We start from the raw sequence: 115,343 nt of genomic DNA on the forward strand, positions 1-115,343 counted from the left end.
TTCGGGCTATGGATCGAGGTCGATGTGCGGCGGCCCTGGCTCCTACACGTGCTCGAACACAGCGGCCTGTCGGCCTGCCGCACATCGCTCTCCGCCACAACTCTAGGGGTAACCGCAGACACAAGCGGGCCATGCCCGCGACCATCACCCGGCGTGCACGCCGGGCTGGCCTACGCGGCGCGTTGCGCGTCCTGCGGCACCAGGCGCAGCCGCGGCGCCACGTCGGCCAGCACCTTGCCCGTGTGCGACAGCAGGCACAAGGTGCCGTCGGCCTCCTCGCTGAGCGCGGTCAGGCTTTCCACCCAGTCACCGTCGTTGGCGTAGATCAGGCCGTCGCGCTGCAGCAGCGAGGCACGATGGATATGGCCGCAGACGATGCCGTCCAGGCTGCGGCGGCGTGCATCGTCCAGCCCCGCCTGCACGAAGCGGGCGATGTAGCGCTCGGCCGCGTCGCTCTGCCGCTTGAGGTACTCGGCCAGCGACCAGTAGCGCAGGCCGAAGCGACGGCGCAGCTGATTGGTCAGGCGGTTGCCGGTGAGGATGCGGTAGTACAGCCAGTCGCCGAACCTTTCCTGCAGCCCGCCGAAATGGGTGATGCCATCGTAGTCGTCGCCGTGGGTCACCAGCAGGCGCCGGCCGTCCAGCGTGGTGTGGATGGCCCGGCGGCGCACCTGCATGGCCGGCAGCACCAGGCCGCAGAACCGGCGGATCGCGCGGTCATGGTTACCCGGCACGTAGATCAGTTCGGTGCCGTCGCGCGCCAGCGCGTGCAACGCCTCGACCACGCGGTTGTGGGCGGCATCCCACGACGCGCGGCGCTGCGCCATCCACCACAGGTCGACGATGTCGCCGACCAGATACAGCCGACGGCAGCGCAGTCCGGACAGGAAGTCGGCGAACTCGGCGGCATGGCAATGTTTGGAGCCGAGATGGACGTCGGAGACGAAGACCGCGCGCCGCATCGGGGGTGGCGCGGTCCGCGGGCTCACGCCGCGGTCTCCACCGGAGGCCGGCGGTCGCCGAGATAGCGCTCGCGCTTCTTCGGACGGATGCGGTGCAGGTCCACTTCGATCAGGCCATCGATCGAGTCGCTGAAATCCGGATCGACGCCGAACGCCAGGAAGCGCGCGCCACCGGGTTCGCACAGGTCGGTGTACTGCCTGTAGAGCATCGGCACGCTCGCCCCGAGCGTGTCGAGATTGGCCTTGAGCACGCGGAATCCGGTGTCGGCATCCAGCGCCTCGAACGACAGCGGCGTGGCGGCGTACTGGAACGGATGCCGGGGCCGGGCGTTGCCACACGCGTCTCCGTAGTAGTGCGTGTAGTAGGCGACGATGCGTTCGCGCGCGTGCGCGGGCAGCGCGGCGCTCATCGACACCGCACCGAACAGGTAGCGCACGCCCGGATGCCGGCGCAGGTAGGCGCCGATGCCCTGCCACAGGTAGTCGATGCTGCGGCTGCCCCAGTACTCCGGCACCACGAAGCTGCGTCCCAGCTCCATGCCGCCCGCCAGGCGCGGCAGCGCGTCGTCGGCGTAGTCGAACAGCGAGGCGGTGTACAGGCCTTTCAGTCCCTGTGCCGCGAGCACCGGCGCACCGCGGGCGATCCGGTACGCACCTGCGATCCTCCGCTGCGACGCGTCCCACAGCACGATGTGCTCGTACCAGGTGTCGAAGGCATCCACGTCCATCCGCTTGCCCGTGCCCTCGCCCACGGCACGGAAGGTCAGTTCGCGCAGGCGTCCGATCTCGCGCAGCAGCGGCGAGCCGCCCGCCAGCCGGCCGACACAGATGCGCTTGCCGTCGGTGGTCTGGCCCAGCACGTCCAGCGCGGCGATGCAGGCCTCCAGCACGTCGGGCGACAACGGCTCGACCAGCCGCTCGGCGACATCGACGGGCTCCGGCGACGCCGGCGTGGCGCGTCGTCCGAGCGCATACAGCGCCGCACGCACACCGGCGATCGCGGATGCGACGTCTTCCTCCGCATCCACGCGCAGCGCCCGTCCGACATGCAACTGCAGGCGCCGTTGGCTGCGGCGGAACATCTCGCGCGCCAGCAGCGCGGTTCCGGCCGGTTTGAACAGCGCCGAGGCGCCATAGAACAGCGGTGAATTGCGCGCCTCCACGCGGATCGGCAGCACCGGCGTCCCGGTGGCGCGGGCGAAGCGCAGGAAGCCGCGACGCCAGCGCGTGTCGCGCACGCCACGCGGACCCAACCGCGAGACTTCACCGGCTGGGAACACGATCACGCATTGCTCGGCCTCCAGCGCCTGTTCCACCGCGCGCACGCTATCGGCCGATGGCTTGCCGCCCAGGATGCGCACCGGCAGCAGCAACTCCGCCAGTGGCGCGATGCCGGCCAGGACGTCGTTCGCGACGATCCTCACGTCCTGCCTCACGCGGCCCACGAGTTGCAGCAGTGCCAGCGCATCCAGCGCGCCGGAGGGATGGTTGGCGACGATCAGCAGCCGGCCTTGCGCGGGAATGCGCCGCTCCTCCGCCGGGTCGGCGATCGTCCGCATGTTGAGATGGTCGATGGCGGCATCGACGAAGGCGAGGCCATGCAGGTGACCATGGTCGGCCAGGAAGGCGTAGGCCTGGTCCAGCTTCGACCAGCGGCCCAGCGTGCGCAGCAACGGCCGGGTCAGCCGGGCGTGACGGCCTCGGAACCAGTGGGGATAACGTTCGGTGATCTGCTGTTCCAGCGGGCGCATGGGCAAGGGCTGGCGGCGGGGTGTCGCCGCGCAGCCTGCGCCCGGCGGGCGACAGCGCCGTGTCCGTTTTCTGGCAGTCCGGTGACAACGCCGGTCGACCTGCCCTTAACCCGGTGGCAACCCTGAACAGCGCAGAATGCACGCACCCGTCCCGGCGTGTATCATGCGCGCCCATCTTTTCATCCGAATCAAAGGATATAAGCCCGATGTCCAGCTACCTGTTCACCTCCGAATCGGTCTCCGAAGGCCATCCGGACAAGATCGCCGACCAGATTTCCGACGCCGTGCTGGACGCGATCCTGGCCCAGGACAAGCGCGCACGCGTGGCCTGCGAGACGCTGGTGAAGACGGGCGCCGCCATCGTGGCCGGCGAAGTCACCACCACCGCGTGGGTGGACATCGAATCGCTGGCCCGCAAGGTGATCAACGACATCGGCTACGACAACTCGGACGTCGGCTTCGACGGCCACACCTGCGCCATCATCAACATGCTGGGCAAGCAGTCGCCCGACATCAACCAGGGCGTCGACCGCAAGAAGCCGGAAGAACAGGGCGCGGGCGACCAGGGCCTGATGTTCGGCTACGCCTGCAACGAGGCGCCGGAATTCATGCCCGCCCCGCTGTACTACAGCCACCGCCTGGTGGAACAGCAGGCCAAGGTGCGCAAGAAGGGCAAGCTGAAGTGGCTGCGTCCCGACGCCAAGTCGCAGGTCACCCTGCGCTACGACGGCAACACCGTGCTCGGTCTCGACGCCGTGGTGCTGTCGACCCAGCACGATCCGGACATCAAGCAGAAGGACCTGATCGAGGCCGTGCGCGCCGAGATCCTGGTGCCCGTGCTGCCGAAGAAGTGGCTGGACGCGCTGCCGAAGAACAAGGTGCACATCAACCCGACGGGCAAGTTCGTCATCGGCGGCCCGGTGGGCGATTGCGGCCTGACCGGCCGCAAGATCATCGTCGACAGCTACGGCGGCATGGCCCGCCACGGCGGCGGCGCGTTCTCGGGCAAGGATCCGTCGAAGGTCGACCGTTCGGCCGCCTACGCCGCGCGCTACGTGGCCAAGAACATCGTGGCCGCCGGCTTGGCCGACAAGTGCGAAGTGCAGGTCTCCTACGCCATCGGCGTGGCCGAGCCGACCTCGATCTCGGTCACCACGTTCGGCACCGGCAAGGTCGGCGACGACGTGATCGAGAAGCTGATCCGCAAGCACTTCGACCTGCGTCCGTACGGCATCACGAAGATGCTGGACCTGGAGCACCCGATCTACCAGCCGACCGCCAGCTACGGCCACTTCGGCCGCAAGCCGAAGGAAATCAGCTACGTCGACGCCGCCGGCAAGAAGCACACCGCGACCACCTTCTCGTGGGAGAAGACCGATCGCGCAGAGGCGCTGCGCAAGGACGCCAAGCTGAAGTGACGACCCGGCGCGCCTGCGGACGCAGGCGCCTTTGCCGGGCCGTCATCCCCGTGCAGGCGGGGATCCCGTGCCTTTGATTCAGAGAACGGGCCGCTCATGCGGCCCGTTTGCTTTGCCGTCATAGAGCGGAGCTTGCTCCGCTGCTTCTGTGCGCGCTCGCCCGCCCCCCCCAGCCGGGCAAGCTGGGCTCTACGCGAGGCGGTGCAACGCCGCGGGAAGAATGGGTTAGCCTGCCCGCCAGTTCTCCTGTGGACACGCCATGGACACCCTGAAAAGCCACCAGCTATCGATGACGGTGCTGATGACCCCGGACATGGCCAACTTCTCCGGCAAGGTCCACGGCGGTGCCATCCTCAAGCTGCTCGACCAGGTGGCCTACGCCTGCGGCAGCCGCTACGCGGGCAAGTACGTGGTCACGCTGTCGGTGGACCAGGTGATGTTCCGCCAGGCGATCAACGTGGGCGAACTGGTGACCTTCCTGGCCTCGGTCAACCACACCGGTATCTCGTCGATGGAAATCGGCATCAAGGTGGTGGCCGAGGACATCCGCAAGCAGAGCGTGCGCCACGCCAACAGCTGCTTCTTCACCATGGTCGCGGTGGACGACGACGGCCGCCCCACCCCGGTGCCCGCGCTGGAACCCGGCACGCCCGACGAGGTCCGCCGCTTCGCCGCCGCTCGCCTGCGCCGGGAGTTGCGCGAGGAAATGGAGCAACGGCATGCCGCCCTGCTCGGCACGAAAGCGCACGCCGTCGACTGAGTACCGCCGGTGACCGACCCGCGCCCGGTACAATGGGCGCATGTCTCTGATGCAATTCCAGCGGGTCGACTTCAGCGTCGGCGGGCCGCTTCTCCTCGAACACGTCGACCTGTCCATCGAACCCGGCGAGCGCGTCTGCATCGTCGGCCGCAATGGCATGGGCAAATCCACGCTGATGCGGCTGATGGCCGGCGAACTGAAGCCGGACGACGGCGAAATCCGCGTGCAGAACGGCGTGGTCGTCGCGCGCATGGCACAGGAGGTGCCGCAGGATACGCAGGGCACGGTGTTCGACGTGGTCGCCGAGGGGCTGGGCGACCTCGGCCAGTTGCTGGCGCGCTACCACCATGCGCTGCACGACGGCGACATGGACGCGATGGGCGACGCCCAGGCGCAGATCGAGGCGCGCAACGGCTGGGACCTGGACCGCCGAGTGCAGCAGGTGCTGGAACGGCTGGAGCTGCCCGAGGAGACCGACTTCGCCGCGCTGTCCGGCGGCATGAAGCGCCGCGTGCTGCTGGCGCAGGCGCTGGTGCGCGATCCCGACATCCTGCTGCTGGACGAACCGACCAACCACCTCGACATCGAGGCGATCGCCTGGCTGGAAGGCTTCCTGAAGTCCTTCGGCGGCAGCATCGTCTTCGTCACCCACGACCGCAGCTTCCTGCGCTCGCTGGCCACCCGCATCCTCGAGATCGACCGCGGCCAGCTGACCAGCTGGCCGGGCGATTACGACAACTACCTGCGCCGTCGCGAAGAGCGGCTGCATGCCGAGGCGCAGGAGAACGCGCGCTTCGACAAGCTGCTGGCGCAGGAGGAAGTCTGGATCCGCCAGGGCATCAAGGCGCGTCGCACGCGCAACGAAGGCCGCGTCACCGCACTGAAGGCGATGCGCCGCGAACGCGCGCAACGCCGGGAACTGTCCGGCAACGTCAAGATGGAAGCCGCCGCCGCGCAGGCGTCCGGCAAGAAGGTCATCGAAGCCACCCACATCACCCAGGCCTACGACGGCCGCACGCTGCTGGACGACGTCTCCGCGACGATCATGCGGGGCGACCGCGTCGGCATCATCGGCCCGAACGGTGCCGGCAAGTCGACGCTGCTGAAGATCCTGCTGGGCGAACTGGCGCCGCAACAGGGCGAGGTGAAGCTGGGCACCGGCCTGCAGATCGCTTATTTCGACCAGCACCGCAGCCAGCTGGACGAATCGCGCACCGCGCTGGAGAACGTGGCCGAAGGCAGCGATTTCGTCGAGATAAACGGCAGCCGCAAGCACGTCATCGGCTACCTGCAGGACTTCCTGTTCTCACCGGAACGCGCGCGTGCACCGATCACCCGCCTGTCCGGCGGCGAGCGCAACCGCCTGCTGCTGGCCAAGCTGTTCGCGCAGGCGTCCAACCTGCTGGTGATGGACGAACCGACCAACGACCTGGACGTGGAGACGCTGGAACTGCTGGAAGAGCTGCTGCTGGACTACAAGGGCACGTTGCTGCTGGTCAGCCACGACCGCGACTTCCTCGACAACGTGGTCACCAGCACGCTGGTGCTGGAAGGCGAAGGCCGCTTGGGCGACTACGTCGGCGGCTATTCGGACTGGCTGCGCCAGCGTCGCGCGCCAGCCGCGGCCACCAGCCCATCCACACCTGCCAAGCCCACCCTGTCGAAGCAGCCCGAGCCGGTCGCCGCCAAGCGCAAGCTCGGCTTCAAGGAAGCGCGCGAACTGGAACAGCTGCCGGCCCTGATCGAAACACTGGAAGCCGAAGTCGCCAGGCGCACCGCCGCAATGAACGACCCGGCGTACTACCAGCAATCGCCGGCGGACCTGCAGCGTGCGAACGAGGAGTTGGCCGCGAAACAGGCGGACCTGGACCGCGCCTACCAGCGCTGGTCGGAGCTGGATGGCTGAGGCGGCGGGATGCTGGTGTGGGAGCGACGTAAGTCGCGATGAAACATCGGTAACACGTCATCGCGACTTACGTCGCTCCCACACCGGGATCCCACATCACCCGGTGTTCTGCACGCCCTGCGACACGCCGTTGATGCTGGCGACCAGCGCGTGCAGCAGCGCGTCGTCCTCGCGGTCGCTGTCGCGCCAGCGCTTCAGCAGGTCGGCCTGCATCACGCTGATCGGGTCGATGTAGGGATTGCGCAGGCGGATCGACAGCGCCAGCCGCTGGTCGTGCTGCAACAGCCACTCGTTGCCGTTGAGCGCCATCACCCACTTCGCCGCGGCGGCATGCTCGTGCTGCACGCGCGGGAAGAATTCGCCGTGCAGGTCGCCCGACATCTTCGAGTACATCTCGGCGATGCTCAGGTCGCCCTTGGCCAGCACCATCGAGATGTCGTCCAGGAAGGTCTTGAAGAACGGCCAGTCGCGCGCCATCTCCTTCAGCGCCTCCTCGCCGTACGTGTCCACGGCGGCCTGCAGGCCGGTACCCACGCCGTACCAGCCGGGAATCACCGCGCGCGCCTGGCTCCACGCGAACACCCACGGGATCGCCCGCAGGTTGCCGAGCGCCGCGTCCTGTCCCAGCCGGCGCGACGGGCGCGAGCCCAGCGTCATCCGCTCGATCACGTCGATCGGCGTGGCGGCACGGAAGTAGTCCATGAAGCGCGGCGACTGCACGAACGCGCGATAGGCCTGCGAGCTCTCCTGCGCGACCAGCGCCATGATCTCGCGCCATGTCGCCTCGCGCGGCTCCGGCGGACGCGGGCGCAGGCTCGACAGCAGCACCGCACCGACCGACTGTTCCAGCGAACGCAGTGCCAGCGCACGGATGCCGTACTTGCGGTGGATCACTTCGCCCTGCTCGGTCACGCGCAGGCGGCCATCGACGCTGCCACGCGGCGCCGCTTCCAGCGCACGCGTGGTCTTGCCGCCGCCGCGGACGATCGAGCCGCCGCGTCCGTGGAAGAACGTCAGCTTGATGTCCAGCTCCTGGGCGGCATCGACCAGGTCGACCTGCGCCCGCTGCAGGCCCCAGCGCGAGGCGGCGATGCCGCCGTCCTTGCCGCTGTCGGAATAGCCCAGCATCACCATCTGCACGTTGTCGCGGGCCGCAAGGTGCGCGCGGTAGACCGGATCGGCCAGCAGGTCGCGCAGCACCCCGGTGCCGTGGCCGAGGTCGTCGATGGTCTCGAACAGCGGCGCGATATCGAGCGGCACCTGTCCTGCGTCATCGACCAGCCCGCCCCGGCGCGCGAGCGCCAGCACGGTCAGCACGTCGGCGCGGCTGTGCGCCATGCTGATGATGTAGGTGCCCAATGCATCGGTGCCGTGGCGCGCGCGCGCATCGGCCAGGGCGCGGAAGACGGCGTCCAGGCGCTCGTTGCCTTCCTGATCCGATGCCGGCAGCACGTTCTTGCCACTGGCGTAGGCACCGAGTTGCGCGGCGCGCTCGACAGCGGCGCGCTCCTCCCATCCGTCATCCCCGAGCGCGCTCGCGACAGCGCGCGCATGCACGCTGGATTCCTGCCGCACGTCCAGTCGCGCGAGGTGGAAGCCGAACGTGCGCACGCGCCAGGCCAGCCGGCGGATCGCGAACCAGCCCGCATGGATGCCGCGGTTGGCTTCCAGGCTGTGCAGGATCAGGTCGACGTCGCCGGCGAGTTCTTCCGGTGACGTGTAGGCCTCGGGCCTGTCTTCCAGCGTGGCCTGCAGGCGCGCGCGCATCAGGTCGTTGAGCAGGCGGTACGGCATGTCGCCGTGGCGCGGGCGCGACTTCTTCGCGGCCTCGGGCATCAGCGCGCGGTACGCTTCCACGCGTGACAGCACCCCGGGCGACACGCCGATCACCGAGGTGGACTGGCTCAGCAGCGTGGTGAGCTGGCGCAGCTCCTTCAGGTAGCGGGTGAGGATGGAGCGGCGCTGTGCATTCAGGGTGGCGGTGATCGTGCCGGCATCCACGTTCGGATTGCCGTCCATGTCGCCGCCCACCCACGTACCGAAGCGCAGGACCCGCGGCAGGTGCGCGGCGACCTGAGGCGCGGCGCCGTAGACGTCGGTGATCGCGTTCTCGAAGGTTTCGTACAGCACCGGAATGACGCGGTAGAGCACTTCGATGAGGTAGAAACCGACGTGTTCGCGCTCGTCCTCGACGCCCGGGCGCACCGGCGACGAATCGGAGGTCTGCCAGGCCGACGTCAGCGCCATGCGGAAGCGCGCGGTGTCGGTGGCCAGTTCGCCCGGCGTGCGCGTGCCGTCCAGCCCGTTGATCAGGCTGGCCACCATCAGCTGCTCCTTCTCCAGCAGCGCGCGGCGCACGGCTTCGGTCGGGTGCGCGGTGAACACCGGCTCCACGTCGATGCGCGGCAGCCAGTCGGCCAGTTCGTCCAGCGTCACGCCCTGCGCCTTGAGCTTGGACAGCGTGTCGTGCAGTCCGTCGGGCTGCGGTCGCGCACTGCCGGCGCGCTGATACTCGCGCCGTCGGCGGATGCGGTGCACGCGCTCGGCGATGTTGACCACCTGGAAATACGTACTGAACGCGCGGATCAGCGCCTCGGCCTGGGCCGGCGCCTGCCCGTCGAGCAGTCCGGCCAGCGACTGCGGCGGTTCGCCCGCCTGACGGCGCGCGATGGCGGTGGTGCGCACGCGCTCCACGTCGGCCAGGAACTGCGGCGACACCTGTTCGGCCAGCATGTCGCCGACCAGGGCGCCCAGACGGCGCACGTCTTCACGCAGGGGGACATCGGGGGGAGCGAATTCGAGACTGCGGGGGCTGTTCATGCGTGGCGCGTGGATCCCGTCGTTCGGTTGGCCTGTATTGGTATTGTCCCGGCGGACAACTGGTCTGCTGCAAGGCAGCATTCCGGAGCCTACCCGATCAGGGGTGATACGTGCGCCATCGTTTCATCCGGAACCAGCGATATAATGGCGCCCCTTCGCCGAGGGGCGCTGCGACCGTGACCTGGAGTCCGGCCAGGCTCGGTGGAACGAACCTGCAACGGCGCCCGGCCAACCTGCGACCCTGATCGCACAGACCGGAGCAATGCCATGAACGCAGTACGCAAGTTCTCGACCGAGGGTGACTACAAAGTCGCCGACATTTCGCTGGCCGATTGGGGCCGCAAGGAACTCGACATCGCCGAGCACGAGATGCCCGGCCTGATGTCGATCCGCCGCAAGCACGCCGCCACCACGCCGCTGAAGGGCGTGCGCGTGACCGGCTCGCTGCACATGACCATCCAGACCGCCGTGCTGATCGAGACGCTGAAGGACATCGGCGCCGACGTGCGCTGGGCCTCGTGCAACATCTTCTCGACGCAGGACCACGCCGCCGCCGCGATCGCCGCGACCGGTACGCCGGTGTTCGCGTGGAAGGGCGAGACGCTGGAAGAGTATTGGGACTGCACGCTGGACGCGCTGTCGTTCCCCGACGGCAAGGGCGGCTTCCTCGGCCCGCAGCTCGTCGTCGATGACGGCGGCGACGTGACGCTGCTGATCCACAAGGGTTACGAGCTGGAACAGGGCGACGAGAGCTGGGTCGACAGCGCATCGGGCAGCCACGAGGAACAGGTGATCAAGGACCTGCTCAAGCGCGTCGCCAAGGAACGCCCGGGCTACTGGACCAGGGTCGTCGCCGACTGGAAGGGCGTGTCGGAAGAAACCACCACCGGCGTGCACCGCCTCTACCAGCTGGCCGAACAGGGCAAGCTGCTGATCCCGGCGATCAACGTCAACGACTCGGTCACCAAGTCGAAGTTCGACAACCTGTACGGCTGCCGCGAGTCGCTGGCCGACGGCCTGAAGCGCGCGCTCGACGTGATGCTGGCCGGCAAGGTCGCCGTGGTCTGCGGCTACGGCGACGTGGGCAAGGGTTCGGCGGCATCGCTGCGCGCCTACGGCGCCCGCGTCATCGTCACCGAGATCGATCCGATCTGCGCGCTGCAGGCGGCGATGGAAGGCTATGAAGTCACCACCGTCGAGGACACCCTCGGCCGCGCCGACATCTACGTCACCACCACCGGCAACAAGGACATCATCACCCTCGCCCACATGAAGGCGATGAAGGACCAGGCGATCGTCTGCAACATCGGCCACTTCGACAACGAGATCCAGGTCGATGCGCTGTACGCCTCGGGCGCCACGCGCACCAACATCAAGCCGCAGGTCGACAAGTTCACGTTCGGCAACGGCAACGCGATCTTCCTGCTCGCCGAAGGCCGCCTGGTGAACCTGGGCTGCGCCACCGGCCACCCGAGCTTCGTGATGTCGAACTCGTTCTCGAACCAGACGCTCGCGCAGATCGACCTGTGGGCGAACAAGGACGCGTACGAGTCTAAGGTCTACATCCTGCCCAAGCAGCTCGACGAGGAAGTCGCGCGCCTGCACCTGGAGAAGATCGGCGTGAAGCTGACCACGCTGACCAAGGACCAGGCCGACTACCTGGGCGTGTCGGTCGAAGGCCCGTACAAGCCGGATCACTACCGCTACTGATCGCTGCGGTTCCGCTGCGACAACGGAACGGGCGCCTTCGGGCGCCCGTTCTGCATTTCACGCAGCGAGTGGCCGTCGCACGCCTTCCTCCGCAACCATTTCGATACCGCTGGGCGCTTGCCTCGCTTCGGCGATCATCGCAAGCTTGGCCGCCGTACCGTCGCCCACGCCTGCATCGGGTCTGCGGCGCGACGACCCAGCACCGGGAGTGGACATGCAACGCGACCAGGGGAGCGGCGGTATCGCGCACCCCGCCGACAAGGCACCATCTTCGACGGAACCCCGGTTGGGCGAAAAGGTCGGCTACGGCGTCGGCGACTTCGGCTTCAATCTCTACTGGGCGAACATCTCGGCGTTCCTGCTGATCTTCTACACCGACGTGATGGGGCTGGCCGCCGCCGCGGTCGGCACCATGATGCTGGTCACCAAGATCGTGGATGCCGTCACCGACCCGTTGATGGGCGCATTGGCCGATCGCACCCGCAGCCGCTTCGGCCGCTTCCGTCCCTACCTGCTCTACGGCGCGCTGCCGCTGGCGTTCACCGGCGTGCTGACCTGGACCGTGCCCGACCTGGGCGACGGCGGAAAACTGGTGTGGGCCTATGCGACCTTCACCCTGATGATGCTCGCCTACACCGTGCTGAGCATCCCCTACTCCGCGCTGTCGGGCGTGATCACCGCCGACAGCCAGCAGCGCACGCAGCTGATCAGCTTCCGCTTCATCGCGGCGTTCGCCGGCACGATGGCGGTGAACTGGCTGACGCTGGACCTGGTGCGCTGGCTGGGACGCGGCGACGAAGCGCTGGGTTGGCAGCTGACATTGTCGCTGTACGGCGTGATCGCCACGGCGGCCTTCGTCACGGTGGCGCTGACCACGCGGGAACGCGTGGCGCCGCCGGCCCAGCAGGCCAGCAACGTGCGCCAGGATGTCGTCGACCTGCTGCACAACCGGCCGTGGATGGTGCTGTTCGCGCTGGCCCTGATCATCATGGTGACCATCGTGATGCGCGGTGGCTCACTGGCCTACTACCTGAAGTACCACCTCGGACGGCCCGACCTGACCGGCTTGTTCCTGGGCACCTACGCGCTCGCCCTGGCCGTCGGCGCCGGGCTGACGCCGTTGATGACGCGCTACGTGGACAAGCGGCGACTGATGGCAGGGCTGATGGCGGGCGTCGGAATAGCGAGTTGCGCAATGTTCTTCATCCCGCCCGGATCCGTCTGGTGGATGTTCGCCCTCAATCTGCTGGTCGGGCTGATGCTGGGCCCCAAATCGCCGTTGGCGTTCTCCATGTACGCCGACTGCGCCGACTACACCGAGTGGAAGACCGGACGCCGTGCCACCGCGATGACCTTCGCCGCAGCGACGTTCTCGCAGAAGCTCGGCGGTGCGCTGGCCTCGGCCACGATCGCATGGATCCTCGCAGCCATGGGCTACGTGGCGAACGCGTCGCAGTCGGACGCATCGCGGCTGGGCATCGTGCTGCTGCTGACGGTGATTCCGGGCGGCGTCGCGCTGCTGGCGGCGTGGGTGATGCGCTTCTATCCCCTCGACGGCGCCACCCTCGCGCAGGTGCAGGCCGACCTGCGGGCGCGGCGGGAGGTAACGGCATGACGGACGTCCCGTACGGCTTCCAGGAAGCAGGCCGCCGCTTCGTCCTGACCAGCCCCACCGCGATGCCCTCCGCGTCGACGTTCCTGTGGAACCGCCGGATGCTGCTGCAGCTCAACTGCCGCGGCTTCGCCACCGCGCAGTTCATGCAGCCGGAGCCGGCCAAGTACGCGCACGCGCCTACGCTGGAGGCCAAGACCTTCATGCAGCCGGAGCAGCCGTATTACGCGCACCATCCGGGCCGCTTCTGCTACGTGAAGGACGAGGAGGACGGCGCGCTGTTCTCGGTACCGCACGAGCCGGTGCGCCGCGCGCCGGAGGCCTTCGCGTTTTCGGTCGGCCTGAGCGACGTCGCGTGGCGCGTGCAGTGCGCGGGCATCGAGGTGGAAATGAGCGTCGTGCTGCCCACCGACGACGTGGCGGAACTGTGGACGCTGCGCGTGCGCAACCGCGCCGGCCGGCGACGACGGGTGAGCCTGTATCCGTATTTCCCGGTCGGCTACATGTCATGGATGAACCAGTCCGGCCGCCATCGCGCCGAGCTGGGCGGCATCGTCTGCGACAGCATCGCGCCGTACCAGAAGGTCGAGGACTACTTCCGCCAGCGCGACTTCAAGGACCGCACCGTGCTGCTCTACGAACAGGCACCGGATGCGTGGGAGGCCAACCAGGCGCAGTTCGAAGGCGAAGGCGGGTTGCACGCGCCGCAGGCCATCGCCGGCCAGGATCGCCTGGGCGGCGGCGACGCGGCCTACGAGATGCCCACCGCGGTGCTGCAGTATCGCGTCGACCTGGAGGACGACGAGGTACGGGAGTATCGCTTCGTGTTCGCGCCCGCGCGCGACGACGACGAGATCCGGCAGCTCCGCACCCGGCATCTGTCGCCGCACGGGTTTTCCGACGCCGCTGCCGCCGGCGGGGCATACATCGATGCCGGTAGCGGCTGCCTGAGCATCGAAACGCCCGACCCCTGGCTGGATGCCTTCGCCAACCATTGGCTGCCTCGGCAGGTGTTCTACCACGGCGACGTGAATCGCCTGACGACGGACCCGCAGACGCGCAACTACCTGCAGGACCACATGGGCATGGGCTACCTGCGCCCCGAGGTTGCGCGCACCGCTTTCCTGCATGCGCTCTCGCAGCAGGAACCGTCGGGCGCGATGCCGGACGGCATCCTGCTGACGGAAGGCGCGGAGCTGAAGTACATCAACCAGATTCCCCACACCGACCACGCGGTCTGGCTGCCGGTCTGCCTGCGCGCCTACCTGGACGAAACCGGCGACGATGCCCTGCTGGACGCGCCGGTGACCGATCGCGAGGGTCACGTCGCAACGGTGTCCGAGCGCATCACCCGGGCGATGCGCTGGCTGCTGCAGGCCCGCGACGCACGCGGTCTCAGCTACATCGCACAGGGCGACTGGTGCGATCCGATGAACATGGTGGGCTGGCGTGGACGCGGCGTGTCCGGCTGGCTGACGCTGGCCACCGCCCACGCGCTGAAGCAGTGGGCGGAGATCTGTGCGCGACGCGGTGAGGATGCGCTCGCCGGGGAATGCCGCCAGGGGGCGGACGCCTGCAACAACGCCATGGATAGCCACCTCTGGGATGGCGACTGGTACGGCCGCGGCATCACCGATGACGGCGTCGCCTTCGGCGTCGGCAACGATCGGGAAGGCCGCATCTTCCTGAATCCCCAGAGCTGGGCCATGTTGAGTGGCGCCGCCGACGCGGCCAAACGCACGCGCATGCTGGCCGCCATCGATGCGCACCTGGTATCGCCCTACGGCGTGGCGATGTTCGACCCGCCGTACACGCGCATGCGCGAGGACGTGGGCCGGGTGACACAGAAGTTCCCCGGCTCGGCGGAGAACGGTTCGGTCTACAACCATGCCGCGGCGTTCTACCTCTACAGCCTCTATCGGGTCGGTGACGCCGACCGGGCCTGGCAGGTGTTGCGCGCCATGCTACCGATGCCCGACGCCACCGACTGCCTGCAGCGCGGGCAGTTGCCGGTGTTCGTGCCGAACTACTACCGCGGCGCGTGGCGCCTGCATCCGCGTACCGCGGGCCGTTCCAGCCAGTTGTTCAACACCGGCACGGCGGCGTGGCTGTACCGCTGCCTGGTGGAGGAACTGTTCGGGCTGCGTGGCGAGGGCGATGCGCTGCGGATCGCGCCGCAGCTGCCCTCGCACTGGCGGTCGGCGCGCGCGACGCGCAGCTTCCGGGGCGCGACGTTCGAGGTCGCCATCGAACGGGTGGACGGCATCGCGGAGACGCGGGTCGCCGTGGATGGTGTCTGGCAGGACGACACCAGGCTGCGCGGCTTCGACGCTGGCCGCACGTACCAGGTGCGCGTCGAGCTGCCGGCATGAGCGGGCACGTCCGCGTCGTCGTGGTGATGGGCGTGTCGGGCAGCGGCAAGACCACGCTGGCGCGCGCCTTGGCCGATGCCTGGCCGGCGACGTTCCTCGATGCCGACGACGTCCACAGCCTGGCCGCGAAAACGCGGATGGCTGGAGGTCAGCCACTCACCGACCGCATGCGCGCGCCCTGGGTGCGCCGGATCGCCTTGGACCTGCAACGCCGGGTGGCGGCGGGCGAGCGCGTGGTGCTGGCGTTCTCCGGCCTGCGCCAGCGTCATCGCGACCGGCTGCGTGCGACCGGACTGCCGATGAAATTCCTGTTCCTGCACGGCGACGCGGCGCTGATCGCGGCGCGTATGCAGGCACGTCGTGGCCATTACATGCCGGCATCGCTGCTGGACAGCCAGTTCGCCACGCTGGAGACGCCCGTGGACGAAGCCGATGTCGTGCGGATCGACGCGGCCGAACCGCCCGCCGTACAGCTGCGGCTTGCCTTGGCGGCGCTGCAGCCGGATTGAGCGGACGCTACGGACGCCAGTTGGCATTGCGCTCCCAGAACGCGACGCTCCGCCGATAGGCCTCGCGATCGATCGGCACGCCCGAGCCACCCTCCTCCACGCCCAGCGCGTTGCGCATCATCGTGATGGGCGCCATCGGGATCTCTTCCGGCGTCTGCGTGTACAGGCAACCGACGATGCCCCAGTCGCCCTCGATCGGCGCCCCCTCCTTCGCCAGCTGCACCGCGCTGTAGAGGATCACGACCAGGTAGTCGGCCACCGGCGGTTCCACGCCTTCGAACCAGCGCACCAGCACGGGCAGTTCGGACGACGAGCGCGCCTCGTAGGACGAGCGGAGCAGATGCCGGTTGTCGTCGGTGATGGGGACCGTCAGGCAGCGGGTCGACGTCCAGTTGCGATGCACGTGCAGCCGGCAGAACGGCGCATAGCCGTCGAGCACGGCCACGGGCGCTTCCCCGCTGAGGCGCTGCTCGAAAGCTTCGGGAGTGCAGTCCTGGATGGCATTGCGGCGCCGGTCGGCGGGAAAGAGGCGGGTGCGGGCGAACGGGGTGAGGACGATCGTCATGCAGTGGCCTCCGGAATCATCGCGACAGCGTACCCGCGACGCCCTGTCGCCGCGTCCGGCGCCGTGCATGCCGTCGGGAGCGCGAGTTGATCAACATCCATCCGGATGAAGCGATATACTTCCCGCACGACCCGAACGGCGCTGCCCATGCCCTCCCTGAGTTTCGAGTTCTACCCGCCCAAGACCGACGAGCAGCGCGCGCAGCTGGACCGCACCGCCGGCAAGCTGAAGGCGTATGGACCGGAATATGTGTCCTGCACGTTCGGCGCGGGCGGCTCCACGCTCAGCTACACCTCCGAGACGGTCCGCCACCTCAACCAGCACCATGGTTTCGACGCCGCGCCGCACCTGTCCTGCGTGGGCGGCAGCCGCGAGGAAATCCGCGAACTGCTGCGCCTCTATCGCGCGCTGGGCTGCAAGCGCATCGTCGCGCTGCGCGGCGACCTGCCGTCCGGCATGGGGCATCCAGGCGACCTGCGCTACGCGTCGGAGCTGATCGACTTCATCCGGGCCGAGCATGGCGACACCTTCCACATCGAAGTCGGCGCCTACCCCGAGACGCATCCGCAGGCGGAAGACGCGCTGACCGACCTGCGCCACTTCAAGGCCAAGGTCGACGCCGGTGCGGACGGCGCGATCACCCAGTACTTCTACAACCCGGATGCGTATTTCCACTTCGTCGATGCGGTGCGCAGGCTGGGCGTGGAGATTCCGATCATTCCGGGCATCATGCCGATCTCCAACTTCTCGCAGTTGCGGCGGTTCTCGGAAGCCTGCGGGGCGGAGATCCCGCGCTGGATCGGCAAGCGCATGCAGGCGCTCGGCGACGACGCCGAGGCGATCCGCGATTTCGGCGCCGACGTGGTGGCCAACCTGTGCGAACGCCTCGTCGCAGGCGGCGCACCGTCGCTGCATTTCTACACGCTCAATCTGGCCAAGCCGACCCAGACCGTCCTGTCGCGGCTGGGCTGGAAGGCCTGAGTTCCCTGCTGGCCGTCCGACCGGCAGGTGAATGGCAACGCCGTTCCGTGCGCGCGTGCCATGACCGGATGGACGCGCCGCATTAGGCTGCGGCATGCGATCCGTTCTCCTCCTCGCCTGCCTGTTGGTCCTCGCCGGATTTCGTGCGCCACCCGCGGCGGCTCAACAGCAGGGCGTGCAGCGTTGCACCACGATGTCCGGCGAAACGGTCTACACCGACAAGCGCTGCGAGGACGTGGGCGCCATGGATCGCCTGCCGTCGACCACCAGCACGAACCCCACCGGTGCGCTGTACCGCGGCGGCTGTTCGCGCACGCTCAGCGACCTGGTGATGCAGGTGTCGTCCGCGATCCAGGCACGGGACGTGAACCGCCTCGCCGGGGTCTACCACTGGACGGGCACGTCGGATGCCGGCGCGCTGCGCGTCCTCGACCGGCTGGACGTCGTGGTGCAGCGCCCGCTGGTCGATATCGTGCCGATCCGCCCCGCCCCCGCACCGGTACTCGATGCGGAAGGCGCGGTGGTCGATGCGAACCAGGACGGCTACTACCCGCAGACCACCACCCAACGGCAGCGTCCGGTCGGACTGCGCGTGGTACAGACGCTGAAGAACAGCGCGACGCCCGCGGACACGACGTTCGGATTGCGGCGGGCCTACAACTGCTTCTGGATCACGCTCTAGCGGGCGTCGGCATCCTCAGGCGCGCGCGACGGCATGCCACCCGGCTCGTCGGACGGCGCGCCGCGATCCGGCGTGAACCGCAGCGTGGCCACCACCCCCTTCGGCTCGCCCGGGCGCACGCCCACCTGCCACCCGTACAACGCGCACAGGCGGCTGACGATCGACAGGCCGATGCCGCCACCCTGCGAGTGCCCGGCATGGGTGCCACGGTAGCCACGTTCGAACAGGCGCGCCGCGTCCTCCTTGCTCAGGCCGGGACCGGAGTCGATCACCTCCACGGCATCCGGCAGCAGGCGCACGACCACCTCGCCTTCCTTGGTGTACTTCACCGCGTTGCCGATCAGGTTGCCCAAGGCGACCGACAGCGCGGCCTCGGGCGAATCGACGGTCACACCGCCCTCGCCTTCGACGCGCAGCACCAGCGGCTTGCCGCCCAAGGTCGCGCGATGTGCGTCGAGCAACTGGTCGACGACGCGCGCGACATCGGTGTTGCCATGCCCGCGCTCGTTGCGCGACAACAACAGCAGCGCGCTGATCAGGTCCGTGCACTGCTGCTCGGCGCGCTGGATGCGCTGGATGCGGGTGCGCGTCTTCTCGTCCATGTCGGGACGCGACAGCATCAGCTCGACCGAACCGCGGATGATGGCCAGCGGCGTACGCAGCTCGTGGCTGACGTCGGCGTTGAACTCGCGGTCGCGTTGCACGACTTCGGTCAGGCGGCCGGAGTAGTCGTCCAGTGCCTTGGCGAGCTCACCGACCTCGTCCTGCGGGAAATGCGGGGCAAGCGGGCGCGGGTTGCTGCTGCCGCGGTAAGCACGTAGCCGCGCCGCCAGTTCGGACACCGGGCTCATCACGCGGGAGGCGGACCACCAGCCTATCAGGAGGGATATCGCCGTAAACACGACAACGACGCCCACCAAGGCGTTGTTGAACTTGCTCTTCGCTTTGACCGACTCGGTCTTGTCATAGGCGATGAAAAACCAAGCCTCCGGAGTCTTCTGGACCGCAAGCCAGTAAGAAAATGGCGATCCGTCCTGATCCGTGCCACTTACGGTATGGATACCGTTCGGAAGTTCGTACCACTCGGGTTGATCGACCTTCAACTGCGCGAACTTGTCCGGCGCAAACGCGTAGGCACGCATCGTCTGCACGCGGAGATCGCGCTCTCGCCCCCCGCTTTCCACGTAGCGTCGCTGATACTCGCTGATGTTCTGATTGATCGCGTCGACGACCAGATCTTCTTCAACACGATTCCGCACCCAGTTCGCCGAGAACGCCAGCAACAAGGTCAGGCCGAAGCCCAGCAGCACGAACGACAGGATGATGCGGGTGCGCAGCCGCCGCCGGAAGCGGCGGTGGCGGCGGGGTTTCGACGACTCAGTTGCTGGCATCGGGCGCGGCGATGCGGTATCCGATGCCGTGGCGCGTCTGGATGTAGGGCGAGTCGAACGGCTTGTCCACCACGGCGCGCAGGCCGTGGATGTGCACGCGCAGGGAATCCGAGTCCGGCAGCTCCTCGCCCCACACGCGCGTTTCCAGTTCCTGACGCGTCACCACGGCGGGCGACGCTTCCATCAAGGCCTGCAGGATCTTCAAGGCGGTCGGGTTCAACTGCAGCAGCTTGCCCTGGCGACGGACTTCCAGCGTGTCCAAGTTGTACTCCAGTTCGCCGACTTCCAGCACGCGCGTCTGCACGCCCTTGCCGCGGCGCGACAGCGCGTTCAGACGCACCTCGACTTCCTGCAGCGCGAACGGCTTGATCAGGTAGTCGTCGGCACCGGAATCGAAGCCGGCCAGCTTGTTGTCCAGCGAATCGCGCGCGGTCAGCATCAGCACCGGCGTCTGCTTGCGCGCCTCGTTGCGGAGCTTGCGGCAGACCTCCAGCCCGTCCATGCCAGGCAGGTTGAGGTCGAGGACGATCGCATCGAACTCATGCACCACCGCCAAGTGCAGACCAGTCACGCCGTCGGCCGCGAAGTCGACGGTATGCCCCCGCTCTTCCAGGTAGTCGCCCAGGTTGGCGGCGATGTCGCTGTTGTCTTCAATGACCAAGATGCGCATCGTATCAACGCGACTCGAGAATAGGCTGACGGAAGGTTTTGCTCATCTCATTTTGACTGTCTTCACGCATGCGTCGGCGCTCCGCCACGGTGTAGCACTGAGTCGTGGCCCGGTGCGAGCCCACCTTTTTCTCTCGCGTGCACACCTGCCGACTGTCTTCATGGGCGCGCGTCAAGATGGTATTAACCAGCTCCTGGTCGTTGAACACTTTGACCTTGTCGCTCGCCGACAGCTGATCTACGCCACCCGTCCGCAGCAGCGAGTCGCCGATGCGGTTCAGCGCGTCTCGCACATCCTGGCGATCCTGCTGGGAGATTTCGGAATAGGTTTCTCCGTCACCCATTTGAGTCAGGATCTGTTCTCTCTGCTGCTCGAATGGCACGGAGACATTGAGTCGCTGCGGCTTGTCGGCGCTACTACCGGCAGCTGCGCTCATGGCGCCGTGTGCCACTGGGATGACCAGCAGCATGATGGAGACAAGTACCAATTTACGCATGCCTTTCACCTCGCTCGAAATGTCTCATCCTCAAACTCCCCGATGTTGCTGTCGCCACGCCCCCACCAGCGTTGTACCGGGAGTGCGTCGGCGTGGCACGAACGTTGATTCTTGCATACGTGCGTGGGGCCGGGCCAAGGCTCTTTGCGGAAAAAACAAGGCCCAGGCGGGTGGTCGCCCGCCTGGGCCAAACAATTGCCCCGATTACCGTAATCCTGTGCTTTCCAGATGTATCCACCGGGAGGAACGCAGAGCTTCGGTCCGGACAAGGCTACGCGGTTTTCGATTAAACCACCGTTAAAGAGCGCGTTAATTCTGCGTGAAATCGCGGCTCGTGATCACGGGCTGCAGCCCCGAGCCCTATTCAGCCCGGGCGGCGAGATGGTCAACGATGCAGCCCGCCACATCCACGCCGCAGACGGCCTCGATGCCCTCCAGGCCGGGCGTCGAATTCACCTCGAGCACCAGGGGACCGCGCTGGGCGCGAATCAGGTCCACCCCCGCGACGCCCAGCCCGAGCACCTTCGCAGCCCGGATGGCCACCGCCCGCTCTTCTTCCGTGGCCTCGGCCAGCAGCGCGGTACCGCCGCGGTGGAGGTTGGAACGGAAATCGCCCTCCGGCGCCTGCCGGCGCATCGACGCCACCACGTCGTCGCCCACCACGAAGCAGCGCAGGTCGGCGCCCTCAGCCTCGCCGATGAATTCCTGCACCACGAAGCTGGCATAGAGGCCCCGCAGGGCCTCCACCACGCTGCGCGAGGCGGAAGGCTTCTCGGTCAGCATCACACCGGCGCCCTGCGCGCCCTCGTTCAACTTGATGACGTGCGGAGGGGGGCCCAGCATCGACAACAGGTCTGCCGTGTCGTCGGGGTTGTCGCCGAAGACGGTCACCGGCAAGTCAATGCCCTGCGCCGCCAGCAACTGGTGCGCACGCAGTTTGTCGCGCGCCCTCAGGATGGCGTCGGAAGGATTGGGGCTGTAGGTGCCCATCAGCTCGAACTGCCGCAGCACCGCCGTGCCGTAACGGGTAATCGACGCACCGATACGGGGAATGACGGCGTCGTAGCCCGCCAGCGACCGCCCCTTGTAGCGCAGCTGGAATCCATTGGACGAGATGCGCATGTAGCAGCGCAGCGGATCCAGTACGCGGACCGTATGCCCGCGCTGCCGCGCCGCCTCGACCAGGCGGCGCGTCGAGTACAGCTTGCCGTTGCGCGACAGGATGGCGAGCTTCATGGAGAGTCAGTCAGCGGGGGTCACGCAGAGCATGCCACGCCCGGAAGCCGGGGCGATGACAGGACGAGGGAGCGGAATGGAGCGGGTGATGGGAATCGAACCCACGCTAGCAGCTTGGGAAGCTGCAGTTCTACCATTGAACTACACCCGCACGATGGCGCGAGTCTATGCCGCGGCGCGCGGCAAGGCAATGCGGCGCCCGGGGTGGGCGCCGCATTGCCCGGCGTGCATCAGAAGCCGCCGCTCAATGTCATGAAGGCGGTGGTGTTGGTGCCGCCACCCTGGTTGACCGTGGTGTTCACGCCCAGGTTGGCGTCGAACCCGAACAGTTTCGTGCGCGCACCCAGCAGCAGCGTGCCGTAGCTGTCGTCGGTATCCAGGCCCGGCACCGCGTACGGCGCCGTTCCGGGCATCGACAACGACTGGGCGAACACTTCCGCCGCCGGGTCCTCGAACTCGCGGTCGATCGTCAGGCGGGCATACGGCGCCAGGTGATCGTTGATCGCATAGCTGACCTGCCAGCCGGCGCTGCCGATCAGCGAATCGAAATCCTGGTCCGGATACGCCAGCGCGGTCGAGTTGACGTTGCTTTCGCTGTAACCGTCCATCTCGATGGTCTGCGACACCACGCTCACCACCGGGCCATGGCGGAACGCGCCATCACCGAACTCGTAGCCCGCGCTGGCACCGACGGTCAGGTTGGTGCCGTCCGGCGAGCCGCTGTGGCGACGCGTCACGCCGCCCAGCTGCACTTCGCGGTCCACGTCGTACGAGAGCCAGCTGTAGCTGACCTGCGCATTCGCCCACAGGTGATCGCCGTACCAGCCGGCGAAGCCGCCGAGCGTGGCATCGGATTCGTCGAAGCTGCCGCGGCGCAGGCCGAAGTCGTACTTCGCACGGCCGTAGCCCGCGAACGCGCCGTAGACCCAGGACCCGCTCGACCAGTCCACGCCGAACGTACCCATCGGACCCGCGCCGTCGTACAGATTGCCGTCGTCATAGCGCAGGAAATCGCCGCGCACGTCGCCCCACCAGCGCATGCCGTCGGCCTCGGGCTTGCCTGCCACGTGCGACGCCACCCGATCGGCGCGAGCGCGGCCATGCACCGACGCCGTGTAGGGCAGCAGCGCGATCTGGCGCGGACCTTCCAGCACCGAGACCGCGTACTGGGACAGGATGCCGTGGGCCTTCGACGAGGGATGCACGCCATCGGCGAAGGCGTACACGTCGGCCGCGTTGGGGGTGGCGTAGTTGAGCGGGCTGCAGGTGACCGACGAGGCGGTGATCTGCGGATTGCAGGCGGTGCCGGTGACGTTGCCGAACCCGTACTCGGCCGGGCTGGCCACGATCTCGCGCAGCAGCGTGAAGGTATCCAGCGGGATCACACGCAGGCCGGCGGTGTTGAGGGCGCCGAACAGCGAGGTGTTGTAGGTGGTGGCCAGCTGCGTGCCGGTGGCCTGCGCGGTCGCACCGCCGGCACGGAACTGCGGCGTCACGCCCAGGTCGGGAATCGTCGGCACCAGGATGTAGCGCGCGCCGGCGTTCTGCAGCGTGCCGATGATGCCGACCTGCGCGGTCACGGCACCGCCGATCGTGGTCGTGGGATTGGCCCCACCGACCACTGCGAACAGGTCGTTCGCACCGCCCCACACCGTGTACAGCGCATTCGGATCGGCGCGGCCGCCATTGGCGGACAGGTAACTGGTCAACTGCGTGGTCATCGACGGAATCGGACCCAGCGCACCCGAGGTATTGGTGCCCACGCGGGCGCCGCCGACGGCGTAGTTGGTGCCGCCCTGGTTGGAGCTGACGGCACCAGTGCCGTAGTACTCGGCCAGGTATTCGGACCACACCAGGCCCGGATTGGTGGTGAAGCGGCCGAGGATGGCGCCGTTCGGACCGACCGCCTGGATCAGCGCCGGGCGGAAGTGCCCGGAGTCGGTCAGGCTGTCGCCGAAGAAGACGGTCTGGGAATACGGACTGTCGCCGGCAAGGGCGGGCGCGGCCGCCACCGCCAGCGCAACGGCCAGCAGGGAACGGACGGGCGAGAAGGAACGCTTCATGGAATCTCCGGGGCAAGGGATGGAAGGACTGCGCGCCGGCTCTGCCGTACGGCTGCGCATGGCGCGCATCGTTCCACCAAGCCCGTCGGCGTACACGCTGCAATGCGGCAAGCCACCGCACCATCGGCGACAATGCCGCCATGGACATCCAGTTGAATGGGCAGCCGCAGGCGCTGCCCGAGCAGAGCACCATCGCCGACCTCCTCCACTCGCAGGGCCTGGCCGAGCGCCGCGTGGCCATCGAGGTCAACGGCGAGATCATCCCGCGCGGCCAGCACGCGCAGCACGCGCTCAAGGCCGGTGACCGCGTCGAGATCGTGCACGCGCTCGGCGGCGGCTGAGCGCCAGGGCTGTCGTCGACGGGACGCACCGGCGTCACATGGGCGATAATCGCCGCATGTCGAACACCGCCCCCCATGACCCGCTGGTGATCGCGGGCAAGACCTACCGTTCCCGCCTGCTGACCGGCACCGGCAAGTTCAAGGACTTCGAGGAAACCCGCCTGGCCACCGAGGCCGCGGGCGCCGAGATCGTCACCGTCGCCATCCGCCGCACCAACCTGGGCCAGTCGCCCAACGAGCCCAATCTGCTCGACGTGCTGCCGCCGGACAGGTACACCATCCTGCCCAACACCGCCGGCTGCTATACCGCCGCCGACGCCGTGCGTACCTGCCGGCTGGCGCGCGAGCTGCTCGACGGCCACACCCTGGTGAAGCTCGAAGTACTGGGCGACCAGAAGACCCTCTACCCCGACGTCGTGCAGACGCTGGCCGCCGCCGAGACGCTGGTGGCCGACGGTTTCCAGGTGATGGTCTACACCAGCGACGACCCCATACTCGCCCGCCGTCTGGAAGAGATCGGTTGCGTGGCGGTCATGCCGCTGGCCGCGCCGATCGGTTCCGGCCTCGGTGTGCAGAACAAGTACAACCTGCTGGAAATCATCGAGAACGCCAAGGTGCCCGTGCTGGTCGATGCCGGCGTCGGCACCGCGTCCGATGCGGCCATCGCGATGGAGCTGGGCTGCGACGGCGTGTTGATGAACACCGCCATCGCCGGCGCCAAGCATCCCGTGCTGATGGCCAGCGCCATGCGCAAGGCCGTCGAAGCCGGCCGCGAAGCCTTCCTGGCCGGCCGCATCCCGCGCAAGCGCAATGCCTCCGCGTCCAGCCCGATCGACGGCCTGATCGGCTGATGACGGACCCGTTCTCCAGTCCCGGCGCCAAGACGCCGCCCAAGCCCTTCACCCTGACCGAAGGCCGGCGCGAAGTCCGCAGCTTCGTGCTGCGCCAGGGCCGCTTCACCGAGGCGCAGCAGCGCGCGTTCGACACGCAATGGCCGCGCTTCGGGCTGGATTACACCGGCGAACCGCGCGACTACGACGCGGTGTTCGGGCGCACGGCACCACGCGTGCTGGAAATCGGCTTCGGCAACGGCGAGGCATTGCGCTTCGCCGCTGCGCACGACACGGCACGCGACTACCTCGGCCTGGAAGTGCATGCGCCCGGCGTCGGCCGGTTGTTGAACGCGCTCGCCGAAGACGGCAGCGATCACGTGCGCATCTACCACCACGATGCGGTGGAAGTGCTGCAGCACGAGGTCGCCGACGGATCGCTGGACGAAGTCCGCATCTACTTCCCCGATCCGTGGCACAAGAAGCGCCACAACAAGCGCCGGCTGGTGCAACCGGCCTTCGCCGCCCTGATCGCACGCAAGCTGCGCCCGGGTGGCCGCCTGCACTGCGCCACCGACTGGGAGGCCTACGCCGAGCACATGTGGGACGTGCTGGACGCGACCCCGGGCCTGGCCAACCGCGCCGGACCTCGCGGCAGCGTGCCGCGCCCCGACTGGCGCCCGCAGACGCATTTCGAGACCCGCGGCCAGAAGCTCGGCCATGGGGTGTGGGATCTTCTGTACGACAAGCCGGGAATGGGGAGTGGGGACTAGGGAATGGACGAGACGGCCCGCCCACGTCCCCGTGCACGTTTCAGGCCGCTAGGCAGATTGGTCTTCGCCGATTCCCGATTCCCGACTCCCGATTCCCGCCTGCCGTAATGGACAACGCGCTGACGCTGACCAACGACATGAAGCTCGTCCTCGGGCTGGTCGGCTTCACGATGGCGATGTTCCTGTTCGAGCGCATCCGCGCCGACCTGGTGGCGCTGGTGGTGCTGGTGGTGCTGGGCATCACCGGACTGATCGCACCGGAAGAGATCTTCGGCGGCTTCTCCGGCAACGCGGTGATGAGCATCATCGCGACCATGATCCTGGGCGCCGGCCTGGACCGCACCGGCGCCTTGAACCGGTTGGCCTCCTGGCTGTTGCGGCGCGGGCACGGCATCGAGCAGCGGTTGCTGCTGATGACCACCGCCATCGCCAGCCTCAACTCGTCCTTCATGCAGAACCCGTCGGTGATGGCGCTGTTCATGCCGGTCGCCTCGCGCCTGTCCTCGCGCACCGGGCTGTCGATGCAGCGACTGCTGCTGCCGATCGCCGCCGCCATCGTCATGGGCGGCGCGTTCACCATGGTCGGCAACTCGCCGCTGATCCTGCTCAACGACCTGCTGGTGTCGGCCAACAACAACCTGCCGTCGGGCATGGCCACGCTGGAACCATTGCGCATGTTCGCGCCGTGGCCGATCGGCCTGGCGCTGGTGATCGCCTCGCTGGTGTATTTCCGTTACTTCGGCGACCGCAAGCTCAAGGACGAGACGCAGGACAGCGACGGCGCGGTGACGCCCGCCCGCACCGAGAGCTACTTCGCCAACACCTACGGCATCGAAGGCGACGTGTTCGAACTGGTGGTCAGCGCCGAGAGCCCGCTGGTCGGCATGTCGCTGGGCGAGGCCGAAGCACTGCACGACGCACCGCTGATGCTGGCGCTGCAGACCGGCAACGACACGCGCCTGTCGCCGCCGGCGGACATGCGCATCTGGGTGGGCAGCGTGCTGGGCGTGATGGGGTCGCGACAGGACGTCGGCGACTTCGCGCAGAACCAGTTCCTGCGCATGTCCTCGCGCCTGCGCCACTTCGGCGACCTGTTCAATCCCAGCCGCGCCGGCATCTCCGAGGCGGTGGTGCCGCCCACGTCGAAGTTCATCGGCAAGACCGCGCGCGAGTTGCGCCTGCGCAAGCAGAACGGCATCAGCCTGCTGGCGATCAACCGCGACAAGAAGGTCATCCGCGAGAACGTGCGCGACGAGAAGCTGCGCGCCGGCGACATGCTGGTGTTCCACAGCATCTGGCAGGACTTGGGCCTGGCGGCGGAAAGCCGCGACTTCGTGGTGGTGACCGACTATCCGAAGGGCGAGCAGCGGCCGCACAAGTTCAAGATCGCAATGACGATCTTCGCCATCACCATCCTCATCGCGCTGACCTCCAAGCTGCCCGTCGCACTGACGCTGATGACCGGCGTCGCCGGCATGCTGCTGACCGGCGTGCTGCGGATGGACGAGGCCTACGGCGCGATCAACTGGAAGACGGTGTTCCTGATGGCGGGGCTGATTCCGCTGGGCTGGGCGATGGACAGCAGCGGTGCGGCGGCGTGGGTGGCCGGGCATACGGTCGAGCGCCTGCCGGACGGCATTCCGGTATGGGCGCTGGAAATCGCCATCGCCCTGCTGACCACCGCGTTCTCGCTGGTCATCAGCCACGTCGGCGCAACCATCGTGATGGTGCCGATGGCGATCAACCTGGCGCTCGCCGCGGGCGGCAATCCGACCGCGTTCGCGCTGATCGTGGCGCTGTCGGCGTCCAACAACCTGATGACCGCGTCGAACCCGGTGATCTCGATGATCGTTGGGCCCGCCAACTACACCTCGCGCCAGCTGTGGCGCGTCGGCGGGCCTCTGTCGCTGGTCTATACCGTCGTGGTGGTGCTCGTCGTCAATGCCATGTTCTGGTGGAACGGGCGCCCGGGATGACGTCGCCTTCGCTGGCACTGTCCCTGCTGCCCGAGCGCTACGCGGTCGCCCAACTGTCCGCCACCTCGCCCCTGCCCGCCTGGTGGCCGACCACCGGCATGCGGCACGCCGGCTGGACCGACGACGAACTGTCGCTGGTCTGCGAAGAAGCCCATGTTCCCGACGACGTCCGCTGCCAGCGCGGCTGGCGCATGTTCAAGCTGCAGGGGCCGTTCGACTTCGCGCTGACCGGCATCCTGAAGGCGGTACTGGATCCACTGGCGGCAGCCGGCGTGGGCATCTTCGCGATCTCCACGTTCGATACCGACTATGTGCTTGTCCAAGCGCATCAGCTGGAGCCGGCATGCGATGCTCTGTCGGCCTCAGGACACGGGGTCCTTCGATGATCTCTCGCGCGTCGACGCATGTCCTCGCACTGGTTGCGGTGCTCGTCCTTGCAGCCTGTCACGCTGGTGAACCCCAAGCGCCACTCTTCGATGCCGGCGACACCATCACGTGCCCGACCTTGAAAGTGAGGACGGCTTGGGTCCTGACCGTGCGCCAAGGACCCGACTTCCTGGTGTGCGAGTACCGTTTCGCCGACACACGCAAACCCATCGCATCCCTCTATATCGGAAACCATCCTGACACGCCGACGCTGAAGTTCGTTGGCTTTCATCCGGACGGTAGCGGAGACGCTTGGTTCGCTGACGCCGCGGCGGGACGAATGTGGCCGCGCTCCTACTGGACCTTCCGCGAGAACGCCTCACGCTCCATGGCGACGACCGTGATCCGCATCGAAGTCGACTCCTACGAAGAACTCAAGACGAAAGCCCGGATTGCTCAAGCACTCGAGCGATGACGGCCCTGCGGATTCAGCGTCTGTGCGACAAGATCCGCGCCAGTACGGCGCCGAAATGCAGCCAGATCGCGGCGAACACGCCCAGCTGCGTGACCAGGCCGTGTTGCACGGCCTCGAACTTGCGGAAGTAGCGCCACAGGCCACGGTGCTTGTGCCATTCCACGAATACCGGACGCGCGCGGCTGGAGACGCCACGGATATGCAGCACGCGGATATCGTTGGCGACGGCGACCATCGCGCCCGCGTCGCGCACACGCCGGCACAGGTCCATGTCCTCGGCGTGTAGACGGTAGCCCTCGTCGAAACCGCCGATCCTGTCGAACAGCGCGCGCGGCATCAGCATCAGCGCGCCGGAGATGATGTCCACCGGCTGCACTGCCTGCCTATCGTCGGCAGGCACGCCCAGCTTCGACGCCGCAGCCGGCGAGCGCAGCATCGCGGCGAACACCGGATCGCGGCGGCGCGCGGCCACATCGCGCACGCCGTCCTCATCCACCAGGTCGACACCCAGCATCGTCTCGCCCGCCGTGCCGACCGCATGCGCGCGCAACCGGGACAAGGTGTCGGCTTCCACCATCAGGTCGGGATTGACGAACGCCAGCCACGACGCCTGCGTGTCGCGCGCACCCTGGTTGCAGCCGACGGCGAAGCCCGGGTTGTCCGGATTGGCGATGAAGCGCAGCCGCGCATCCTGCAAGGCATGCCGCTGCACGATCTCCATGGTGTCGTCGCTCGAGGCGTTGTCGACCACGCGGATCTCGTGCACGCCATGCGCGACGCGCAGCCGCATCAGGCAGTCGTCGATGCTGGACGCGCTCTCGTGCGTCACCACCACCGCGGCAATGCCGGACACCTCAACCGAAGAGGTCACGCTGGCGCTCCGGCAAATCCGCTTGGGCATACAGCGCATGCAGCCGTTCGCGCGGCTGCCGCAGGGGATCCTCCATCAGGAAGGTCGCCAGCCGCGGCGTGAACGTGGGCCAGCGCGCGTTCAACGCATCCATGTCGCCATCCGCTGGACCGCCTTCGCCACCGCGCGCGACGAAAGCGGTTTCGCACAGGACATTCCGCCAGCCCAGGCCGGAGAGGCGCAGCGACAGGTCGACCAGCGCCGCGTACCACGAGGCGAAACTCGCGGCATCCAGTCCGCCGACACGCTTGCGCGCACTGCCGCGCAGCACCACCGCGTGCGCGACGGCGGCCGGCAGTTCGGGATGCAGGGGCGGTAGCGCCGCGCAGGCCAGCGCCGTGCGCTCGCGGTCCTCCGGCGGCGGCATCACCTCGCCGAGCCGGGGCCATGCCGCGGTTTCGCCGGCGTTGCACCACGGCGTGGCCGTGGCGATGGCGGCGTCGCGCGCCAGGCAGGCGGACAGCTGCTGCAGCCAGCCCGGCAGGGGCTGCGCGTCGGGGGCCAGCAGCACCACGTCGGCATCGCCGCAGGCGGACAGCATCTCGTCGACATGCGCCACTTCGCCGACCATCCGTGGCCGGCGCGTGTAGTCGGCCTGCAATGCGGTGCGGGCCAGCCAGCGCTCGATGATGGCCAGTCCGCGTGGCCCCGCCTGCGCGTCGTCCGCCAGCCACACGCGCGTGCCGGCGGGCGTGCCGGCATCGAGCGCGCCCAGGCAGGCATCCAGGGCATCGTCGTCCGTGCCGACCGGCAACAGGACGACCGGCAGGGGCGATGCGCTACCGGGGGTCACTTCTTCGGCGGCGCGTAGAGCGGATCCAGGGCACGGAAACGCTGGCCGTATTCGTCGGTCAGGTTGCGCGCTTCCTGCGGGTTGCGGACGATCGTCGGCGTGATCAGCACGATCACCTCGCTGCGCTCGCTGCTGGTGGACTTCCTGCCGAACAGCGCACCGATCACCGGCAGGCGGCTCAGGCCGGGAATGCCGGCGGATCCTTCCGTCGCACTGTCGCTGATGAGGCCCGCCAGCATCACGGTCTGCCCGGCTTCCACCGCGGCTTCGGTCTTCATGCGGCGCGTGTTGATGCGCACGTTGCCGTTGGCATCGGGTTCGCTGCCCGGCGAACTGACTTCCTGCACGATGTCCAGGAACACCATGCCGTCGCGGGTGACGCGCGGGCGCACCTTCAGGATCACGCCGGTATCCAGGTACTGCACCTGGCTGAAGGTGTTGTCCGTGCCGAGTCCGGGATTGACGGTCACCGACGAGATCGGGATGCGGCTGCCGACGTTGAGGGTGGCCTCGGCGTTGTTGCGGACGAACACGGAAGGCGTCTGCAGCAGGCGCACGTCGCTGACTTCGTCCAGCGCGGTGATCACCGCCGCGGCATCGTTCTTGACCAGCGTCCAGACGGCACCCGCGCCGCTCACGCCGCCGATGCTGCCGGCGAGCGTGCTCCACTTGCTGGGACCGCTCACCCCGGGCGTGCCGCCCGGCGGATTGAAGGGCCCAAGACCGTTGTCGGTCATCGCGCGCTCGAGGTACCAGTTGACGCCGTAGCTCAGGTCGCCGGTCAGCGAGACCTCCGCGATCTGCGCCTCGATATGCACCTGCATCGGCATCACGTCGAGCTTCTCGACGACTTCGCGGATCGAGTTCCAGGCGCTGGGACTGGCGCGCACGAGCAAGGTGTTGGTCTCCTCGACCGCCGCCACGCCGACGCGGTTGCCGTCGACTTCCAGCGTGACCGCGCCGCTGCCGCTGTCGCGCTGATTGAGCGACAGCGAGCCGCTGCCCAGGCCACCGGTCCCGCTGCTGCTTCCGCTGCTGCCGAAGTCCACGCTGCCGCCGTTGCCGTTGAGGCCGCCGTCGTTGATCTGCACGGGGTCCGTGCCCGGCATCAGCGAGACGTTGCCCGCCCCACCGGTCGACCGCTCGTTACCGGACCCGCTGCCGCCCGAGGACCCGAACACTTCCGACAGCCGCTGCGCGAGTTCGCGGGCCTTGATGTATTTCAGTTCGTAGGAGAACAGCCGGCTGCCTTCGCCCGCGCCGTCGATGCGTTCGAGCCACTGCTGGATCTGGTCCAGGTAGGCGGGCTGCGGTGTGATCACCAGCACCGCGTTGGCGCCTTCCAGCGGCATGAAGCGGAACATGCCGGCGCTCGGCGTCTTGCTGTCGTTGCCGAACACCTTCTCCAGGTCGGCGACCACGCGCGTCGCGCGACCCGACTGCAGCGGGAAGACGCCGACCGACATGCCGGACAGCCAGTCCACGTCGAAGATCTCGACGGTGCGCAGGTAGTTCTCCAGTTCGGTGCGCGTGCCCGCGAGCGTGATGACGTTGCGGGTGCCGTCGATGCTGACGATGGCGTTCGGGCGCGCGTATGGCTCCAGCACCTTCTTCATCTCGCTGGCGGAGATGAAGCGCAGCGGCACCACGCGCACCTCGTAACCGCGCGCGCTGGACGCCGGACCGGTGCGCGGCGCCACGCTGCCCGCGAGCGCCTGGTCGGACGGGATGATGTTGTAGCGCCCGCCGCTGTAGACCAGGCGGGCGTTGTTCCAGCCGAGCACCATCTCCAGCAGGTTCAGCGCTTCGGCTGGCGACACCGGCTTGGGCGTGCCCAGCGTGACCGTGCCCTGCACGCCCGGTGCGATCACGTAGTTCTGCCCCAGCATGTCGCCGAGGATGGCCTTGACCACGGCATGGACGGACTCGCCTTCGAAGTTGAAGGTGGCCGACCCGCTGCTCGCACCGCCAAGCGAAGGCACCGGCGCGGCGGCCGCGCTGCGGTTGATCATCTGCCCGTTGCCGCGGCGGACCTGCGCCTGCGGACCCGTCTCCGGCGCGTCGGCCTCGGACACCGGCGTGGTCTGCGCATTGCCCGGCACGATGCCCGTCGGCGTCGTCGCCCCGCGGTGCATCTCCGCCACGGGCGCGCTGGCGCACCCGGCCAGCAGGCCCAGGCAGAGGGAAAACAGGATCACACGTAACGTCATGCCGGCACTCTACTGTGTCTTGCCGGGCGTTGCCGGCGGCGTGGTGGGTTGCGCCTGCTGCTGGCGCAGCTGCGCGCGGCGCTGTTCGATGCGCTGGCGGATGGCTTCCATCTGCTCGTCGGTGGTCGACGTGGGCGGTGCAGGTGTCGTGGAGGGCGACGACGGGGTGGGCGTCATTGCAGACGGCGCGGATCCCTGTCCCTGCGTCGGGGGCGGAACCGTGGCTGGCATCGCCGCCGGCGCATTGTTGCCGCCGGTGGCGCGACCACCCGGCGCCGCCGATGGCGCAATGCCCGCCGGCGGCACGACAGGGTTCTGGCTGAGGATCTGCGTCGGCGGCTGCCCACCGGCGCCGTCGAAGACGCGCAGTTCCAGTTCGCGGCGACCTTCCGGCCCGTCGAACACCGCCCGGCGCGGTCCCAGTTCGCTCAACTGCCAGCCCGGGAACCCCGCCGGCGATTCACCCACCTTTACCCGCAGCCCTTCCCCACCCTGCGCAGGCTGCACGATGGCCAGCTCCAGCGCCGGCGTGATCAGCACGCTGGTCAGCACCAGGTCGAACGTGGGCGCGGCCGCCTCCTCGCCGGAGAGGAAGAACGGTTTGGGGCGACGATCTTCCGAGAACAGCGGGCGTGCCCCCACGTCGGCGTACCGGTCCAGCGCACCCAGACGCTCCGGCGGACTGGCGGGCAGGCGCGGCAGTGCCTGGACCAGGCCCGGATCCGCAGGCAGCGGCGTGATGCGGCTGCCCAGCCCGAACAGGGCCAGCACGGCCACCAGCACGGCCCAGCCCGCCACGACGGCGAGCAGCCAAGTACGCAGGTTCCAGGTGTCAGCGCGCACCGGGCGCCTCCTGGGCCACGACCGGGGAAGGCTTGAGATAGCCGTACAGGTCGAAGTTCACGTCCAGTCCGCCGCTGCCGCTCTCGCTGGCCTGGAACGCGTAGCGCTGCGCGAGGATGTTGAGGTTCTCGACGAACAGCCGCGGGCTGCCGGACTCGATCTGGTGCAGCACCGAGGCCAGTTCGGGCGCGCCGCAGCGCAGGCGGACCTGGACCACCACGCGCGGGTAGACCTCGCGACCGGCCACGGCCAGCGGCGACTGGTTGGCGATGGCGCAACTGCGGTTGCCCGGGCTGGCCTGCTTGACGATGGTTTCCAACCGCTGCACCAGCCCGGCGGTGGCCAGTTCCACCGTGGCCTCCGGCAGGAATCCCGGGCGCTGGGCCTGCTGCGCCAGCGCGGCCGCGAGTTCGCGCTGCACCTGCGGGGCCTGCTGCAGCTGGGTGCGGATGCGCAGTTCGCGTTCGCGCAGTTCGTCCACGCGGGCGCCGACGTCCTGCATCGGTACCGTCCACCACGGATGCACCAGCACGAAGTAGCCCACCAGCAGCGCTGCCAGCAGCAGCGCCAGCGCCAGCCAGCGATCGCGGTCAGTCACGGCCGGCGGCATTCGCACCTCCCTGTGCATTGGCGGACGGATCCTGCTTGCCCAGCAGTTCGGCGGTCAGCGTGAAGCGGTCCATGCGCGTGCGCGGATCCGGCTGCAGGGCACCGCTCAGCGCCGGGTTGCGCCACAACGGCGAACCCTGCAGGCGAGCCACCAGCCCCGAGGCTTCCGGACTGAAGCCGATCAACGTCAACCGGTCGCCCTCGATGGCGAGTTTCTCGAGATAGGTGTTGTCGGGCAGCCGCCGGGTGACGTCATCCATCACTTCCAGCGCGGTGGGACGACGGGCGCTGGTCTGGTTCAACACGGTCGTGCCGGCGACCAGGTCGACCAGTTGCTGCCGCTGCGCGGCCACCTGCCGCGCCGCATCGGCGCGAAGATCGACCTGGGCGGCGAACGCATCGGCCGCGGCCCGCCGGTTGTCCAGCACCACCCATGCCGCGAACCAGATGGCGACCACCGCGACCGCCGCGAGCGCGAGGTGCAGCCCACGCTGCGGCGCCTGCCGCGAGACGCGCGCCGGCTCGGGCAACAGGTTGAGGCCGAGGACCGTGCCGTCCGCCTCTTCCACGTCCGCGCCGGCCATGCCGCCCGCCAGTGCACCCAGTCCGGACAGCCCGGCGGTGAAGGCAGCGGTCGGCACCACGGCCAGTTCGACCTCGAGTTGGGCGTCCGCACGCACGGTCAGCACGCGCGCGTCGAAGCAGGCCTCGTTCGCGGCGAACGGCGTCTGCCGGTCGAGTTCGAAGGTCAGCACATCGCGCAACCGGTCCGCCGCCGCGGCCGGCAGCAGGAGCCGGCGGCGAAGCGCCATGCCGGCAGGGACCAGCCACCAGCGCGGCAATCCGGCCAGGCGGTTGCCAAGCAGGGACTGCAGTTCATCGGACGTCACCGTCACCGGCAGCCGCGCGAGCATCTGCCGCCGGGTGCCATCCAGCCACGTCATCTCGATCTCGTCGTCGCGGCGCTGGAACAGCAGGCGGTCGCCGGTCAGCCCCAGCAGCACGCGCCAGCGCGCCGGCAACCAGGTCGCCAGCGCCTGTCCCCACCACGCGAGGAAACTGCGGGGACCCGGCCCGAGCCGTGCCCTGAGCCGCTGCAAGGTGTCGCGTACGCCGCTCATTGTGGTGACGCTCCCTCCTCCCAGCGCAACAAGGTATAGGCCGAACCCGGTACCGGGCTGGCACCCGCGCGCACCACCGTGCGAAGCGACGCCTCGCGGCCATCGGCCAGCCGCGCACGGCTCTCGATACTATACGTGCCGCTGCCGGTGCCGACGAGTTGGGGATTCACCGCGGCGCCCGCCGCATGGCGTTGCGCCAGCCACGCGGCCGAATCGACGCCCATGGCCTCCAGCACCGGGCCCTGCGCGTACATCGCATCGGGCTGCGCGCGCCCCGAGTACAGGGTCAGGAAGGGGGCCAGCCGCGCATAGAGGTCCGGCGTCATGCCGAGCACCTGCTCGACTTCCGCGATGGTTTCGAACGGCGCGTCCTTGGCGCCGTAGTCGCGTCCCGCCGCCGCGTAGTCCGCGTCCTCCGCGCCGCCCACCGGCTGGGTCAGGCTGTCGCCGTCGCGCCAGTCGACGATGGCCGCCGCCAGCGCATCGCTCGCACCGGGCGGCTCGCCGAGCGCCTGCATCAGGCGCGACAGCAAGGGCACGTCGGCCTGGTTCAGGTCGATCTTGCCGGTCTCGTCCACGATGCGCACCTGCACCTGCTGGCCATCGAAGGTCCAGGTGTACTGCCGCCCATTGGGCTGCCAGTGCGTCTCCGGATTGCGGTCGGACACGCGCACCAGGGCGTACTCGATGCCGGCACGCGCGATCTCCTGCGCCTGGGCGCCGCGGCTGCCCACCCGCGCCTGCAAGGCCTCCATGCGTGCGGTCAGCGCATAGGCACCGATCAGCGCGGTGAGCAGCGCCACCAGCCACAGCACGAGCAGCAGCGCGGCACCGCGCGCACGTTTCATGGCAGCACCGACGGGTTGCCGCCCGGCAGCAGGCCGCCGCCCGCGCCACCCTCGCTGCGGGCGAGCGTCACGACCAGGTCCGGCCAGCGCCCGCCGCGCACGGCTTCCATCTCCATCTTCACCTGCAGGGGCAGCATGTCCGACGTCTCCCAGCGGTCCTGCCAGGGACCGAGCCGGTTGTCCGCATCGAGGCCGCGATAGCGGAAACGCACCGCCTTCAGGCCATCGGCGAGCCGTTCGGCGCGCAGCCCGCGCGCGGCAAGATCGATGTCCTCCAGCGACGCGTCCGGGCGCGCGACGGAGAACGCCACCTGCAGGCGCCCGGCGTCGTCCATCACCAGATCGTGCAGGTACGGTCCGCCGTAGCCGAGGTAATCCGGCAGGTCGGCCACGAACCGCATGCGCTGCGGCGTGCCGATGAAGCGCGCCTGCCGCAGGGTGCTGCGGTCGGTGGCGAACACGATGGGCTGCGCCGATGCCAGCCGCGCGCGCAGATAGCCGTGCACCGCGCGCATGCGTTCGCTCGCCTGTGCCATGTCCTCGCCGCGCGTGACCACCGCCGTGGACGAGCGAAGCGTCGCGAAGGCCAGCGCCAGCCCCGCGGCCATCAGCACCAGCGCCACCAGCACCTCGATCAGCGTGAAGCCGCGCATCCGCGCGCGCATCACGGCGACACCACCTGGTTGATGTCGCGTGGCGCCAGACGTAACGTACGCCATTCCATCGCCTGTCCACGCTCGCTGCCCCAGCGCACCGCCAGGCGCACGTCGAGGAGTTGCGGTGCGCCCGGGTCGAGCTGCGCACGCGCCGCCAGCGGATCGGCGAACGGGACGACGTCGAGCTGCCACTGGTAGCGGTCGCCTTCGAAACTGCCCTGCTGCCGTCCGGGCTTCAGTGCCTCCCCCGCGCCCAGCTGCGCCAGCAGCGACTGCGCATGCAACGTGGCACGACTGCTGTCCGCCGAATCGCGCACCTGCCGGCTCGCACCGGACAGCGACCCGAGCAGCAGGCTCAGCGCGAGCGCCAGCAGGGCGAACGCGACGATCACCTCGAGCAGGGTGAACCCGTGCTGGCGGCGGCGGGACGCGGTCATGGCGCCGGCACTTCGTCGCGGAACAACCAGGTCTCGCCGGTCAGCCAGGCCACGTCGATGCTCCACGCCGCCGTACCGGCCGACAGGGTGATGCGGCCACCGGTGGAACCGCCATCGGGAAAGAACAGCACGCCGCCTTCGCCCGCGCGCGCCTGCGCTTCGCGCGCGCCGGTGAAGCGCACCGACAAGCCGTCGTTGATGTCGCCGCGACGGTCGCCCGCCGCTTCCCAGGCATGCGCACGCGGGTCGATGCGGAAACGCTGCGGCTGGCCGGTCGCGATGGCGCGCGCCCGCGTGTAGCGCAGCTGCGCAGCGATCTCCTTGGATTCGGAGCGCAGCCGCATGCCGTCCATGCCGCCGGTGAAGGCCATCGCCGCGAGGATGCCCGCCGCCGCGATCAGCGCCAGTACCAGCAGGGTCTCGAGCAGCGTGAAGCCGTCCATGTGGACGCGCGAGCGGCGTCCGTCGATGGATGGCTGCGCGGGGCCGGCACGGAAGGCCACGACGACGGACGCCGTGCTTACTCGTTCTTGATGTCCGCGTTGACACTGTCGCCGCCGGGCTTGCCGTCGGCGCCCAGGCTGACCAGGTCGAAGCGCTGCGTTTCGCCGGGGATGCGGTACTCGATCGGGTTCTTCCACGGATCCTGCAACTCGCTCTCCTTCGCGTACGGCCCCAGCCAGCCCGTCGCGTTGCCCGGGTTGACCACCAGATCGGACAGCTGCGCCGGATAGCGTCCGGTGTCGAGCTGGTAGTTCTCGATCTTGCCGGCCAGCGTCTGCACCTGCGATTGCGCCAGCTTCACCTTGCCGCTGTCCGCACCGCCCATCACCCGGCTGCCGACCAGGACCAGGATGCCGCCGATCAGCACCAGCACGATGATGATCTCGAGCAGGCTGAAACCCTGTTGCGAGCGCGGGGCGTGGAAGGCTTTCGTCGGACGCATGCGGGACATGGCGGTGGACTCTCCGGTGGTTCTCAGTTGATGGCGCCGGTCAGATCGTACAGCGGGACCAGCACGGCGATGATGACGACGCCGACCACCGCGGCCAGGACCAGCGTGATGGCGGGAACGAGGGCGGCCAGCATACGGTCCAGCACCTGAGCGGTTTCCTGCTCGAAGGTTTCGGCGGTCTTCAGCAACATGCCGTCGAGCGCGCCCGACTCCTCGCCCACCTGGATCATCTGCAACGCCAGCCGCGGGAAGCGCTTGCCCTTGCCGAGCGAGGCGGACAGGCCGTGGCCGTTCTTCACATCCTCGACCGCGGCATCCACATCCGCCGCCAGCGCCCGGTTGCCCAGCACGTTGCGGGCGATACCGAGGGCGGTGAGCAATGGAACGCCGTTCTTCAGCAGCGTACCCAGCGTGCGCGCCAGCCGCGCCGTTTCCAGGCGTGCCAGCAGCGGTCCGACCAGGGGCCGCCCGAGCAACCAGGCATCCAGACGGTCGCGGAACGCCGGATCGCGGCGACGGCGATCGAACCACAGCAGCGCCACCGCAGGCACGGCGACCAGCACGAACCAGTAGTCGCGCACGAACGCACCCACCCACAGCACCCCGCGCGTGAACCAGGGGAGCGCCACGTCCAGGCTCTCGTACATCACCGCGAACTGCGGCACCACGTAGCCCAGCAGGAACAGCAGCGCGAAACCGACCACGACCAGCAGGATCGCCGGATACACCAGCGCGTTGACCACGCGGCCCTTCAGCGCACGGCTGCGCTCCAGGTAATCGCCGAGCCGCTGAAGGGTGTCGTGCAGGCTGCCGCCGGCCTCGCCCGCGCGCACCATGTTGATGTAGAGCCGCGAGAACAGGCCGTGCTGCCGGTCCAGCGCCGCCGACAGCGGCGCACCGCCGCGCACGGCGTCGCGGATGTCGGTGATGACGCGACGCGCCTTTTCGTCTTCGGGCAGGTCCAGCAGGATGCCCAGCGCGCGGTCCAGCGGCTGACCCGCGCCCAGCAACGTGGCCAGCTGCTGCGTGAACTGCACCAGCCGGTCGCCGGCGAACGCGTTGGGTCGCCACAGTTGCCGCCAGTTCGTGCCACCGCCGGCGGCGGCAAGCGCGGCCTCGACGGGCAGGTGTCCCTGCTCCTGCAGGCGAGCCACGACTTCGGCATCGCTGGCGGCCTCCATCTGGCCGTCCAGCATTTCACCGTGCGCATTGAGGGCCTTGTAACGGTAGAGCGGCATGCAGGCGACAGAAGCGGGAATGCGCCAACTTACCGTATTCCCCCGCCCAGCGTCATGCGCCCGCATCACGCCGCGCAACACCGCGACCCCGGTTGCACGGGGCCGCGGCGTTGCCCGTCACCGATACATCAGGGAGCGGTGAAGCTGCCGCGCACGCTGACGTTGGAGAACGCCGTCTTGCCCACCAGCGACACGTAGTAGGTGCCGGCCTGCGGGTTGGCGATGTTGACCACTTCATTGTTGCCCGGGCGCACCGAACGCAGGTCGTAGTTCGTCGCCGTGGCCGCACTGCCGAACTTCACGTAGACGTCGGCATTGCCGCTGCCACCGAAGCTGATGAACGACAGGTTCTTCGCCCCCGCCGGCACCACCAGTGCGTACTGCACCACCGCATCCTTGGCACCGGCGTTGCCGCCGATGGCCACGTTGTTGGTGAGCGGGGTCGCCGTCGGCGGTTCGCCGCCGCCCATGACCGCCTGCACCGCGGCCGCGGCATTGACGATGCCCGCACCGATCGGACGGTTGGCCGGCGGCGCGACCGGGAACGGGCGCGCGGTGGACTTCAGGACCGCGAGCACCTGCGCCGGCGTCAGCGGCGTTTCCGCCACGCTCTGCATCAGCGCGACGACGGCCGCCACATGCGGTGCCGCCATCGAGGTGCCGCCCATGCCGAAGTACGTTTCGGTGGTCGGAACCGTCGTGCCCGCATTGCCGGCGGACCAGACGTAGCCGCCCGGATTGCCGTCGACGCTGCCGCCGCCGCCCGGCGCGGAGATGTCGATGCGCGTGCCGTAGTTGGAATACGAGGCGATGCCGCCGGTGATGCGCGTGGCGCCCACGGTGATCACGCCGGCACAGTTGCCGGGCGAGAAGCCGTTGACGTTGCTTGCATCGTTGCCCGCGGCCACCACGACGGTGCTGCCGTTGGCGATGGCGATGTTGAATGCGTTCTGTTCGACCGCGCTGCAGGCACCCGAACCGCCGAGGCTGAGGTTGATGACCTCGGCCGGATTGGCGTTCGCAGGCACGCCGGCCACGGTACCGCCCGAGGCCCAGATCACCGCGTCGGAAATGTCGGAGGTGTAGCCGCCGCAGCGACCCAGCACGCGTGCCGGCACGACCTTGGCGTTGAACGCGCCGCCCGCCATGCCCTTCGCGTTGTTGCTGACCTCGGCGACGGTGCCGGCCACGTGCGTGCCGTGCCAGCTGCTGTCCTGCACCGGCGACCCGGCGTAGCACTCGCCCGCCACGGGATTCCAGTCGCCCTCGTCGCGCGGATTCGCATCGCGCCCGTCGCCGTCGCGCGAGACGAACGTGTCGCTGATGAAGTCGTAGCCCGGCAGGATGTTGGCGTCCATGTCGCTGTGCGCGGTGATGCCGGTGTCCAGCACGGCGACGACGACACCGGCGCCCGTCGCGTTGTCCCAGGCCGCCGGCAGGTTGATGCCGCCGACCGGATCCTTGAAATGCCACTGGTACTGGTTGTAGTAGGTGTCGTTGGGCACCAGGCGCGCATAGCGCTTGGCATCCACTTCGACGAACTCGACTTCCGGATCGGTCGCCAACTGGCGCAGCAGGCTCTCCGCCTCCACGCGGTCCAGCTTGCGCGAGGTCTGCACCAGCTCTGCGCCGATACCGAGGCGGCGCAGCTTCGCCGCGCTGACCGCCTTGCCGTTCGACGGACCGAGCGAAGCGCGCGATACCGCGCCCACCAGCGAGCGCTGCAACGTGGCGCTGCTGGTACGCGCGCTGCTGCCATCGCGGTACTTCACGATGAAACGGTCGTAGGTTTCGCCGTCGCGCAAGCCGGCGGTGCTGACGTCGCCGGCGGACGCGGTCGCCGCGAAGGCTCCGAATGTGATTATTGCGGCGAGCGCAGCAACAAGGGGACGACGACGCGAAACGCGTGATGAGGATTTTCGATTCACTTGACCTGCTCCATGTCTACAAGGATGAACGAACTGGGTAACCCGTTTACAACGTGCTTACTCAACGACTTGCGACTTCCGTTTCAAGGTGTGCTGCAAGTACCCCTGTTTACCTGCCACAGCACTCTTCACGCAGCGAACACATCCTCTATACACGGCCTACACGTGGATTTAACGCCTTGTTTTCAGCTGTTTCGTCGCGCTGGAACGAACGTAGCAAATCTCTCGCAAATTGCACAACGCGGATGTAGTGTTCGATCACACGGAGTTGTTGAGCGTCATCTCGGGATGAGGGGATGGGGAATGCGGGAATCTTTTGTCGGCGCTATTTCTTGTTTCGCTGTTTCACTTGCACGTCTTGCATTTCGCATTGCGCCTGCATCGCTTTCCTCGCGCATGCCGCGCCGCGTTCGCGGACGGCAGCAGAACACGCACCCTCTCTTCCTCGTCGCGTCCGCCACTTCGTGCAACGCGGTCATGTGTCGCCCCTGTCGCATGCCGCGCTGTCATTTCCCCTGACGTAGTCCGCCTCGAATTCCCGTGCCGCCTCCTGGCCCGGGCGCTGTCGTATTCCCCCGAAAACACAGAATGAAGGACGTGATCCATGAACAGGATTTACAGCAAGGTGTGGAACCCTTCCCTTGGCATGCTGGTGGTGGCCTCGGAGTTCGCGCGTCGCGCGCACGGCGTGATGTCGTCCGGTGCGCGCGTGCGTGCGCGGCTCGGCGTGACGCTGCTGGTCTCGGCCCTGCTCGCAGGTGCGCCGTTCGGCGCGGCGTTGGCGCATGACAAACAGAAAGGCCAACCGCAGAACGACAAGCCTCAGATCGGAACGGGCCCCGCCTTCTGCGTGGATTCGCGCGGGAATCCCATCATCGATGGACGTCCCGGTGAGAACGCCGTCTCCTGCGGCGACGATGTCGACGCGTCCGGTCGCCATGCGGTCGCGGTCGGCTACAAGAGCATCGCCAACAAGGCGGGCGCCACCGCGGTCGGCGGCTATGCCGAAGCAAAGGGTGTGAACGCCACCGCCGTGGGCTACGACAGCAACGCCACCGCGCAGGGCGCGACGGCGCTGGGCAGCCAGAGCAATGCGACCGGCGCGAATGCGACCGCGGTCGGCACGCTGGCGAACGCGACGGGCGCCGGCGCGAGTGCCGTGGGCACCGGCAGCCGTGCCACGGGCGCGTACGCCGGCGCGTTCGGCAGTTCGTCCACGGCCTCGGGCACGCAGGCGCTGGCTGCCGGCCACACCAGCACGGCGACCGGCATCGCCACCGTCGCGGTCGGCGGATTCGCCAACGCGTCGGGCAGTTTCGATACGGCGGTCGGCTATGGCGCGGATGCCAGCGGCGGCGACAGCACGGCATTGGGTTCCGGCTCCATCGCAACCGGATACAACAGCGTCGCGGTCGGTGGATCGCTGCTCGGCCTGCTGCCGACTGAAGCCTCCGGCGACTTCTCGACCGCGGTCGGTGGCGGCGCCTGGGCGCCGGGCACGAATGCCACGGCGATCGGCAATCTCGCATCGGCCAGCGCCGACAACAGCGTGGCGCTGGGTGGCGATTCCGTCGCCGACCGGGAAGATTCCGTTTCCGTCGGTCGTGCCGGCGGCGAGCGGCAGATCACCAACGTAGCCGCGGGCACGGGAGGCACCGACGCGGTGAACCTCGATCAATTGAATGCCGTGGCCGAAGCGTCGGAGAACGCCACGCGCTACTTCAAGGCCAACGGTGCGAATGACGGTACGGATGACGCGGTCGCCAATGGCGACTACGCCACGGCCTCCGGCTCCGCCGCGCTCGCCGATGGCGTCGGTGCGACGGCGACGGGTTCCGGTGCGTTCGCACTGGCCAACGGTGCGACCGCGTCCGGCTTCAACGCTACCGCGACGGGTGAGAACAGCGTCGCCAATGGTGCCGGTGCACAGGCGGCAGGCGCAGGCTCGGTTGCCGTGGGCGGACAGCGTCAGCTGCTCGATGAGAACGGCGATCCGATCCTCGATGCCGACGGCAACCCGGTCTATGCCAGCACGGAAGCGACGGCGGATGACGCCACCGCTGTCGGTGCAGGCGCGGTCGCCGGTGAAGTCGGCAGCAGCGCGGTCGGTGCGGGCGCCAATGCCTCCGGCGCGTACTCATCGGCCATCGGCACCGAAGCATCGGCGTCAGGCACGCAGGCCACGGCGGTCGGTTTCCGCAGCGATGCGTCGGATGATGCAGCCACCGCCATCGGCGGCTACAGCAGCGCCTCCAGCTTCGGCGCCTCAGCCTTCGGCTACGGCGCGGAAGCCAGCGCCAACAGCGCCACGGCGCTGGGCTTCGGCGCCGTCGCCAGCAACTTCGACAGCACCGCGCTGGGTTCCAATGCCATCGCCAGCGGCGACAACAGCGTGGCGGTGGGTGGTGCGTTCTTCGGCTTCCTGCCGACCGAAGCGTCGGGGGACTACTCCGTGGCCGTCGGCGGAGGCGCTTACACGCCGGGCTTCAACTCTGTCGCGTTGGGCAACCTCGCGACCGCCGAGGCCGACAACAGCGTGGCCATCGGTGGCGATTCGATCGCGGACCGCGAGGACACCGTGTCGGTCGGCAGCGCGGGCAGCGAACGGCAGATCACCAACGTCGCCGCCGGCACGGAAGGCACCGATGCGGTGAACCTCGATCAGCTCAACGCGGTCGCCGAGGCTTCGGAGAACGCCACGCGCTACTTCAAGGCCAATGGTGCAGAGGATGGCACCGATGACGCCACGGCCAATGGCGACTACGCCACGGCATCCGGCTCGGCGGCCTTCGCCGACGGCATCGGCGCCACCGCGACCGGCTCCGGCGCGTTCGCACTGGCGGACGGTGCGACGGCGACCGGCTTCAACGCCACGGCCACGGGTGCGAACAGCGTCGCCAACGGCAGCAGCGCGGAGGCCAGCGGCGATTCCAGCATCGCCATCGGCGGCTCGGTGGATGCCTTCGACGCCGACGGCAATCCGATCAACGTCAATACGGTGGCGTCCGGTCTCGGCGCGACGGCGGTCGGTTCCGGCAGCCTGGCCTCGGGACTCGGCAGCTCCTCGTTCGGCGTGCTCAGCGAGGCGAGCGGCGAAGCCAGTTCCGCGTTCGGTTACGGCAGCACGGCGACCGGTTCGTATGCGTCGAGCTTCGGCCACGCGAGCGGTGCGACCGGCGACTACAGCGTCGCGGTCGGCGGACCGGCGGACCTGATTCCCGGGTTCGGCCTGCTGGTCTATACGCAGGCCAGCGGGTTCAGTGCAGCAGCGTTCGGGTCCGGCGCGATCGCCGCAGGCGACTACAGCCTGGCGGCCGGCAGCCTGTCGGAGGCGTCGGGCATCGAGAGCACGGCCGCCGGCTTCTTCTCCTACGCGCCTGGCGATTACGCCACCGCGCTGGGTGCGGAATCCTGGGCCAGCGGCGACAACAGCACGGCCGTCGGCTTCTACAGCACGGCGCTGGGCGACAACAGCGTGGCGCTCGGCGCCAACTCGACTGCCGACCGCGACAACACGGTGTCGGTCGGCGACGTGGGCAGCGAGCGGCAGATCACCAACGTGGCCGCCGGTACCGAGGGAACGGATGCGGTGAATCTGGATCAGCTCAACGCGGTCGCCGAAGCGTCGGGGAATGCCACGCGCTACTTCAAGGCGAACGGTGCGAATGACGGTACGGATGACGCGGTCGCCAATGGCGACTACGCCACGGCATCCGGCTCCGCGGCATTGGCGGACGGCGTCGGTGCGACGGCGACGGGTTCCGGTGCGTTCGCACTGGCCAACGGTGCGACCGCGTCCGGCTTCAACGCGACGGCGACGGGTGAGAACAGCGTCGCCAACGGTGCCGGTGCGCAGGCGTCGGGCGCCGGCGCGGTTGCCGTGGGCGGACAGCGCCAACTGCTCGACGAGAACGGCGATCCGATCCTCGATGCCGATGGCAATCCGGTCTACGCGAGCACGGAAGCGACGGCAGACGATGCCACGGCCGTGGGTGCCGGCGCGGTCGCCAGCGAGGTGGGTGCGAGCGCAGTAGGCGCAGGTGCGACGGCGTCGGGCGCCTACTCGTCCGCGGTCGGAACCGAAGCATCAGCGTCGGGCATCCAGGCCACGGCCGTCGGTTTCCGCAGCGACGCGTCCGACGACGCCGCCACCGCCATCGGCGGTTACAGCAGCGCCTCCAACTTCGGTGCCTCGGCCTTCGGATACGGCGCGGAAGCCAGCGCCGACAGCGCCACGGCGCTGGGCTTCGGCGCGGTCGCCAGCAACTTCGACAGTACTGCGCTGGGCTCGAACGCCGTCGCCAGCGGCGACAACAGTGTGGCGGTGGGTGGTGCGTTCTTCGGTTTCCTGCCGACCGAAGCCTCTGGCGACTATTCGGTCGCCGTCGGTGGCGGCGCCTACACCCCGGGCTTCAACTCGGTGGCGCTGGGCAACCTCGCCACCGCGGAAGCCGACAACAGCGTGGCCATCGGTGGCGATTCGATCGCCGACCGTGAGGACACGGTGTCGGTCGGCAGTGCGGGCAGCGAACGGCAGATCACCAACGTCGCCGCCGGCACCGAGGGCACCGATGCGGTGAATCTGGACCAGTTGAACGAAGTCGCCGAGGCTTCGGAGAACGCCACGCGCTACTTCAAGGCCAATGGTGCAGAGGATGGCACCGATGACGCCACGGTCAATGGCGACTACGCCACGGCATCCGGCTCTGCCGCACTCGCCGATGGCGTTGGCGCAACGGCGACCGGCTCCGGTGCGTTCGCACTGGCGGACGGCGCAACCGCCACCGGCTTCAACGCCACCGCCACCGGCAGCAACAGCGTCGCCAACGGCGCTGGTGCACAGGCGGTCGGCGCAGGCTCGGTTGCCGTCGGCGGACAGCGCCAGCTGTTCGACGAGAACGGCGATCCGCTCCTCGATGCCGATGGCAATCCGGTCTACGCCAGCACCGAAGCGACGGCGGATGACGCCACCGCCGTGGGTGCAGGCGCGGTCGCCGGTGAAGTCGGCGCGAGCGCCGTCGGTGCGGGCGCGAACGCGTCCGGCGCCTACGCCACCGCACTGGGCACGGAAGCCTCCGCCTCGGAAACGCAGTCCACCGCGGTGGGCTTCCGCAGCAGTGCGGGCGGCCTGGCCTCCACCACCGTCGGCGGCTACAGCAGCGCGGGTGGCGATTTCGCCTCGGCGTTCGGCTACGGCGCCGATGCGGCCGGCGGCGGTGCGACCGCGGTCGGCGAAGGCGCGAGCGCGGGCGGTGACGAGAGCACGGCCGTCGGCGGCACCACGTTCTTCGGCCTGATCAACACGCGCGCCAGCGGCACCGGCAGTTCGGCGTTCGGAAACGGCGCCTGGGCCACCGGCGAGTACAGCACCGCGCTCGGCCACAACAGCTACGCCGACGGCGACGACAGCGTGGCGGTGGGCGTGAATTCGGTGGCAGCGGCGACCAACAGCGTCGCGATCGGTGCGAACTCGTGGAACGACCGCGACGACACCGTATCGGTCGGCGACGTGGGTGCGGAACGGCAGATCACCAACGTCGCGGCCGGTACCGAGGGCACGGATGCGGTGAACCTCGACCAGCTGAATGCGATCGCCAACGCCTCGGAAAACGCCACGCGCTACTTCAAGGCGAACGGTGAAGGCGACGGCAGCGACGATGCCACCGCCAACGGCGACTACGCGACCGCCTCCGGTTCGGCCGCACTGGCCGATGGCGTCGGTGCGACCGCCACCGGCTCCGGTGCGTTCGCGCTGGCCGACGGCGCCACCGCGACCGGCTTCAACGCCACCGCCACCGGCGCGAACAGCGTCGCCAGCGGCGCGGGCGCGCAGGCGGCAGGGGCGGGCTCGGTCGCAGTCGGCGGACAGCGCCAGCTGCTCGACGAGGACGGCGAACCGATCCTGGATGCCGACGGCAATCCGGTCTACGCCAGCACCGAAGCGACGGCGGACGACGCGACGGCCCTCGGCGCAGGTGCAGTCGCCAGCGATACCGGCGCGACCGCGACGGGTGCCGGCGCCACGGCATCCGGTGCCTATGCCACCGCCACCGGCACCGAGAGCTCGGCATCGGGACTGCAGGCCACGGCCACCGGCTTCCGCAGCGACGCCTCCGGCGACGGGTCGGCGGCCATCGGCAGCTACAGCAATGCATCCGCCTTCGCCGCGTCGGCGTTCGGCTACGGCGCGGAAGCGTCGCAGGAAAGCGCGACCGCACTGGGCTTCGGTGCCGTGGCGAGCAACTACGACAGCACGGCGCTGGGCTCGAACGCCATCGCCAGCGGCGACAACAGCGTGGCCGTGGGCGGTGCGTTCTTCGGCTTTCTGCCGACCGAAGCGTCCGGCGACTACTCGGTCGCCGTCGGTGGCGGCGCCTACACACCGGGCGTCAACTCGGTGGCCGTCGGCAACCTCGCCACCGCCGAAGCCGACAACAGCGTGGCCATCGGCGGCGATTCGGTCGCCGACCGCGAGGACACCGTCTCCGTGGGCAGCGCCGGCAGCGAGCGGCAGGTCACCAACGTCGCGGCCGGCACCCAGGCCACCGACGCGGTGAACCTGTTCCAGCTGAGCTCCGTCGCCAGTGCGCTCGGCGGCGGTGCGGGCTTCTCCGGTGGCACGTTCATCGCGCCGAGCTACACGATCCAGGGCACGTCGTACAACAACGTGGGCGCGGCGTTCACTGCCGTCGACGCCAAGCTCAACGAGTTGTATGGCATGTACAGCGGATCGGGCAGCAGCACGACGACGGCGTCCGCCGGCACCGCGCCGCCTACGCAGGCCAGCCAGGGCCAGGTGGCCGGCGAGACGGCATCGGCGGCGGGCACCGGTGGTACCGCTTCGTCACCGACGCGTGGCACGGCCACGACCACGGATGCTGCCGGCAGCGGCGCCGTGGCCAGCAGCCAGCCTGCTGTCGCAACGCCGACGGATGCCACCGCGGCAGCCGACGTTCCCGCCGCGGCCGCGTCCTACGCCGATGCGGGCGACGCCAACACGCTCAGCAGCGCACAGTCCTACACCGACCAGTCCTCGGCGAGCACGCTGGCCAGCGCGAAGGCCTACGCCGACTTCCAGGTCAAGGCGCTGGAGGACGACTTCAACGCCTTCCGCGGCGATGTGGACCGCCGCTTCTCCGAGCAGGATCGCCGTCTGGACAAGATGGGCGCAATGAGCTCGGCGATGTTGAACATGGCGATCAACGCCGCCGGCAGCCGCAGTCCGCGTGGACGGGTCGCCGTGGGCGCGGGTTGGCAGAACGGCGAGAACGCCCTGTCGGTGGGCTATTCGAAGCCGATCGGCGAGCGCGCCTCGTTCAGCATCGGCGGTGCGTTCAGCGGCGACGAGAAGTCCGCGGGTGTCGGCTTTGGTATAGACCTGTAAACCGGTCGTCTTCATGAAGAAGGGCCCGGCAATGCCGGGCCCTTTCTTTTTCTCGTGTGCCCGGCTTCAGTCGCAGGCCATGCGTCCCTTCGGCAGCACGCGCGGATTGCCGATCGCGAAATGCGTCACCGGCTTCTCCCACATTTCGAACGACGAGATGCCGGGCGTCACGCCGCAGCTGCTGGTGTAGGTGAACTGCTCGCCGTCGGTCGAGACGTACAGGTCGAACTTGACCGCCTCGGCCAGTGTGCTGCTGACCATCAGTGTGGTCTGCGTGGCGTCGCCGCTGCGGGCGGCGCGCAGGTTGCCCGGTGCATCGCCGGCCGGCGCGGAGGCGACCACCTTGCCGTCGACGACCTCGACCTGAAGCGCCAACGACGGCGACGCATCGCCTATCGCGAAGCCGGCCGGCAGTTCGCCGCGCGCGAGCGTCTTCGGTGCGGGCTTGGCCGCCGACGCGATCACCGGCATCGCGCACAGCGCCATCACGACGTATCCGGTCAGCCTCCGCTTCATCGCCTCAACCCTCCTCGGTGACCCGCAGCACTTCCTCGATGGTGGTCTCGCCGGACAGCGCCTTGACGATGCCGTCCTCGTACATGGTGCGCATGCCGTTCTCGCGCGCCAACTGTTCGATCTCGCCCATGCCGGCATGGCGCATGATCGCGCGGCGGATGCCGTCGTTCATCACCAGGAACTCGACGATGGTGGTGCGGCCGAGATAGCCGGTCGGCGCGATGGCCGACCCGCGCGGGCGGTACAGGAAGATCTCGCCCTGCGGCTGGAAGCGACGCAGGCCGAACTTCTCGATCTCTTCGGGCGATGCGGCGTACTTCTCCGCATGCGTCGGCTCCAGCCGGCGCACCAGGCGCTGGGCGAGGATGCCATTGATGGTGGAGGTCATCAGGTAGTCCTCCACCCCCATATCGAGCATGCGCGTGATGCCGCCGGCCGCGTTGTTGGTGTGCAGCGTGCTGAGCACCAGGTGGCCGGTCAGCGCGGACTGGATGGCGATGCGCGCGGTCTCGAGGTCGCGCATTTCGCCGATCATGATGATGTCCGGATCCTGGCGGACGATGCTGCGCAGTGCATGCGCAAAGTCGAGCCCGATCTGCGGCTTGGCCTGGATCTGGTTGATGCCTTCGATCTGGTACTCGACCGGGTCCTCCACAGTGATGATCTTGACGTCCGGCGTGTTGAGCTTGCTCAGCGCGGTGTACAGCGTGGTCGTCTTGCCCGAGCCTGTCGGACCGGTGACCAGCAGGATGCCGTGCGGCTGCTCCAGCACCTTCTGGAACTGCGGCAGGAAGGCGTCGGTGAAGCCGAGCTTCTTGAAATCGAACACCACCGTCTCGCGGTCGAGCAGGCGCATCACTACGCTCTCGCCGTGCGCGGTGGGCACGGTGCTGACGCGCAGGTCCAGCTCCTTGCCCTGCACGCGCAGCATGATGCGGCCGTCCTGCGGCAGGCGGCGCTCGGCGATGTTGAGCTTGGCCATGATCTTGACGCGGCTGATCACGGCCGCGGTGAGGTTGGCGGGCGGACTTTCGCCCTCCTCCAGCACGCCGTCGATGCGGTAGCGCACCTTCAGCCGGTTCTCGAACGGCTCGATGTGGATGTCGGAGGCGCGCAGTTCCACCGCACGCTGGATGACCAGATTGACCAGGCGGATGACCGGCGCCTCGGAGGCGAGGTCGCGCAGGTGCTCGACATCGTCCAGGTCGGCAGTGGTTTCGCCATCCGCATTCTCGACGATGGCGCCCATCGCGCTGCGGCCCTGGCCGTAGTAGCGCTCGATGAGGTCGCTGATTTCCGAACGCAACGCGACCTGCGGCCGGATGGCGCGGCCGGTGGCCAGCCGCACGGCATCGAGTGCGTAGCGGTCCTGCGGATCCGCCATCAGCAGGTCGATGTGGGTCTCGTCCTCGCCCACCGGGCAGACATGGAACTGCTTGAGGAACCGCTGCGACAGCAGCACCGATTCCGGCGGCGCGTCCGGCGCGTCCTTGGCGTTGACCAGCGGCAGCCCGAGCACGTCGGCCACGGTCTCGGCGTGGTCGCGCTCGGACACCAGGCCCAGGCGCGACAGCAGCGCCAGCAGGCCACCGCCCGCCTCTTCCTGCAGCCGGCGCGCCCGCGCGAGGTCGGCCTCCTTCAGCCGTCCACGCGCCAGCAGCGCCGCGACGATGCGCTCGTCGTCGGAAAGCGTGGGGTCGGATACGGCTGCGTTCACGGAGGCCTCCTTGAAGGCCCGGACTTTATCAGGTCCGGACGGGAGGGATTGTCGCGACGCGCGAAACGTGGCGCGAGGGAGCTTTTCGAGGCAGCTCCCTGCTCCCTGGAGAGGATTACCGTAAAGTCTGTCGCTTGTGAGGATGTCGTAACGCCGCGGCGTCACCTCCACGATGCCCGGCGTACGAATGAGCGCTGCATGTGCAATCGCGAAATTTCAAAAAATGTTAATGGCTTGCACCTGGTGCGTCTGATACAAACTCCAGCAGTCTTATGGACATCGCATGTAGCAAGCGCTCCAGCGGGGAGTAGTTCTTCGTCTGGATGTCAGTTGCCGGGCATCCCAAGAACCGCCCTGACAGCATGGAAAGCGGAAATTGAAGCGAATGAACGCACGCCACATTTCACTAGTCTTCACCGCGCCCCTGCTTTTTCTGCTTGCAGCCTGCTGGGGCGGCTCCAATTTCGAGCCGCCGCTTGCCAAGACCAATCCCAGTCCGACGCAGCGCTACGAGATCACGGTAGAGCTGGTTGATCCACCGGCCGACGTCAAGAACATCTCTGGCGCTGCTTATTTCAGTATTCCTGACGTCATCTGCATGCCTACGCCGGACCGTATCGCCGGATACACCCCTGGCTCCCGCTACGAGAAGAAGTTCCCTCTCGTTCCGACCGGAAACAACACCTACCGCGGTCACATCTTTCTCGATTGGCCCATCGACGAGGACTATTACGGGCTTGGGGTATGCAAGTGGGAGCTTGCTTACGTCGACGCAACCGTTGCAAGAAGCAATGAATTCCTACAGATCACAAGGCTCAGTTCGGCCGAGCTCCTTTCCCTATCGGACGCTACTGCCTACTGCAGAGAAGAAATGCGTGACAAGTTCGATAAGACTTGCTTCACGCCAAGTGACCCTGCGCGCGCTGAAGAACTCGGCCTCATCTCTTATCTTGTGAAAGTAAAGCCATCAAGGACGAACTAACATGCCGACGTTTACTGAATCGCACGCAAGATTATCCGGAAAATCCTACGATCCCTATGATGACAAGATCGATACCAGTGCCTTTTTCTTAATGAAGGAAGTCAAAAGCTCATCGGGCTACCGCGGAACCATCCACAGGAATCTGGATACCGGAGACTACCTTGTATCCCACACCGGCACTGAGTTCGATACCGACAAGCTGCGTGATGGCCTGCTCACCGATGCCCAGATGGCGCTGCTGAAGGTGAACCAGCAACTGGACGACGCCCGAGACCTGGTGGAGCTCGCCATCGAAATGGCCAAACGGGATGGCACCCGCGTCACTGTCACCGGACACTCCTTGGGAGGATTTCATACCCAAGTCACGTGCCACGAGTACGGACTAAAGGGCGAGACATTCAACGCTTATGGTGCAGCCGGACTCTATGACGTGCCCGAGGGCGGAAGCCAAGTCATCAACCATGTCCGCGCCAGCGACATGGTAGGCGCGGCGAACCGGCACTTCGGCGAAGTACGCGTCTACGCCACGCAGCAGGATGTCGATGTACTGCTCAATCAGGGTCCGGTACCCAGTCAGCAGAACCGATGGGAACTCATCAACGATCTGCGCACACTCGGTCCGGACGCCACCCACGGCGCAGTGCAGTTCCATGGCGACCACCGCACCGCCGAGCAACTGGCGGTCTACGGCCCGAACTCACTTATCAATCACGAAAGCCAAGCTCTCTACAAGCAACACAGGCCCGAGTTCGACGCCTACCGGGAGAGCATCCGCTCGGCTGCGGAGGATGCAGCGCTGGCTACGAAGCTCACCGGCGCGGGCATCGCCTACACGTCCGCGATCGGCTCCCAGTATGTGATGCACAAGGTCCGGCACGGCCTGATGAGCAACGAAGTTCACGACGAACTGAGGGAGCTTCGACGGGCGGGGCAACGCGCGACGGACGAGAGAAATCGCGACTTCGTGCCGCCCGATCGACCGCTGATCTATCGGGACAGTGCCGGCAGCCCCTTGGAACAGATCGACGGGCGGATGCAGGAGCTTCTCCGCGCTCCCACGCTGGAAGACAGCCAGTGCAAGCCGGAGCGCGGCAGTGGCTGGCCCTCGAGGCCCGCCGGCGATTCCGCACCGTCGCCGGTCTCGCTACGCGATGACCCCCTCTCCTACATCGACCGCATGGTGGCCGCCTATGACGCCAGCGACCAGGTCGACTTCCGTCTGATGACTCAGGCTGCAGCCAACGATTCTTATGCGAGGCGGGTGAGTGCGACTGCGGCGACCCAGGTGGATGCCGAAGAACGACAGCAGGCGCTGCTAGCGCAGGTCGCAGAACAACAAAGTGCGGAGCAGACGCAGGTCGCGGTGTCGGCCGGCATCGCACGCTCGATCTGACGCTAACGTTGCCAAGGAAAGCACGATGGACACCAACCGCATCACCGACCTCGTCGCCAGTGCGTCAGCCCTCATGGAGCGGTTCGAGCGCCGTACGCAACAGATCGAGGGCAGCCTGCAATCAGCGCGCCAGCAGCTCCAGGAGCTCTCGCAACACCTGCCTGAAACGCTCCGTCGGGCCGCCGATACGGAAATGCAGCAGCTGCGGGGCAGTGTCGTGAGCGCCGTCGACGCAGGCATCGGACAATCCGTCTCGACCTACCAGGCGCGCCTGGAAACGTCCGGAAAGGATGTACAGCACGCCTCGCAGGCACTGATGGCGCAGATCCACGCAGCGCGCACTCTCTACCGGCATCTAATGTGGAAGGTCGTCGGCGTCTGTCTCGCCAGCCTCGCCCTGATCGTTCTGGGCGGCGGCTGGCTTTCCCGCCACTATTACGACGAGATCCGCCGCTACCAACTATCGGCGCAGCTGCTGAAAGCCTACGACGCTGCCGACGTGACCCTGTGCGATGGCCGGCTGTGCGCCAACATCGACCCGAAAGGCGACGCGTTTGGCGAGGATGACCGGTATCGCCCGGTCCGGGATCGCCAGTGAGCGCCCGGACCGGCAACCCTCAACGCCTGCTCACCCGACCCACACCCGCGCATTGCGGAACATCCGCAGCCACGGCGAATCGTCCGGCCAGCCGGCCGGGTGCCAGCTGTGGTTGGCGCTGCGCGGGGTACGCTCCGGATGCGGCATCAGGATCGTCGCGCGGCCATCGTCGCTGGTCAGGCCGGTGATGCCGTCGGGCGAACCGTTCGGATTCAGCGGATACGTCGTCGCGACGGCACCGTCGCCATCCACGTAGCGCAACGCCACGCGCGCAGCCGCCTGGTCGACCGCACCGGCGAACGACGCTCGGCCTTCGCCATGCGCCACCGCGACCGGGATGCGCGAGCCGGCCATGCCGCGGAAGAACACCGACGGCGATTCCTGAACTTCCAGCAGCGCCACGCGCGCCTCGAACTGCTCGCTCTGGTTGCGCAGGAACTGCGGCCAGTGCTGCGCACCGGGAATGATGTCCTTCAGCTGGCTCATCATCTGGCAGCCGTTGCAGACGCCCAGCGAGAACGTGTCGGTCCGCGCGAAGAACGCCGCGAACGCGTCGCGCAGGGCGGAACGCTCGAGGATCGAGGTCGCCCAGCCGCGGCCCGCACCCAGTACGTCGCCGTAGCTGAAGCCGCCGCACGCGGCCAAGCCGCTGAAGCCGTCCAGCGCGACGCGGCCACTGATCAGGTCGCTCATGTGCACGTCGAACGCGTCGAAGCCGGCGCGGGTGAACGCGGACGCCATCTCGATCTGTCCGTTGACGCCCTGCTCGCGCAGGATCGCGACCTTCGGCCGCTTGCCGGTGGCGATGAACGGGGCGGCGATGTCGTCGCCGGCGTCGAAGGAGAGCTTCGGCTTCAGCCCGGTGCGGCCGAACTGGCGCGCGGTATCGCGCTCCTCGTCGGCGGCGTCCGGGTTGTCGCGCAGCTTCTGCATCGCGTGCGTGACGGACCACCAGGCATCGAACAGTTCTTCCCAGCGCCATTCCGCCAGCACGTCGCCGTCCTGCTGCACACGTATCGTGGACGCCGTGGTCGGGCGTGCGATGCGCTGTGCGCACTCGGTCAGCGCATGACGCTCGACCAGGTCGGCGAACGCCGCACGGTCCTCGTCGGCCACCTGCACCACCGCACCGAGTTCCTCGGCGAACAGCGTGCGGAAGGCGTCATCGCCCCAGCCGTCGAGGTTGATGTCCAGGCCGCGATGCGAGGCGAACGCCATTTCGCACAGCGCCGCGAAGGCGCCACCGTCGCTGCGGTCGTGGTAGGCCAGCAACAGGCCGGCCTCGCGCGCATCGGCGATCAGGTGGAAGAAATCGCGCAGGCGCTGCGGATCGTCGAGGTCCGGCACGCTTTCGTCGCGATCGTCGCCGGCGAACGCCGGCCACGCACCGTCGCCGCCGGACTGTGGATACACCTGCGCCAGCACCGAACCGCCGAGGCGCTTCTTGCCGGCACCCAGACCGATCAGCCACAGTTCGCTGTCGTCCTCGCGCGACAGCAACGGCGTCAGCTGCTGGCGCACGTCGGTGACCGGCGCGAACGCACTGATGATGAGGGAGACGGGGGAGACGGACTTGTGCGTTTCGCCGGGAATGGGGAGTGGGGAATGGGGAATGGAGAAAGCGACATCTCCGGTGGCCGACGCTTCCTGCTCCTGCCCACTCCCGATTCCCGATTCCCGATTCCCGACCTGCCACTGCGCCTGCATCGACAGCGAGTCCTTGCCGACCGGGATGCTGATATCCAGGTCCGGACACAGTTCCATGCCGACGGCCTTCACCGCATCGAACAGCAGCGCGTCTTCGCCCGGGTGGCCGGCAGCGGCCATCCAGTTGGCGGACAGCTTGACCCGGTGCAGCGATTCGACCGGCGCGGCGCACAGGTTGGTGATCGCTTCGCCGACCGCCATGCGGGCGGCGGCGGCGGCGTCCAGCAATGCCAGAGGCGTGCGTTCGCCGATCGCCATCGCTTCGCCGACGAAGCCTTCGTAACCACTCAGCGTGATGGCGCAGTCGGCGACCGGCATCTGCCACGGGCCGACCAGCTGGTCGCGCGCGGTCAGGCCGCCGACGCTGCGGTCGCCGATGGTGATGAGGAACTGCTTTGATGCGACGGTCGGATGTGCGAGCACGCGAAGGCCGGCTTCGTGCAGGTCCAGGCCTTCCGTCTGCAGCGCGGGCCACCTGGGTGCCGGCGGGTGCGCGGTGTCGCGATGCATCTTCGGGGCCTTGCCGAACAGCACGTCCATCGGCAGGTCGATGGGATACGCCCCTCTCCCCTCGGCGACCGAAGGAAGTCCCTGTGGGAGAGAGGGGTTGGGGTGAGGGTTCGGCGGAGTAGAGCTGCCGGAGGGAATCGCGGACGCGGCAACATCCGCGATGCGCTGTTCTCCGGACTTCGTCGCACCCTCATCCGCCCTCCGGGCACCTTCTCCCGATGGGAGAAGGGAAGGATCATTCAACGCGCCATACCCGACCACCAACCGCTCTTCCTTCGTCGCCACGCCCACGGCCGCGAAAGGACACCGCTCGCGCTCGCAGATTGCCGCGAACTCGGCCAATCGCGCCTGCGGCACGCCGAGCACGTAGCGCTCCTGCGATTCGTTGCACCACAGCTGCATCGGCGACAGCGAAGGATCGTCGCTGGGCACCTTGGCCAGGTCGATCACGCCGCCCACGCCGGAGTCGTGCAGCAGCTCGGGAATCGCGTTGGACAGGCCGCCCGCGCCGACGTCATGGAACCACAGGATCGGGTTGTCCGTGCCCATCGCCACGCAGCGGTCGATGACCTCCTGGCAGCGGCGCTCCATTTCCGGGTTGTCGCGCTGCACGCTGGCGAAATCGAGTTCCTCCGCGCTTTCGCCGGACGCCACCGAGCTGGCGGCACCACCGCCCAGGCCGATCAGCATCGCCGGTCCGCCGAGCACGATCACCGCGTCGCCGTCGGACAGCGTCCGCTTCTCCACCTGGATGCGGTCGATGGCGCCCAGACCACCGGCCAGCATGATCGGCTTGTCGTAGGCGCGCGTCAGGCCCGCGCCTTCCGGCAGTTCAAAGCTGCGGAAATAGCCGAGCAGGTTGGGTCGGCCGAACTCGTTGTTGAACGCGGCGCCGCCGAGCGGGCCGTCGAGCATGATCTCCAGCGCCGGCGCCATGCGCGGGTTCAGCGCGCGCGGCGCCTCCCACGGCTGCGGCAGCGTGGGAATGCGCAGGTGCGAGACCGAGAACCCGGTCAGGCCGGCCTTCGGCTTGCCGCCGCGGCCGGTCGCGCCTTCGTCGCGGATCTCGCCGCCGGCACCGGTGCTGGCACCGGGGAATGGCGCGATTGCGGTCGGGTGGTTGTGCGTTTCGACCTTGATGCAGAACGCCGAATCCAGCGTCGCCTCGAGGCGGTACTGGCCGCTGCCGTCGGGACGGAAGCGCGCCGCAGGATAGCCTTCCACCACCGCGGCGTTGTCGCTGTACGCGCTGAGCGTGTGCTCCGGCGTCTGCGCGTGGGTGTGCTTGATCATCCGGAACAGGGAGCGGTCCTGGTCCTTGCCGTCGATGGTCCAGCTGGCGTTGAAGATCTTGTGGCGGCAGTGCTCGGAATTCGCCTGCGCGAACATCATCAGCTCGACATCCGACGGATCGCGGCCGAGTTCGGTATAGCGCTCGCGCAGGTAGTCGATCTCGTCGTCGGCAAGGGCCAGGCCGAGGCGGGTGTTGGCGGCTTCCAGCTGCGCCAGCGGAATGCGCTCGAGTTCGCCACGCGTGGGCGCGGTGAACAGCGCCGACGCCTGTTCGCGCGTGGCGAGCAGCGACTGCGTCATCGGGTCGTGCAGCGCCTTCGCCAGCGCCGGCTGGTCGTCATTCCAGCCCTCCAGATCGATGCGCAGGCCGCGCTCGACGCGCTTCACCGGCTGGCCGGCGCCGCGCAGCAGTTCGGTGGCCTTGCTCGCCCAGGGCGACAGCGTGCCCAGTCGCGGGGTGACGAAGCGCGACACCGCGCCGTCGGCCAGCGTCTCGTCCTGGTCGCCGGCATGCAGGATGCGGCGCAGCGTGGCCAGGTCCGGCGTGGCGCCGGCCTCGGGTTCGATGAAGTAGACGTGCCAGGCGCCGCGGATGCGGACGCCCGAAGCAATCGACTGGAGCCTGGATTCGAGCCGCGCGCGGCGGAAGTGCGACAAGGCCGGTTGGCCTTCGAGGACGATCATGTCCGGAACCGTGGGGGCGTGCCGTCAGGACGGGGCCCGCTATTGTAGCGAAGCCGGCGCGGGGCCGGCTTCGTTTCGGATCAGGGAGCGGCACCTGCGGCGGCGGCCGGGGCCTTTTTCGCGGCCAGTTCGTCCAGTTTGGCCCGCAGCGCGGTCGGCGGCAGGTAACCGCCCAGCTGGATGCCTTCAGCCGAGAAGATCGCCGGGGTACCGCTCACGCCGACGCGCTGGCCGACGTCGAACTCCATGGTCACGGGGTTCTTGCAGTCGCGCGACGGGATCGACTTGCCGGCCTTGGCGTCGGTCAGCGCGCGCTTGCGGTCCGGGGCGCACCAGACCGAGATCATGTCCTTGTGGTCCTGGCTGCCCAGGCCCATGCGCGGGAACGCGAGGTATTCCACCGCGATGCCCTGGCGGTTGATCTCGGCGATCTCCTCGTGGAGCTTGCGGCAGTAGCCGCACTCGATGTCGGTGAACACGGTGACCGTGTACTTGGCGTTCGGCGGCGCGAACACGATCTTCTCGCCATGCGGGATGGTGGCGATGAGCTTGGTGCGGTACTGCGCCAGCGCAGCGCTGTTCTGCATCACGTCTTCCTGCTGCTGCAGGTCGATCACCGCGCCCTGCATCAGGTAACGGCCGTCGTCGCTGATGTACAGCAGCTGCCCGCCGGCGATCACCTCGCGGAAGCCCGGCAGCGGGGCCGCGCCGACATAATCGACCTGGGCACGCGGGTTGAGCTGCGCCACCGCGGAGCGCGCGCGCTCATCCGGCGTGGCGCCCTGTCCCGGCTTCAACTGGGGGGCCGGGGCCGGCGCGGCGGCGGCCTCCTGCTTGGCGGGCGGCTGCGGGGCCTGGGCGCAGGCAGTCAGGCTCAGGGCACCCAGCAGGGCGGCGGTGATCAGGCGAGGCATCAAGGGCATCCGGGAGTGGCCGCAGGGCGGCTGGCTGGCAGGAACAGGCCGCGATTCTGGCACAGGGCGGCGGCGGGGCGGCTTAACCGTGCGCCAGCGTGACATGGCTCACGCGCGCGGATGGTGCCGCCCATGCAGCTGTTTGAGGTGTTCGCGCGCGACCAGCGTGTAGATCTGGGTGGTCGACAGCGAGCTGTGCCCCAGCAGCAATTGCAGGGCCCGCAGGTCGGCGCCACGGTTCAGCAGGTGGGTGGCGAAGCTGTGCCGCAGCCCGTGCGGGCTGATGCGGACCGGATCGATCCCGGCCGCGGCGGCATAGCGCTTCACCAAGGCCCAGAACTGCTGCCGGGTCGGTGGCTCGGCGGTGGCACCGACGAACAGGAACGGGACGCTGCGCTTGCCTGCCAGCGCCGGCCGCGACTGCGCCAGATAGGTTTCCAGCCAGTGCTGGGACTCCTCGCCCAACGGCACCAGCCGGTCCTTGCTGCCCTTGCCGGTGACCCGCAATACGCCCTGCCGAAGGTTGACCGCCGTCGCCGGCAGCGTGACCAGTTCGCTGACCCGCAGGCCGGCCGCGTACATCAGCTCCAGCATGGCGCGGTCGCGCAGCCCTAGCGGCGAGGCGATGTCCGGTGCGGCCAGCAGTGCGTCGATCTCGGTTTCCGCCAGCGCCTTGGGCAGCGAGCGCGGCAGGCGCGGCGGCTCGAGCAGCGCCGTCGGGTCGTCGCGGCGCAGGCCGCGGCGCAGGCGATGGGCGAAGAAGGCACGCAGGGCGGACAGCAGGCGTGCATTGCTGCGTGGCGAATAGCCTTCGCGCGTGCGCCACGCCAGGTAGTCGAACAGCGCGGCACGATCCGCCGCCGCCAGGCCGCCCTCGCGACCGTTGCGCCAGCGCGCGAAGCCCTCCAGGTCGCGCCGGTAGCTGTCCAGGGTCGGTCGCGCGAGACCGCTTTCGGCCCAGATGGCGTCGAGGAAAGCCGCGATGTCCGGCGCGTCGGCATCCGGAACAGGTGGCAGGGCGATCGCCTGCTGGCGGCGATCGGCGGGCGTGCGGGCAGTCATGCGGGAAGCTTAGGCGATGCACCCGCTGCCGGGGTGCACCGGCTTCCTGTGGGAGCGACGTCAGTCGCGAAAAGAGGCCCCGCCGGATCGACCATCGCGACTGACGTCGCTCCCACAACACCAAGGGAGGTTGCCTGGGGTTAGCCGGTATCCTGTCGCGATGACGGAACCCGCCTCCACGCCCGAAAAACCCCGTGCCCTGATCGGCTGGCGCCTGCTCGCCCTGCTCTACGATGTCTGGCCGGTGCTGGCGATGTGGCTCGCCGTGGCCATTCCGTTCGTCCTCGTCGACGTGGTGATCAGCGACAACGTCCGCCACAACATCGAGCCCTACAGCCTGATGTGGTGGCTGCTGTGGAGCTGCTGCTGGGGCGTTGCCGGGTTGTACGCCACCTTCAGCTGGCTGCGTGGCGGACAGACCCTGGGCATGCGGCCATGGCGGTTGAAGGTGATCGCGGCCGACGGCGGCGCGCCGACGCTGGCCGCGTTGTGGCGCCGCTATGCACTGGCGACGCTGTCGATGCTGGCCGTGGGCCTGGGCTTCTGGTGGGCATGGCTGGACCGCGACCGGCTGGCCTTCCACGACCGCTTCAGCGGCACGCGCCTGGTGCGGCTGCCGAAGCGCCCGCGTTGAGGCCGCGCGGGTACCGATGAAAGGCATCAGCCACCTGACCTTCATCGTCCGCGATCTCGATCGCATGGCGACGTTCCTGTGCGAGGGTCTGGGCGCGCGGGAGGTGTACGACAGCGCGCACCGGAATTTCTCGCTGTCGCGCGAGAAATTCTTCGTCCTCGGAGACACCTGGCTGGCGGCCATGGAGGGCGAGCCGCCTGCAGAGCGCTCGTACCAGCATGTCGCCTTTGCGGTAAGCGAGCCCGACCTATCCCGCTACCGGGACAGACTCGAGGCGCTTGGCGTCGATATCCGCCCCCCACGCGAACGCGTGGAGGGCGAGGGCCTGTCGCTGTACTTCTACGACTTCGACAATCATCTGTTCGAGTTGCACACCGGCACGCTGGAGCAGCGGCTGGCGCGCTACGCGGACGGGCGATGAAGGCATCCAGGCAGTCCGGATGCGACCAGCGCCGGGCCATGCCCGTCCGCTGACCGATGCATCAGCGGCTCCTGCGCCGGAACATCAGCCAGGAAATGCCCAGCAGGGCGAATGGCGGGATCGCGTAGGCGAGGCGGTAATCGAGCCGGAAGGCGCCGGCCAACCGCACGAACATCGTCTGCAGCACGTAGAAGCCGACCGCGAACACGATGCCGAGGAACAGCCGCTTGCCCGTGCCGCCGCTGCGCAGGCTGCCGAAGGCGAACGGGATGGCGGCCAGGCACAGCGCCAGCACGTTGAGCGGATAGAACCAGCGCGCCCAGTACTGGTCCTCGTAGTCGCGCGCGTCCAGCCCGTTGCGCTTGCGGTAGTCGATGTTCTGGCTCAGCTCGTGGCTGGGCATGTTGCGTGCGCGTACCAGGCTGGACGACAGCACCGCCGCGTCCAGCTCCGACTCCCAGCGCTCGCCCAGCACCGTGGTCTGCACGGCAGAGCGTTCCTTGAAGGTGGTGCGGCGCACGTTCTTCAGCAGCCAGTAGCCGTCCAGGTGTTCGGCGGTGGCGGCATGCGCGATCGAGGCCAGCCGACCGTCGTCGGCCAGCTCGTACATGCGCACGTCGCGCAGCTGCAGCGCCACCTTGCCGTCGGCCTGCGCCTTCTCTTCACCGCTCTGGGCATACAGGAAGGTGTTGCCTTCGCGCGCCCACAGACCCGAGTAGCGGTCCATCGCGACATTGCCGGTGCGCGCGGCCATCTTCAGTACGTCGGCCTGGCGCTGACCCCACGGCCCCAGCGTTTCGCCGCTGAACACCATCAGCACGGTCAGGATGCCCAGCGCCGCGGCGACCGACACGCTCAGGCGCAGGCGCGACAGGCCCAGCGCGCGCAGCGCGGTCAGTTCGGAACTGGCGGCCAACTGGCCCAGGCCCATCAGCGAACCGATCACGGCCGCCGTGGGGAACATCGTGTAGGCACGGCGCGGCACGGTGTACAGCACCCACGCGACCGCATGGCCGAAGGTGTAGTTGCCTGTACCCAGATCGCCGATCTCGCCTGACAGCGCCATCACCACGTCCAGGCCGACGAGCACCGCCCAAGTCAGCAGCACGGTGACCAGAACGACCTGGCCCACGTAGGTGTCGTGCAGGCGCGGCAACAGCCTCATGCGCGCCTCCGCGGCCGCGACAGCTGGCCGTCACGCAGATAGAACCAGAGGCCCGCCGCGAGCAGCGGCAAGGTCAGCCACCACAGGCCGGCCAGGCCCGGCAGCTTGCCGTCGGCCAGCAGTTGGGTGCCATTGAACATCAGGCTGATGCCGACCAGATAGGCCAGGAAGCCCAGCATCACCCGTCCGTAGCGGGTCTGCCGCGGTGAACTGCGCGACAGCGGCAGCGTCAGCAGCGCGAACGCCAGCGCCAGCAGCGGCGGCGTCAGGCGCGCGTGCAACTGCGCGTTCGCATCCGGGCGTGGGTCGGCCAGCAGCTGCGGCGTGGTCAGCAGCTCGGGATCGTCCTTGTCCAGCGTGTCGGCGCGGTCCGGCAGCGCGACCTCGTTGGACTTGTAGCGGATCAGGCGGTAATCCAGCCCCGCACCATCGGGACCCTCGACCCGGAAGCCATCGTCCAGGCGCAGGTAGCGGTTGCGTTCGCCTTCGAAGAACATCTGCCCGGACTTGGCCGTCACCACGTCGATGCGGCCCTCGTTCGCACGATGCATGAACACCTTGCTGAGGCCGGTGCCGTCGGGCGACAGCGCGCTGACGTACACCACGGCACCGCTGGACAGCACGGTGAACTTGCCGGCATCCAGGCCCGACACCACCAGGCTGCGGTTGGCGTGTTCCAGCATGGTCTGCGCGGTACGCAGCGCCCACGGGCCCAGCCACAGCGAGCACAGGCCGACCGCGATCACGACCGGCACCACCAGCATCATCAGCGGCCGCAGCAGGCGGCGCGGCCCGATGCCGGCCGCCGTCAGCACCGCCATTTCCGAATCCCGGTACAGGCGCGAGAACGCCAGCAGCAGGCCCAGCATCAGCGCCAGCGGGATGATGTAGGGCATGTAATTGATGAACTGCAGGCCCAGTTGGGACAACAGCAGCCGCGCCGGCACCTTGCCGTCGGCCACGTCGCCCAGCAGGTCCGCCATCACGCCGCCCACGCTGACCATCAACAGGATGATCAGGGTGGCCAGGAAGCTCTGGGTGAATTCCCGGAAGAGGTAGCGGTCCAGCTTCGGCATCAGGGGGGCTTGATTTACAATCTCGGGCTTGTGCGCCGCATCTGCGGCGGCGGTCTCTGCGGTCCGGGATGGCATCCGCCACCTTCATCCGGCCCGCGATTGTACGTAACTGAACCGGGAATCTGATCAATGACGCTGGAATTCACCCTGAACCATGACGCCCCCGCCCAAGCCGGCGTCGACTGCGTCGTGGTAGGCGCCTACGCCGACAAGAGCCTGACCTCGGCCGGCCAGGCGGTGGACGCGGCCAGCGGTGGCAAGCTGTCGGCGCTGCTGCAGCGGGGCGACATCGGCGGCAAGACCGGCAAGACCACCCTGCTGCACGACCTGCCGGGCGTGACCGCGCCGCGCGTGCTGGTGGTGGGCCTGGGCGAAACCGCCAAGTTCGGCGTGGCGCAGTACCTGAAGGCCATCGGCGATGCCGCACGGACCCTGAAGCTCGGCCCGGTCCGCAGCGCGCTGTTCACCCTCTCGGAAGTGACGGTCAAGGACCGCGACGCAGCGTGGAAGATCCGCCAGGCGGTGATCGCCGCCGACCACGCCTGCTACCGCTACACCGCCACGCTGGGCAAGAAGAAGAACGACGACCCGGGCCTGACGTCCTTCGCCGTCAGCGGCGACGATGAGCAGGCGCTGGCGCAGGGCATCGCGATCGCCGCCGGCGTGCAGGTCACCCGCGAACTGGGCAACCTGCCGCCGAACATCTGCAACCCGGCCTACCTGGCCGAGCAGGCGCAGGCGTTCGCCTCGGAGAACGGCGCCGAAGCCGAGATCCTCGACGAGGCGCAGATGGAAGCGCTGGGCATGGGCTCGCTGCTGGCCGTCGCCCGCGGCTCGGTCAACCGTCCGCGCCTGATCGTGCTCAAGTGGAACGGTGCGACGGATGCCGACGCCAAGCCCTACGTGCTGGTCGGCAAGGGCATCACCTTCGACACCGGCGGCGTCAACCTGAAGACGCAGGGCGGCATCGAGGAAATGAAGTACGACATGCTGGGTGCCGGCAGCGTCATCGGCACCTTCGTGGCCGCCGTGAAGATGAAGCTGCCGCTGAACCTGGTGGTGATCGTGCCGGCGGTGGAGAACGCGATCGACGGCAATGCCTATCGCCCGTCCGACGTCATCACCAGCATGTCCGGCAAGACCATCGAGGTCGGCAACACCGACGCCGAAGGCCGCCTGATCCTGTGCGATGCGCTGACCTACGCCGAGCGCTTCAAGCCGGCCGCGCTGGTCGACGTCGCCACGCTGACCGGCGCCTGCATCGTGGCGCTGGGCCGCTACGCCAGCGGCCTGATGAGCAAGCACGACGACCTCAGCAACGAGCTGCTGGGCGCCGGCGAGACCGTATTCGACCGCGCCTGGCGCCTGCCGCTGTGGGACGAGTACCAGACCCAGCTGGAATCCAGCTTTGCCGACGTCTACAACATCGGCGGCCGCTGGGCCGGCGCGATCACGGCCGGCTGCTTCCTGGCCCGCTTCACCGAAGGCCAGCGCTGGGCGCACCTGGACATCGCCGGCGTGGCCAACGACGAAGGCAAGCGCGGCATGGCCACCGGTCGCCCGGTCGGCCTGCTGAGCCAGTGGCTGCTGGATCGCGCAGGTGGCGCCGCGTGATTCGTGATCTGGTGATTGGTGATTCGCAAGAACTCAGCCATCTCAAGAATCCCGAACGCCATGCCTTGCCCTCGCCAATCACCAATCCCTAATCACGAATCACGGCTCTCATGCGCGCCGACTTCTACCTGATCGCCAAGCCGCGGTTCCTCGAGGAACCGCTGAAGCTGGTCTGCGAACTGGCCCGCAAGGCCTACGACAGCAACCAGTGGACGCTGGTGCTGGCGCGCGATGCGGCGCAGGCGGAGGAACTGGACGAATTGCTGTGGGAGTTCGATCCGGACGCCTACATCCCACACCAGATCGCCGGCGACGAGGAAGACGAGCTGACGCCCGTGCTGATCGCCACGCCCGATATCGATGTGCCGGCGCGGGCGCTGGTGATCAACCTGCGCGACGACGCCTTCACCGGCGCCTGCGAGCGCGTGCTGGAAGTGGTGCCGGCGGATCCGTCCGCACGCGAACCGCTGCGTGAGCGCTGGAAGCAGTACAAGGCGCGCGGCTTTGAAGTGAACAAGCACGACATGTAACACCCGTCATTCCAGCGCAAGCTGGAATCCATTTTGCCGTTGCTGTGGTTCCCGCCAGACAACGCAAAGGCAAGATCAACATGGATCCCGGCGTTCGCCGGGATGACGACTCAAACATTCCCTCGGAATCCCATGACCGACCTCGCCTCCAGCTACGACCCGAAATCCTTCGAATCCCGCCTGTACGCGCAATGGGAGGCCGCCGGCTACTTCACGCCCAGCGGCAAAGGTGAGCCGTACACCGTACTGCTGCCGCCGCCGAACGTCACCGGCACGCTGCACATGGGCCATGCGTTCCAGCACACGCTGATGGACGCGCTGGTGCGCTACCACCGCATGCGCGGCTACGACACGCTGTGGCAGATGGGCACCGACCATGCCGGCATCGCGACCGAGATGGTGGTCAGCCGCAACCTGGCACTGGAAGGCAACGGCGAGACCCGCGACTCGCTGGGCCGCGACGGCTTCATCGCCAAGGTCTGGGAATGGAAGGCACAGTCCGGCGACACCATCGAACGCCAGATGCGCCGCATGGGCGCGTCGGGCGACTGGTCGCGCAGCACGTTCACCATGGACGACGACGCGTCGAAGGCGGTCATCGAGGCCTTCGTGCGCTGGCACCAGCAGGGCCTGATCTACCGCGGCCAGCGCCTGGTCAACTGGGACCCGGTGCTGAAGACGGCGATCTCCGACCTGGAAGTGGAGAACGTCGAGGAAGACGGCTTCCTGTGGTCGATCGAATACCCGCTCGCCGACGGCAGCGGTTCGCTGGTCGTGGCGACGACGCGTCCGGAAACCATGCTCGGCGACACCGCCGTGATGGTGCATCCGGAGGACGAGCGCTACGCGCACCTGATCGGCAGGACGGTGAAGCTGCCGCTGACCGAGCGCGAGATCCCGATCATCGCCGACGACTACGTCGACCGCGAGTTCGGCACCGGCGTGGTGAAGGTGACGCCTGCGCATGACTTCAACGATTACCAGGTCGGCCTGCGCCACAACCTGCCGCTGATCAACCTGCTGACGCCGACCGCGGCGATCAACGAGAACGCGCCGGAGAAGTACCGCGGCCTGGACCGCTACGAGGCGCGCAAGGTGGTGCTCGCGGATCTGGAAGACCTCGGCCTGCTGGTCGAGACCAAGCCGCACAAGCTGCAGGTGCCGCGCGGCGACCGTACCAACCAGGTGATCGAGCCCTACCTGACCGACCAGTGGTTCGTGAAGATGGACGGCCTGGCCAAGCGCGGACTCGAACTCGTCGAGTCCGGAAAGGTGAAATTCGTCCCGCCGAACTGGATCACCCCCTACCGCCACTGGATGGAGAACATCCAGGACTGGTGCATCAGCCGCCAGCTCTGGTGGGGCCACCGCATCCCGGCCTGGTTCGACGAGGCAGGCACCTGCTACGTCGGCCGCGACGAGGCCGAAGCGCGCGCCAAGGCCGGCCTGTCCGCCGATGTCGCGCTGACGCAGGACAGCGACGTGCTGGAGACATGGTTCTCCTCGCAGCTGTGGCCGTTCAGCACGATGGGCTGGCCGGACACCCAGGCGATGGCCGCGCGCGGCTTCGACCGCTACCTGCCGTCGTCGGTGCTGGTCACCGGCTTCGACATCATCTTCTTCTGGGTGGCGCGCATGGTCATGGCCACCGACAGCTTCGTCGGCCAGGTGCCGTTCCGCGACGTCTACATGACCGGCCTGATCCGCGACAAGGACGGCCAGAAGATGTCCAAGTCGAAGGGCAACGTGCTGGACCCGCTCGACATCATCGATGGCATCTCGCTGGAAGACCTGGTGGCCAAGCGCACCGGCGGCCTGATGCAGCCGAAGATGGCCGAGAAGATCGAGAAGGCCACGCGCAAGGAATTCCCGGACGGCATCGTGCCGCACGGCGCCGACGCGCTGCGCTTCACCATCGCCGCGCTGGCGACGCACGGCCGCGACATCAAGTTCGACATGGGCCGCGCCGAGGGCTACAAGAACTTCTGCAACAAGCTGTGGAACGCCACGCGTTTCGTGCTGATGAACACCGACGGCTTCACCGCCAGCGGCGCGCCGCAGCCGAAGACCGATGCCGAGCGCTGGATCCTCTCACGCTTGGCCAAGGTCACCGCCGAGGCGGGCACGCAATTCGCCGCCTACCGCTTCGACCTGCTGTCGCAGGCGCTGTACGAGTTCGCCTGGAACGAGTTCTGCGACTGGTTCGTCGAACTGGCCAAGCCTGCATTGAATGGTGGTGACGCCGCGGCTGCCGACAGCACGCGCCACACGCTGCTGTACGTGCTGGAGTCGTTGCTGCGCCTGCTGCATCCGCTGACCCCGTTCGTCACCGAGGAACTGTGGCAGCAGGTCGCGCCGAAACTGGGCATCGACGGCGGCACCGTGTCGCTGCGCCCCTACCCGGTCTCCAGCGACTTCGCCGGCCAGGATTACGCGCAGGCCGAAGCCGACGTCGAATGGCTGAAGACGATGGTCTCCACGCTGCGCCGCGTGCGCAGCGAACTCAATGTCTCCCCGGGCAAGACCGTCCGCCTGCTGCTGCAGGATGGCAACCCGCAAGACCGCGCCCGCATCGCGCGCTTCGCTTCGTCGCTGTCGTTCCTGCTGAAGCTGGACGACATCGCATGGCTGGACGCGGGCACCGATGCACCCGCCTCCGCGGCTGCCGTGGTCGGTGAGCTGAAGCTGCTGGTGCCGCTGGAAGGCCTGGTCGACCTGGACGCCGAGCGCGCGCGCCTGGACAAGGAGATCGCCCGCGTCGCCGGCGAGAAGGACAAGAGCGAAGCCAAGCTGGCCAAGTTCACCGACAAGGTGCCGCCGGCCGTGGTCGAACAGGAGCGCCAGCGCCTGGTCGACTGGAGCAACCAGCTCGCCGCCCTGCACGGGCAGCGCGCGAAGTTGGGCTGACGACACGCCGTCGTCATCCCGGCGTACGCCGGGATCCACGTTGACGTTGCCGTTGTTTCTTCAGCACAGCCAGAGTCACGAGGGATTCCCGCGTTCGCGGGAATGACGGGCAGATGCCGGCCTGATGGTGCTTCTCCGTCATCCCGGCGAAAGCCGGGATCCCGTGCCCTGGCCTTGAAGCAGCACAGCGTCTTGGTTTTACGGCCGTAAAGTCGCTGGATCCCGGCCTTCGCCGGGATGACGGCCGGATGGTTTTGGCTTGGTGGCGCGATGGCGGGCCAGGGCCCGCCCTATAGCAGCGGCAGCGTGGTGCTGTCGTCGGCAACCCGTCCGATCGCCATCACCAGCGCGTCCTCGCCGCCGTCGCGGGCCGGGCAATGGCACGGACGACGGCCGATCATGGGTCGTAGCGTCGAGCTCGCTCGACGCCGCACGCTTTCGGATGTTCATGGTCCGGCAGGAACGCGGCGGAGCAAGCTCCGCTCTACTCGGTGGCAGCACGACGATGCCATCCCGTCCACGCCCATCCGCCTGCCGACTGCGGCGCCGGGACGGGGCCTTCCCATTGCCAAGGTCCACGGGGGCATCAGGGGATCGACTTCGGCCCTCGCGCGCTAGGGAGGCGGCTTCGAGCCCGGCGGCGCGCGGCCCGCGTGCCGAGCCAGTTTGTCCGCGAGCGCCTCGTTGCCCTGCTTGCGCGCCAGCGTCTCCGCCGTTTCGCCCTGCGCATCGGCCACGCTGAAATCCGCACCACGCTCCGCCAGCGCCGCGACCATGCCGGTACGACCGAACAGCGCCGCGAACATCGCCGCCGTCTGGCCCGCATGGTTGCGCTGGTCCGGGTCGGTGCGCGGATCGGCCAGCAAGCGATGCGCAACCGCGTCCTCGCCACGGAAGATCGCCCCCATCAGCGCCGTGTTGCCGCGTGCGGCATCGGCGGCATTCGGCGACGCGCCCGCCTCGAGCAGGACGTCGACCAGTGCTTCGTGTCCGTAGTACGTCGCCAGGATCAGCAGGGTGGAACCACGCGCATCACGTGCATCCACGTCGACACCCGATGCCAGCGCCATCCGCAATGCATCGACGTCACCCGCACGGACCGCAGCCGCCAGGGCTTCGTCGATCGCCGATGGCGCAACGTGGGCTGCTGGCGGCGCATGGACGGGCGACGCGGCGACCAGCGCGGTCGGAGCCCCGCACAGGCAAGCCGCCACAGCGAGCACGCAGCACAGCGACCTGCGGAAGGAAGGTGCAGGCGCCGAGGATTCCCGATATCGCCGGGGGTGGAGCATCGGAGACCTCATTCGGACAACGCCGCGGACAACGCCTGCACGCGCGTCACATCGCTTCCGAGCGCTTGCGCCAGCCGTGTGCCGTACTCCGGATCGGCCTTGTGGAAGTACGACAGCATCGCGTAGCGCGTGGTGTCGTCATCGACGTGGCGCAGGTCGCCCGCCAGGTTGGCCACCAGATTGCGGCGTCCGGTGGCGTTCAAGGCGCGATAGAACTCGCCCGCCTGGCGGAAATTCAGCGTCTTGCCGATGCGCGCCTGCTGGGTGCTGCCCTGCAACGGCAACGCGCTCGCGCGTGCGTGCTCCAGGGCGGGGCGGGGTGCGATCCGCGACGGTTCGTAGTTGACCTTGCCCAGCCGCGCACCGGCGTTCAGCGCGCCGTCCTGGTTGTTGCTGTTCACGGGGATGCGCGGCGCGTTGATCGGGAGCTGCTGGACGTTCGTGCCCACGCGATACAACTGCGTATCGGCGTAGGAGAACACGCGCCCCTGCAGCAACCGGTCCTCGGACGGCTCGATGCCCGGCACCAGGTTGGCCGGCGCAAAGGCGGACTGCTCGGTCTCCTGGAAGATGTTGGCCGGATTGCGGTCCAGCGTCATGGTGCCCACCATGATCTCGGGCACGCCGGTCCAGACCTTCGTCGCGTCGAGCGGATTGAAATCGAAGTCGTCCAGCTGGTCCGGCGCCAGCACCTGCACGTACAGGTCCCACTGCGGATGATCGCCCCGCTCGATGGCCTTCATCAGGTCGCTGGACAGATGGTTGAAGTCGCGCCCCTGCACCTGCTCGACCTCGGCCGCGGACAGGGTGTGCTCGCCCTGCCGGCTGTCCCAGCGGAACTTCACGTAGACGTATTCGTCGCGGTCGTTGACCAGCTTGTAGGCATGCACGCCGTTGCCGTCCATCTCGCGGTAGCTGCGCGGCGTGCCGTAGTCCGAATACACGCGGGTCAGCATGTGGGTGGCCTCGGGCACGTGTGAGAAGAAGTCGAACACGCGCGCCGGATCCTGGATATTGGTGTCGGGGCTCGGCTTCAGCGCATGCACCATGTCCGGGAACTTGATCGCATCGCGGATGAAGAACACCGGCAGGTTGTTGCCGACCAGGTCCCAGTTGCCTTCGGTCGTGTAGAACTTGGTCGCGAAGCCCCGCGGATCGCGCAGCGTTTCGGGCGAATGGTTGCCGTGGATCACCGTGGAGAAACGCACGAACACCGGCGTGACGGCACCGGGCTGGAACAGCTTGGCGCGGGTGTGCCTGGAGATGTCGCCGGTGACGGTGAAGTGGCCATGCGCACCGGTGCCGCGCGCATGCACCACGCGCTCGGGAATGCGTTCGCGCGCGAAACGCTGCAGCTTCTGCACCAGATGGACATCCTGCAGCAGCACCGGACCGTCTTCGCCGGCGGTCTGCGAGTTCTGGTTGTCGCCCACCGGCGCACCGTTGTCGCGCGTGAGCGGGGGCGTGGCGTGCACGGATGTGGATGCGGCGACTGACAGGGCGGCCAGGGAAAGCAGGACGAAAGGGGTTCGTCGGATCATGTGGTGGTCTCCGGTGGATGGGGACCGCACGATGCCGGAGCTGTGCCGGCTTGGATAATCGTTTGTTCTCATGGCCGCCATAGCACCCGGCTATGCGGCATTCCGCGCCGTGCGCGCGAAGCGGGGCCGTGCCGCCCTACAGTGGCGGCATCGCGGTGATGTCGTCGGCGACCAGTTCGATCGCCATCACCAGCGCGTCCTCGCGACCGTCCTTCGCCGGGTAGTAGCGCGGGCGGCGGCCGATCTCGTTGAAGCCTTCGCTGTGGTACAGCACGATCGCGCCCGGGTTGGACGGACGCACTTCCAGGAACACGCGCTGCACACGGTGGTTGCGCGCGATCTTCACCAGCGCACGCAGCAGATGGCGACCGAGACCACGGCCCTGTCGCTCGGGCGCGATGCAGATGTTCAGTACGTGCGCTTCATCGGCGGCGATGCTCAGCAGGCCGTAGCCGATCACCAGGCCGTGCTCGGTCATGACCCACGACGGGTAACCGGCCTTCAGGCAGTCCTTGAAGATGCCGCGTGTCCACGGGAACGGATACGCGCGCTGCTCGATGGCCATCACCGCGTCGAGGTCGCCCTCGCGCATCGGCCGCAGGCTGGACGTGGACACCGGTGAGGCCTCGACGCCCAGCGCGCTCACGTCGGCGTGCCCCGCCGCAGCCGCCGTAGCGTGGGCCAAAGCGCGCGTTTGGCGGCCGGATTGCCGCGCAACTCGCTGGAGGACGGCCATTGTGCGAACAGTTCCGCGGCACCGGGCGCATTCGGATTGCAGCCCGAGGCGCGGATCAGCGCGAAATGCAGGCGGTCGGGCAGCTTCGCACCGCCGGTCCGCGGCGCGGGCGATGCTCGCCGCGCGGGCGGCGCGGTGTCGATGGCGTCGCGTGCAGGCGGACGAGCGCGCGGTGCAACGGAAGCAGGCGCCGGCGCAGGTGTCTCTTCACGTACGGCAGGGGCCTCCGCGACCACCGGCGCGCCGGCCTCGGTCGGCCAGTCCGCCGGCAGGTAGACGGCATGGCCCAGCGCGCGCAGCCAACCCTGCTGCTCGGCCGACCACAGCCGGTCCGCCCCCAGGCTCACGCTGCGGCGTCCTTCTGCCGGCGCAGGCGCTGCCACAGCCAGTAGCCCGGGCCGGACAGCGCGTACACCACGCCCACCGCGAAGAGCGTGCGCGGCAGATCGATGAAGAGGATCGCCAGCACCAGCGGCACCAGCGCCAGCACCACGAACGGGATGCGGTCGGCCTTCGCTCCGCCCTCGCCCGTGCCCTTGAAACTCCAGAAGCGGATGCGGCTGACCATCAGCAGCGCGGCAACCAGCGTGACCGCCAGCGCGACGTAGCGCAGTTCCTCGCCGGTCCAGCCCAGTTCGCCGTCCGCGAACGCCCAGACGAAGGACATCATCAGGCCCGCCGCCGCCGGACTGGCCAGGCCGACGAACCAGCGCTTGTCCACCGTGCCCACCTGGGTGTTGAAGCGGGCCAGCCGCAGCGCCGCGCAGGCCGCGTACAGGAACGCCACCACCCAGCCGACCCGTCCCATCACCGTGCTGTCGAATTTCAGCGCCGACAGCGACCAGTGGTACATCACCAGCGACGGCGCCAGGCCGAAACTGACCAGGTCGGCCAGCGAGTCGTACTGCACGCCGAATTCGCTGCTGGTGCCGGTCAGCCGCGCCACGCGGCCGTCGATCCCGTCCATCAGCCCCGCCACGAACACCGCGATGGCGGCATTGACGAACTGGCCGTTGGCGGCGGCGATGATCGCGAAGAACCCCGCGAACAGGCCGGCGGTGGTGAACAGGTTGGGCAACAGGTAGATCCCCCGCGAGCGCGGGGGCGGCTTGATTTCGTTCATGGGTCGCAGTTTAGCCCAGCGCTCCCCCGGCCGGCTTGCCTGCGCGCCCGGGGGATGCTGCAATCGGGCCTCCCGCGATCCGGAGCTTCCCATGCGCCTCCTGTCCTGCCTTGCCGTGCTGGCGCTCTGCCTGGCGACCGCCACCACCGTACAGGCCCAGCAGGTCTACCAGTGGAAGGACAAGAACGGCGTGACCCATTATTCGGACAGCCCGCCGCCCAACCAGACCGTGCAGAACCGGCGCATCAACCAGTACGGGGCCGCGGCCGCGGAGGTCGCCCAGCCCGCGGGCAAGCCGGTCGACAACCCGCAGTGCGCCAGCGCGCGCGCCAACCTGCAGATCCTCGGCGCCACCAAGGGTCCCATCCAGCAGGACACCGATGGCGACGGCAAGCCTGACACGGTGCTGGACGACACCGGCCGCGAGAACCAGCGCAACCTCGCCGAGGCCGCGGTAAAGGCCTACTGCACGTCCGCCGGCACCTGATCGCACCGGATGCGCGCCTGGCCGGCGATCGTGGCAGGCGTCGCGCTGGGCGTCGGCACCGCCTGGTGGCTGTCCCGCGAATCGCCCGACACCACCGCACGCAAGCAGGCCGCTGCAGAACAGGCCGCCGCCGCGCAGGCCCGTGATGCCCGCCCATCGCTGTACCGCTGGCGCGACGACGCCGGCGTGCTGCAGATCACCGATCAGCCGCCGAAAGGCCGCCGTTACGAGCGCATCGACCGCGACACGCCTACCGGCATCCGCGTGAGCGGCGACGCGGCACCCGCCGATACGGATTGACCCTCGCCCGCCCCGCCCGCGGCCAAGGCTGGCAAAATAGCCGATTCGTCCCTCCCGGATCCCCATGCCGATGCGTCTGTCGCAGTTCCACCTCCGCACCACCAAGGAAACCCCGGCCGACGCCGAACTGGTCAGCCACCAGCTGATGCTGCGCGCCGGCATGATCCGCAAGCTGGCCGCCGGCCTGTACACCTGGTCGCCGCTGGGCCTGCGCGTGCTGCGCAAGGTGGAGACGGTGGTGCGCGAGGAAATGGACAACGCCGGCGCGATCGAGATGATCATGCCGACCATCCAGCCGCGCGAGTTGTGGGAAGAGACCGGCCGCTGGGAGAAGTTCGGCGGCCAGTTGCTGAAGATCACCGACCGCAAGGAACAGCAGTTCTGCTACAGCCCCACCGCGGAGGAAGCCGTCACCGACTTCGCGCGCCAAGAGTTGTCCAGCTACAAGCAGCTGCCGGTCAACTTCTACCAGATCCAGACCAAGTTCCGTGACGAGATCCGTCCGCGCTTCGGCGTGATGCGCGCACGCGAGTTCGTGATGAAGGACGCCTACTCCTTCCACATCACCGACGAGGATCTCGCCCGCGAGTACCGCAACATGCATGCGGCGTACACGCGCATCTTCACCCGCCTTGGCCTGGACTTCCGCGCGGTGCAGGCCGACAGCGGCGCCATCGGCGGCGATGCCTCGCAGGAATTCCACGTGCTGGCCGAGTCCGGCGAGGATTCCATCGCGTTCTCCACCGGCTCGGACTACGCCGCCAACGTCGAAAAGGCGCAGGCCGCCGAGCCCGCCCCGCGCGGCGCAGCCACCGAAGCCATGACCAAGGTCGCCACGCCCACGCAGAAGACCTGCGAGGACGTCGCGGCGCTGCTCGGCCTCCCGCTGCAGCGCACGGTCAAGTCGGTCGCGGTGATGACGGAGGCGGGCTTCGTGCTCGCGCTGGTGCGCGGCGACCACGCGGTCAACGAGATCAAGCTGGGCAAGGTCGCCGGCATGGCCGACTACCGCTTGGCGACGGAGGCCGAGATCCAGGCCCATCTGGGCAGCGAGCCCGGTTTCCTCGGCCCCATCGGCGCGAAGCAGGCGATCCGCGTGGTCGCCGACCGCGACGTGGCGGCGATGGCGGATTTCGTCGTCGGTGCCAACGAGGCCGGTTTCCACCTCACCGGCGTCAACTGGGGCCGAGACCTGCCCGAACCGGAGACCGTGGCCGACATCCGGAATGTGATCGAAGGCGACAAGGCCGCCGATGGTGGCGAGATCCGCCTGGTGCGCGGCATCGAGGTGGGCCACGTGTTCCAGCTTGGCCGCAAGTACAGCGAGGCGATGAAGTTCACTGTGCTGGACGAAACCGGCAAGGCCGCCGCGCCCGCGATGGGGTGCTACGGCATCGGCGTGTCGCGCATCGTCGCGGCGGCCATCGAGCAGAACCACGACGCCAACGGCATCATCTGGCCCGTGCCGATGGCGCCGTGGACGGTCGCCGTGTGCATGATCAATCCGAAGAACGATGCGGCCGTGAATGCCGCCGCCGAGCAGTTGCTGGGGGAATTGCAGTCCGCGGGCATCGAAGCGGTACTGGACGACCGTGGCCTGCGGCCCGGTGCGATGTTCGCCGACATCGAACTGATCGGCATCCCGCACCGCGTCGTCGTTTCGGAGCGCGGCCTGGCGGCGGGGACGTTCGAATACCGCGCGCGTCGTGCGACCGAGGCCGAGAACATCGGCCGCGACGAATTGCTCGCTCGACTGCGCGGCTGATGTCGCATGCTGAAGCGTGGGCGCGGCCGCGCGCTCACGCAGCGTGACGATTTGTACCGCGATTAACTCGTCATTATCATCGGGACTCTGCCAAGGACGGGCCTTTCCCTTCCTGACTGGAGATAGTTGATGTCGATCGACCTGCGTAACCTGTCCGCCAAGGAACTTGGCGCCCTGATTGCCAAGGCCAAGGAACAGCAGACCAAGCTGGCCAAGCGCACGCCCATCGCCACGGTGCGCGGCAAGATCACCAAGTTCGCCAAGGCCGAGGGCTACACGCTGGACGAGTTGTTCGGCACGCCCGGTACCCGCAGCGCAAAGGCGCCGGCGACCAAGCCGGGTCCGCGCGCTGGCAAGAAGCTCGGCAAGGTGGCGCCGAAGTACCGCAACCCGGCCAACCCGAAGGAAACCTGGACCGGCCGCGGCAAGCACCCGCGCTGGATGGCGGCCCTGATCGCGAAGGGCAAGAAGGCCGACGACTTCCTGATCAGGAAGAAGTAATCGCCGACGAACGACACGAAAACGGGAGGCCAGGCCTCCCGTTTTCTTTTGCGATGCGTGGCGGTCTCAGAGATTCTTTCGAGAGGAAATCAGCAGGTTGCCGAACAGCAGGCCGGCGACCAGCGCCATCACCACGTTGGTGACCGCCAGCAGGGCGGATTGGCCCACGCCCACGTCCTGCTGCTGCACCAGCGTCAGCAGGCCGCGCAGGCTGGTGCTGCCCGGCACCAGCATCAGGATGCCGGGCACGCGGATCAGGGCGCCGGGACGGTTGGCCCATCGTGCGAACGCATTGCCGGCGGCGGTCAGCGTCAGCGCCGACAGGAAGATGCCCACCGGGCTGCCCCAGGTCTGGCCGGCATAGCGCGAGATGCTGTAGCCGGCGATCGCCGCCGCCATCACCCAGAAGTAGTCGCGCTTGTGCGCCTTGAACAGCACGGCGAACGCGTAGGCGGCGAACACCATCGAGACCCACTCGACCCATTCGGGCTGCGGCCGCGAGGCGCGCACGTCCGGGTACAGGCCCACCAGCTGCGCCAGCGTCACCGCGATCATGCTGCCGACCGTCAGCTTGAGTACCGTGGCCATCGCGCCGGCGAACCGCGCCACCCCCGACACCAGGTGCTGGCTGGTCAGTTCGTTCACCGCGTTGGTCAGCGCCATGCCGGGCAGCAGCACGATCAGCGAGGCGATGATCACCGTGTTGAGGTTCAGCGGCGCGATGAAGTTCGCCACCAGGATCGCCACAAACCCGGCGACCAGCGCCGAGATCGCATCGCTGGCCTCCTTCATCTTCGGCCGCCGCGCGATCAGTTCGCCCAGCACGCCGATGATCACGCCGATCAGGCCGGCCGTGGCCATGTCCAGCCACGGCAGCCGCCACAGGCCGGCCACCGCGGCGGCGGCCAGGCCCGAGGCGAAGATCTGCATGGCACGCCAGCGCCAGCTTGGCTTGCGATCAAGCGCACGAAGCGCGGTGTGTCCCTGCGCGATGCTCATTTCCCCCGACGACACCGCGTCGGCGATGCGGTCGGCCTCGCTGAGCTTGTGCAGGTCGGTCTCGCCCGGCGCGAGCCGGATCACGCGCGTGCTGTCGCTGGCCCCGAGCGGGCGCGACGGATCGCTGAAGCTCAGGATCAGGCCGGTCGGATTCGACCACGGCTCGCAGTCCAGCCCCAGACGCTGGGACAGGCCGACCACCGTGCCTTCCAGCCGCTGCGCGGTGGTGCCGTAGCTGTGCAGGCGGCCGGCGATCTCGCAGACGAAGGCGATGCGCTGGGCATAGGTGGCGGTGGTCAGCATGTCGTCGGCCATCGGCACAGTATCGCCCAAGCTCGCGTGCGATGGCTTCATGCGGGGCCGCTTACACTGTGCGCGGACGACGGGGGCAGGGGGCAAGGTGGGGATCGGCGAAGCCATGGCACTGGGCAGCGCGGCCGCGTGGGCGGTCGGCGTGATCCTGGCGCGCCAACTCGGCGCGCATCTGCCGCCACTGGCGCTCAACCTGCTGAAGAACGGACTGGTGCTGGCCGTGCTCGCGCCGGTCGCCGTCCTCGTGTACGCCGGTGCATGGCCCGCGTTGCCCGCGCGCGACGTGGCGATCGTGCTGGCCAGCGGCATCATCGGCATCGCCTTGGCCGACACGCTGTACTTCCGTGCGCTCAACGAGCTCGGCGCCGGGCGCATGGGCGTCATCGGCAACCTCTACAGCCCGCTGGTCCTGGTGCTGGGCTTCGTCTTCCTCGATGAGCGCCTCGGCGGTGCCCAGTGGCTGGGCTTCGCGCTGGTGGCGATGGGCGTGCTGCTGGTCAGCCGGCCACCCGGCGAATGGCGTACGCATCCCCAGCACACCGCACGCGGCGTGCTGCTCGGCCTGCTCGCCATCGCCTTGATGGCCGTGGCCATCGTGATGGTGAAGCGCACCCTGGAAACGCAGCCGCTGCTGTGGGTGACGCTGCTGCGCCTGGTCGGCGCCGTCGCCGGCCTGGCGCTGCTGGCCGCCCTGCCCGCCATGCGCAAGCGCATGCACTTCGTCCCCCGCGACGTGCCCTGGCACCGTCTGGTACTCGCCGCGCTCATCGGCCAAGGCCTGTCGATGGTGCTGTGGCTGGGCGGCTACAAGTACACCAGCGCCTCGGTGGCGGCGATCCTCAACGAGTGCGCCTCGGTATTCCTCGTGCTGCTGGCCGCGTTGTGGCTGCGTGAACCGCTGGGCCGCAGGGCCTTCACCGGCGTGCTGCTAACGTTCACCGGGATAGCCTGTATGCTCCTTGGCCGAGCGACGCCATGACCCCCACCCTTGCCCGCCCGCAGTACGAAGCAGATCCCGGCGACCCCCAGCGCGTGAAGCTGGCGGGCGACTGGACGCTCGCGAGCGCGTTGACGGTGGCCGAGCAGCTGAAGACGCTGCCGGAGACCGTCAACCGGCTCGATGCCACCGCGATCAACCGCATCGACTCCGCCGGCGTGCTGCAGCTGCTGCGCTTCGCCAAGCGCCGCGGCATGGAGCCTTCGGACATCGCATTCCGCCAGGACCACCAAGCGCTGGTCAGCACCATCGAGGACGTCGCCGACGACCGCCCGCCGCGCAAGCGCGACTACGGCTTCCTGGCCGCCCTGTCGCGGCTGGGCTTCCGCGTGCACGAGAACAAGCAGGAAATCATCGCCCTGCTCAGCTTCACCGGCGAGAACCTGGTCAAGCTGGTGCGCATGGTCAAGGAGCCGCGCCGCTTCCGCCCCACCGCCACCGTGGCGCACATGGAAGCCGTCGGCCTGGACGCCGTGCCGCTGGTGATCCTGCTGTCGTACATGGTGGGCGCGGTGATCGCCTTCCTCGGCTCCACCGTGCTGCGCGACTTCGGCGCGGAGATCTACGTGGTGGAACTGGTCAGCATCGCCTTCCTGCGCGAATTCGCGGTGTTGATGACCGCCATCGTGCTGGCCGGCCGTACCGCGTCGGCGTTCACCGCGCAGATCGGCGCGATGAAGAGCCGCGAGGAGATCGACGCGATCCGCACGCTGGGGCTGGACCCGATCGACCTGCTGGTCATCCCGCGCCTGATCGCGCTGCTGGTGATGCTGCCGCTGCTGACCTTCATCTCGATGATGGCCGGCCTGGCCGGCGGCGTTACCGTGGGCGCCTTCGACCTGGGCATCCCGCCGCAGATGTACATCGCCCGCATGCACGACACCATCGAGGTGAAGCATTTCCTCGTCGGCCTGTCCAAGGCGCCGGTATTCGCGCTGGTGATCGGCCTGATCGGCTGCCTGGAGGGCCTGCGCGTGGAAGGCACCGCGCAGTCGGTCGGTGAGCGCACCACGTCCAGCGTGGTGCAGACGATTTCGCTGGTCATCATGATCGACGCGCTGGCCGCGTTGTGGTTCATGCACATGGACTGGTGAGCATGGCCGACGACACCCCCATCATCCAGGTGCGCGGCCTGGTCAACCGCTTCGGCGAACAGACCGTGCACGAAGACCTCGACCTGGACGTGCGCCGTGGCGAGATCATCGGCGTGGTCGGCGGCTCCGGTACCGGCAAATCGGTGCTGATGCGCTCGATCCTCGGCCTGCGCCAGCCGAACGAGGGCCAGATCACCGTGCTGGGCGAGGATGCCCGTTCGGAAGATCCGGCTGCGCGGCAGCACATCGAACGCAACACCGGCGTGCTGTTCCAGGACGGCGCGCTGTTCTCGTCGCTGACGGTCGGCGAGAACGTGCAGGTGCCGCTGAAGGAACATCACCCCGAGCTGCCCGACAGTTGGCGTTACGAGCTGGCGCTGCTGAAGGTGAAGCTGGCCGGCCTGCCGGCCGACGCGCTGAACAAGCTGCCATCGCAATTGTCCGGCGGCATGCGCAAGCGTGCCGGCCTGGCACGTGCGCTGGCGCTGGACCCGCCGCTGCTGTTCCTCGACGAACCCACGGCGGGCCTCGACCCCATCGGTGCCGCCGCGTTCGACCGGCTGATCAAGACGCTGCAGGAAGCACTGGGCCTGACGGTCTTCCTGATCACCCACGACCTCGACACGCTGTATGCGATCTGCGACCGCGTCGCGGTGCTGGCCGACAAGCGGGTGATCACGGCGGCACCCATCGAGGAGGTCGAACAGTTCGATCATCCCTGGGTACAGGAATACTTCCACGGTCCGCGCGCGCGCGCCGCGCGCAGCGGACAGCAGGCCTCCCGGCCCCTCACTTCGCAAACGGCGGTCTGATCCATGGAAACACGCGCCAATTACGTGCTCATCGGTGCCTTCACCATCATCATCGCCGCCGCGCTGCTGCTGTTCGGCCTGTGGGCGGCGAAGTATTCGTCCGAGCGCACCTGGCAGGAATACCAGGTCGTCTTCCGCGAAGCGGTGACCGGCCTGACGGTCGGCAGCCCCGTGCAGTACAACGGCATCGCGGTCGGCTCGATCACCAAGCTGTCGCTGGCGCCGAACGATCCACGCCAGGTGATCGCCCGCATCCGCGTGGAGTCTTACACGCCGGTGAAGACCGACACCCGCGCCAAGCTGGCCATCACCAGCCTGACCGGGCCGACCATCATCCAGCTGAGCGGCGGCACGCCGCAGGCACCGACGCTGACCAGTGTCGACCGCCGCGAGGCGCCCGTGATCCAGACCGCACCGTCGGCGCTGCAGAACATCACCGACACCGCCAACCGCATCGTCGAGCGCCTCGATCAGGTACTCAGCGACAAGAACGTCGCCAGCATCACGGCGACGCTGCACAACCTGGAGTCGATGAGCAACTCGCTGGCCAGCCGCGAAGACGGCATCGAAGCCCTGATCGTCAGCGCGCGCGACGCCGCGCAGAACCTGGACAAGACGCTCACCACCACCAACGGCGCCATCGAGCGGCTGGACAAGAACCTGGTGCAGGAACTGCCGGGCATCCTGGACAAGCTGGAGACCACGCTGGGCAAGCTGGACTCGGCCGCCGGCAATGCCGATGCGATCCTCGGCGAGAACCGTGCCGCCATCAACAGCTTCGCCAGCGACGGTCTCGGCCAGTTGGGGCCCACCCTCACCGAACTGCGCGGGCTGGTACGCGACCTGCGTCGCGTCAGCGACCGCCTCGAAGGCAATCCCGCGCGCTACCTGCTCGGCCGCGACGCACCCAAGGAGTTCGACCCGAAATGAAGCCGCTGCGTCTTTTCTTCGCCCTCCCCTTCGCCCTGGCCCTGGCCGGCTGCTCGATTCTGGGCAGCGAGCAGCGCGATCCGGTCACGATCTTTGCGCCCGACGTCCGCGTGCAGGCGCGCCCGGAGTGGCCCGCCGCCGCCTGGACGCTCATCATCGCCAAGCCGACGGCCGCGCGCGTGATCGACAGCCCCCGCATCAGCGTGCGGCCGACGCCCGGCGAGCTGCAGGTGTATCGCGGCGTCTCGTGGGCGTTGCCGGCGACCGACATGTTGCAGGACGCGGTGCAGCGCACGCTGGAGGATTCGGGGCGGATTCCCGCCGTGGCCAGCGCCGATGCCGGTATCCTCGGCGACTACAAACTGGTGATGGACCTGCGTCGCTTCGAGGCCGATTACGCCGGCAGCGCGCAGCCTTCGGCGGTGGTCGAAGTGAACGCCAAGCTCGTCAACAACCGTGGCCAGCGCGTCGTCGCGTCGCGCACGTTCCTGCAGCAGAAGCAGGCAACCAGCGTCGACGTGGCGCAGGTGGCGACCGCGTTCGAAGAGGCGCTGGAAGCGGCCACCGCCGATATCGCCGGCTGGGTGCTGGTCTCCGGCAACAGCGATCCGAACCCCGGTCGATGAGCCGGCCGGCGCGTCAGCGACGGCGCGCAGGATCGATCCAGCGGAACGTCAGGTTGATGCGTGGCGCCACCGGCTTCGCCGTGCGCGGCAAGGCATGGCGATAGTGCCGCTGGGTATCGCCGGACATCACCAGCAGGCTGCCGTGCGGTAGTTCGTATGCCGCCCGCAGTGCGGCATCCTGCTTGTTCTTCAGCACGAAACGACGCGCTCCGCCGAGGCTGATCGAGGCGATTACCGGCTGCGGCCCCAGTTCAGGCTCATCGTCACTGTGCCAGCCCATCGCATCGCGGCCATCGCGGTACAGGTTCGCCAGCACGCTGTTGAACGGGGTGTCGAGGTCGTCCTGCAGACGCAACCGCAGGTCGGACAGGGCGTCCGTCCACGGATGCGGCGTGAAGTCCGTGCCCGAATAGCGGTACACCGCATCCGCATCGCCGATCCACGCGCTCAATCTCGGCGAATCGACCTGGCGCCCGAAGATCCGGATGCGGTGCACGCTCCACGGCAGCGTCCGGCGCAGATCGTCCAGTAGCGCATCGGCCTCGATGGGCGGCAGCCAGACGGGCCGATAGACGAGATGCGCGCCGGGCAACGCGTCCGGCCCATCCCCCGGCAGCGGCAAAGGTATGGTCATGTCCATGATGCTCGCGGATTTGCCCCGCCCCGTGCAAACCACGAAAATGGCGGAAGCCTAACGCCACGCTGGAGCCGAACCGATGTCCGATGTCGAACGCGATGTGATGGAGTACGACGTCGTCACCGTCGGCGCAGGGCCGTCCGGTCTCGCCTTCGCCATCCGGCTCAAGCAGCTGAATCCCGAGCTCTCGGTATGCGTGATCGAGAAGTCCAGCACCATTGGCGCGCACATCCTCTCTGGCGCGGTCATCGAGCCGCAGCCGCTCGACGCGCTGCTGCCCGGCTGGCGCGACAACCCGCCGCCGGTCTGCGTGCCGGCGAAGGACGATGAGTTCTGGTTCTTCAGCAAGGAGGGCGGACGCAAGTTCCCGATCGTGCCGCCGGGCATGCGCAACCACGGCAACTTCATCGTCTCGCTCGGCGCCATGTGCGCTTGGCTCGCCCCGCAGGCCGAAGCGCTGGGCGTGGAAATCTATCCCGGCTTCGCCGCGTCCGAGACGCTGCACGATGACGACGGCAAGGTCGTCGGCGTGCGCATCGGCGACATGGGCGTCGCGAAGGACGGCAGCCACAAGCCCGGCTACACGCCCGGCATCGACATCCGCGCCAAGGTCACCGTGCTTGCCGAAGGCGCGCGCGGCCACCTGACCAAGCGGCTGGTGAAGCGCTTCGCGCTGGACAAGGACAGCGATCCGCAGGCGTATTCGATCGGCATCAAGGAGCTGTGGCAGGTGCCGGAAGGCCGCGTCACGCCCGGCAAGATCGTGCACACGCTCGGCTGGCCGGCCAGCAACGACATCTACGGCGGCAGCTTCCTGTACCACCTGGAGAACAACCAGATCGCGCTGGGCTACGTCAGCGGCCTGGACTACAAGGATCCGGAGTACAGGCCGTGGGAGGCCTTCCAGCAATGGAAGAACCACCCGCTGATCAAGCCGGTCCTCGAAGGCGGCAGCATCCTGTCCGCCGGCGCGCGCGCCATTGTCACCGGCGGCTGGCAGTCGCTGCCGAAGGTCGAGATGCCCGGCGCCCTGCTGATCGGCGATACCGCCGGCCTGCTCAACGTGCCGAAGATCAAGGGCACGCACCAGGCGATCCGCAGCGGCATGTTGGCAGCCGAACACCTGATCGCGTCGCAGCTCGCGCCCGAAGGCTTCGACGCGAAACTTCGCGCATCGGATGCGATGGCGGAGCTGAAGTCCGTCCGCAACATCAAACCCGGTTTCAAGAAGGGCCTGTGGTTCGGCATGGCCAACGCCGCATGGGAAACCGCCGTCGGCGGCCTCTCGCCGTGGACGCTGAAGGTGAAGCCCGACTGGTCGTCGCTCGACAAGGTCGGCGAGTACGAAGAGCCCAAGCGCGACTACGTTGACCGCACCCTGGCCCCACGCGACCGCCTGCAGGGCGTCTACTTCGCCGCCACCGAACACGACGAAGACCAGCCCGTGCACCTGCGCGTGCACGACACCTCCGTCTGCGTCAGCCGCTGCGCCGCCGAATACGACAACCCCTGCACCCGCTTCTGCCCGGCCGGCGTCTACGAGATCGTCGACGACGGCGAAGGCAAGCGCCTGCAGATCAACGCCGCCAACTGCGTGCACTGCAAGACCTGCGACATCAAGGACCCCTACCAGATCATCGACTGGGTGACGCCGGAAGGCGGGGCGGGCCCGAATTACCAGAATCTCTGATGTAACCGCTATCATAAAAAAGGGCCCCGATACTCGGGGCCCTTTTTCTTGCGGAATCGCTCAGGTCACTTTGGCACTTGCGCAACCCACGCCTGCGGCTGGCTAGTTACCGCCTGTTGCGTGCTGGCGTTGGCCGCCCTCCAGATTGTGTTGACGCTGCCGTTGCGCCAAAGGATATCGTCCTTACCGTCACCATCATAATCCGCCACGGCGGCAACAACCCAGTAAGCAGGCACCGAACTCACACTCTGCTGAGTGAGATGGCTTCCGGATTTCCAGATGGCATTGGAAGCACCGTTACGCCACAGAATGTCCGCGCGACCATCTCCATCAAAATCGCCGATTTCGGCAACCTTCCAGTAAGTGGCCAGCGTCGCCACGCTCTGCACGCTCGCAGAGTTCGCGGAGCGCCAGATAGCGTTGGCACCCGTCGTGGTATTCCTCCAGAGAATGTCGGAAACCCCGTCTCCGTTGAAGTCACCGACTCCTGCTACCGTCCAGGCAGCGTCGAGCGCAGTCACGGCCTGTTGCGCACTCGCGACGCCGCCCTTCCAGATCGTGTTGGAACGGCCATTCCGCCACAAGATATCGTCGGCTCCATCTCCGTTGAAGTCACCGACAGCCGCGACCTTCCAGTGAGTACCGACCGAGCTTATGGTCTTCTGAGAGGTCGCGTCACCATTCTTCCAGATTGCATTGGCACCCGTGGCGTAGTTCCGCCAGAGGATATCGGTCTTGCCGTCACCATCGAAGTCGCCCAGCCCAGCAACGGTCCAGGTCAACTGGAGCGAGTACACATACTGTTGCGTCGACGAGGATGCCGACTTCCAGATGACGTTCGCGCCCGTCGAAGTATTCCGCCAGTAGATATCCGACCGCCCATCACCATCGAAATCGTCCTTTGTGTTGCCGAACGGAACCACGGTCGCGCGGAACATCGCAACCACCGGAATCGTCAGATTGAGGCTGCGCGCATTGTCTTCGCTGTTCGCCACGCCGCAAGCGAGGTTGCCCGTGCCGCCACACGTGCTCTTGAGCGGCGTCGAGAAGATTCGGTGCGGGGTCTGGCCCGTATCGCCATACGCCATCACGGTGTAGAAGTTGCCGGCCGCCGTGCCCGTTTTGTAGCCGAAGGAGTAGGGATAGCGGCCGTACTGCAGCGCCCCTCCCGTCGCGGTCGAGTTGGCGCGATCATGCGCCGAACCCATCAGGTGCGCGGCTTCGTGCACCAGCGTTTCGTCGGCGCAATAGTAAGTCTTACCGTCGCTGCCGGTGTCGAAGCCATCGCTGATCACCGCATAGCCCCACGCCGCGTCCGCGGAGGTGATGGCGGTCTGGTTCGCGCCATTCAGCCATGCGATGCCGCAGCCCTCGTTCTCCGGCGTACTGAACTTGCGAACCAGAACAGCAATGTCCGCACCGTACTGGTCGCGCGCCGTGCGCAAAGGCGCCAGGCTTGCGGGAACCGTAACGGGAGAACTGCCCGTACTACCGGTCAGTTCCTGCAGCGCCGTCTGGTTGGTATTTGTATTGGTGTAGCTGACCTGCACGGCGTTCACGATGCGCAGATAGCCATTGATAGCGCTGTTCGCGAAGGCCTGGTTACCTACTTGCACCAGGTAGACAAGCCTCGTCGCGGCACCGGAAGCGCCACCATTGGCGGTGGCGAACTCAGGCGTGTAGCCCACGGCGACATCGATGGTGTTGGCGGCAGTCGGTGGGGCAGCCTGCGCCACCGCGGTGGCGCCCTGACTCACCTGTGCCGACTGGCTGACAGCCGCCGCCATCGACGAGCGCAGCGTGGCCGCCTCGGGAATCATCACGTCCTCATGCCCTTTCGTAGCGGAGACGACCTTGGACGGGTCCGTCTGCACGGCGAACACGGTGCCGTTGCGGGTCTGCAGGCTCAGGGCCGGCTTGCCGTTGGCCTGCGGAATCGAGCCGAATACGGCCTTCTCGCCGAAGGTGATGATGGCTTCCTGCATCGGATCGCCGCCAACGACGCGTCCGATCCACGTCCAGTTGCCGTCGATCTCTTCAACATGGCGCTCGTAGCGCAGCTTGACCTGGCTGCCATCGGGTGAAGGCACCGTCATTTCACCGGTCGCGATGCCCTTGAAGGCATGCGCCTCACTCATGGCGGTCGGGAACCAGGTATAGGCGCCCTCCTGCTTGGTGGGCACTGCCTTGTTGGGATAGGACAACAGCGCACCACGATCAGGCGCATTCGCGATGGACGCGCCGATCGCGCGGGCCAGCGGCAGCGACGTCGGCAGATTGCCGGTCGCTTTGGTTGCGGCCACGCCGCGCATCCCTGCCATGCCCGATTCGGGGCTTTCTCCACTGCACCCGGCCAAAACCAACATCAAGGCGCAAGCGCCGACCCGGAGTTTCATACGTACGCCTCTGAGAAAAAACGGATAGAGCCCCTGAACGGACACTATAGCCCAGCCGCCGGGCCACAAATAGCCAACAGGTTCCCTTCTCCGCCTTATCGGCCGGAAAACGTACAGCTGAAAGTCAGACGTGCAGCGCGGCGCAAACCAACCGGACTTTCGTCACGAGTTTGCACGATCATCCGGCTTTGAATGGGACGCCCGTATTGCTTGTCAGCTCCGCCTCGGTTACGCCATCGGCCATTTCCACCAGTACGAGCCCTGCCGGAGTGACATCGAATACCGCCAGATCCGTGATGATCCTGTCGACGACACCTACCCCGGTGAGCGGCAGATCGCATTGGGGCAGGATCTTGTGGCTGCCGTCCTTCGCCACGTGCTCCATCAGCACGACGATGCGCTTGACGCCGGCGACCAGATCCATGGCACCGCCCATGCCCTTGACCATCTTGCCGGGCACCATCCAGTTGGCCAGGTCGCCCTGGTCGGTGACCTGCATGGCGCCCAGTACGGCCAGGTCGATATGGCCGCCGCGGATCATCGCGAAGGAGTCGTGGCTGCCGAAGTAGCTGGCGCCCGCGCGCGCGGTGACCGTCTGCTTGCCGGCGTTGATCAGGTCGGCGTCGACCTCGTCCTCAGTCGGGAACGGGCCAATACCCAGCAGGCCGTTCTCGGACTGCAGCCAGACGTCGACGCCAGCGGGAATGTGGTTGGCGACCAGCGTCGGCAGGCCGATGCCCAGATTGACGTAGGCGCCATCGGTCAGTTCGCGGGCGGCGCGCTGCGCCATCTCATCGCGGGTCCAGGGCATCACTTGTCTCCTTGGCGGACGGTGCGCTGCTCGATGCGCTTCTCGGGGGTCGGGTTGTGGACGATGCGGTCCACGTAGATGCCGGGCAGATGCACATGGTCGGGATCGATCTCGCCGATCTCCACCACTTCCTCCACTTCTGCGATGCAGACCGTGCCCGCCATGGCACAGGCCGGGTTGAAGTTGCGCGCTGTCTTGCGGAAGACCAGGTTGCCGGCCTTGTCGGCCTTCCACGCCTTCACCAGCGACACGTCGGCCGACAGCGCCGTCTCCATGACATACCAGTGCTCGCCGAACTGGCGGGTCTCCTTGCCTTCGGCCACCACGGTGCCGTAGCCCGTGCGGGTGAAGAAGGCCGGGATGCCGGCACCGCCCGCGCGCAGGCGCTCGGCCAGCGTGCCCTGCGGATTGAATTCCAGCTCGAGCTCGCCGGACAGGAACTGGCGTTCGAACTCCTTGTTCTCGCCCACGTAGGACGAAATCATCTTCTTGATCTGCCGGGTTTCCAGCAGCAGGCCCAGGCCGAAGCCGTCGACGCCGGCGTTGTTGGAAATGGCGGTCAGGCCCTTCGCGCCGCTGTCGCGCAAGGCACCGATCAGCGCTTCCGGAATGCCGCACAGGCCGAACCCGCCGACCGCCAGCGTCTGGCCATCCGCCACCACGCCCTGCAGCGCTGCCGCCGCGCTGGGATAGAGCTTCTGCTTGCCTCCGGAGCCGGGGTTAATCGCCATGGCGCGATCCATTCGATGAGGAAAGTCCCATTCTACCCAGCGCGCCGGAACCGACACAGGTACTTTCGGGCAATGGGAATGGCGCGCGTGCCGTGCGCGTACACTGGCGGGCATGAAGACCCTTGCCCTCGTCACGGCCGTCGCCGCGTCCGGCCACGACGATGATCTCGTGCCGCTGCTCGATGCCTGTGCCGACGCTGGCCTGCACGCCCGCGCAGTGGCGTGGGACGACCCGACCGTCAGCTGGGCACGCTTCGATGCGGCGCTGCTGCGCTCTCCCTGGGACTACACCGAACGCCTGCCGGAATTCCTGGCGTGGTGCGCGCACGTCGACCGGGTCACCGACCTGCTCAACCCACTCAACGTGGTGCGCTGGAACACCGACAAGCACTACCTGGCGGATCTCGCCACCGTCGGCATCCCGGTGGTACCCACGCATTTCGTGGAGCCGGACGCCGAACCGATGGAGGCCCTGGCGACCTTCCTGGCCACGTTCGATACGGCCGAATTCGTGGTCAAGCCGACGGTCAGCGCCGGTGCGCGCGACACCCAGCGGTACGGTCGCGATCAGCAGTTCGCCGCCGGCAACCATGTCGCCCGCCTGCTTGACCAGGAACGCAGTGTGATGCTTCAGCCCTATCTCGCCTCGGTCGATCGATGCGGCGAGACCGCACTGCTCTATTTCGACGGGCAGTTCAGCCACGCCATCCGCAAGTCCGCCCAGCTCGCGCCGGGCGAAGGTGCCCGGCAGGCACCGATGGCGCTGGGCGACATCGCGGCGGGCAGCGCTACGGTCGCCGAACAGGCGCTGGCGGAGCGGGTGCTGGCCGCCACCGCGCGATTGAGGCAGTTGGAAGCTCCGCTGGCGTACGCCCGCGTCGACCTGCTGATCGGCGCTGACGGGGAACCTTGCCTACTGGAGCTGGAGCTCACCGAGCCCTCCCTGTTCTTCGCCCAGGCACCCGGCAGCGCGGCGAGGTTGGCCGGCCTGCTGGCCTCGCGGCTGGCAGACGGTACCGTACGGGCTCGCATGGACCCGGCCTGACGGCTAAAATCGGCGTTCTGTCCTCGGTCTGCCGTCGCGACCGGGTCTCACCGCTCCTACAGGAATCCCCGCAGGATGAAGATTCTCGTCGCCTACAAGCGCGTGGTGGACTACAACGTCCGCATCCAGGTCAAGCCGGACGGGTCCGGCGTGGTCACCGACGGCGTCAAGCTGTCGCCCAACCCCTTCGACGAAATCGCACTGGAAGAAGCCCTGCGCCTGCGCGACAAGGGCATCGCGACGGAAGTCGTGGTCGCCACCATCGCGCCGGCCGACGCCCAGGCCCATCTGCGCAATGGCCTGGCCATGGGGGCCAACCGCGCCATCCACGTGGTCACCGACCAGGCCATCCAGCCGCTGACCGCCGCCCGCACCCTGCTCAAGCTGGTGGAAAAGGAATCGCCCGACCTAGTGATCCTCGGCAAGCAGGCCATCGACGACGACGCCAACCAGACCGGCCAGATGCTGGCCACCCTGTGGGGCCGCCCCCAGGCCACCTTCGCGAGCAAGCTGGACATTGCCGACGGCAAGGCCACCGTGACGCGCGAAGTCGACGCCGGCCTGGAAACACTGGAGGTCGACCTGCCGGCCGTAGTCACCACCGACCTGCGCCTGAACGAGCCGCGCTTCATCAAGCTGCCGGACATCATGAAGGCCAAGAGCAAGCCGCTGGAAACGCTGCAGCTGGCCGACCTGGGCGTCGAATCCGCCGACACGCACACCACCACGCACTACGCCGCGCCGGCCAAGCGCAGCAAGGGCGTCATGGTGAAGGACGCGGCCGAACTGGTCGCCGCACTCAAGCAGAAGGGGTTGCTGTAATGAGCAAGGTTCTCGTCATCGCCGAACACCTGGACGGCAAGCTCAACGCGTCCACTGCCAAGACCGTCAGTGCCGCCGCTGCCGTCGGAGCGGACGCCATAGACGTGGTCGTGCTGGCCGCCGAACCGGCCGCCGTCGCCGCCGAGGCCGCGCAGATCGCCGGCGTCGTCAAGGTGCTGGCCGTCGCAAACGCTGCCAATGCGAACGCCATCGCCCAGGTGCTGGCCCCGCAGATCGCCAAGCTCGCCGCGGGCTACACGCACGTGTTCGCGCCGTCCACCACGTTCGGCAAGGACCTGCTGCCCTGCGTCGCCGCACTGCTCGGCGTCAACCAGGTCTCCGACCTGATGGCCGTGGAAGGCACGCACACCTTCAAGCGCCCGATCTACGCCGGCAACGCGATCATCACCGTTGAAACTCCGGCCGACCAGACCGTGGTCGCGACCGTCCGCACTGCTTCCTGGCCGGAAGCCGCCAAGGGCGGTAGCGCGACAGTCGAAGCCGCCAGCGTGGACGCTGCCCTGCCGACGCACACACGCTACGTTGGCCTGGCCGCCGGCAAGTCCGACCGCCCCGACCTGCAGAGCGCCAAGCGCGTCGTCTCCGGCGGCCGCGGCGTGGGCTCGGCCGAGAACTTCAAGGTCATCTATGCGCTGGCCGACAAGCTGGGCGCCGCCGTCGGTGCTTCGCGCGCCGCCGTGGACGCCGGCTACGTGCCGAACGAACTGCAGGTCGGCCAGACCGGCAAGATCATCGCCCCCGAGCTGTACGTCGCGGTCGGCATCTCCGGCGCCATCCAGCACCTGACCGGCATCAAGGACGCCGGCACCATCGTGGCGATCAACAAAGACGGCGAAGCGCCGATCTTCGAGATTGCGGATATCGGGTTGGTGGGGGATCTGTTTGCGTTGCTGCCGGAACTGGAAGCGGCGCTTTGAGGCGTCGCCTCTCCGGCAGGCGATGACTCCGTCCGACAAGAGCCCCGATTAATGCAAAGCAAGAAGAAGGTGATGGTGGTCTTCGGGACGCGTCCCGAAGCCATCAAGATGGCGCCGCTGGTGGCCTCCCTGAAGGCGTCTCCCGATCTCCAGACGATCGTTGCGGTGACCGCACAGCACCGGCAGATGCTCGACCAAGTGCTGGAGTTGTTCGGCATCGTGCCCGACGAGGATCTGGACGTCATGCAACCTGGACAGACTCTGGCCGGGCTGACCGCGAAGATCCTCGCTGGCATGACAGACGTGATCGCCAAACATGCGCCCGACATCGTCCTGGTGCACGGCGATACCACGACGACATTCGCTACCTCGCTCGCAGCCTTCTACAACCGCACGCCGATCGGCCATGTCGAGGCGGGACTGCGGACGGGCAACCTCTATTCACCTTGGCCCGAGGAGGCGAACCGGAAGCTGACGGGCTCGCTGACCGCGCTGCATTTCGCACCCACCGAACGCTCCCGCGACAATCTGCTGGCCGAAGGCATCGCGAAGGACGGCATCCACGTGACCGGCAACACCGTGATCGATGCGTTGCTGGCGGTGGTCGACAAGATCCGCGGCCAGCCCGACCTGGAACGGGCGCTGGCATCCCGGTTCCCGTTCCTCGATCCGGACAAGCGGTTGGTCCTGGTCACCGGTCACCGCCGCGAGAACTTCGGCAGCGGCTTCGAGCAGATCTGCCAGGCGCTGAAGGCCATCGCCGAGCGTGGCGATACCCAGGTGGTGTACCCCGTCCACCTGAATCCCAACGTGCAGGAACCGGTGAACCGCGTGCTGTCAGGGCAATCGAGCGTCCATTTGATCGAGCCTCAGGACTACCTGCCTTTCGTCTACCTGATGTCACGCGCTCACCTGATCGTCACCGATTCCGGCGGCGTGCAGGAAGAAGCGCCGTCGCTCGGCAAACCCGTCCTGGTGATGCGGGATACGACCGAGCGTCCGGAGGCCGTCGATGCCGGCACCGTCATGCTGGTGGGTACTGACAGCGCGCGCATCGTTGCAGAGGTATCGCGACTTCTGGACGACCCCGTGGAGTATGCCCGCATGTCGGAAGCCCATAACCCTTATGGCGACGGACTCGCCTCCAGCCGCATCGCCGCCCTCATCGCCAAGGCGCTCTGACAAGCACTTGGTCGCTGTTGGTCACCCACGGCCCTCGCTCCAGGCGAGGACTTTCAGCGAGCGTATGGCGTGTTCGTAGAAGCTCTGCGAGTAGTGGTACGGCGCCTTTCCCCACCGGTGCTCGGGATCCGCGAGAACCGAAGCCTTAGGGTAGTAGATGGTCCGCAGGGACCAGCGCGCTTCCACTGCATCGTAAAGTTGCTGCAGTATGGCATTGCTGCTGCGGATCCAGCGAAGACTCGACGCATCGGAGCCATCTGGAAACTGCTCCGCCCAGTATGCGCGATTGAGAACGACGGTCGCGATATCTACCGCGGCCACGAATCGTTCGAAACCGGCGAGCCAGAGCGCCAGGAACTCATCGCTGCCCGGCGCGATCACCGCACGCTCGCCGGGATCGAGCCCCGCATGCTGCAACTCGCCCGAATGACTGAAAAACGAAGCCCCTGTCGAGATGAGATTGAACCGCTCATCGATGAAATCGATGAGCAGCAGGTCGTGGGGCGTCGATGAGATCACAGACAACGTGCTCTTGTCGAAGTCGTTGATGGCCATGCGACGCTGGAACGGACTCGGCAAGGCGGCCACCTTTGCGCGGGCATCCGCATCGTCTACCGGCGGCATGCCGACGCTCGCCATTGACGTCCGCGCGAGATAGCCGGCAAGCTCGAACGAATCGGGCACCTGCTCCAATGCATCACGCGAGACGCAACTGCCGAAGATGAAGATCTTGGGCATCATTCCTGCTTTTTTACCCAGAATGCGAACTGACCGCAGAATCCGAGCTTGCGGAACGCGGCCTGCTGCACGCTCTGGTTATTCTCCCTGGCCCACGCGTCGATTTCCTGATTCATTGGCGACTCTTCACCAAACCAACGATTCATTGAGGCATCGTTACTGCGATAGGCGCGCGTGATCAGGGTTACGCCATCGATTCCCGGCCGGATCTCCACCAGTTGGAGCCCCGACGCATCGACCAGGCGCTTGAAGCCAAAAGGCGTGAAATTCCAGAAACTGAAGGAATGGTAAGGCTCTAGATGCGACGTCGAACCAATGAACTTGCCGCCAGGCTTCAGTACGCGCCTGATGTCGGCGAGCACCTGCTCCGGATAGCGAACATGCTCGAACACCTGACGGCTGTAGATCATGTCGATCGAACCGTCGTCGGCAGGAATATTCACCCCGTCGTAAGTGCGGAACTCCGCGTCATCGCGCGTGCGCGAATCGACTTCCGGAGAATGCTCGATGTCCACGCCGATCCATTTCGCATGGGGCGCCGAACGCTTGAACAGATCAATGGAGACACCGGATCCGCATCCAAGATCGATGATGAGGGCATCTTGCGGAAGCGCCGGCGCAAGCTTCATCGCATACTGCGTCGCACTATATTGCGCCGCAGTATCTTTCGGCAGATAAGGCAGCAGTTCATTCCACATGTAGTCCTCCAGGCCTGCGTATCAGGTCACCACCACGGGTAGACAACCCACTACTCGTGGTGCTCGGGATTGCAGTACATCCAGCGGTCCGGCGCTGATGGGCGCCCTAGACCGACCAGACTTTTCAAGGTCCAGTCTAATCGAGTCGCCGACGCCGAGACGGATGGAGGACACAGAATCCGGAGACGCGTGCCGCGCTCGACCGACGCGAGCATATCCCCACTCGTTCGCACCCCGGAGTTTGCGGACCGTCGCTGGGGCCGCACGGAGAATCAAGCCTATCCTTCAAGCATGCGGAGTTCCGGCGCCGACACCGTCGAGCGCGGTGCACGGCAGCCTGAACGTTGCCGCAATCGGTCCGCAGGCCATACTTCCACCCGCAGCGGGGATCCGGTTCTTCTGCCGCCTCGGTGCAGCCGTCCGCTCGAGTTGGGAGCGGGCGGGACTCGCGGGTCACGCCGCGCGAGATGAAGGGCGTGAACGTGGGATGCGCTTGCGCCGGAAGCTCAGGTGACGCTCGGCCTTCGCCACACCGATGCCCCACCTCGACATCCCGTTGCAGGTAACGAGGGGCGAAGCGGGTGCTCGGCGCGTTACGGGCGCGTCGGCAGCTTGTCAGGAAATTGATCGAGGACGATGACCTCGTTGCGTGCCAACGCGCATCCACGCAGGACCAGCGGGTCGGGAATGATGGCGACCATTGCGGCGGCGGACGCGGTCGGAACCTTGGGCAGGATCGCAGCCAGCGCTCATGAACATGCATTCCGAACGCGCCGTCCCAACCACACCGAAGCTTCACTCGGACCCGTCAGGACAGCAAGTACCCGGCACACACGCGGACCGGGCATGCCAACGGCGTCAGGCCGTCATTCCGTCCAGACGAAATACACCGTGCCGAGCGAATCCTCGGCAAGCTTGAGCTTGCCATTCGCCGGCGTGGTCGTCACCGTAATGCGCTTGCCGCTGTTGCCATAATCGCCAACGAGGTCGTCGCCTCGCTCGAATGTCTTGTAACGCTTGTAGCCCTTGGCGAGCAGGAGTTCCTCGATCTGCTTGTCGACCGTGAGAGCGTCCCCCTGCTTGAACTCGATGACCAGCTTGCGCACCGGGCTTTGACCGTTCGTGGCGTCCTCTACCTTGCGCGAGCGAATCGAGTAGCCGAACGACGGCTGGAATCCGGCCGGAAAGTCGGGGTTGTCCGCGGCAGGCGCTGGAGTCTGCGCCACGGGCGCCTCAACCGGTACCGCAACTTCCGGTGCGGTTGTTTCGGCGGCATCAGCGGGAACCTGCTGCGCAGGCTGGTTGCAGGCGGCAAGAAGCAAGGCGGCAACGCCGAAGCCGATGAAACGACGCATCCTAAAAACTCCAATGAGGGTCGGGGCGGGCAGTATACAGCTCATCCGGGAAGGGGAAGGCAGGGCCGCAGCCCCCTTTGTCAGGTCACAGCAGGTCACGGAGAATCCCGTCGAGGCGGTCCAGGAACAGGGATGCCGAGTACTCTCGCCCGACGAACTCATGCCCCTTCTTCGCCCCTTCCTGAAATGTCGCGTAATCGGCGCTTCGAAGGATGTGGTCCCGCATCGCCTCCAGCGAGGGAAACACGGAATCGGAGGGGTAGATGTACTCGACCCCCGACCAGTCCAGGAGCAACCCCTGGCCCCCGGACGCGAAGCCGTCCGATGGCGCGATATGGAAGCTCTCCGGCAGACGCTCGTCATCGCTGACCGACAGCACGAATCCGACTTCGGCCAGGGCCCGGGTCACGTCCACATGCCCCTTGAACCTCACGCGGCCGGACAGGCCATGCGCCTGGATGTAGTCCTCGCAGCGTCGGAAGTAGGCCTCTTCCAGAGGATCGCGCATGACCCATGTCGTTTCCATCGCGCTCTTTCCATAGACCGACAGGTTGTAGCGCGGGTCCACTTCGACAAGAGAGCGCAGCAACTCAAGGGCCTTCATCAGCCCCTTGCGCGACGGCAGCGAGCCGATGAGCGCGAGATTGTAGACACGGTCGGCAGCTTCCATCGACGCATAGCCCGTCGCATCCACGTAGTTCGGGAGCAGCCTTACCTTGGCGCGGCTGATCCTGAACGTCTCGATCAGGCGCTCGACATACAGGACAGACACCGCGATGTATACGTCAACGTTGTCGTCTTCGACGATGTGGCCGAACTGACGCGAGAGCTCGAAGCGATGCGCACGGACGATCAAACGCTGGTCATTGCGCTTGTATCGCGAGTACCAGACCGCATTGCCAAGGAGCCATTCACAGAAAATCAGCTCCGCCCAATCCAAGGCGTCGCGCGAGGCAGCGACATCGTGTTCGTTGTGTCCTGTCCATTCATCCACGCGCACCTGGAAACGACGCGACAGCAGCGGCACCACTTTCTCGATGAACTTCAGGTCGTAGCCCGCGACAAGCAGTCGTGGCTTTGCTTCTTCGAAGAACCCGGAATAGTCGTTCGCGTGAAGCAGCTCCAAAAGCCTGGCCAAGCGGGCATTGAAGCGGAAAGCCGACACCACATGCCAGTGCTGGGAAACGAAGTCGGAGAAACGCTTGAAGAGCGCGGGATCGATATCCCCGGAGTAGTAGCGGACCAGCGCCTGTAGGACCGTCTGCAAACCCACCTGAAAGCGGATTCCCACGTAGCTGAGACCCAGCCACGCCAGCTTCCGCTCGGCAGCATCCCAGACCGCCAGGTGGTTACCCAGCTCCCTCGCGCCGTAAGTGCGGGTTGATGAAGCTACCTGGGTCACCGCCTTGTTGTAGATGAAGGTCGCATGCTCGATGTAGTCAATCCGCTCGGCAGCCGTCAGGACGTCTATAAGAAACAGCGTGTCTTCGCCCATCCTGAGCTGTTCATTCCACGCGATTCCGCCGTGCAAGAGCAGGTCGCGCTTTATGAGCGAAGGAACCGTGGTGCTTTGCTTGCTGATGATGAGCTCCACGCGCTCACGCTTGCCTTCGGCCTCGCCAAAGTTCACGACGCGATTCATCTCGATCAGCTGCTTGCCGTCGTCGACGATCAAGTAGCCACGGACCACGCAGCAATCGTTGGCCACGGCATGGGCATGATGTACCGAAAGCGTGTCCGCGAGGATGCGATCGTCGCAATCGAGGAAGAAAACATAATCACCGGACGCCACCCGGGTACCGAGATTGCGCGGGCGCGACGGCGAACCGCTGTTGGCCTCGGTCTGGAATACGCGCCAGTTCGCGTGCCGCGCGGCCTCGGCTTCCAGGTAGGCATAGGTGCCGTCGTCGGAGCAGTCATCGACGAAGATGACTTCGTACGGGCTGGCGAAATCCTGCGCGCGCAGCGAAGCCAGGCAGCGCTCGATCTTTCCGATCGCATTGTGGCAAGGGACGATAATGGAGACTTTCATATTCATAGTTGATAGAACCGCCCCTGCAAAGGCCTTCCCTGATTCTTGAGGAGCAGCAGGAAGTAGCGGCTGTCCGCTATCGCGTCGCCTATCACCTGCTCAGACCCGAAGCGATACTTCTCTTCGTGCCCCATGGCGATGATGGCGTCGCCTGTGTAGCTCGTATGAAGGAATGCATTAGCGATGTAGTCCGGCGCCACCTTCCGAACAGGATCAACGAGCGCAAAATGGCTGGTCTTGATCGTCGCCGCGGGTCTTTCAACGTACCTATCCAGGCAACTCCAGGAAACCACCGTTACCCCGAGGCGGTTGTACCGCTCATAGTAGTGCGCCACCTCAATGTCCTCGATGGACTCCGCAAGCACGAGCAGTAGACTCGCATCGGAAAGGAACGATGCTTGCCTGTTGAAGTAGGCGATCGCCGACTGTACGGACTCGTGAGAGTCCACGATGCATGCCACCGTAAGCTGCCCACTGCGATCCACGAACGGAATGCCGGCGGCTCGGACTATCGTCTTGAATCGTTCCTTGTAGGTATGTTCGCGCAGGACTGAATGGAGCGCGCGGGCGCGCTTGTCGTTGATCTCCCCTTCCGTAAGTCGCCCCAGCGCTTCCGGGTCCCGATCCAGGAAGACCACCATGTCGCCGAACATCCGCTCCATGCCGACCGAGTGATTTGACAGGCAAAGCGTATTGCACGACATCAACTCGAACACCCGCCGCGCGAACATGGTCGGGGACCGGGTCTCGGTATTGAGATTGAGCCCGAAGACGCTCGATTTGTAGATCTTGTCGATCTCCGAATGCGGGACGGCCGGACGCGTATAAGGTCGGTAAGCTTCAGGAAACGCATGGTTGGGATCGTCGCCACCATAGAAACGGTCGAAGATCTCGAGACCTCGCCCATTCTCGATAATGGCGTCGAATATGTCCGCCATGACGGCGCTTCGTTCCGCATGATATGCGTACCAGCTTCCAGCGAAGACGACGGAGTCGCTGCGCGCTCCTGCTTCCGCAGGATTGAAGATGCGCGGATTGGTCGCGAACGGCAGGCACGCGGCGCGCCTGACCCCATGCTCTTTCTTGTAGCGCTCCACGCAATCGATATCCGTCGTGAATACGACATCGAATCGCCGGGCGGTATCGACGAAGTTGTGTATCTTGTCGTCGTAATGGGATGGATCCTCCTTGTTCCAGAAGACGGTGGGGATCCCGTGCTCCTTGCAGTACTCGAGGATCGCGAGCAGATCGCCGCGATTCTCCTTCTTGAAGTTCTCACTGGCGTACACCCGCCCCTTCCAGGGACGACGCTGCGAGTCCACCCCGGACCAGGCCGACTCGCAAAAGAAGAGATCCGGTTGCTCCTGTTCGAACCGTTCGCGCCAGTCGCCCGGCTCGACAACGACAGGCTGGAATTCGTCCTTGAAGCTGTTGTAGGTGAACTCGTCGCACAGAAGCGCGACCTTCAGCTTTGAAAGCTCTTTTGCGACGACACGCTCCTTGCGCCGACCAGGCCGTGGCGCGGTCATGTGCGCCAACATGTCCGTCGATGGCAGGCGTCCGGCATGAAGCGACGGTGCTTGCAGCAGCGCATTCCATTCGCCAATCACCGCTCCGGCTCCGTAACGCGCCTGCACAGCATCACGGATCGCAGCGATGCGGTCATCTGCACACCCTTTCAGCACCGATTCGATCTGGTCGGCGGCGGCGTCCGCGGAATCGACGAGATCAAGCTCCGGGTAGATATGCCCCGCACCCTCCCATCTCCAGACCACCGGCAATGCCCCAGAAGCCGCGGCTTCGGCTACCGCCATATGGAAGCTCTCGAAATCCGATGGCGACACTACCGATCCCACCAGGCGCAACCAGTCCTGCACGTCGTCTGCGGGTGGATCGAAGATCACGCGATGGCGAAGGTCCGGGGAACTGTTGATCCGCCGATACACCGCCTCGTAGTAGGCACGCTCATCTGGCCGCTCCCACAACCACTCGTAGCTCGCCGGACTTTCTCCCTTTACGCGCAGCGTATAGCGATCGTCGCGCTTCGCGAGGATCTCCAGCACATCGATCGCGCGATCGAGCCGCTTGCGCGAAGGAGCCGTCCCGATCATGCCCATCGTGAACTCTGCGGCATCCAGCTTACCCAGCGCGTACCTATCATGATCGAGGAAGTTTCCAACCACGCGGCAGATCGACGGCGGGATACCGAACTTCTCGACGCACTCACTCATGATATGCGGGCCGACGAACACGACCTGGTCCACGTTCACCCAGTCGATCTTCTCCGGGTAGTCGGTCATGCGCTCCTGAAGGTGCAGGCGGACAACCAGCTTCTGGTGCGGGAGCTTGTGGCGCGCGCAAAAGACGGCGTTACCCAGCGCCCACTCGGCAACGATCACGTCCGCCCAGAGCATCGTCGACAGCGTGCGATCGCGGTCATGGACATCGTGATTCGGCCACTCGTCCTCGCGGAACTCATAGCCCCCGGTCTTCTCCAGTTGCGCCTGGAGCGCACGCCAGAACTTCAGGTCATGACCGATGACCGCCACACGAATCTTGCGCACTACGCCCCCTAGATCTCGATCTTCTGCAACAACATGCCACGATCAGCGGATGCGCCCACCGCTGCGAAATTAGCCGAATCGAACGCGTACGACTTCGGCACGAACGACCGCACAAGACCGCCACGATCATCAAGCAATGCGCCGGCCGTCAGTCCCGACGCTGCCATCACCTCGGTATTGATCACGAGCGAACGAGGATCGAGTGCTTGCCCCCATTCGTACTCGATGCCGCCGGATGACTTGCCGACCACCGCTGCCCCGCTGTAGCGGACGGCGTGTACGGCATCCTGCAGGTAGTGGCGTCCGTACACGGCATTCGGCGAGAGGATCGCCACGATGGCGCCAGCCGCCGTCTCCCGCTCCGCGTCGATGATCTGCGACAACGGCACCTGCGCCTCACGGACCACGCGCACGCCAGGCAGGTCATCACGGAGAGTGAATCCATCGCGGCACACCAGCACCAGTTGCGTGCGGACATCATGAGCCGTTTGCTGGAGCTGGTAGGCAGTGAGGACATCCCGACTCTGGGCATCATCGAAGACTTCGGAAATGGCGATGACGCGCACAGGATCGGGCGTACGCTCTCCCACCAGCGACAGGATCTGCGCGAAACGGTGACGGAAGGTGTGCTGTGAAAGCACAGCTCGAATGCCTGTCAGGCTCCGCCGCCGCCACTCCGCCGGGTCGGTCAACAGGACGTGCAAGGCCTCATCGGCCTCGGCACGATCCTTCACCTGCCAGACGATGTCATCGCCGAACGTCTCGGCGATGCCAGGGGACCATACGCTGACAACGGGCGTGCCGCTCGCCAACAGCTCGAAGACCCGCCGCGAGAACATCGTCCTGGAATCGTCGACCGAATTGACGTTGAGGAAGACCTGGTACTCGCGGTACTTCTTGGCGATCTCGACGTAGCCGAGCCGCCCCCTGATGTACGGCTCGTATTCGGCCGGGAACGCGAACTCGCTACTCGCGCCGTCGGCGCGGAGATTGCGATCGTAGATATCGAGTTCGTACGCCTTCGCTGCCTCGAGCAACATCGCCTGGCCATTCTGGCGATCTTCGAAACCCTTGGCGTAGTAGCTCCCCGCGAAGCAGATCCTGCCATTCCGCTGGGACGTATGCTGTGGGTTGTGCAGGCTGTCCTCAGCGGCGAACTGCATCGCCTCCACCCGGGCCGTCGTCTTCGACTGGTAGCGGCGAACCGATTCGACCGACGTGGTCAGGATCACGTCGCAACGGGTCGCAGACTTGACGAATGCGTCGAAGTGGACGGGATCCTCCTTGTTCCAGAAGACCGTCGGCAATCCGCGGCGACGGAATCCTTCGACCATCTGCGAAAATTCGTCTCCAGGCCGGTACTCGGCATCCGCTATGCGGTAGCGCCAAGCGCCCGCGTTGCCACGCCATGCCGACTCAGCCAGCAGAAAGCGCGGTGAGAATTCCTGGAGAAGCCCTTCCCAATTGTCTGGCCGGGCTTCAATCAGGCCCGCGTGCGGCGCAAAGCACTCGCGCGAGAACTCATCCAGCACACTCATGACTGGAATGCTGTTTGTGATGCTGGCCTGCTCCCAACCGATCACCGAGAGCCTTCTCACGTCCTCCTGGTTGCGGGGCGGTGGTTCCTGCTGTTCGATCGGTTGGCTGGGCGCGCTCTCGGCGCTACCCGCGCCGGCGAGCGACGACGAGACATCCTGTGCGTCCGATGGGGCGCTTTGCCCTGCTGCCTTCGCCGGAACGGGCCAAGGCGGAAGCACAAGCGGTTTGATCGGCAGTGTTCCCGCACGGCGCGCCAGGTACAGGCGCACGACACCGGCCACTGCGGACGGGAAGGCGATGATTCCGCGCACACGCCCCAGGCCGAGCAATGCACGCCCGATCGCCAGCGCGATCGAATGCTCGTAAAGCTGATTGTCTTCGTGCAACGTCTGCGCCAGTCCCACCAATGCCTTCGTGCGCTCCTGCTCGGCCTCGAACTTCGCCCAGTGGCCCGAACGCTTCTCCTGCGCTTCAGCCAGGTCGGCCGTCATCTTTCGGATGCGTTCCCTGAGGGCATCCGCCACTGCTTGCAGTTCCCCGGTGCGCTTCACGGTGTCTGCAAGGTCGCCTTCGAGCGCACGTACGCGCGCCCGGTCTTCCTCCGCCGTCGACCGTGCGGTCCTTTCACGCTCGAGTGCGTTGGACAGGTCGGCCTCGAGCCTGCGCGCATGCGCACCGCTTTCCTCCATCGACGCGTGGACGTCGCGAGCATGCGCGCGCGCCGTTTCAAGATCGGCCTCAATGGCACGCATCCGTTGCTTGCCGTCCTCCACCGTCGCCTGCAGTTCCTGCGCGCGCACATGCGTCAAGGTCAGGTCGGCGTCCATGTCGCGCATGCGGGAATTGTCGTGCTCGATCCTCGACTGGAGTTCCCTCACGTTGGCATGCGCAGCCCTGACAGCCTCTTGGAGCAAGCCGGACTGCATGTCGCTCTCCGCACGCAGCGCCTGCACCTCACCCTGCAGGGTCAAGGCACGTTCCGCCGCTGCGCGCTCTGTGGCACGGACAGCGGCGATCTCGACCTGCAGCGAAACCAGCTGCTGTGCCAACTCGTCGCGGCGACGCTCCATGTCATCGGCCAGCGATCGCTGCAGGCGTGTACGTTCCAGAGAATCCTCGCGCTGCGCCCGCAGCACTTCGGCATGTTCGGCGCCGCGATCAGCGCTGGCCTGGTTCGCCATCTCGAGCCCGGACTTCAGGCCGCTTGCCTGCTCGGACAGTATCGCCACTTCGCGTTCGAGCTCCGCCTTCCGCGCGAGAAGCGTTCCTTTCTCATCGCGCGCATGCTTAAGCGCCTGCTCAAGCGCACCCTTGGCCTTCGCTTGCTCTTGTGCGGTGGCACTCGCCGCGTAGTAGTCACTCTGCGCATCCAGGGCGCCCGCTTCGGTCGCGCGCAGGAGCACATCCGAGATATCCGCCTCTACTTCAGCGGCGTCACGGCGATCAGCAACCACACGAATGTATCCATCGGTGACCTCGACCGACCTCAAAGTGAATTCTTCGGACAGCGCTTCCTGGATGTCGCGCGGGAAGATCGACGATTTGTGGTCCGGCCACGGATTCAGCCCGTAGGGCACGGTAATGATGATGCGCCCACGGGGCGCGACGCGCGATGCCCCCTGACGGATGAAGCGCACCGGGTTGGTCTGATGTTCGACCACCTCACCCATGACAACCGTGTCAAACAAGGTGCCGTCGAGTGACGCCAACTCGCCGCAGTGGAAGTCGAGTCTCTGCTGGACCGACTCGATCTCCTTCGCGCGCTCGGCCATGGCGTACTCGATCGCGGGCGGATAGATATCCAGTCCGGTCACAGCCAACCCTTCGCGCGCCATCAGTATCGAGGCGATACCCTGGCTACAGCCGACATCCAGCACACTCGATCCCAGCGCCTGCCTGCACATCCAGTTGATGCGTTCGCGCGTCTTCCTGCCGAACGCTACGCCCATCGCATCGTAGTAGGCCTCGTTTATCCGATCGGCCCATACATTGGGAGTGCCATGGTCTTCATGGCCGTGGTCATCATGCATGGTTGTCCCACCTGCCCGTCTCGGGCGTTCGATACTCGGCTACTTCCAGAAACCCGTGGCGTCAATCACGGCCTTGTCTTCGGGCTTTTGCATGCCCCGGAACGCGGAATGATTCACGAGCATCACGACAACGTCGGCCTGCCTCAATGCATCCTGGGATTCGGCGAACAAGATCCCGTCGACCGACTCACCCGAGTGATGGAAAGCATCCTGGAAAGGATCGACGCAGACCACCCGTCCGGGGTACCGGCTGATGAGCTGATGAGCGATATGAAGCGACGGGCTCTCTCGGAAATCATCCACATCCGGCTTGTAGGTCAGTCCGAAACACGCGATTCTGGAATCCGGCTGGCCGCCCGCCACCGCGCGCGCGACTTGCGCAAGTACATAGTCGGGCTTGCTGTCGTTGACCTCGCGAGCGGCCCTGATCAGCCGGGCCCGCTCGGGCGCCGTCGCCACGATGAACCAGGGGTCGACTGCAATGCAATGTCCGCCGACGCCGGGGCCAGGACTGAGGATATTGACCCGCGGATGCCTGTTCGCCAGTTCGATGACCTTCCACACATCAATCCCGGCGTCTGAACAGATCATCGAGAGCTCGTTGGCAAACGCGATGTTGACGTCGCGGAAAGCGTTCTCGGTGAGTTTGCAAAGCTCCGCCGTACGATCATCCGAGTCAATGCATGCCCCGCGGACAAACCGACCGTAGAGGGCACGCGCCAGGCGTGTGCACGACTGCGTCATCCCACCGACGACCCGATCGTTCTCAACGAGCTCCTGCAGCATGCGCCCGGGAATGATGCGTTCCGGACAATACGCCAGATGAACGTCAGGCTCGACCTGTCCATTGAGCGGAAAGACCAGATCCGGGCGAAGCTCCGCAAGCAGCGAGGCCAGTTCCCGCGTCGTCCCCACCGGAGACGTCGACTCGAGCACGATCAGGTTGCCTTTCTCCAGCACGGGCGCGACGGATCGCCCTGCGGCTAGGACATAGCTGATGTCCGGCTCGTGCGTCGCATGGTCGACAGGCGTCGGAACGGCGATGATGAAATGACGCGCGGGCATCGGACTCAGGTACGCGCGAAGTGACCCCTTGCGCACGCACCTTTCCACCATGTCCGACAGACCAAGCTCTTCGAAGTGCGCTTCGCCGGCATTGACGGCATCCACGGCCCGCTTCGAGATATCCACCCCCGCGACCGAACAGCCCGCGTTGGCGAACATGACCGCCGTAGGCAGTCCGATATAGCCCAGTCCTATGACAGCCACGTCATGAGTATTCGAGCCCATGACTCCGCTGTTTGCATGATCCCTCACCGTATTCACCACCTTACTGCCCCTATTCAAAAGTCTCGCTGACGCAAAATTTCACCATCAGCGATCCGTGAGTGTTCCGTCGACGATGATATCCGCCAGCCGGCCTGTCGCGCGCGCTCGATTGAATCTGCCAGACTCTCTGCGAGCGCCTGCCAGCTGTGCGCACGAAGGTTGAAGGATGGCGTCGCTTTGCAGGTCAGGCGTTCGCCCACCTTCAACTTCTCATCCCGCCACTCTCTCAGTACGGCGGACAACGCACGGGCGTCATTCGGCGCGCTTACGCCCACGCCGCTTCGGCTCAGCAGTTCGGTGGCAGCATCAGCTCCACCACCGACATGCAGAATCCTGACGCCAGCGCCCAAGTATTCATACACCTTTCCCGGGACCTGCATGGGATCGTCGTTTGCGATATTGACCAGAACATCGCACCCACGCTGCAGATCGAGAGCCTTGTCGTGCGGAAGGAAGCCGACAATGCGCACTTTGCCCGGATGGCGGCGCTGCGCTTCCAACAGCACGTCAGGCGGCGCGATCGTCGCCACCGTCAACCTCACACTGTCCGTCTCAAGCACGGCGTCCAGCAGGGCGTCGATGCGTCGGAACGAGTAGAAGCTTCCCGTGTAAAGCAGTTCGAGGCGATCGCCTTCGAACCCGCCCCCCGGACTGCCCGCGACCTCTGAAGGACGCTCCGCGTCAAAGCCCTGTGTCAGCAGATGAAAGCGGGACCGCTGTACCCCATGCCTCTCTTCAAGAACCGAGATCGTTCTTTCGGACGTAACGGTGACGAGGTCGGCATGCGCGCACACTGCCCTTTCGAGTTCGAACGCCCGCTTGCGCCAGCGCGCCGGCGTATAGGGGGCCAATACAGGGTCCCCCATATCCGCGACCCAGCGAAATCCTCGTCGCTTCGCCTCCATTCCAAGGGGAAGCGTGAATGCCGGCTCGTGCGACGTGATGACCAGTTCCGGCGCATGGCTCTTCAGGATGTTCCTGAGCTCGCGACGCGCCCAGAACGACCATTCCGCTCGATAGTCCGGAAACATCCATGCGGACGCCCATCGTCGCGCAGTCCCCAGGAGCTCGTGGCGGACACTGAAGCTCGGCGCGCGAGGCAGCAGCGATTTCGCTCCGAAGTAGAGCTTACCTTTCCAGTTCAGCTGCACGGGAGCCGGCTCGACGTCGCCAATCGCAACAGCCGGCGCTGGCTCGATCACAACGGTGGGCGCTGGGGTTTCTGCAGACCAGTACGGCACACCAAGGTCAACGCACACGCCACCCAGGGAGCGACGGCCCGACGTGAGGAATCCGGGCCAGACGCGGTGTACGCGGATGGTCTCCGGCAGGACCGGCAGGCCACCCGAACCGTAGCCAGGGATATCCGCTGCGAGAACACTGACCTGGTACCCTTGCCTGTCCAGCTCACGCGCAAGGTACGCCCAGCGTAGACTCTGCGGCGAAGGGATCGGCGGGAAGTCGTAAGCGATCAGCAAGATGCGCATGAGGGCCTAGTCCGTTTCCTCGATCGCAGCAATAGGCGTCTTGAGCAGGGCCTCGTACTGGAGGAGGACTTCATCGACGCCCCCAAACCCACTCATTTCACCACCTTCAAGAAGGATCGCTTTGTTGCATACGCTCCGCAGCAACGGAAAGCTGTGGCTTGCCAGCACGACGATCTGGGCGCTTTCGACATGCGACTGGATTCTGGCTTTGGCCTTCTCGATGAAAGACGCATCACCTGTCCCCAACCACTCGTCCATGATCAGGATCTCATGCCGAACCGCCGTGGCCAATGCGAAGCCGAGCCGCATACGTTGTCCTGACGAAAGCGTCCTCAGGCGGTGTCCGGCCTTCTCCGTCAACTCGGCGAAATCCAGCACTTCATCGATGATCGGCTCGACTTTTGACGCATTGAGCCCCATCGCAATTCCGCGCAGGACGATGTTCTCGACGATGGTGGCTTCCGGATTGAATCCCAAAGACAGATTCAACAGTCCTTGCCGCCCGCCGCTTACATCCAGGCGCCCCCGACTCGGCGTGTACGCACCCACCAGCACTTTCAGCAGCGTCGACTTGCCCGAGCCGTTCCTGCCCACGACACCCAGGCGATCCCCCGGCTGCAACTGAAAATCAATGCCACTCAACAAGGTGCGCGTGATCCGTTTGGGCGGCTGGAACGCTGCTCGAAGAAGCAGGCTCAGGCTGGCGCGCACACTTCGTTGATCCTGCGTGAAGACCGGAATATCCAAGCCAATTGAATGCGCATGCAGTTTTGCAGGCATAGTGCTCATATCCACATCGGCACGAAGCGCGCGTAGAGCCTGTAGATCAGAATCGCGGTGAGCCATCCCGCCACTGTGAAAACGGCGAGATACGTGTAGGTCAGAAGCTCGATCGGCTCTCCCAGAAGGGGCGCGCGCACGATCTCTACGAGATGAAACAAAGGATTCGCGCGTGCAATCGCACCCCGGAGAGTATCGGGCGGTGCGCTTGCCGCCGTCCACAGGATGGGAGTGAACAGAAAGCTGAACATCAACGCGCTACCAATCAGCTCGTAGACATCCTGCAAGCGCGCACCGATCACGGATACGACCGCCCCCATCCATGCGATGTTGAGTATGACAAGGGCTAGAGCCGGCAACAGCGTCACCAAGCCAATCCACTGGAACCCCGGACTGATGGCCAGCGCGCACGCCATCACAGGAACGGCAAGGACGAAATAGAACAGAGCCTTGGCGACCACCCTGAGAATATAATCCGTCAGTCTTGTGCGGCCATCCAGGATGAAGTTGGCGTGACCCGCATACGTGGTTGTCGCCTCACTCAACGAGACGGTGACGAAGCGGAAGATCATGTATCCGATGCCGAGATGGGCGACGAATTTCCCCGCTTCCTCCCCTTGGAGGTGGGCAAAGAAGATGCCGACACCAAAGGTATAAAGAATAGGCGGGAAGAAAGCCCAGAACATGCCCAGTCTGGACCGCCGGTACTTGGTCACCAGGTCCAGCCACGTGGCATACATCCAGAATGCCGGGTGCCGGAGGGTATCCAGGTAATCCTGCACGAGACTACGGTTCATTGCGCCAGTGCGCCCTGCAGGTCTGCCTGCAGATCGGCGAGCGCCTCCACGCCGACGCTCAACCGCACCAGCCCCTCGCTGATGCCCAGCGTCTCGCGCCGTTCAACAGGCACCGACGCGTGCGTCATCACCGCCGGATGGTTCACCAGGCTTTCAACGCCACCCAGCGACTCGGCGAGCGTGAACAGCGCGGTGTTCTCGCAAAAGCGTTTGGCGGCGTCAAAGCCGCCCTTGAGAACGATGGAGATGATGCCGCCATAGCCCTGCATCTGCGTCTTGGCGAGCGCATGCTGCGGATGCGAGGCGAGACCGGGGTAGATGACCTTCTCGATCGCGGGATGCGCTTCAAGCCACTGCGCCAGCGCCAACGCATTCTCGCAGTGCGCCTTCATCCGCAGATGCAAGGTCTTCAGGCCGCGCAACGCAAGGAAGCTGTCGAACGGCCCCTGTACGGCACCGACGGAGTTCTGCAGAAAGGCCATCTGCTCGGCAAGTTCCGCATCGTCGCCGACCACCACCATGCCACCGACCATGTCGGAGTGGCCGTTGAGGTACTTGGTGGCGGAATGCATCACGATGTCGGCGCCAAGCAGCAACGGGCGCTGCAGGATCGGCGAGGCGAACGTATTGTCGACCACCACGCGCAGGCCATGCCTGTGGGCGATGTCGCAGATGGCGGCAATGTCGACGATCTTCAGCATCGGGTTGGTGGGCGTTTCCACCCACACCATTCGCGTTTCCGGCCGGATGGCGGACTCGAAAGCAGCCATGTCGGTCAGGTCGACGAAGCTGAAGTCCAGTGCGGCGGTACGCTTGCGCACCCGCTCGAACAGCCGGTAGCTGCCGCCGTAGAGGTCATCCATGGCGATGACATGGCTGCCGCTGTCCAGCAGTTCCAGCACGGTCGACGTGGCGGCCATGCCGGAAGCGAACGCAAACCCGCGGCTGCCGCCTTCGAGAGCGGCCACGCAACGCTCGTAGGCGAACCGGGTGGGATTGTGGGTCCGCGAATACTCGAACCCCTGATGGACGCCCGGACTGCTCTGCGCATACGTCGAGGTCGCATAGATCGGCGGCATGACGGCGCCAGTGCTGGGGTCGGGCGATTGGCCGCCGTGGATGACCAGTGTGCCCAGGGCGGGCTCGCCAGCGCCCCCACCGGAAGGGGATGAGTGGTGCGTCATGTTCGGGTTCCTTGAATCAGCCGGCCATTCTACTGGCCGAGTCTTAACGTATCGTCCATGCAACGCCCACCCAAGGGAGGGGCCCTGTCCCTATTGTGCGCGGCGTCGCAGGTAGTTCAGCAGGTCGATGCGGGTGATCAGGCCGAGGAAGGCATCACCGTCCGTAATGATGGCTACTTGACCCCTGTCGAACACCGGCAGCAGGGCCTCGATCGGCGAGCGCACGTCCAGCCGGTCCAGCTTGCTGACCATGGCGGTGGAGACCGGGTCGCGGAAGCGGGTTTCGTCGCCATAGACATGCAGCAGCACGTCGCTCTCGTCGACGATGCCGACCAGACGATCCCCTTCCATCACCGGCAACTGCGAGACGTCGTACAGCTTCATGCGCTGATACGCGGTCGTAAGCAGGTCGGCGGGGCTGACCACCACCGTGTCACGCTGGCTGTAGGGGCGCAGGATCAGGTCGCGGAGGTCGCCATACTGGGGCCGGTCGATGAAGCCGTTGTCCAGCATCCAGTAATCGTTGTACATCTTGGACAGGTACTTGTTACCCGTGTCGCAGACGAACACCAGCACCTTCTTCGGGGTGGTTTGCTCACGGCAGTACTTCAGCGCCGCGGCCAGCAGGGTGCCGGTGGACGAGCCACCCAGGATGCCCTCCTTCGCCAGCAGCTCGCGGGCGGTATGGAAGCTCTCGCCGTCGCTGATCGCATAGGCCTTCTTTACCCGGCTGAAATCCGAGATCTGCGGCAGGAAATCCTCGCCGATCCCTTCCACCAGCCAGCTGCCCGACTTGGTGCTGAGCGTGCCCTCGTTGATGTACTGGGTCAGGATCGAGCCGACCGGATCGGCCAGCACCAGCTCCGTCTGTGGCGAATGTTCGGCGAAGCAGCGCGACAGGCCGGTCATCGTGCCCGAGCTGCCGCAGCCGAAGACGATGGCATCCAGTTCGCCGCCCATCTGGCGCAGGATTTCCGGGCCGGTGCCGAATTCGTGGGCCGCCGGATTGTCCGGATTACCGAACTGGTTGATGAAGTAGGCGCCCGGCGTTTCGCGGGCGATGCGCTCGGCCAGGTCCTGGTAATACTCCGGGTGGCCCTTCGCCACGTCGGAACGCGTCAGGATGACCTCGGCGCCCATGGCCTTCAGATTGAAGATCTTTTCCCGGCTCATCTTGTCCGGGACCACCAGCATCAGTTTGTAACCCTTCTGCTGGGCCACCAGGGCCAGGCCGATGCCCGTGTTGCCGGCCGTGCCTTCGACCAGCGTGGCACCCGGCTTCAGATCGCCGCGCTTCTCCGCGGCCTCGATCATCGACATGCCGATACGGTCCTTGATGGACCCGCCCGGATTGGCGCTCTCGAGCTTCAGGTAAAGGGTGCAGAGCCCGGTGTCGAGGCGCCTGGCCTGGACGATCGGCGTGTCGCCGATCAGGTCAAGTACGGAAGAGTGGATCGCCATGCGGCCGTGCATCCGGTGCGGTACAGGGCCGGGATTATCGCATTGGGTGACGCGGACGGCGACGGCCGACGAGGAGGCCGCCGCCGCCCGCGACGAGAAAACCGGGAAGGATCAGTGGGGCTTGGCGTCGTAGATCCGGAGCAATCGCTCCTTGGCGTGCAGCTTCTCGCGCTTCATCTGGCCGAGCAGGGTGTCGTCGATGGGCAGCACGCCGAGTTCGGCGTCGGTGACCTTCTTGTCCAACTCGCGGTGGCGCTGGTACAGCTGCTTGAATTCCGGATCGGCCTTGATGAGCGCATCGATGTCGGCCTGCGGTTGACCTTCGAACATGATCGTTACCTCCTTCAGCGGAAATACGAACGCCCCGGCCTTTGCAGGCACGGGGCGTTGGCTTGGGAGCGGAGCATCGGATCGACAGCGCGGGCACTTCCCATCGGAATGCCCGCTGCGGCCTGCTTGCCGGCGGCGGTCTCCTGGGGGATCGGGACGGGCGTCATCGGGGTCGATTCTCCGGTGAGCCAAGCGACGGGAGCCGCTTGGGTATACGACCCTACTCCTCGATTTCCGGCCCGGCAAGGGTCACCCCAAGTCGTTGATTTCTGGAACAAACCCCGCAAAGGCGGGCATTCAGGCTACCCGCCCGAAAGCCACTGGATTTCGTTCAACCAACTGATTTACAAGATAAAATCAGTGCGTGACGATGACTTCCAGCGCGCGCGCCTTGCTGCCGGCCCCTTTCGCGGCGCTCTGCAGCCGCGACCTGGGGATGCCTGCGGCCACCAGGGCGTCGCGGAGCGCATCCGCACGGCGCTGGCCCGGCGTCTGGCTGTCGCCGAACCCCTCGACCCGGGCGCGGGCCTTGGGATTGGCCTGCAGGTAGGCCGCCAACGCCTTGGCACTGGCAGTGCCACCGGTCGACAGCTTGGCCGAACCACTCCCGAACGCATCCGCACCCAGCGTGAAGACCTCGCCGCGCGCCTCGAACTTCGACGCGGGCAGCTTGGCCCCGGAGACCAGTTCGGCTTCCTCGCGCGCCAGTTTCAGCTCGCGCTGGCGTGCCGCGCTCAGGCGGTTGGCCTGTTGACCGGCCACTGTGTCCAGCGTGGTTTCCGCTTCCTGGCGCGCCAGGGCCTCGGCTTCGGCGGCCAGGCGCAGGCGTTCGGTTTCCTCGGCCTGGATCTGCGCCTGCACGCGCAGGCGTTCGGCCTCGCGGCGCGCCTTCTCGGCTTCGCGGCGGCTGGCCTCCACCAGCAACTCGCTGCGGGTGCGGTCCAGCCGATCCACGTCACGGCGGGCCGCCTGGGTACGGGCGGCGATCTCGGCGATCTCCACGCGGCGTTCGGCGATGTACTGCGCCGTCTCGCGCTGGCTGCGGCGCGCCTTGTCGAACGCCGCGATGGCGTGCTGGGCCTGCAGCTTTTCGTAGGCGGCCATCTCGGCCAGGGCGGGATCGGCCTGCAGCGCCGCCAGTCGCTGGTTCAATTGCACGACCACCGGATTGTCGGCGGCGCCGGCAGCCAGCGATGCCGTCGCGAGGGCGAGGCCCAGTACGGTCGAATGCAGGCTCTTGCGGAAGGCGCTCATCGCTTACCCTCCCCGCCGATCTGCCGCTGCAGGTCGGCGATCTCCGCCTGGCGCTGCGCCACTTCGGCCAGGGCCACCGCCTCCTGGCTGCGTGCACGGGCGAGATCGGCCTCGACCGCGGCCCGCTGCGCGAAGTCCAGCGCCTTTTTCTTGTCGCGTGCGGCATTCGCCGCCTGGGCCTGCGCCAGCGTCTGCCGTGCGGCCGCCAGCGGTTCGGGGGCGTACTGGTCCGCGTCCGCCTGGTCGGCGCGCTGTACGGCCTGCACCGCAGCTTCGAGTTCCGGCGTCGGCGCGCTCTGCGCAAAAGCGGGTTCACCCGACAGGGCCATTGCCGCTACTGCGGCGGCCATCACATGCAGGGGCCTGCGGAAGTGTGCGAAGCTAACGATCATTGGGGTGCCGTGACGTTGAGGGGTGCGCGCGGCCATTGTCGGAAGCCTTTGGCGCCGTTGCAACGTCGCCGCGCATCGTGGGGAGCTTTGCATATGGACATCGGCTATTTCCTGAAGCTGATGACCGAGAAGAACGCCTCGGACATGTTCCTCACGACCGGGGCGCCGGTCTACATCAAGATCGAGGGCAAGCTCTACCCGCTGGGCAATACCGGGCTGCCGCCCGGCATGGTCAAGAAGATCGCGTACTCGCTGATGGACGAAGGCCAGGTGCCGGTGTTCGAGCGCGAGCTCGAGCTCAACATGGCCATCGCCCTGCAGGACGCCGGCCGCTTCCGCGTCAACGTGTTCAAGCAGCGCGGCGAAGTCGGCATGGTCATCCGTGCCATCCGCAGCGTGATCCCGACGATCGAGGAGCTGAACCTGCCGCCGGTGCTGAAGGACATCATCATGACCCCGCGCGGGCTGGTGCTGATCGTCGGTTCCACCGGTTCGGGGAAGTCGACCTCGCTGGCATCGATGATCGACTACCGCAACACCACCAGCACCGGCCACATCCTCACCATCGAGGATCCGATCGAGTACCTGCACAAGCACAAGCAGTCGATCGTCAACCAGCGCGAGGTCGGCCTGGATACGCACGCCTTCCACAACGCGCTGAAGAACGCGATGCGCGAGGCGCCGGACGTCATCCTGATCGGCGAAATCCTGGACGCCACCACCATGGAAGCCGCCATCGCCTTCGCCGAAACCGGCCACCTGTGCCTGGCGACGTTGCACTCGAACAACGCCGACCAGACCATCGAGCGCATCCTCAACTTCTTCCCCGAAAGCGCGCACAAGAACGTGCTGATGAACCTGGCGCTGAACCTGCGCGCCGTGGTCTCCCAGCGCCTGGTGAAGGGCACCGACGGGCGCCGCATGCCGGCGGCGGAGGTGCTGATCAACACGCCGATGATCCGCGACCTGCTGCGGCGCGGACAGGTGCACGAGATCAAGGCCGCGATGGAGGAGTCGCTGGAAGAAGGCATGGAGACCTTCGACCAGTGCCTGTTCCGCATGGTCAAGGAAGGTCAGATCGAGCAGGAGGAAGCGCTGCGCGCCGCCGACTCGCGCGACGGCCTTGCGCTCAAGTTCCGCCTGTCCGAAGGCAGCAAGGGCGAGCACGATCCCTACGCGGACTACGACAGCGGCGGCAGCAGTTCGCCGCGCATCACCCACGGCTTCGGCTGAGCGCGGACCGGGCAGTGCAGGCTGGAACGGGCGGGGAAACCCGCCCGTCCGCGTTTCACGCGCACCGCTCAGGCGTTGGCGTCGGGCTGGTTGTCGGGCCGCGCCTGATCGAAAGCGGGCAACGCCAGGCAGGCCTGCTCGATGCGGACGATGGTCGGGAAGCCGCTCATGTCCACGCCGAAGCGGCGCGCATTGAAGACCTGAGGCACCAGGCAACAGTCGGCTAGACCCGGCGTCGCCCCATGGCAGAAGGCACCGGTGGCCGCGTCCTCGGCCAGCAGGGTTTCCATGGCGGTGAATCCTTCGATCACCCAGTGCTTGATCCAGTCGTCGCGCTCGGGCTGGGGTACGTTCCAGGTCCCCTCGAAATACTGCAGCACGCGCAGGTTGTTGAGCGGATGGATGTCGCAGGCGACCATCAGGGCCAGCGCGCGCACGCGGGCGCGGTCGCGGGCCGTCATCGGCAGCAGGCGGGGGGAAGGCCAGGCTTCGTCGAGGTATTCGAGGATGGCCAGTGACTGCCGGATCACCCGCACGCCGTGCTGCAGCGTGGGCACCATGTGCTGGGGATTCCTTGCGACGTAGTCCGGCGCGTGCTGCTGCCCGCCGTCGCGCACCAGGTGCACGGGCACCGTCTCGTAAGCCAGGCCCTTGAGGTTCAGGCCGATGCGTACGCGATAGGCGGCGCTGGAGCGCCAGTAGGAATACAGCCGGAGTTGCTCAGCCATGCAAGCCGCTCCCCGCGGTTTGCGCCTTCGAATGCCCGGAATCCATGCCCCACCCACCCTGCTCCGTCCTGGGTTCACACTGGACCCGGGCGCGCCTTCAAGGCAAGGGTTGCTTCTCGATCCGCTGCTCGATCGCGCCAAAAATGGAACGGCCGTCACGGTTCGTCATTTCGATGCGGACCACGTCGCCGAAACTCATGAACGGCGTGGACGGCTTGCCGTCACGCAGCGTCTCGACGGTGCGCTGCTCGGCGAAGCACGAGGCGCCCTTGGAGGTGTCCTCGTTGGCGATGGTGCCCGAGCCGACGATGGTGCCGGCCGACAGCGGCCGCGTCTTGGCCGCGTGCGCGACCAGTTGGGCGAAATCGAACTGCATGTCCACGCCGGCTTCCGGCGCGCCGAACCATTCACCGTTGATATGCGTGACCAGCGGCAGGTGCACCTTGTTGTCGCGCCAGGCATCGTCCAGCTCATCCGGCGTGACGAACACCGGCGACAGCGCCGAGCGTGGCTTGGATTGCAGGAAGCCGAAGCCCTTCGCCAGTTCGCCCGGGATCAGGTTGCGCAGCGACACGTCGTTGACCAGACCGATCAACTGGATGTGGGCGGCGGCCTGCGCCGGCGTGACCGCCATCGGCACGTCGTCGGTGACGACGACGATCTCTGCCTCCAGATCGATGCCGTACTCCTCGCTGACCACCTTCACCGGATCGCGCGGACCATGGAATGCGGCACTGGTGGCCTGGTACATCAGCGGGTCGGTGTAGAAACTCTCCGGCACCTCTGCGCCGCGGGCACGGCGCACGCGTTCCACGTGCGGCAGGTAGGCGCTGCCGTCGACGAATTCATAGGCACGCGGCAAAGGGGCGGCCAGCGCCTGCAGGTCGATGTCGAACGCGCCGTCGGCGTCACCGGCATTCAACGACTCGTACAGCGCGTTGAGGCGCGGCGCGGTGTTGCTCCAGTCCTCCAGCGCGAGCTGCAGCGTCGGCGCGATGCCGGTGGCGCGCACGCCGCGGGCCAGATCACGCGACACCACGATCAACGAACCGTCCCGACCACCTTCCTTCAGGGAACCCAGCTTCATCGCAACTCCAGATGGCGGCGCCCGTGCGCCATGGTTTCAATTGTAACGAAAGACGGCGACGATCAGCCGGCAGCGGTATCGCCCTGGAAACCGTCCTTGCGGAACGTCAGTACCAGCGTATCGCGATGACCCTGCACGTCTAGCGGCTGGATGGGGGTGGATTCGTGGATCACGCGTTCGTCGTCGAGGAACAGCAGCGACCACGGCGCTTCCAGCGTGAAGCGCTGACCGTCCGGCC

95 protein-coding genes, 1 tRNA gene, 1 pseudogene and 1 riboswitch (1 of these 98 running past the window's edge) are annotated in these 115,343 nt (G+C 67.0%); of the genes and pseudogenes, 39 read left to right on the forward strand and 58 right to left on the reverse strand.

The window, feature by feature from the left end:
* Positions 1 to 170: 170 nt before the first annotated feature.
* Positions 171 to 962, reverse strand: coding sequence for a UDP-2,3-diacylglucosamine diphosphatase (locus CSC78_RS05420; RefSeq protein WP_162337063.1), 792 nt, complete (start codon positions 960 to 962; stop codon positions 171 to 173).
* 23 nt (positions 963 to 985) lie between these two features.
* A complete protein-coding gene (locus CSC78_RS05425; protein WP_162336897.1) occupies positions 986 to 2,713 on the reverse strand; it encodes a lysophospholipid acyltransferase family protein in 1,728 nt (575 codons plus the stop codon).
* Between the two features lie 206 nt (positions 2,714 to 2,919).
* Here CSC78_RS05425 and metK point away from each other — a divergent pair, with 206 nt between their 5' ends.
* The 3 genes from metK to CSC78_RS05440 all read left to right on the forward strand — a co-directional run bounded on the left by metK (position 2,920) and on the right by CSC78_RS05440 (position 6,797).
* The gene (gene metK / locus CSC78_RS05430; RefSeq protein ID WP_162336898.1) at positions 2,920 to 4,131 is read left to right on the forward strand and encodes a methionine adenosyltransferase; all 1,212 of its coding nucleotides are present in this window, start codon (positions 2,920 to 2,922) and stop codon (positions 4,129 to 4,131) included.
* A gap of 259 nt (positions 4,132 to 4,390) precedes the next feature.
* Positions 4,391 to 4,891, forward strand: a complete 501-nt coding sequence (locus tag CSC78_RS05435) for an acyl-CoA thioesterase (protein WP_162336899.1) — start codon at positions 4,391 to 4,393, stop codon at positions 4,889 to 4,891.
* A 40-nt stretch (positions 4,892 to 4,931) separates the two neighbouring features.
* On the forward strand, positions 4,932 to 6,797 hold the full coding sequence (locus CSC78_RS05440) for an ATP-binding cassette domain-containing protein (RefSeq protein WP_162336900.1): 1,866 nt from the start codon (positions 4,932 to 4,934) through the stop codon (positions 6,795 to 6,797).
* Positions 6,798 to 6,893: 96 nt separating this feature from the next.
* Here the strand turns inward: CSC78_RS05440 and ppc are convergent, their stop codons facing one another.
* Positions 6,894 to 9,617: a phosphoenolpyruvate carboxylase gene (gene ppc, locus CSC78_RS05445; protein WP_162336901.1), complete on the reverse strand. Its 2,724-nt coding sequence runs from the start codon at positions 9,615 to 9,617 to the stop codon at positions 6,894 to 6,896.
* A gap of 154 nt (positions 9,618 to 9,771) precedes the next feature.
* Positions 9,772 to 9,850: riboswitch (S-adenosyl-L-homocysteine riboswitch) on the forward strand.
* 34 nt (positions 9,851 to 9,884) lie between these two features.
* On the opposite strand from ppc, the gene ahcY reads away from it, so the two are divergent.
* From ahcY to CSC78_RS05465, 4 genes are all read left to right on the forward strand, one after another.
* Complete coding sequence (gene ahcY, locus CSC78_RS05450; protein WP_162336902.1) at positions 9,885 to 11,327, forward strand: adenosylhomocysteinase; 1,443 nt, start codon at positions 9,885 to 9,887, stop codon at positions 11,325 to 11,327.
* A 214-nt stretch (positions 11,328 to 11,541) separates the two neighbouring features.
* The gene (locus CSC78_RS05455; RefSeq protein WP_162336903.1) at positions 11,542 to 12,942 is read left to right on the forward strand and encodes an MFS transporter; all 1,401 of its coding nucleotides are present in this window, start codon (positions 11,542 to 11,544) and stop codon (positions 12,940 to 12,942) included.
* Positions 12,939 to 15,311, forward strand: coding sequence for a GH36-type glycosyl hydrolase domain-containing protein (locus tag CSC78_RS05460; protein WP_162336904.1), 2,373 nt, complete (start codon positions 12,939 to 12,941; stop codon positions 15,309 to 15,311). Before CSC78_RS05455 ends, CSC78_RS05460 begins: the two co-directional genes overlap by 4 nt.
* Entirely contained in the window at positions 15,308 to 15,820 is a 513-nt protein-coding gene (locus CSC78_RS05465; protein WP_162336905.1) for a gluconokinase, read from the forward strand. The genes CSC78_RS05460 and CSC78_RS05465 overlap by 4 nt, the downstream gene beginning before the upstream one ends.
* A 7-nt stretch (positions 15,821 to 15,827) precedes the next feature.
* Here CSC78_RS05465 and CSC78_RS05470 read toward each other — a convergent pair whose 3' ends face one another.
* Positions 15,828 to 16,385: a DUF3228 family protein gene (locus CSC78_RS05470; RefSeq protein ID WP_162336906.1), complete on the reverse strand. Its 558-nt coding sequence runs from the start codon at positions 16,383 to 16,385 to the stop codon at positions 15,828 to 15,830.
* Positions 16,386 to 16,532: 147 nt separating this feature from the next.
* Between CSC78_RS05470 and metF the strand changes: the two genes are divergently transcribed.
* Positions 16,533 to 17,366: a methylenetetrahydrofolate reductase [NAD(P)H] gene (gene metF / locus CSC78_RS05475; protein ID WP_162336907.1), complete on the forward strand. Its 834-nt coding sequence runs from the start codon at positions 16,533 to 16,535 to the stop codon at positions 17,364 to 17,366.
* A gap of 94 nt (positions 17,367 to 17,460) precedes the next feature.
* The gene (locus CSC78_RS05480; protein WP_162336908.1) at positions 17,461 to 18,048 is read left to right on the forward strand and encodes a hypothetical protein; all 588 of its coding nucleotides are present in this window, start codon (positions 17,461 to 17,463) and stop codon (positions 18,046 to 18,048) included.
* Here CSC78_RS05480 and CSC78_RS05485 read toward each other — a convergent pair.
* The 6 genes from CSC78_RS05485 to CSC78_RS05510 all read right to left on the reverse strand — a co-directional run bounded on the left by CSC78_RS05485 (position 18,045) and on the right by CSC78_RS05510 (position 23,871).
* On the reverse strand, positions 18,045 to 19,439 hold the full coding sequence (locus CSC78_RS05485) for a sensor histidine kinase (RefSeq protein ID WP_162336909.1): 1,395 nt from the start codon (positions 19,437 to 19,439) through the stop codon (positions 18,045 to 18,047). The genes CSC78_RS05480 and CSC78_RS05485 overlap by 4 nt on opposite strands.
* The gene (locus CSC78_RS05490; protein WP_093487792.1) at positions 19,426 to 20,109 is read right to left on the reverse strand and encodes a response regulator transcription factor; all 684 of its coding nucleotides are present in this window, start codon (positions 20,107 to 20,109) and stop codon (positions 19,426 to 19,428) included. Before CSC78_RS05490 ends, CSC78_RS05485 begins: the two co-directional genes overlap by 14 nt.
* 4 nt (positions 20,110 to 20,113) lie before the next feature.
* Positions 20,114 to 20,605, reverse strand: coding sequence for a hypothetical protein (locus tag CSC78_RS05495; protein WP_162336910.1), 492 nt, complete (start codon positions 20,603 to 20,605; stop codon positions 20,114 to 20,116).
* Between the two features lie 360 nt (positions 20,606 to 20,965).
* Entirely contained in the window at positions 20,966 to 21,841 is an 876-nt protein-coding gene (rimK, locus tag CSC78_RS05500) for a 30S ribosomal protein S6--L-glutamate ligase (RefSeq protein ID WP_162336911.1), read from the reverse strand.
* Positions 21,842 to 21,918: 77 nt separating this feature from the next.
* Positions 21,919 to 21,992 (reverse strand) — tRNA-Gly (locus CSC78_RS05505).
* 79 nt (positions 21,993 to 22,071) lie between these two features.
* Positions 22,072 to 23,871 carry an autotransporter domain-containing protein gene (locus CSC78_RS05510; RefSeq protein WP_202924130.1) on the reverse strand — a complete coding sequence of 600 codons (1,800 nt, stop codon included), beginning with the start codon at positions 23,869 to 23,871 and terminating at the stop codon, positions 22,072 to 22,074.
* A gap of 173 nt (positions 23,872 to 24,044) precedes the next feature.
* Between CSC78_RS05510 and thiS the strand changes: the two genes are divergently transcribed.
* The 6 genes from thiS to CSC78_RS05540 all read left to right on the forward strand — a co-directional run bounded on the left by thiS (position 24,045) and on the right by CSC78_RS05540 (position 28,665).
* Positions 24,045 to 24,245, forward strand: coding sequence for a sulfur carrier protein ThiS (gene thiS / locus CSC78_RS05515; protein WP_162336913.1), 201 nt, complete (start codon positions 24,045 to 24,047; stop codon positions 24,243 to 24,245).
* A 56-nt stretch (positions 24,246 to 24,301) separates the two neighbouring features.
* A complete protein-coding gene (locus CSC78_RS05520; protein ID WP_162336914.1) occupies positions 24,302 to 25,096 on the forward strand; it encodes a thiazole synthase in 795 nt (264 codons plus the stop codon).
* Positions 25,096 to 25,848 (forward strand): tRNA (guanosine(46)-N7)-methyltransferase TrmB, encoded by a 753-nt coding sequence (gene trmB, locus CSC78_RS05525; protein WP_162336915.1) that lies wholly within the window; start codon positions 25,096 to 25,098, stop codon positions 25,846 to 25,848. Before CSC78_RS05520 ends, trmB begins: the two co-directional genes overlap by 1 nt.
* Before the next feature lie 107 nt (positions 25,849 to 25,955).
* A complete protein-coding gene (locus CSC78_RS05530; RefSeq protein WP_162336916.1) occupies positions 25,956 to 27,824 on the forward strand; it encodes an SLC13 family permease in 1,869 nt (622 codons plus the stop codon).
* Positions 27,821 to 28,210 (forward strand): ACT domain-containing protein, encoded by a 390-nt coding sequence (locus CSC78_RS05535; RefSeq protein WP_162336917.1) that lies wholly within the window; start codon positions 27,821 to 27,823, stop codon positions 28,208 to 28,210. The genes CSC78_RS05530 and CSC78_RS05535 overlap by 4 nt, the downstream gene beginning before the upstream one ends.
* Complete coding sequence (locus tag CSC78_RS05540) at positions 28,207 to 28,665, forward strand: hypothetical protein (protein WP_162336918.1); 459 nt, start codon at positions 28,207 to 28,209, stop codon at positions 28,663 to 28,665. Before CSC78_RS05535 ends, CSC78_RS05540 begins: the two co-directional genes overlap by 4 nt.
* 13 nt (positions 28,666 to 28,678) lie before the next feature.
* On the opposite strand, the gene CSC78_RS05545 is transcribed toward CSC78_RS05540, so the two are convergent.
* From CSC78_RS05545 to CSC78_RS05605, 13 genes are all read right to left on the reverse strand, one after another.
* On the reverse strand, positions 28,679 to 29,536 hold the full coding sequence (locus CSC78_RS05545; protein ID WP_238391168.1) for a glycosyltransferase family 2 protein: 858 nt from the start codon (positions 29,534 to 29,536) through the stop codon (positions 28,679 to 28,681).
* Positions 29,520 to 30,368, reverse strand: a complete 849-nt coding sequence (locus CSC78_RS05550) for a glycosyltransferase family 2 protein (RefSeq protein WP_162336920.1) — start codon at positions 30,366 to 30,368, stop codon at positions 29,520 to 29,522. Before CSC78_RS05550 ends, CSC78_RS05545 begins: the two co-directional genes overlap by 17 nt.
* The gene (gene gspD, locus CSC78_RS05555; RefSeq protein ID WP_162336921.1) at positions 30,365 to 32,578 is read right to left on the reverse strand and encodes a type II secretion system secretin GspD; all 2,214 of its coding nucleotides are present in this window, start codon (positions 32,576 to 32,578) and stop codon (positions 30,365 to 30,367) included. The genes CSC78_RS05550 and gspD overlap by 4 nt, the downstream gene beginning before the upstream one ends.
* Positions 32,579 to 32,587: 9 nt before the next feature.
* Positions 32,588 to 33,421 carry a general secretion pathway protein GspN gene (locus tag CSC78_RS05560; RefSeq protein WP_162336922.1) on the reverse strand — a complete coding sequence of 278 codons (834 nt, stop codon included), beginning with the start codon at positions 33,419 to 33,421 and terminating at the stop codon, positions 32,588 to 32,590.
* Entirely contained in the window at positions 33,411 to 34,031 is a 621-nt protein-coding gene (gene gspM, locus CSC78_RS05565; protein ID WP_162336923.1) for a type II secretion system protein GspM, read from the reverse strand. Before gspM ends, CSC78_RS05560 begins: the two co-directional genes overlap by 11 nt.
* Entirely contained in the window at positions 34,012 to 35,151 is a 1,140-nt protein-coding gene (locus tag CSC78_RS05570) for a PilN domain-containing protein (protein ID WP_162336924.1), read from the reverse strand. The genes gspM and CSC78_RS05570 overlap by 20 nt, the downstream gene beginning before the upstream one ends.
* Positions 35,148 to 35,999, reverse strand: a complete 852-nt coding sequence (locus CSC78_RS05575; RefSeq protein ID WP_162336925.1) for a type II secretion system minor pseudopilin — start codon at positions 35,997 to 35,999, stop codon at positions 35,148 to 35,150. Before CSC78_RS05575 ends, CSC78_RS05570 begins: the two co-directional genes overlap by 4 nt.
* Positions 35,996 to 36,667 carry a prepilin-type N-terminal cleavage/methylation domain-containing protein gene (locus tag CSC78_RS05580; RefSeq protein WP_202924124.1) on the reverse strand — a complete coding sequence of 224 codons (672 nt, stop codon included), beginning with the start codon at positions 36,665 to 36,667 and terminating at the stop codon, positions 35,996 to 35,998. Before CSC78_RS05580 ends, CSC78_RS05575 begins: the two co-directional genes overlap by 4 nt.
* Positions 36,664 to 37,092 (reverse strand): type II secretion system protein XpsI, encoded by a 429-nt coding sequence (xpsI, locus tag CSC78_RS05585; RefSeq protein ID WP_162336927.1) that lies wholly within the window; start codon positions 37,090 to 37,092, stop codon positions 36,664 to 36,666. Before xpsI ends, CSC78_RS05580 begins: the two co-directional genes overlap by 4 nt.
* Complete coding sequence (gene xpsH / locus CSC78_RS05590; protein WP_162337064.1) at positions 37,089 to 37,535, reverse strand: type II secretion system protein XpsH; 447 nt, start codon at positions 37,533 to 37,535, stop codon at positions 37,089 to 37,091. The genes xpsI and xpsH overlap by 4 nt, the downstream gene beginning before the upstream one ends.
* A gap of 77 nt (positions 37,536 to 37,612) precedes the next feature.
* The gene (gspG, locus tag CSC78_RS05595; protein ID WP_238391178.1) at positions 37,613 to 38,038 is read right to left on the reverse strand and encodes a type II secretion system major pseudopilin GspG; all 426 of its coding nucleotides are present in this window, start codon (positions 38,036 to 38,038) and stop codon (positions 37,613 to 37,615) included.
* A 32-nt stretch (positions 38,039 to 38,070) separates the two neighbouring features.
* A complete protein-coding gene (gene xpsF, locus CSC78_RS05600; protein ID WP_162336929.1) occupies positions 38,071 to 39,285 on the reverse strand; it encodes a type II secretion system protein XpsF in 1,215 nt (404 codons plus the stop codon).
* Between the two features lie 128 nt (positions 39,286 to 39,413).
* Positions 39,414 to 41,213, reverse strand: coding sequence for a S8 family peptidase (locus CSC78_RS05605; protein WP_162336930.1), 1,800 nt, complete (start codon positions 41,211 to 41,213; stop codon positions 39,414 to 39,416).
* Between the two features lie 604 nt (positions 41,214 to 41,817).
* On the opposite strand from CSC78_RS05605, the gene CSC78_RS05610 reads away from it, so the two are divergent.
* Positions 41,818 to 48,597, forward strand: a complete 6,780-nt coding sequence (locus tag CSC78_RS05610) for an ESPR-type extended signal peptide-containing protein (RefSeq protein WP_162336931.1) — start codon at positions 41,818 to 41,820, stop codon at positions 48,595 to 48,597.
* A 66-nt stretch (positions 48,598 to 48,663) separates the two neighbouring features.
* Here CSC78_RS05610 and CSC78_RS05615 read toward each other — a convergent pair whose 3' ends face one another.
* The gene (locus tag CSC78_RS05615; protein WP_162336932.1) at positions 48,664 to 49,113 is read right to left on the reverse strand and encodes a hypothetical protein; all 450 of its coding nucleotides are present in this window, start codon (positions 49,111 to 49,113) and stop codon (positions 48,664 to 48,666) included.
* A 4-nt stretch (positions 49,114 to 49,117) separates the two neighbouring features.
* Complete coding sequence (gene gspE / locus CSC78_RS05620) at positions 49,118 to 50,830, reverse strand: type II secretion system ATPase GspE (RefSeq protein WP_162336933.1); 1,713 nt, start codon at positions 50,828 to 50,830, stop codon at positions 49,118 to 49,120.
* 385 nt (positions 50,831 to 51,215) lie between these two features.
* On the opposite strand from gspE, the gene CSC78_RS05625 reads away from it, so the two are divergent.
* The 3 genes from CSC78_RS05625 to CSC78_RS05635 are packed head-to-tail and all read left to right on the forward strand — an operon-like array spanning position 51,216 to position 53,803.
* Positions 51,216 to 51,812 (forward strand): hypothetical protein, encoded by a 597-nt coding sequence (locus CSC78_RS05625; protein WP_162336934.1) that lies wholly within the window; start codon positions 51,216 to 51,218, stop codon positions 51,810 to 51,812.
* Between the two features lies 1 nt (position 51,813).
* Positions 51,814 to 53,205 (forward strand): hypothetical protein, encoded by a 1,392-nt coding sequence (locus CSC78_RS05630; RefSeq protein WP_162336935.1) that lies wholly within the window; start codon positions 51,814 to 51,816, stop codon positions 53,203 to 53,205.
* A gap of 25 nt (positions 53,206 to 53,230) precedes the next feature.
* Positions 53,231 to 53,803 carry a relaxation protein gene (locus tag CSC78_RS05635; protein ID WP_162336936.1) on the forward strand — a complete coding sequence of 191 codons (573 nt, stop codon included), beginning with the start codon at positions 53,231 to 53,233 and terminating at the stop codon, positions 53,801 to 53,803.
* A gap of 30 nt (positions 53,804 to 53,833) precedes the next feature.
* On the opposite strand, the gene purL is transcribed toward CSC78_RS05635, so the two are convergent.
* From purL to xerD, 3 genes are all read right to left on the reverse strand, one after another.
* Complete coding sequence (purL, locus tag CSC78_RS05640) at positions 53,834 to 57,997, reverse strand: phosphoribosylformylglycinamidine synthase (RefSeq protein ID WP_162336937.1); 4,164 nt, start codon at positions 57,995 to 57,997, stop codon at positions 53,834 to 53,836.
* 80 nt (positions 57,998 to 58,077) lie between these two features.
* Positions 58,078 to 58,911: a DsbC family protein gene (locus tag CSC78_RS05645; RefSeq protein WP_162336938.1), complete on the reverse strand. Its 834-nt coding sequence runs from the start codon at positions 58,909 to 58,911 to the stop codon at positions 58,078 to 58,080.
* A gap of 108 nt (positions 58,912 to 59,019) precedes the next feature.
* On the reverse strand, positions 59,020 to 59,973 hold the full coding sequence (gene xerD, locus CSC78_RS05650; RefSeq protein ID WP_162336939.1) for a site-specific tyrosine recombinase XerD: 954 nt from the start codon (positions 59,971 to 59,973) through the stop codon (positions 59,020 to 59,022).
* 160 nt (positions 59,974 to 60,133) lie between these two features.
* On the opposite strand from xerD, the gene CSC78_RS05655 reads away from it, so the two are divergent.
* Positions 60,134 to 60,607 (forward strand): RDD family protein, encoded by a 474-nt coding sequence (locus CSC78_RS05655; protein WP_162336940.1) that lies wholly within the window; start codon positions 60,134 to 60,136, stop codon positions 60,605 to 60,607.
* A gap of 16 nt (positions 60,608 to 60,623) precedes the next feature.
* On the forward strand, positions 60,624 to 61,028 hold the full coding sequence (gene fosX / locus CSC78_RS05660) for a FosX/FosE/FosI family fosfomycin resistance hydrolase (RefSeq protein WP_162336941.1): 405 nt from the start codon (positions 60,624 to 60,626) through the stop codon (positions 61,026 to 61,028).
* A gap of 61 nt (positions 61,029 to 61,089) precedes the next feature.
* Here fosX and lptG read toward each other — a convergent pair whose 3' ends face one another.
* Both lptG and lptF read right to left on the reverse strand, forming a co-directional pair.
* A complete protein-coding gene (gene lptG / locus CSC78_RS05665) occupies positions 61,090 to 62,193 on the reverse strand; it encodes an LPS export ABC transporter permease LptG (protein ID WP_162336942.1) in 1,104 nt (367 codons plus the stop codon).
* Positions 62,190 to 63,269 carry an LPS export ABC transporter permease LptF gene (gene lptF, locus CSC78_RS05670; RefSeq protein WP_162336943.1) on the reverse strand — a complete coding sequence of 360 codons (1,080 nt, stop codon included), beginning with the start codon at positions 63,267 to 63,269 and terminating at the stop codon, positions 62,190 to 62,192. The genes lptG and lptF overlap by 4 nt, the downstream gene beginning before the upstream one ends.
* 129 nt (positions 63,270 to 63,398) lie before the next feature.
* Between lptF and CSC78_RS05675 the strand changes: the two genes are divergently transcribed.
* The 3 genes from CSC78_RS05675 to CSC78_RS05685 all read left to right on the forward strand — a co-directional run bounded on the left by CSC78_RS05675 (position 63,399) and on the right by CSC78_RS05685 (position 68,320).
* Positions 63,399 to 64,883 (forward strand): leucyl aminopeptidase, encoded by a 1,485-nt coding sequence (locus CSC78_RS05675; protein ID WP_162336944.1) that lies wholly within the window; start codon positions 63,399 to 63,401, stop codon positions 64,881 to 64,883.
* Between the two features lie 110 nt (positions 64,884 to 64,993).
* Positions 64,994 to 65,413 (forward strand): DNA polymerase III subunit chi, encoded by a 420-nt coding sequence (locus CSC78_RS05680; protein ID WP_162336945.1) that lies wholly within the window; start codon positions 64,994 to 64,996, stop codon positions 65,411 to 65,413.
* Between the two features lie 132 nt (positions 65,414 to 65,545).
* Positions 65,546 to 68,320 (forward strand): valine--tRNA ligase, encoded by a 2,775-nt coding sequence (locus tag CSC78_RS05685; protein ID WP_162336946.1) that lies wholly within the window; start codon positions 65,546 to 65,548, stop codon positions 68,318 to 68,320.
* A 614-nt stretch (positions 68,321 to 68,934) separates the two neighbouring features.
* Here CSC78_RS05685 and CSC78_RS05695 read toward each other — a convergent pair.
* From CSC78_RS05695 to pssA, 5 genes are all read right to left on the reverse strand, one after another.
* A complete protein-coding gene (locus CSC78_RS05695) occupies positions 68,935 to 69,543 on the reverse strand; it encodes an ankyrin repeat domain-containing protein (protein WP_162336947.1) in 609 nt (202 codons plus the stop codon).
* A gap of 77 nt (positions 69,544 to 69,620) precedes the next feature.
* A complete protein-coding gene (locus CSC78_RS05700; protein ID WP_162336948.1) occupies positions 69,621 to 71,153 on the reverse strand; it encodes a catalase in 1,533 nt (510 codons plus the stop codon).
* Positions 71,154 to 71,289: 136 nt separating this feature from the next.
* Positions 71,290 to 71,745: a ribosomal protein S18-alanine N-acetyltransferase gene (gene rimI / locus CSC78_RS05705; RefSeq protein WP_379608863.1), complete on the reverse strand. Its 456-nt coding sequence runs from the start codon at positions 71,743 to 71,745 to the stop codon at positions 71,290 to 71,292.
* A gap of 50 nt (positions 71,746 to 71,795) precedes the next feature.
* Complete coding sequence (locus CSC78_RS05710) at positions 71,796 to 72,230, reverse strand: alanine acetyltransferase (RefSeq protein ID WP_202924131.1); 435 nt, start codon at positions 72,228 to 72,230, stop codon at positions 71,796 to 71,798.
* A gap of 2 nt (positions 72,231 to 72,232) precedes the next feature.
* A complete protein-coding gene (pssA, locus tag CSC78_RS05715) occupies positions 72,233 to 73,012 on the reverse strand; it encodes a CDP-diacylglycerol--serine O-phosphatidyltransferase (RefSeq protein ID WP_162336951.1) in 780 nt (259 codons plus the stop codon).
* Positions 73,013 to 73,103: 91 nt separating this feature from the next.
* Between pssA and CSC78_RS05720 the strand changes: the two genes are divergently transcribed.
* From CSC78_RS05720 to CSC78_RS05735, 4 genes and pseudogenes are all read left to right on the forward strand, one after another.
* A complete protein-coding gene (locus tag CSC78_RS05720) occupies positions 73,104 to 73,499 on the forward strand; it encodes a DUF4124 domain-containing protein (protein ID WP_162336952.1) in 396 nt (131 codons plus the stop codon).
* Between the two features lie 9 nt (positions 73,500 to 73,508).
* Positions 73,509 to 73,799: a DUF4124 domain-containing protein gene (locus tag CSC78_RS05725; RefSeq protein ID WP_162336953.1), complete on the forward strand. Its 291-nt coding sequence runs from the start codon at positions 73,509 to 73,511 to the stop codon at positions 73,797 to 73,799.
* A gap of 70 nt (positions 73,800 to 73,869) precedes the next feature.
* The gene (locus CSC78_RS05730) at positions 73,870 to 75,564 is read left to right on the forward strand and encodes a proline--tRNA ligase (RefSeq protein ID WP_162337065.1); all 1,695 of its coding nucleotides are present in this window, start codon (positions 73,870 to 73,872) and stop codon (positions 75,562 to 75,564) included.
* Between the two features lie 129 nt (positions 75,565 to 75,693).
* Positions 75,694 to 76,059: pseudogene (locus CSC78_RS05735) on the forward strand (H-NS histone family protein); the annotation flags it as partial.
* 72 nt (positions 76,060 to 76,131) lie between these two features.
* Here the strand turns inward: CSC78_RS05735 and CSC78_RS05740 are convergent.
* Positions 76,132 to 77,379, reverse strand: a complete 1,248-nt coding sequence (locus CSC78_RS05740) for a threonine/serine exporter family protein (RefSeq protein WP_162337066.1) — start codon at positions 77,377 to 77,379, stop codon at positions 76,132 to 76,134.
* Positions 77,380 to 77,482: 103 nt separating this feature from the next.
* Here CSC78_RS05740 and CSC78_RS05745 point away from each other — a divergent pair, with 103 nt between their 5' ends.
* The 5 genes from CSC78_RS05745 to CSC78_RS05765 are packed head-to-tail and all read left to right on the forward strand — an operon-like array spanning position 77,483 to position 81,835.
* The gene (locus tag CSC78_RS05745; RefSeq protein ID WP_162336955.1) at positions 77,483 to 78,355 is read left to right on the forward strand and encodes a DMT family transporter; all 873 of its coding nucleotides are present in this window, start codon (positions 77,483 to 77,485) and stop codon (positions 78,353 to 78,355) included.
* Positions 78,352 to 79,467, forward strand: a complete 1,116-nt coding sequence (locus tag CSC78_RS05750) for an ABC transporter permease (protein ID WP_162336956.1) — start codon at positions 78,352 to 78,354, stop codon at positions 79,465 to 79,467. The genes CSC78_RS05745 and CSC78_RS05750 overlap by 4 nt, the downstream gene beginning before the upstream one ends.
* Before the next feature lie 2 nt (positions 79,468 to 79,469).
* On the forward strand, positions 79,470 to 80,279 hold the full coding sequence (locus tag CSC78_RS05755) for an ABC transporter ATP-binding protein (protein ID WP_162336957.1): 810 nt from the start codon (positions 79,470 to 79,472) through the stop codon (positions 80,277 to 80,279).
* 3 nt (positions 80,280 to 80,282) lie between these two features.
* Positions 80,283 to 81,209 carry an MlaD family protein gene (locus CSC78_RS05760; RefSeq protein ID WP_162336958.1) on the forward strand — a complete coding sequence of 309 codons (927 nt, stop codon included), beginning with the start codon at positions 80,283 to 80,285 and terminating at the stop codon, positions 81,207 to 81,209.
* The gene (locus CSC78_RS05765) at positions 81,206 to 81,835 is read left to right on the forward strand and encodes an ABC-type transport auxiliary lipoprotein family protein (RefSeq protein WP_162336959.1); all 630 of its coding nucleotides are present in this window, start codon (positions 81,206 to 81,208) and stop codon (positions 81,833 to 81,835) included. The genes CSC78_RS05760 and CSC78_RS05765 overlap by 4 nt, the downstream gene beginning before the upstream one ends.
* Before the next feature lie 13 nt (positions 81,836 to 81,848).
* Here CSC78_RS05765 and CSC78_RS05770 read toward each other — a convergent pair whose 3' ends face one another.
* A complete protein-coding gene (locus tag CSC78_RS05770) occupies positions 81,849 to 82,469 on the reverse strand; it encodes an alpha-ketoglutarate-dependent dioxygenase AlkB family protein (RefSeq protein ID WP_162336960.1) in 621 nt (206 codons plus the stop codon).
* A gap of 82 nt (positions 82,470 to 82,551) precedes the next feature.
* On the opposite strand from CSC78_RS05770, the gene CSC78_RS05775 reads away from it, so the two are divergent.
* Positions 82,552 to 84,162, forward strand: a complete 1,611-nt coding sequence (locus CSC78_RS05775) for an electron transfer flavoprotein-ubiquinone oxidoreductase (RefSeq protein WP_162336961.1) — start codon at positions 82,552 to 82,554, stop codon at positions 84,160 to 84,162.
* A gap of 65 nt (positions 84,163 to 84,227) precedes the next feature.
* Here CSC78_RS05775 and CSC78_RS05780 read toward each other — a convergent pair whose 3' ends face one another.
* From CSC78_RS05780 to CSC78_RS05790, 3 genes are all read right to left on the reverse strand, one after another.
* A complete protein-coding gene (locus CSC78_RS05780) occupies positions 84,228 to 86,483 on the reverse strand; it encodes an FG-GAP-like repeat-containing protein (protein ID WP_162336962.1) in 2,256 nt (751 codons plus the stop codon).
* Positions 86,484 to 86,736: 253 nt separating this feature from the next.
* Positions 86,737 to 87,369 carry a CoA transferase subunit B gene (locus CSC78_RS05785; RefSeq protein ID WP_162336963.1) on the reverse strand — a complete coding sequence of 211 codons (633 nt, stop codon included), beginning with the start codon at positions 87,367 to 87,369 and terminating at the stop codon, positions 86,737 to 86,739.
* Positions 87,369 to 88,100 (reverse strand): CoA transferase subunit A, encoded by a 732-nt coding sequence (locus tag CSC78_RS05790; protein WP_162336964.1) that lies wholly within the window; start codon positions 88,098 to 88,100, stop codon positions 87,369 to 87,371. The genes CSC78_RS05785 and CSC78_RS05790 overlap by 1 nt, the downstream gene beginning before the upstream one ends.
* 112 nt (positions 88,101 to 88,212) lie before the next feature.
* On the opposite strand from CSC78_RS05790, the gene CSC78_RS05795 reads away from it, so the two are divergent.
* From CSC78_RS05795 to wecB, 4 genes are all read left to right on the forward strand, one after another.
* On the forward strand, positions 88,213 to 89,145 hold the full coding sequence (locus tag CSC78_RS05795; RefSeq protein ID WP_162336965.1) for an ATP-grasp domain-containing protein: 933 nt from the start codon (positions 88,213 to 88,215) through the stop codon (positions 89,143 to 89,145).
* Positions 89,146 to 89,220: 75 nt separating this feature from the next.
* Entirely contained in the window at positions 89,221 to 89,967 is a 747-nt protein-coding gene (locus CSC78_RS05800; RefSeq protein WP_162336966.1) for an electron transfer flavoprotein subunit beta/FixA family protein, read from the forward strand.
* Positions 89,967 to 90,905 (forward strand): electron transfer flavoprotein subunit alpha/FixB family protein, encoded by a 939-nt coding sequence (locus CSC78_RS05805; protein ID WP_162336967.1) that lies wholly within the window; start codon positions 89,967 to 89,969, stop codon positions 90,903 to 90,905. Before CSC78_RS05800 ends, CSC78_RS05805 begins: the two co-directional genes overlap by 1 nt.
* A 51-nt stretch (positions 90,906 to 90,956) precedes the next feature.
* Positions 90,957 to 92,087 (forward strand): non-hydrolyzing UDP-N-acetylglucosamine 2-epimerase, encoded by a 1,131-nt coding sequence (wecB, locus tag CSC78_RS05810; protein WP_238391170.1) that lies wholly within the window; start codon positions 90,957 to 90,959, stop codon positions 92,085 to 92,087.
* A gap of 21 nt (positions 92,088 to 92,108) precedes the next feature.
* Here wecB and CSC78_RS05815 read toward each other — a convergent pair whose 3' ends face one another.
* From CSC78_RS05815 to CSC78_RS05885, 15 genes are all read right to left on the reverse strand, one after another.
* Complete coding sequence (locus CSC78_RS05815; RefSeq protein ID WP_162336968.1) at positions 92,109 to 92,825, reverse strand: DUF6270 domain-containing protein; 717 nt, start codon at positions 92,823 to 92,825, stop codon at positions 92,109 to 92,111.
* Positions 92,825 to 93,523: a class I SAM-dependent methyltransferase gene (locus CSC78_RS05820; protein WP_162336969.1), complete on the reverse strand. Its 699-nt coding sequence runs from the start codon at positions 93,521 to 93,523 to the stop codon at positions 92,825 to 92,827. Before CSC78_RS05820 ends, CSC78_RS05815 begins: the two co-directional genes overlap by 1 nt.
* 866 nt (positions 93,524 to 94,389) lie before the next feature.
* A complete protein-coding gene (locus CSC78_RS05825; protein WP_162336970.1) occupies positions 94,390 to 94,878 on the reverse strand; it encodes a hypothetical protein in 489 nt (162 codons plus the stop codon).
* Positions 94,879 to 94,963: 85 nt separating this feature from the next.
* Positions 94,964 to 96,916 carry a glycosyltransferase gene (locus CSC78_RS05830; RefSeq protein ID WP_162336971.1) on the reverse strand — a complete coding sequence of 651 codons (1,953 nt, stop codon included), beginning with the start codon at positions 96,914 to 96,916 and terminating at the stop codon, positions 94,964 to 94,966.
* Entirely contained in the window at positions 96,913 to 99,474 is a 2,562-nt protein-coding gene (locus CSC78_RS05835; protein ID WP_162336972.1) for a glycosyltransferase family protein, read from the reverse strand. Before CSC78_RS05835 ends, CSC78_RS05830 begins: the two co-directional genes overlap by 4 nt.
* A gap of 8 nt (positions 99,475 to 99,482) precedes the next feature.
* On the reverse strand, positions 99,483 to 103,043 hold the full coding sequence (locus CSC78_RS05840) for a glycosyltransferase family protein (protein WP_162336973.1): 3,561 nt from the start codon (positions 103,041 to 103,043) through the stop codon (positions 99,483 to 99,485).
* A 39-nt stretch (positions 103,044 to 103,082) separates the two neighbouring features.
* The gene (gene wecC, locus CSC78_RS05845; RefSeq protein ID WP_162336974.1) at positions 103,083 to 104,333 is read right to left on the reverse strand and encodes a UDP-N-acetyl-D-mannosamine dehydrogenase; all 1,251 of its coding nucleotides are present in this window, start codon (positions 104,331 to 104,333) and stop codon (positions 103,083 to 103,085) included.
* 53 nt (positions 104,334 to 104,386) lie between these two features.
* Positions 104,387 to 105,859 carry a glycosyltransferase gene (locus CSC78_RS05850; RefSeq protein WP_162336975.1) on the reverse strand — a complete coding sequence of 491 codons (1,473 nt, stop codon included), beginning with the start codon at positions 105,857 to 105,859 and terminating at the stop codon, positions 104,387 to 104,389.
* A 6-nt stretch (positions 105,860 to 105,865) separates the two neighbouring features.
* Entirely contained in the window at positions 105,866 to 106,639 is a 774-nt protein-coding gene (locus CSC78_RS05855; RefSeq protein WP_162336976.1) for an ABC transporter ATP-binding protein, read from the reverse strand.
* Between the two features lie 5 nt (positions 106,640 to 106,644).
* Positions 106,645 to 107,436, reverse strand: coding sequence for an ABC transporter permease (locus CSC78_RS05860; RefSeq protein WP_162336977.1), 792 nt, complete (start codon positions 107,434 to 107,436; stop codon positions 106,645 to 106,647).
* Positions 107,433 to 108,620 (reverse strand): cystathionine gamma-synthase, encoded by a 1,188-nt coding sequence (locus CSC78_RS05865; protein ID WP_162336978.1) that lies wholly within the window; start codon positions 108,618 to 108,620, stop codon positions 107,433 to 107,435. The genes CSC78_RS05860 and CSC78_RS05865 overlap by 4 nt, the downstream gene beginning before the upstream one ends.
* 90 nt (positions 108,621 to 108,710) lie before the next feature.
* Positions 108,711 to 110,081, reverse strand: a complete 1,371-nt coding sequence (locus CSC78_RS05870) for a pyridoxal-phosphate dependent enzyme (RefSeq protein WP_162336979.1) — start codon at positions 110,079 to 110,081, stop codon at positions 108,711 to 108,713.
* Positions 110,082 to 110,192: 111 nt separating this feature from the next.
* Complete coding sequence (locus tag CSC78_RS05875) at positions 110,193 to 110,411, reverse strand: YdcH family protein (RefSeq protein WP_055940917.1); 219 nt, start codon at positions 110,409 to 110,411, stop codon at positions 110,193 to 110,195.
* 357 nt (positions 110,412 to 110,768) lie between these two features.
* Positions 110,769 to 111,665: an OmpA family protein gene (locus tag CSC78_RS05880; RefSeq protein WP_162336980.1), complete on the reverse strand. Its 897-nt coding sequence runs from the start codon at positions 111,663 to 111,665 to the stop codon at positions 110,769 to 110,771.
* Positions 111,662 to 112,057 carry a DUF4398 domain-containing protein gene (locus CSC78_RS05885; protein ID WP_162337068.1) on the reverse strand — a complete coding sequence of 132 codons (396 nt, stop codon included), beginning with the start codon at positions 112,055 to 112,057 and terminating at the stop codon, positions 111,662 to 111,664. The genes CSC78_RS05880 and CSC78_RS05885 overlap by 4 nt, the downstream gene beginning before the upstream one ends.
* Positions 112,058 to 112,150: 93 nt before the next feature.
* Here CSC78_RS05885 and CSC78_RS05890 point away from each other — a divergent pair, with 93 nt between their 5' ends.
* On the forward strand, positions 112,151 to 113,290 hold the full coding sequence (locus tag CSC78_RS05890; RefSeq protein ID WP_162336981.1) for a PilT/PilU family type 4a pilus ATPase: 1,140 nt from the start codon (positions 112,151 to 112,153) through the stop codon (positions 113,288 to 113,290).
* 68 nt (positions 113,291 to 113,358) lie between these two features.
* Here CSC78_RS05890 and maiA read toward each other — a convergent pair whose 3' ends face one another.
* The 3 genes from maiA to CSC78_RS05905 all read right to left on the reverse strand — a co-directional run.
* Entirely contained in the window at positions 113,359 to 114,018 is a 660-nt protein-coding gene (gene maiA / locus CSC78_RS05895; RefSeq protein WP_162336982.1) for a maleylacetoacetate isomerase, read from the reverse strand.
* A 97-nt stretch (positions 114,019 to 114,115) separates the two neighbouring features.
* The gene (locus tag CSC78_RS05900; RefSeq protein ID WP_162336983.1) at positions 114,116 to 115,105 is read right to left on the reverse strand and encodes a fumarylacetoacetate hydrolase family protein; all 990 of its coding nucleotides are present in this window, start codon (positions 115,103 to 115,105) and stop codon (positions 114,116 to 114,118) included.
* 62 nt (positions 115,106 to 115,167) lie between these two features.
* On the reverse strand, positions 115,168 to 115,343 hold the final stretch of the coding sequence (locus CSC78_RS05905) for a 2OG-Fe dioxygenase family protein (RefSeq protein WP_202924127.1). Its footprint extends 571 nt past the window's final position; 176 of the gene's 747 nt are visible here — the last part of the coding sequence; its start codon lies beyond the right edge, outside the window; its stop codon occupies positions 115,168 to 115,170.

The sequence above is a fragment of the Pseudoxanthomonas japonensis genome (assembly GCF_010093445.1).
Classification (GTDB): Bacteria; Pseudomonadota; Gammaproteobacteria; order Xanthomonadales; family Xanthomonadaceae; genus Pseudoxanthomonas_A; species Pseudoxanthomonas_A japonensis.

Coding starts and splice junctions, on each gene's coding strand:
- CSC78_RS05420 (WP_162337063.1), bottom strand. CDS start 962: ATGCGGCGCGCGGTCTTCGTCTCCGACGTCCATCTCGGCTCCAAACAT.
- CSC78_RS05425 (WP_162336897.1), bottom strand. CDS start 2,713: ATGCGCCCGCTGGAACAGCAGATCACCGAACGTTATCCCCACTGGTTC.
- metK (WP_162336898.1), top strand. CDS start 2,920: ATGTCCAGCTACCTGTTCACCTCCGAATCGGTCTCCGAAGGCCATCCG.
- CSC78_RS05435 (WP_162336899.1), top strand. CDS start 4,391: ATGGACACCCTGAAAAGCCACCAGCTATCGATGACGGTGCTGATGACC.
- CSC78_RS05440 (WP_162336900.1), top strand. CDS start 4,932: ATGTCTCTGATGCAATTCCAGCGGGTCGACTTCAGCGTCGGCGGGCCG.
- ppc (WP_162336901.1), bottom strand. CDS start 9,617: ATGAACAGCCCCCGCAGTCTCGAATTCGCTCCCCCCGATGTCCCCCTG.
- ahcY (WP_162336902.1), top strand. CDS start 9,885: ATGAACGCAGTACGCAAGTTCTCGACCGAGGGTGACTACAAAGTCGCC.
- CSC78_RS05455 (WP_162336903.1), top strand. CDS start 11,542: ATGCAACGCGACCAGGGGAGCGGCGGTATCGCGCACCCCGCCGACAAG.
- CSC78_RS05460 (WP_162336904.1), top strand. CDS start 12,939: ATGACGGACGTCCCGTACGGCTTCCAGGAAGCAGGCCGCCGCTTCGTC.
- CSC78_RS05465 (WP_162336905.1), top strand. CDS start 15,308: ATGAGCGGGCACGTCCGCGTCGTCGTGGTGATGGGCGTGTCGGGCAGC.
- CSC78_RS05470 (WP_162336906.1), bottom strand. CDS start 16,385: ATGACGATCGTCCTCACCCCGTTCGCCCGCACCCGCCTCTTTCCCGCC.
- metF (WP_162336907.1), top strand. CDS start 16,533: ATGCCCTCCCTGAGTTTCGAGTTCTACCCGCCCAAGACCGACGAGCAG.
- CSC78_RS05480 (WP_162336908.1), top strand. CDS start 17,461: ATGCGATCCGTTCTCCTCCTCGCCTGCCTGTTGGTCCTCGCCGGATTT.
- CSC78_RS05485 (WP_162336909.1), bottom strand. CDS start 19,439: ATGCCAGCAACTGAGTCGTCGAAACCCCGCCGCCACCGCCGCTTCCGG.
- CSC78_RS05490 (WP_093487792.1), bottom strand. CDS start 20,109: ATGCGCATCTTGGTCATTGAAGACAACAGCGACATCGCCGCCAACCTG.
- CSC78_RS05495 (WP_162336910.1), bottom strand. CDS start 20,605: ATGCGTAAATTGGTACTTGTCTCCATCATGCTGCTGGTCATCCCAGTG.
- rimK (WP_162336911.1), bottom strand. CDS start 21,841: ATGAAGCTCGCCATCCTGTCGCGCAACGGCAAGCTGTACTCGACGCGC.
- thiS (WP_162336913.1), top strand. CDS start 24,045: ATGGACATCCAGTTGAATGGGCAGCCGCAGGCGCTGCCCGAGCAGAGC.
- CSC78_RS05520 (WP_162336914.1), top strand. CDS start 24,302: ATGTCGAACACCGCCCCCCATGACCCGCTGGTGATCGCGGGCAAGACC.
- trmB (WP_162336915.1), top strand. CDS start 25,096: ATGACGGACCCGTTCTCCAGTCCCGGCGCCAAGACGCCGCCCAAGCCC.
- CSC78_RS05530 (WP_162336916.1), top strand. CDS start 25,956: ATGGACAACGCGCTGACGCTGACCAACGACATGAAGCTCGTCCTCGGG.
- CSC78_RS05535 (WP_162336917.1), top strand. CDS start 27,821: ATGACGTCGCCTTCGCTGGCACTGTCCCTGCTGCCCGAGCGCTACGCG.
- CSC78_RS05540 (WP_162336918.1), top strand. CDS start 28,207: ATGATCTCTCGCGCGTCGACGCATGTCCTCGCACTGGTTGCGGTGCTC.
- gspD (WP_162336921.1), bottom strand. CDS start 32,578: ATGACGTTACGTGTGATCCTGTTTTCCCTCTGCCTGGGCCTGCTGGCC.
- gspM (WP_162336923.1), bottom strand. CDS start 34,031: ATGCCGCCGGCCGTGACTGACCGCGATCGCTGGCTGGCGCTGGCGCTG.
- CSC78_RS05570 (WP_162336924.1), bottom strand. CDS start 35,151: ATGAGCGGCGTACGCGACACCTTGCAGCGGCTCAGGGCACGGCTCGGG.
- CSC78_RS05575 (WP_162336925.1), bottom strand. CDS start 35,999: ATGAAACGTGCGCGCGGTGCCGCGCTGCTGCTCGTGCTGTGGCTGGTG.
- xpsI (WP_162336927.1), bottom strand. CDS start 37,092: ATGACCGCGTCCCGCCGCCGCCAGCACGGGTTCACCCTGCTCGAGGTG.
- xpsH (WP_162337064.1), bottom strand. CDS start 37,535: ATGGACGGCTTCACGCTGCTCGAGACCCTGCTGGTACTGGCGCTGATC.
- gspG (WP_238391178.1), bottom strand. CDS start 38,038: ATGCGTCCGACGAAAGCCTTCCACGCCCCGCGCTCGCAACAGGGTTTC.
- xpsF (WP_162336929.1), bottom strand. CDS start 39,285: ATGCCGCTCTACCGTTACAAGGCCCTCAATGCGCACGGTGAAATGCTG.
- CSC78_RS05610 (WP_162336931.1), top strand. CDS start 41,818: ATGAACAGGATTTACAGCAAGGTGTGGAACCCTTCCCTTGGCATGCTG.
- CSC78_RS05615 (WP_162336932.1), bottom strand. CDS start 49,113: ATGAAGCGGAGGCTGACCGGATACGTCGTGATGGCGCTGTGCGCGATG.
- CSC78_RS05625 (WP_162336934.1), top strand. CDS start 51,216: ATGAACGCACGCCACATTTCACTAGTCTTCACCGCGCCCCTGCTTTTT.
- CSC78_RS05630 (WP_162336935.1), top strand. CDS start 51,814: ATGCCGACGTTTACTGAATCGCACGCAAGATTATCCGGAAAATCCTAC.
- CSC78_RS05635 (WP_162336936.1), top strand. CDS start 53,231: ATGGACACCAACCGCATCACCGACCTCGTCGCCAGTGCGTCAGCCCTC.
- purL (WP_162336937.1), bottom strand. CDS start 57,997: ATGATCGTCCTCGAAGGCCAACCGGCCTTGTCGCACTTCCGCCGCGCG.
- CSC78_RS05645 (WP_162336938.1), bottom strand. CDS start 58,911: ATGCCTCGCCTGATCACCGCCGCCCTGCTGGGTGCCCTGAGCCTGACT.
- xerD (WP_162336939.1), bottom strand. CDS start 59,973: ATGACTGCCCGCACGCCCGCCGATCGCCGCCAGCAGGCGATCGCCCTG.
- CSC78_RS05655 (WP_162336940.1), top strand. CDS start 60,134: ATGACGGAACCCGCCTCCACGCCCGAAAAACCCCGTGCCCTGATCGGC.
- fosX (WP_162336941.1), top strand. CDS start 60,624: ATGAAAGGCATCAGCCACCTGACCTTCATCGTCCGCGATCTCGATCGC.
- lptG (WP_162336942.1), bottom strand. CDS start 62,193: ATGAGGCTGTTGCCGCGCCTGCACGACACCTACGTGGGCCAGGTCGTT.
- lptF (WP_162336943.1), bottom strand. CDS start 63,269: ATGCCGAAGCTGGACCGCTACCTCTTCCGGGAATTCACCCAGAGCTTC.
- CSC78_RS05675 (WP_162336944.1), top strand. CDS start 63,399: ATGACGCTGGAATTCACCCTGAACCATGACGCCCCCGCCCAAGCCGGC.
- CSC78_RS05680 (WP_162336945.1), top strand. CDS start 64,994: ATGCGCGCCGACTTCTACCTGATCGCCAAGCCGCGGTTCCTCGAGGAA.
- CSC78_RS05685 (WP_162336946.1), top strand. CDS start 65,546: ATGACCGACCTCGCCTCCAGCTACGACCCGAAATCCTTCGAATCCCGC.
- CSC78_RS05700 (WP_162336948.1), bottom strand. CDS start 71,153: ATGATCCGACGAACCCCTTTCGTCCTGCTTTCCCTGGCCGCCCTGTCA.
- rimI (WP_379608863.1), bottom strand. CDS start 71,745: ATGCGCGAGGGCGACCTCGACGCGGTGATGGCCATCGAGCAGCGCGCG.
- pssA (WP_162336951.1), bottom strand. CDS start 73,012: ATGAACGAAATCAAGCCGCCCCCGCGCTCGCGGGGGATCTACCTGTTG.
- CSC78_RS05720 (WP_162336952.1), top strand. CDS start 73,104: ATGCGCCTCCTGTCCTGCCTTGCCGTGCTGGCGCTCTGCCTGGCGACC.
- CSC78_RS05725 (WP_162336953.1), top strand. CDS start 73,509: ATGCGCGCCTGGCCGGCGATCGTGGCAGGCGTCGCGCTGGGCGTCGGC.
- CSC78_RS05730 (WP_162337065.1), top strand. CDS start 73,870: ATGCGTCTGTCGCAGTTCCACCTCCGCACCACCAAGGAAACCCCGGCC.
- CSC78_RS05740 (WP_162337066.1), bottom strand. CDS start 77,379: ATGGCCGACGACATGCTGACCACCGCCACCTATGCCCAGCGCATCGCC.
- CSC78_RS05745 (WP_162336955.1), top strand. CDS start 77,483: ATGGCACTGGGCAGCGCGGCCGCGTGGGCGGTCGGCGTGATCCTGGCG.
- CSC78_RS05750 (WP_162336956.1), top strand. CDS start 78,352: ATGACCCCCACCCTTGCCCGCCCGCAGTACGAAGCAGATCCCGGCGAC.
- CSC78_RS05755 (WP_162336957.1), top strand. CDS start 79,470: ATGGCCGACGACACCCCCATCATCCAGGTGCGCGGCCTGGTCAACCGC.
- CSC78_RS05760 (WP_162336958.1), top strand. CDS start 80,283: ATGGAAACACGCGCCAATTACGTGCTCATCGGTGCCTTCACCATCATC.
- CSC78_RS05765 (WP_162336959.1), top strand. CDS start 81,206: ATGAAGCCGCTGCGTCTTTTCTTCGCCCTCCCCTTCGCCCTGGCCCTG.
- CSC78_RS05770 (WP_162336960.1), bottom strand. CDS start 82,469: ATGACCATACCTTTGCCGCTGCCGGGGGATGGGCCGGACGCGTTGCCC.
- CSC78_RS05775 (WP_162336961.1), top strand. CDS start 82,552: ATGTCCGATGTCGAACGCGATGTGATGGAGTACGACGTCGTCACCGTC.
- CSC78_RS05780 (WP_162336962.1), bottom strand. CDS start 86,483: ATGGCAGGGATGCGCGGCGTGGCCGCAACCAAAGCGACCGGCAATCTG.
- CSC78_RS05785 (WP_162336963.1), bottom strand. CDS start 87,369: ATGCCCTGGACCCGCGATGAGATGGCGCAGCGCGCCGCCCGCGAACTG.
- CSC78_RS05790 (WP_162336964.1), bottom strand. CDS start 88,100: ATGGCGATTAACCCCGGCTCCGGAGGCAAGCAGAAGCTCTATCCCAGC.
- CSC78_RS05795 (WP_162336965.1), top strand. CDS start 88,213: ATGAAGACCCTTGCCCTCGTCACGGCCGTCGCCGCGTCCGGCCACGAC.
- CSC78_RS05800 (WP_162336966.1), top strand. CDS start 89,221: ATGAAGATTCTCGTCGCCTACAAGCGCGTGGTGGACTACAACGTCCGC.
- CSC78_RS05805 (WP_162336967.1), top strand. CDS start 89,967: ATGAGCAAGGTTCTCGTCATCGCCGAACACCTGGACGGCAAGCTCAAC.
- wecB (WP_238391170.1), top strand. CDS start 90,957: ATGCAAAGCAAGAAGAAGGTGATGGTGGTCTTCGGGACGCGTCCCGAA.
- CSC78_RS05815 (WP_162336968.1), bottom strand. CDS start 92,825: ATGCCCAAGATCTTCATCTTCGGCAGTTGCGTCTCGCGTGATGCATTG.
- CSC78_RS05820 (WP_162336969.1), bottom strand. CDS start 93,523: ATGTGGAATGAACTGCTGCCTTATCTGCCGAAAGATACTGCGGCGCAA.
- CSC78_RS05825 (WP_162336970.1), bottom strand. CDS start 94,878: ATGCGTCGTTTCATCGGCTTCGGCGTTGCCGCCTTGCTTCTTGCCGCC.
- CSC78_RS05830 (WP_162336971.1), bottom strand. CDS start 96,916: ATGAATATGAAAGTCTCCATTATCGTCCCTTGCCACAATGCGATCGGA.
- CSC78_RS05840 (WP_162336973.1), bottom strand. CDS start 103,043: ATGCATGATGACCACGGCCATGAAGACCATGGCACTCCCAATGTATGG.
- wecC (WP_162336974.1), bottom strand. CDS start 104,333: ATGGGCTCGAATACTCATGACGTGGCTGTCATAGGACTGGGCTATATC.
- CSC78_RS05850 (WP_162336975.1), bottom strand. CDS start 105,859: ATGCGCATCTTGCTGATCGCTTACGACTTCCCGCCGATCCCTTCGCCG.
- CSC78_RS05855 (WP_162336976.1), bottom strand. CDS start 106,639: ATGCCTGCAAAACTGCATGCGCATTCAATTGGCTTGGATATTCCGGTC.
- CSC78_RS05860 (WP_162336977.1), bottom strand. CDS start 107,436: ATGAACCGTAGTCTCGTGCAGGATTACCTGGATACCCTCCGGCACCCG.
- CSC78_RS05865 (WP_162336978.1), bottom strand. CDS start 108,620: ATGACGCACCACTCATCCCCTTCCGGTGGGGGCGCTGGCGAGCCCGCC.
- CSC78_RS05870 (WP_162336979.1), bottom strand. CDS start 110,081: ATGGCGATCCACTCTTCCGTACTTGACCTGATCGGCGACACGCCGATC.
- CSC78_RS05875 (WP_055940917.1), bottom strand. CDS start 110,411: ATGTTCGAAGGTCAACCGCAGGCCGACATCGATGCGCTCATCAAGGCC.
- CSC78_RS05880 (WP_162336980.1), bottom strand. CDS start 111,665: ATGAGCGCCTTCCGCAAGAGCCTGCATTCGACCGTACTGGGCCTCGCC.
- CSC78_RS05885 (WP_162337068.1), bottom strand. CDS start 112,057: ATGATCGTTAGCTTCGCACACTTCCGCAGGCCCCTGCATGTGATGGCC.
- CSC78_RS05890 (WP_162336981.1), top strand. CDS start 112,151: ATGGACATCGGCTATTTCCTGAAGCTGATGACCGAGAAGAACGCCTCG.
- maiA (WP_162336982.1), bottom strand. CDS start 114,018: ATGGCTGAGCAACTCCGGCTGTATTCCTACTGGCGCTCCAGCGCCGCC.
- CSC78_RS05900 (WP_162336983.1), bottom strand. CDS start 115,105: ATGAAGCTGGGTTCCCTGAAGGAAGGTGGTCGGGACGGTTCGTTGATC.